The 115,343-nt window shown below is 61.4% G+C and carries 100 protein-coding genes, 2 tRNA genes and 1 pseudogene (1 of these 103 running past the window's edge); 55 read left to right on the top strand and 48 right to left on the bottom strand.

Features of this window, described 5'->3' with window-relative positions:
* The 5 genes from RMR13_RS07760 to RMR13_RS07740 all read right to left on the bottom strand — a co-directional run.
* Positions 1-710, bottom strand: partial view of a hypothetical protein gene (locus tag RMR13_RS07760; protein WP_310600069.1) — the 5' portion only. The gene continues 145 nt to the left of window position 1, outside the view; the window shows 710 of its 855 coding nt (coding positions 1-710); it begins with the start codon at positions 708-710; its stop codon lies beyond the left edge, outside the window.
* Positions 711-917: 207 nt separating this feature from the next.
* Positions 918-2,600, bottom strand: coding sequence for an HD domain-containing phosphohydrolase (locus RMR13_RS07755; RefSeq protein WP_310600068.1), 1,683 nt, complete (start codon positions 2,598-2,600; stop codon positions 918-920).
* A 12-nt stretch (positions 2,601-2,612) separates the two neighbouring features.
* Positions 2,613-4,325: an HD domain-containing phosphohydrolase gene (locus RMR13_RS07750; RefSeq protein ID WP_310600067.1), complete on the bottom strand. Its 1,713-nt coding sequence runs from the start codon at positions 4,323-4,325 to the stop codon at positions 2,613-2,615.
* A 7-nt stretch (positions 4,326-4,332) separates the two neighbouring features.
* The gene (locus tag RMR13_RS07745) at positions 4,333-5,781 is read right to left on the bottom strand and encodes a cyclic nucleotide-binding domain-containing protein (RefSeq protein ID WP_310600066.1); all 1,449 of its coding nucleotides are present in this window, start codon (positions 5,779-5,781) and stop codon (positions 4,333-4,335) included.
* A 638-nt stretch (positions 5,782-6,419) separates the two neighbouring features.
* A tRNA-Sec gene (locus tag RMR13_RS07740) sits at positions 6,420-6,517 on the bottom strand.
* Between the two features lie 120 nt (positions 6,518-6,637).
* Here RMR13_RS07740 and RMR13_RS07735 point away from each other — a divergent pair.
* The 5 genes from RMR13_RS07735 (at position 6,638) to RMR13_RS07715 (ending at position 10,952) form a co-directional block, all read left to right on the top strand.
* A complete protein-coding gene (locus tag RMR13_RS07735) occupies positions 6,638-6,991 on the top strand; it encodes a hypothetical protein (RefSeq protein WP_310600065.1) in 354 nt (117 codons plus the stop codon).
* An 87-nt stretch (positions 6,992-7,078) separates the two neighbouring features.
* Positions 7,079-7,963, top strand: coding sequence for a helical backbone metal receptor (locus tag RMR13_RS07730; protein ID WP_310600064.1), 885 nt, complete (start codon positions 7,079-7,081; stop codon positions 7,961-7,963).
* Between the two features lie 249 nt (positions 7,964-8,212).
* Positions 8,213-9,262 carry an energy-coupling factor ABC transporter permease gene (locus RMR13_RS07725; protein ID WP_409070273.1) on the top strand — a complete coding sequence of 350 codons (1,050 nt, stop codon included), beginning with the start codon at positions 8,213-8,215 and terminating at the stop codon, positions 9,260-9,262.
* A gap of 92 nt (positions 9,263-9,354) precedes the next feature.
* Positions 9,355-10,170: a cobalt ECF transporter T component CbiQ gene (gene cbiQ / locus RMR13_RS07720; protein WP_310600062.1), complete on the top strand. Its 816-nt coding sequence runs from the start codon at positions 9,355-9,357 to the stop codon at positions 10,168-10,170.
* Positions 10,167-10,952: an ABC transporter ATP-binding protein gene (locus RMR13_RS07715; protein WP_310600061.1), complete on the top strand. Its 786-nt coding sequence runs from the start codon at positions 10,167-10,169 to the stop codon at positions 10,950-10,952. Before cbiQ ends, RMR13_RS07715 begins: the two co-directional genes overlap by 4 nt.
* 13 nt (positions 10,953-10,965) lie before the next feature.
* Here RMR13_RS07715 and RMR13_RS07710 read toward each other — a convergent pair whose 3' ends face one another.
* Genes RMR13_RS07710 through RMR13_RS07700 form a run of 3 tightly spaced genes read right to left on the bottom strand, consistent with a single transcriptional unit; the run spans position 10,966 to position 16,077 of the window.
* Complete coding sequence (locus RMR13_RS07710; protein WP_310600060.1) at positions 10,966-14,625, bottom strand: AAA family ATPase; 3,660 nt, start codon at positions 14,623-14,625, stop codon at positions 10,966-10,968.
* A complete protein-coding gene (locus RMR13_RS07705) occupies positions 14,622-15,860 on the bottom strand; it encodes an exonuclease SbcCD subunit D C-terminal domain-containing protein (protein WP_310600059.1) in 1,239 nt (412 codons plus the stop codon). Before RMR13_RS07705 ends, RMR13_RS07710 begins: the two co-directional genes overlap by 4 nt.
* A 16-nt stretch (positions 15,861-15,876) precedes the next feature.
* Complete coding sequence (locus RMR13_RS07700; protein WP_310600058.1) at positions 15,877-16,077, bottom strand: DUF1737 domain-containing protein; 201 nt, start codon at positions 16,075-16,077, stop codon at positions 15,877-15,879.
* Between the two features lie 98 nt (positions 16,078-16,175).
* On the opposite strand from RMR13_RS07700, the gene RMR13_RS07695 reads away from it, so the two are divergent.
* The 3 genes from RMR13_RS07695 to RMR13_RS07685 all read left to right on the top strand — a co-directional run bounded on the left by RMR13_RS07695 (position 16,176) and on the right by RMR13_RS07685 (position 17,401).
* On the top strand, positions 16,176-16,709 hold the full coding sequence (locus RMR13_RS07695) for a DUF309 domain-containing protein (RefSeq protein WP_310600057.1): 534 nt from the start codon (positions 16,176-16,178) through the stop codon (positions 16,707-16,709).
* Positions 16,710-16,795: 86 nt separating this feature from the next.
* Positions 16,796-16,872 (top strand) — tRNA-Arg (locus RMR13_RS07690).
* 271 nt (positions 16,873-17,143) lie between these two features.
* On the top strand, positions 17,144-17,401 hold the full coding sequence (locus RMR13_RS07685; RefSeq protein ID WP_310600056.1) for a hypothetical protein: 258 nt from the start codon (positions 17,144-17,146) through the stop codon (positions 17,399-17,401).
* Between the two features lie 213 nt (positions 17,402-17,614).
* Here the strand turns inward: RMR13_RS07685 and RMR13_RS07680 are convergent, their stop codons facing one another.
* The 11 genes and pseudogenes from RMR13_RS07680 to RMR13_RS07635 all read right to left on the bottom strand — a co-directional run bounded on the left by RMR13_RS07680 (position 17,615) and on the right by RMR13_RS07635 (position 26,406).
* The gene (locus tag RMR13_RS07680) at positions 17,615-17,809 is read right to left on the bottom strand and encodes a hypothetical protein (RefSeq protein ID WP_310600055.1); all 195 of its coding nucleotides are present in this window, start codon (positions 17,807-17,809) and stop codon (positions 17,615-17,617) included.
* The gene (locus RMR13_RS07675; protein ID WP_310600054.1) at positions 17,806-18,036 is read right to left on the bottom strand and encodes a hypothetical protein; all 231 of its coding nucleotides are present in this window, start codon (positions 18,034-18,036) and stop codon (positions 17,806-17,808) included. The genes RMR13_RS07680 and RMR13_RS07675 overlap by 4 nt, the downstream gene beginning before the upstream one ends.
* Before the next feature lie 56 nt (positions 18,037-18,092).
* Positions 18,093-18,275, bottom strand: coding sequence for a hypothetical protein (locus RMR13_RS07670; RefSeq protein ID WP_310600053.1), 183 nt, complete (start codon positions 18,273-18,275; stop codon positions 18,093-18,095).
* Positions 18,276-18,880: 605 nt separating this feature from the next.
* Positions 18,881-20,032 (bottom strand): toprim domain-containing protein, encoded by a 1,152-nt coding sequence (locus RMR13_RS07665; RefSeq protein WP_310600052.1) that lies wholly within the window; start codon positions 20,030-20,032, stop codon positions 18,881-18,883.
* Positions 20,033-20,074: 42 nt separating this feature from the next.
* A pseudogene (locus RMR13_RS15375) lies at positions 20,075-20,239 on the bottom strand (primase-helicase zinc-binding domain-containing protein); the annotation flags it as partial.
* A 195-nt stretch (positions 20,240-20,434) separates the two neighbouring features.
* Entirely contained in the window at positions 20,435-21,694 is a 1,260-nt protein-coding gene (locus tag RMR13_RS07660) for an AAA family ATPase (protein ID WP_310600051.1), read from the bottom strand.
* The gene (locus RMR13_RS07655; protein WP_310600050.1) at positions 21,691-22,026 is read right to left on the bottom strand and encodes a helix-turn-helix domain-containing protein; all 336 of its coding nucleotides are present in this window, start codon (positions 22,024-22,026) and stop codon (positions 21,691-21,693) included. The genes RMR13_RS07660 and RMR13_RS07655 overlap by 4 nt, the downstream gene beginning before the upstream one ends.
* Positions 22,027-22,450: 424 nt before the next feature.
* Entirely contained in the window at positions 22,451-22,666 is a 216-nt protein-coding gene (locus RMR13_RS07650) for a helix-turn-helix domain-containing protein (RefSeq protein ID WP_310600049.1), read from the bottom strand.
* Between the two features lie 245 nt (positions 22,667-22,911).
* Positions 22,912-23,538, bottom strand: a complete 627-nt coding sequence (locus RMR13_RS07645) for a hypothetical protein (RefSeq protein WP_310600048.1) — start codon at positions 23,536-23,538, stop codon at positions 22,912-22,914.
* 281 nt (positions 23,539-23,819) lie between these two features.
* Entirely contained in the window at positions 23,820-24,911 is a 1,092-nt protein-coding gene (locus RMR13_RS07640) for a Fic family protein (protein ID WP_310600047.1), read from the bottom strand.
* 331 nt (positions 24,912-25,242) lie between these two features.
* Positions 25,243-26,406: a tyrosine-type recombinase/integrase gene (locus tag RMR13_RS07635; protein WP_310600046.1), complete on the bottom strand. Its 1,164-nt coding sequence runs from the start codon at positions 26,404-26,406 to the stop codon at positions 25,243-25,245.
* Between the two features lie 735 nt (positions 26,407-27,141).
* Between RMR13_RS07635 and RMR13_RS07630 the strand changes: the two genes are divergently transcribed.
* On the top strand, positions 27,142-28,344 hold the full coding sequence (locus RMR13_RS07630; protein ID WP_310600045.1) for an HD-GYP domain-containing protein: 1,203 nt from the start codon (positions 27,142-27,144) through the stop codon (positions 28,342-28,344).
* 41 nt (positions 28,345-28,385) lie between these two features.
* Here the strand turns inward: RMR13_RS07630 and RMR13_RS07625 are convergent, their stop codons facing one another.
* From RMR13_RS07625 to RMR13_RS07590, 8 genes are all read right to left on the bottom strand, one after another.
* Positions 28,386-28,991 (bottom strand): hypothetical protein, encoded by a 606-nt coding sequence (locus RMR13_RS07625; protein ID WP_310600044.1) that lies wholly within the window; start codon positions 28,989-28,991, stop codon positions 28,386-28,388.
* A 298-nt stretch (positions 28,992-29,289) separates the two neighbouring features.
* The gene (locus tag RMR13_RS07620) at positions 29,290-30,363 is read right to left on the bottom strand and encodes a YbhN family protein (protein ID WP_310600043.1); all 1,074 of its coding nucleotides are present in this window, start codon (positions 30,361-30,363) and stop codon (positions 29,290-29,292) included.
* Between the two features lie 333 nt (positions 30,364-30,696).
* Positions 30,697-31,506, bottom strand: a complete 810-nt coding sequence (locus tag RMR13_RS07615) for a PTS sugar transporter subunit IIA (RefSeq protein ID WP_310600042.1) — start codon at positions 31,504-31,506, stop codon at positions 30,697-30,699.
* Positions 31,507-31,508: 2 nt separating this feature from the next.
* Complete coding sequence (gene mgtA / locus RMR13_RS07610; RefSeq protein ID WP_310600041.1) at positions 31,509-34,160, bottom strand: magnesium-translocating P-type ATPase; 2,652 nt, start codon at positions 34,158-34,160, stop codon at positions 31,509-31,511.
* Positions 34,161-34,686: 526 nt separating this feature from the next.
* Positions 34,687-35,559 carry a methylenetetrahydrofolate reductase gene (locus RMR13_RS07605; RefSeq protein ID WP_310600040.1) on the bottom strand — a complete coding sequence of 291 codons (873 nt, stop codon included), beginning with the start codon at positions 35,557-35,559 and terminating at the stop codon, positions 34,687-34,689.
* Positions 35,560-35,655: 96 nt separating this feature from the next.
* Complete coding sequence (locus tag RMR13_RS07600; protein WP_310600039.1) at positions 35,656-35,994, bottom strand: J domain-containing protein; 339 nt, start codon at positions 35,992-35,994, stop codon at positions 35,656-35,658.
* Complete coding sequence (gene plsY / locus RMR13_RS07595) at positions 35,991-36,602, bottom strand: glycerol-3-phosphate 1-O-acyltransferase PlsY (RefSeq protein ID WP_310600038.1); 612 nt, start codon at positions 36,600-36,602, stop codon at positions 35,991-35,993. Before plsY ends, RMR13_RS07600 begins: the two co-directional genes overlap by 4 nt.
* Before the next feature lie 39 nt (positions 36,603-36,641).
* Complete coding sequence (locus RMR13_RS07590) at positions 36,642-37,505, bottom strand: YkgJ family cysteine cluster protein (RefSeq protein ID WP_310600037.1); 864 nt, start codon at positions 37,503-37,505, stop codon at positions 36,642-36,644.
* 177 nt (positions 37,506-37,682) lie between these two features.
* On the opposite strand from RMR13_RS07590, the gene def reads away from it, so the two are divergent.
* From def to RMR13_RS07555, 7 genes are all read left to right on the top strand, one after another.
* Complete coding sequence (def, locus tag RMR13_RS07585) at positions 37,683-38,192, top strand: peptide deformylase (RefSeq protein ID WP_310600036.1); 510 nt, start codon at positions 37,683-37,685, stop codon at positions 38,190-38,192.
* Positions 38,189-39,130, top strand: coding sequence for a methionyl-tRNA formyltransferase (fmt, locus tag RMR13_RS07580; RefSeq protein ID WP_310600035.1), 942 nt, complete (start codon positions 38,189-38,191; stop codon positions 39,128-39,130). Before def ends, fmt begins: the two co-directional genes overlap by 4 nt.
* Positions 39,130-40,350: a nickel pincer cofactor biosynthesis protein LarC gene (gene larC / locus RMR13_RS07575; RefSeq protein ID WP_310600034.1), complete on the top strand. Its 1,221-nt coding sequence runs from the start codon at positions 39,130-39,132 to the stop codon at positions 40,348-40,350. Before fmt ends, larC begins: the two co-directional genes overlap by 1 nt.
* Positions 40,351-40,465: 115 nt before the next feature.
* Positions 40,466-40,924, top strand: coding sequence for a phosphatidylglycerophosphatase A (locus tag RMR13_RS07570; protein ID WP_310600033.1), 459 nt, complete (start codon positions 40,466-40,468; stop codon positions 40,922-40,924).
* 824 nt (positions 40,925-41,748) lie between these two features.
* Positions 41,749-42,441 (top strand): penicillin-insensitive murein endopeptidase, encoded by a 693-nt coding sequence (locus tag RMR13_RS07565; RefSeq protein WP_310600032.1) that lies wholly within the window; start codon positions 41,749-41,751, stop codon positions 42,439-42,441.
* 699 nt (positions 42,442-43,140) lie between these two features.
* Positions 43,141-43,983, top strand: coding sequence for an HDOD domain-containing protein (locus tag RMR13_RS07560; protein WP_310600031.1), 843 nt, complete (start codon positions 43,141-43,143; stop codon positions 43,981-43,983).
* Between the two features lie 101 nt (positions 43,984-44,084).
* The gene (locus tag RMR13_RS07555) at positions 44,085-44,621 is read left to right on the top strand and encodes a DUF3011 domain-containing protein (RefSeq protein WP_310600030.1); all 537 of its coding nucleotides are present in this window, start codon (positions 44,085-44,087) and stop codon (positions 44,619-44,621) included.
* Between the two features lie 95 nt (positions 44,622-44,716).
* Here the strand turns inward: RMR13_RS07555 and RMR13_RS07550 are convergent, their stop codons facing one another.
* Positions 44,717-47,266 (bottom strand): sigma 54-interacting transcriptional regulator, encoded by a 2,550-nt coding sequence (locus tag RMR13_RS07550; protein WP_310600029.1) that lies wholly within the window; start codon positions 47,264-47,266, stop codon positions 44,717-44,719.
* A gap of 341 nt (positions 47,267-47,607) precedes the next feature.
* On the opposite strand from RMR13_RS07550, the gene RMR13_RS07545 reads away from it, so the two are divergent.
* The 13 genes from RMR13_RS07545 (at position 47,608) to RMR13_RS07485 (ending at position 63,041) form a co-directional block, all read left to right on the top strand.
* A complete protein-coding gene (locus tag RMR13_RS07545; RefSeq protein WP_309413233.1) occupies positions 47,608-47,904 on the top strand; it encodes a DVU0150 family protein in 297 nt (98 codons plus the stop codon).
* A gap of 21 nt (positions 47,905-47,925) precedes the next feature.
* Entirely contained in the window at positions 47,926-48,981 is a 1,056-nt protein-coding gene (locus tag RMR13_RS07540) for a sulfite exporter TauE/SafE family protein (protein WP_310600028.1), read from the top strand.
* 30 nt (positions 48,982-49,011) lie between these two features.
* Positions 49,012-49,629, top strand: coding sequence for a DUF4881 domain-containing protein (locus RMR13_RS07535; protein ID WP_310600027.1), 618 nt, complete (start codon positions 49,012-49,014; stop codon positions 49,627-49,629).
* Positions 49,630-49,702: 73 nt separating this feature from the next.
* Positions 49,703-49,924, top strand: coding sequence for a hypothetical protein (locus RMR13_RS07530; protein WP_310600026.1), 222 nt, complete (start codon positions 49,703-49,705; stop codon positions 49,922-49,924).
* Complete coding sequence (locus RMR13_RS07525) at positions 49,921-50,745, top strand: hypothetical protein (RefSeq protein ID WP_310600025.1); 825 nt, start codon at positions 49,921-49,923, stop codon at positions 50,743-50,745. Before RMR13_RS07530 ends, RMR13_RS07525 begins: the two co-directional genes overlap by 4 nt.
* Before the next feature lie 182 nt (positions 50,746-50,927).
* Positions 50,928-52,619 carry an ATP-binding protein gene (locus tag RMR13_RS07520; RefSeq protein WP_310600024.1) on the top strand — a complete coding sequence of 564 codons (1,692 nt, stop codon included), beginning with the start codon at positions 50,928-50,930 and terminating at the stop codon, positions 52,617-52,619.
* Between the two features lie 9 nt (positions 52,620-52,628).
* On the top strand, positions 52,629-53,012 hold the full coding sequence (locus RMR13_RS07515; RefSeq protein ID WP_309413239.1) for a response regulator: 384 nt from the start codon (positions 52,629-52,631) through the stop codon (positions 53,010-53,012).
* 109 nt (positions 53,013-53,121) lie between these two features.
* A complete protein-coding gene (locus tag RMR13_RS07510; RefSeq protein WP_310600023.1) occupies positions 53,122-54,912 on the top strand; it encodes an ATP-binding protein in 1,791 nt (596 codons plus the stop codon).
* A gap of 9 nt (positions 54,913-54,921) precedes the next feature.
* On the top strand, positions 54,922-55,338 hold the full coding sequence (locus RMR13_RS07505; RefSeq protein WP_310600022.1) for a response regulator: 417 nt from the start codon (positions 54,922-54,924) through the stop codon (positions 55,336-55,338).
* A 28-nt stretch (positions 55,339-55,366) separates the two neighbouring features.
* Positions 55,367-57,979, top strand: a complete 2,613-nt coding sequence (locus RMR13_RS07500) for a PEP/pyruvate-binding domain-containing protein (RefSeq protein WP_310600021.1) — start codon at positions 55,367-55,369, stop codon at positions 57,977-57,979.
* Positions 57,980-58,047: 68 nt separating this feature from the next.
* Positions 58,048-58,425 carry a hypothetical protein gene (locus tag RMR13_RS07495; protein WP_310600020.1) on the top strand — a complete coding sequence of 126 codons (378 nt, stop codon included), beginning with the start codon at positions 58,048-58,050 and terminating at the stop codon, positions 58,423-58,425.
* A 135-nt stretch (positions 58,426-58,560) separates the two neighbouring features.
* The gene (locus RMR13_RS07490; RefSeq protein WP_310600019.1) at positions 58,561-61,176 is read left to right on the top strand and encodes a PEP/pyruvate-binding domain-containing protein; all 2,616 of its coding nucleotides are present in this window, start codon (positions 58,561-58,563) and stop codon (positions 61,174-61,176) included.
* Between the two features lie 218 nt (positions 61,177-61,394).
* Positions 61,395-63,041 carry an ATP-binding protein gene (locus RMR13_RS07485; RefSeq protein WP_310600018.1) on the top strand — a complete coding sequence of 549 codons (1,647 nt, stop codon included), beginning with the start codon at positions 61,395-61,397 and terminating at the stop codon, positions 63,039-63,041.
* A gap of 66 nt (positions 63,042-63,107) precedes the next feature.
* On the opposite strand, the gene RMR13_RS07480 is transcribed toward RMR13_RS07485, so the two are convergent.
* From RMR13_RS07480 to RMR13_RS07450, 7 genes are all read right to left on the bottom strand, one after another.
* Positions 63,108-63,584, bottom strand: coding sequence for a response regulator (locus RMR13_RS07480; RefSeq protein ID WP_310600017.1), 477 nt, complete (start codon positions 63,582-63,584; stop codon positions 63,108-63,110).
* Positions 63,585-63,613: 29 nt separating this feature from the next.
* The gene (locus tag RMR13_RS07475) at positions 63,614-64,276 is read right to left on the bottom strand and encodes a histidine kinase dimerization/phospho-acceptor domain-containing protein (protein WP_310600016.1); all 663 of its coding nucleotides are present in this window, start codon (positions 64,274-64,276) and stop codon (positions 63,614-63,616) included.
* On the bottom strand, positions 64,273-64,647 hold the full coding sequence (locus RMR13_RS07470) for a response regulator (protein ID WP_310600015.1): 375 nt from the start codon (positions 64,645-64,647) through the stop codon (positions 64,273-64,275). Before RMR13_RS07470 ends, RMR13_RS07475 begins: the two co-directional genes overlap by 4 nt.
* On the bottom strand, positions 64,628-66,430 hold the full coding sequence (locus tag RMR13_RS07465; RefSeq protein WP_310600014.1) for an ATP-binding protein: 1,803 nt from the start codon (positions 66,428-66,430) through the stop codon (positions 64,628-64,630). The genes RMR13_RS07470 and RMR13_RS07465 overlap by 20 nt, the downstream gene beginning before the upstream one ends.
* Before the next feature lie 180 nt (positions 66,431-66,610).
* Positions 66,611-67,837: a response regulator gene (locus RMR13_RS07460; protein ID WP_310600013.1), complete on the bottom strand. Its 1,227-nt coding sequence runs from the start codon at positions 67,835-67,837 to the stop codon at positions 66,611-66,613.
* 12 nt (positions 67,838-67,849) lie between these two features.
* On the bottom strand, positions 67,850-69,988 hold the full coding sequence (locus RMR13_RS07455) for a SulP family inorganic anion transporter (RefSeq protein WP_310600012.1): 2,139 nt from the start codon (positions 69,986-69,988) through the stop codon (positions 67,850-67,852).
* A gap of 57 nt (positions 69,989-70,045) precedes the next feature.
* Positions 70,046-70,636, bottom strand: coding sequence for a TetR/AcrR family transcriptional regulator (locus RMR13_RS07450; protein ID WP_310600011.1), 591 nt, complete (start codon positions 70,634-70,636; stop codon positions 70,046-70,048).
* A gap of 384 nt (positions 70,637-71,020) precedes the next feature.
* Between RMR13_RS07450 and nhaD the strand changes: the two genes are divergently transcribed.
* The 8 genes from nhaD to bamE all read left to right on the top strand — a co-directional run bounded on the left by nhaD (position 71,021) and on the right by bamE (position 79,504).
* The gene (gene nhaD, locus RMR13_RS07445) at positions 71,021-72,301 is read left to right on the top strand and encodes a sodium:proton antiporter NhaD (RefSeq protein WP_310600010.1); all 1,281 of its coding nucleotides are present in this window, start codon (positions 71,021-71,023) and stop codon (positions 72,299-72,301) included.
* Between the two features lie 488 nt (positions 72,302-72,789).
* A complete protein-coding gene (locus RMR13_RS07440; protein WP_310600009.1) occupies positions 72,790-73,317 on the top strand; it encodes a hypothetical protein in 528 nt (175 codons plus the stop codon).
* A gap of 276 nt (positions 73,318-73,593) precedes the next feature.
* On the top strand, positions 73,594-74,022 hold the full coding sequence (locus tag RMR13_RS07435) for a response regulator (RefSeq protein WP_310600008.1): 429 nt from the start codon (positions 73,594-73,596) through the stop codon (positions 74,020-74,022).
* Positions 74,023-74,083: 61 nt separating this feature from the next.
* On the top strand, positions 74,084-75,364 hold the full coding sequence (locus RMR13_RS07430; protein ID WP_310600007.1) for a sulfite exporter TauE/SafE family protein: 1,281 nt from the start codon (positions 74,084-74,086) through the stop codon (positions 75,362-75,364).
* A gap of 2 nt (positions 75,365-75,366) precedes the next feature.
* A complete protein-coding gene (locus RMR13_RS07425; RefSeq protein WP_310600006.1) occupies positions 75,367-76,131 on the top strand; it encodes a hypothetical protein in 765 nt (254 codons plus the stop codon).
* A 73-nt stretch (positions 76,132-76,204) separates the two neighbouring features.
* Positions 76,205-78,715 (top strand): PEP/pyruvate-binding domain-containing protein, encoded by a 2,511-nt coding sequence (locus RMR13_RS07420; RefSeq protein WP_310600005.1) that lies wholly within the window; start codon positions 76,205-76,207, stop codon positions 78,713-78,715.
* The gene (locus RMR13_RS07415; RefSeq protein WP_310600004.1) at positions 78,708-79,178 is read left to right on the top strand and encodes a response regulator; all 471 of its coding nucleotides are present in this window, start codon (positions 78,708-78,710) and stop codon (positions 79,176-79,178) included. Before RMR13_RS07420 ends, RMR13_RS07415 begins: the two co-directional genes overlap by 8 nt.
* A complete protein-coding gene (gene bamE, locus RMR13_RS07410; RefSeq protein WP_310600003.1) occupies positions 79,175-79,504 on the top strand; it encodes an outer membrane protein assembly factor BamE in 330 nt (109 codons plus the stop codon). Before RMR13_RS07415 ends, bamE begins: the two co-directional genes overlap by 4 nt.
* A gap of 149 nt (positions 79,505-79,653) precedes the next feature.
* Here bamE and ilvC read toward each other — a convergent pair whose 3' ends face one another.
* The gene (gene ilvC, locus RMR13_RS07405) at positions 79,654-81,129 is read right to left on the bottom strand and encodes a ketol-acid reductoisomerase (RefSeq protein WP_310600002.1); all 1,476 of its coding nucleotides are present in this window, start codon (positions 81,127-81,129) and stop codon (positions 79,654-79,656) included.
* Positions 81,130-81,339: 210 nt separating this feature from the next.
* Between ilvC and ilvY the strand changes: the two genes are divergently transcribed.
* Positions 81,340-82,221 (top strand): HTH-type transcriptional activator IlvY, encoded by an 882-nt coding sequence (ilvY, locus tag RMR13_RS07400; RefSeq protein WP_310600001.1) that lies wholly within the window; start codon positions 81,340-81,342, stop codon positions 82,219-82,221.
* 70 nt (positions 82,222-82,291) lie between these two features.
* Here the strand turns inward: ilvY and RMR13_RS07395 are convergent, their stop codons facing one another.
* Both RMR13_RS07395 and RMR13_RS07390 read right to left on the bottom strand, forming a co-directional pair.
* Positions 82,292-82,789 carry a universal stress protein gene (locus tag RMR13_RS07395; RefSeq protein ID WP_310600000.1) on the bottom strand — a complete coding sequence of 166 codons (498 nt, stop codon included), beginning with the start codon at positions 82,787-82,789 and terminating at the stop codon, positions 82,292-82,294.
* Positions 82,790-83,061: 272 nt separating this feature from the next.
* Positions 83,062-85,038, bottom strand: coding sequence for an SWIM zinc finger family protein (locus RMR13_RS07390; RefSeq protein ID WP_310599999.1), 1,977 nt, complete (start codon positions 85,036-85,038; stop codon positions 83,062-83,064).
* A 384-nt stretch (positions 85,039-85,422) separates the two neighbouring features.
* Here RMR13_RS07390 and RMR13_RS07385 point away from each other — a divergent pair, with 384 nt between their 5' ends.
* Positions 85,423-87,939, top strand: coding sequence for an ATP-binding protein (locus RMR13_RS07385; RefSeq protein ID WP_310599998.1), 2,517 nt, complete (start codon positions 85,423-85,425; stop codon positions 87,937-87,939).
* A 112-nt stretch (positions 87,940-88,051) separates the two neighbouring features.
* Here the strand turns inward: RMR13_RS07385 and RMR13_RS07380 are convergent, their stop codons facing one another.
* Together RMR13_RS07380 and mprF are read right to left on the bottom strand one after the other, a co-directional pair.
* A complete protein-coding gene (locus RMR13_RS07380) occupies positions 88,052-88,735 on the bottom strand; it encodes an AcvB/VirJ family lysyl-phosphatidylglycerol hydrolase (protein WP_310599997.1) in 684 nt (227 codons plus the stop codon).
* Between the two features lie 170 nt (positions 88,736-88,905).
* Entirely contained in the window at positions 88,906-91,461 is a 2,556-nt protein-coding gene (gene mprF / locus RMR13_RS07375) for a bifunctional lysylphosphatidylglycerol flippase/synthetase MprF (RefSeq protein ID WP_310599996.1), read from the bottom strand.
* Between the two features lie 327 nt (positions 91,462-91,788).
* On the opposite strand from mprF, the gene RMR13_RS07370 reads away from it, so the two are divergent.
* The 3 genes from RMR13_RS07370 to RMR13_RS07360 all read left to right on the top strand — a co-directional run bounded on the left by RMR13_RS07370 (position 91,789) and on the right by RMR13_RS07360 (position 94,858).
* Positions 91,789-92,382, top strand: a complete 594-nt coding sequence (locus tag RMR13_RS07370) for an NUDIX hydrolase (protein WP_310599995.1) — start codon at positions 91,789-91,791, stop codon at positions 92,380-92,382.
* A 60-nt stretch (positions 92,383-92,442) separates the two neighbouring features.
* Complete coding sequence (gene pap, locus RMR13_RS07365; RefSeq protein WP_310599994.1) at positions 92,443-93,975, top strand: polyphosphate:AMP phosphotransferase; 1,533 nt, start codon at positions 92,443-92,445, stop codon at positions 93,973-93,975.
* 67 nt (positions 93,976-94,042) lie between these two features.
* Positions 94,043-94,858, top strand: coding sequence for a ZIP family metal transporter (locus RMR13_RS07360; RefSeq protein ID WP_310599993.1), 816 nt, complete (start codon positions 94,043-94,045; stop codon positions 94,856-94,858).
* A 31-nt stretch (positions 94,859-94,889) separates the two neighbouring features.
* On the opposite strand, the gene RMR13_RS07355 is transcribed toward RMR13_RS07360, so the two are convergent.
* On the bottom strand, positions 94,890-95,048 hold the full coding sequence (locus RMR13_RS07355) for a hypothetical protein (RefSeq protein WP_310599992.1): 159 nt from the start codon (positions 95,046-95,048) through the stop codon (positions 94,890-94,892).
* Between the two features lie 428 nt (positions 95,049-95,476).
* Between RMR13_RS07355 and msrB the strand changes: the two genes are divergently transcribed.
* From msrB to RMR13_RS07295, 12 genes are all read left to right on the top strand, one after another.
* Entirely contained in the window at positions 95,477-96,559 is a 1,083-nt protein-coding gene (msrB, locus tag RMR13_RS07350; RefSeq protein ID WP_310599991.1) for a peptide-methionine (R)-S-oxide reductase MsrB, read from the top strand.
* Between the two features lie 46 nt (positions 96,560-96,605).
* A complete protein-coding gene (locus RMR13_RS07345) occupies positions 96,606-98,126 on the top strand; it encodes a mercuric reductase (RefSeq protein WP_310599990.1) in 1,521 nt (506 codons plus the stop codon).
* A complete protein-coding gene (locus RMR13_RS07340; RefSeq protein ID WP_310599989.1) occupies positions 98,123-98,944 on the top strand; it encodes a sterol desaturase family protein in 822 nt (273 codons plus the stop codon). Before RMR13_RS07345 ends, RMR13_RS07340 begins: the two co-directional genes overlap by 4 nt.
* Positions 98,941-99,642, top strand: coding sequence for a TVP38/TMEM64 family protein (locus RMR13_RS07335; RefSeq protein WP_310599988.1), 702 nt, complete (start codon positions 98,941-98,943; stop codon positions 99,640-99,642). The genes RMR13_RS07340 and RMR13_RS07335 overlap by 4 nt, the downstream gene beginning before the upstream one ends.
* Before the next feature lie 93 nt (positions 99,643-99,735).
* Positions 99,736-100,737 carry a hypothetical protein gene (locus RMR13_RS07330; RefSeq protein WP_310599987.1) on the top strand — a complete coding sequence of 334 codons (1,002 nt, stop codon included), beginning with the start codon at positions 99,736-99,738 and terminating at the stop codon, positions 100,735-100,737.
* Between the two features lie 98 nt (positions 100,738-100,835).
* Complete coding sequence (locus tag RMR13_RS07325; RefSeq protein WP_310599986.1) at positions 100,836-101,786, top strand: NrtA/SsuA/CpmA family ABC transporter substrate-binding protein; 951 nt, start codon at positions 100,836-100,838, stop codon at positions 101,784-101,786.
* Between the two features lie 59 nt (positions 101,787-101,845).
* Entirely contained in the window at positions 101,846-102,628 is a 783-nt protein-coding gene (locus RMR13_RS07320; protein ID WP_310599985.1) for an ABC transporter permease, read from the top strand.
* Positions 102,629-102,639: 11 nt separating this feature from the next.
* The gene (locus tag RMR13_RS07315; protein ID WP_310599984.1) at positions 102,640-103,425 is read left to right on the top strand and encodes an ABC transporter ATP-binding protein; all 786 of its coding nucleotides are present in this window, start codon (positions 102,640-102,642) and stop codon (positions 103,423-103,425) included.
* A gap of 27 nt (positions 103,426-103,452) precedes the next feature.
* Positions 103,453-104,469, top strand: coding sequence for a phosphogluconate dehydrogenase (NAD(+)-dependent, decarboxylating) (gene gnd, locus RMR13_RS07310; RefSeq protein WP_310599983.1), 1,017 nt, complete (start codon positions 103,453-103,455; stop codon positions 104,467-104,469).
* 1 nt (position 104,470) lies between these two features.
* Positions 104,471-105,982, top strand: coding sequence for a glucose-6-phosphate dehydrogenase (zwf, locus tag RMR13_RS07305; RefSeq protein ID WP_310599982.1), 1,512 nt, complete (start codon positions 104,471-104,473; stop codon positions 105,980-105,982).
* Positions 105,979-106,722 (top strand): 6-phosphogluconolactonase, encoded by a 744-nt coding sequence (gene pgl / locus RMR13_RS07300; protein WP_310599981.1) that lies wholly within the window; start codon positions 105,979-105,981, stop codon positions 106,720-106,722. Before zwf ends, pgl begins: the two co-directional genes overlap by 4 nt.
* Entirely contained in the window at positions 106,709-107,839 is a 1,131-nt protein-coding gene (locus RMR13_RS07295; RefSeq protein ID WP_310599980.1) for a TIGR04283 family arsenosugar biosynthesis glycosyltransferase, read from the top strand. Before pgl ends, RMR13_RS07295 begins: the two co-directional genes overlap by 14 nt.
* Before the next feature lie 353 nt (positions 107,840-108,192).
* Here RMR13_RS07295 and RMR13_RS07290 read toward each other — a convergent pair whose 3' ends face one another.
* The 3 genes from RMR13_RS07290 to RMR13_RS07280 form a co-directional block, all read right to left on the bottom strand.
* On the bottom strand, positions 108,193-108,660 hold the full coding sequence (locus RMR13_RS07290; RefSeq protein ID WP_310599979.1) for a hypothetical protein: 468 nt from the start codon (positions 108,658-108,660) through the stop codon (positions 108,193-108,195).
* Between the two features lie 209 nt (positions 108,661-108,869).
* The gene (locus RMR13_RS07285; protein WP_310599978.1) at positions 108,870-111,185 is read right to left on the bottom strand and encodes a VIT and VWA domain-containing protein; all 2,316 of its coding nucleotides are present in this window, start codon (positions 111,183-111,185) and stop codon (positions 108,870-108,872) included.
* A 237-nt stretch (positions 111,186-111,422) separates the two neighbouring features.
* Complete coding sequence (locus RMR13_RS07280; RefSeq protein WP_310599977.1) at positions 111,423-111,845, bottom strand: MerR family transcriptional regulator; 423 nt, start codon at positions 111,843-111,845, stop codon at positions 111,423-111,425.
* 163 nt (positions 111,846-112,008) lie between these two features.
* Here RMR13_RS07280 and RMR13_RS07275 point away from each other — a divergent pair, with 163 nt between their 5' ends.
* Positions 112,009-112,692, top strand: a complete 684-nt coding sequence (locus tag RMR13_RS07275; RefSeq protein ID WP_310599976.1) for a TIGR04282 family arsenosugar biosynthesis glycosyltransferase — start codon at positions 112,009-112,011, stop codon at positions 112,690-112,692.
* Positions 112,693-112,882: 190 nt separating this feature from the next.
* Here RMR13_RS07275 and RMR13_RS07270 read toward each other — a convergent pair whose 3' ends face one another.
* The 4 genes from RMR13_RS07270 to RMR13_RS07255 form a co-directional block, all read right to left on the bottom strand.
* Positions 112,883-113,152, bottom strand: a complete 270-nt coding sequence (locus tag RMR13_RS07270) for a hypothetical protein (RefSeq protein ID WP_309411543.1) — start codon at positions 113,150-113,152, stop codon at positions 112,883-112,885.
* Between the two features lie 34 nt (positions 113,153-113,186).
* The gene (locus RMR13_RS07265; RefSeq protein WP_310599975.1) at positions 113,187-113,558 is read right to left on the bottom strand and encodes a Rap1a/Tai family immunity protein; all 372 of its coding nucleotides are present in this window, start codon (positions 113,556-113,558) and stop codon (positions 113,187-113,189) included.
* Positions 113,559-114,410: 852 nt separating this feature from the next.
* Complete coding sequence (locus RMR13_RS07260) at positions 114,411-114,734, bottom strand: hypothetical protein (protein WP_310599974.1); 324 nt, start codon at positions 114,732-114,734, stop codon at positions 114,411-114,413.
* A gap of 28 nt (positions 114,735-114,762) precedes the next feature.
* On the bottom strand, positions 114,763-115,167 hold the full coding sequence (locus tag RMR13_RS07255; protein WP_409070275.1) for a VOC family protein: 405 nt from the start codon (positions 115,165-115,167) through the stop codon (positions 114,763-114,765).
* Positions 115,168-115,343: the final 176 nt, after the last annotated feature.

Below are 115,343 nucleotides of genomic sequence, written 5' to 3'. Positions count from 1 at the left end.
TGCAGCCGGGCTGGAATGTCGCCCAGCATTTTTTCAGGGGTGATGCCCTGAAGCTGCTGCACGGTCTCGCCGATCTTGCCTTCCAAGGTGGCAACCTGCGTTTGAACGGTCTCGAGGGTTTTGCCGGAAGCGGCCAATTCGGAGGCTATGGCGTTCAGCTGACCGGCCGAGGCGAAATCGGCGCTCTTGTCTTCCATGGCCTGGATCTTACCCGTGAGCGCGGCAAATTGATCGCTCAATGCCTGCTGGTTCTCGGTTACCTTGCGCACTTCACCGGCAACAATGGACTGCAACTCCTCCTTCGAGCAGGCATCCGGGGTGGCAGCAACCGATGGCACGGCCGGTGCCGGCGAAGCGGCACAGGAGACCGTGTCCCGGTATTGACCGAGGGCGACAAACCGAGCACAGATCGGCCGGCAAAAGGCGAATACGTCTGCTTTGACAGTCTGGTACATGGAGACGGCCGTTTCCCTGTTGACCAAAGAAACGGCGAAAAGGAAGATGCCGATGAGAAAGGCGATGCAAAATGCCAGGCCGATGACCATGGCTATGGCCCATTGCACCAATCGAAAAGCGCCGATGATGATTTGGCCGACGGAGTTGAGCACGCCCCCATCAGGGGAGGCACTGGTCAGGTAGGCCAGTAGAACGAAAAACAGAAGAACAACTCCCGCCTTCAGGAGCGGTGCACGCATCACATTTTCTTTCATACAGTATTCCTCCGTTGGGAAACCGCCATCCACTCGCGGATAGGCAAAAGGCCCGCATCGGAAGAACGGCTTTCCCCCGGATGCGCTGATTCACTGTTTCTGTATGGTTTTAGTGTATATACCGGCGAACGGCAAGCGAAATATTAAGGAATTGGCGACTGCCGCAAGGGGCAAGGAAGCGGAAAAGTATCGCGGTTATGGCGTCGCTCAGGCCGGCTCGGCCATCTCATGCCTGATCCGGTCGAAGGTCTCGCCCAGGACCACAAAGGCATCCACAATGATCGGATCGAACTGGTGGCCCGAATTCCTGACAATCGCTCCAGAGGCTTGTTCGTGGGGCAGCCGATTATCGGGATCAAGCGCCGCCGTCCACTCCTCATAGGCATCGGCCAGGGCCATGATGCGGGCCTCAAGCGGAATTTCGGTCTGCTGCAGGCCATAGGGATATCCCTTGCCATCCCAGCGTTCATGGTGAAAATAGGCGATGTTCTTGGCCAGGGAAAGAAAGCCGCTGCCCATGGCCTCCTGTTCCATGGCCTTGATCACGTCCCCGCCGCTCAAGGTGTGATTGCGCAACTCTTCTTCTTCCCACCGGGTCAACCGCCCGGTCTTGGCGAGGATGTCGTCCGACACCGCCACCTTGCCGATGTCGTGGAGGATGGCCGCCTGATAGAGATTCTGGATATAGGCGGGAGTAAGGGTGGCGGCGAATTGATGGCGCCGGGCCAGTTCCGAGGCCAGGGTGACGCAATATTCCCGAATGCGTTCCAGATGGTGGCCGGGGGTAATATCGCGGTATTCCGAGAGCTTGGCCAGGGCCATGATGGTGGCGTTCTCGGTTTGCCTGACCTTGCGCAACGAGGCGATCAGCCGCCCTTCCAGGATATTACGAACCGTGATGTCGCGGATGACCAGCTGCGCGCCGAGAATCGATTCTCCCCGGCGGAGCAGGGCGCCGCTGATTTCGGTTTCAATGGCCTGCCCCTGAATCGAGACAAGGGTGAGGCGCAGGTGGGTCAAGGCCTTGCCCGTGGCGACCAGATCGGCCAGGGCGTCCCGCATTGCCGGGCGATCCTCCTGGCAGACGATATCGAGAAACAAGGCGCCCGGTCGGAGAGGCCCATTGGAAAAGTTGCGGATATACGAACTGTTGGCCTGTCTGACCTCGCCCTCGGGCGTCAGCAGGACCACGTCGTCGGCAATCGCCTGGTACAAGGCCTGGTATTGATTTTCGCTCACCTTTTGGGCCTCGAAACGCCGTTGGACTTCCTTTTCAAGCTTGTCGGCCTGGTGCGCCAGGACCTCGGCCGCCCGGTTTTCCGAGGCCCGCAGCTGATATTCACGGCTGCGGGCAACGGTATCGGTCCAGCTTTGGGTCGCGGCAATGAGGACGAAGCAGACGATGAAAAACAAGTTGTTGAAAAGAAGCATTCCCTGGGCGCCGGACAACGGCTCCTCGGCCAGCCAGATCGAAAAGGCGTAGAGAAAAGCGAGCGACAAGCCGCTCACCAAGGTTTGCCCGACGGTCAGAGGGGCGAGCGCCGTATAGAGCGCGATGGCGATGATCAGGCCGATGTAGTAGTGCGACGCCAGTCCCCCCAAGCGAAAGACGGACAAGAGGATGACGATGCCGACGGTCAGATATCCCGAAAAACCGATGACCAACGACAGGCGTAAAGCGCGGTCATAGCCGTTGACCACGAGCAGGATGGTGCAGATGGCCACGGCGACGATCCGGTCGTGGAGCAATTCCTGAAAATGGACGGGCCACAGAAAAGAATCCAGGAGCGAGAAAAGCAGGAAGACGATTATGCCGGCACAGAGGATGAATGAAACCCGTTGGCGATGCAATTGCCGGGACTCGTGGATGAACTGTTCGAAGGTGTGCATGGCGCCTTTCCCTTAAAGTGGCGGTGCGGTCTGCATCAGGAGATCGCGCCGGGCGGCCTTGAAGTCGCCTTCCCGGCGCAGAAAAGCGTTCACCACCGCCGGGTCGAACTGGTGGCCGCTTTCCTGGACAATGAGCGTCCGGGCCTGTTCGTGGTGGAAGGCGGGCTTGTAGCTGCGGCTTGATGTCAGGGCGTCGTACACGTCGGCAACTGCCACGATCCGGGCCGACAGGGGGATGTCGATCCCCGAAAGTCCCATGGGATAGCCGGTCCCGTCCCATCGTTCGTGATGGTAGAGCGCGATTTCCTCGCCCATGCGGAGAAAACCGAGCCCTTCCTCGTCATATTCCGCCGAAGCGAGGGCATTGCTGCCATACTGGCAGTGGCGTTTCATGGTTTCGAACTCCTCGGTGGAAAGGAGGCCGGGTTTCAACAGGATGGAATCGGGAATGCCGACCTTGCCGATGTCGTGGAGCACCGAAGACAAACACAGGTTCTCAATGTACTGGTCGGTGACGATGTGGCGAAGCTCCGGGTTCTCGGTCAGTTCCAAGGCAAGGATGCGGGTGTACTCCCGGATGCGGAGCAGGTGGGCGCCGGTGTTGTCGTCGCGGCACTCGGCCAGACGCGCCAGGCCAAAAATCGCGGCTTTACGGGAGGTGTCGAGCAGCTGGCCGGATTCGATCACCTGGCGTTCGATTTCCTTGGTTTGGGAAATATCGCGGATAATGAGCTGATAATGATCGGTCTGTTCGGCGAGTTCGACCCGGCTGCCGCTGGCTTCCACCTCGATGGTGCGTCCCGAAGGGGTTTGCAGCTGCAACTGCACGCCCTGCACCGGTTCCTTCCGGTTTAAGCGGGCGAATACCTTTTGGGCGAGGACAGGGCGGTACTGCGGCTGGACGCAGTCAAGCAGCGGGGTGCCTTCCAATGCTTCCGGGGTCTGCTCAAGCAGCAGGGCGCCGTGCTGATTGACCATGCAGATCGTTCCCTCCGGGTTGATCAGCACCACGAGATCCGGGATGGTGGCATAGAGATCGTGGAATTTGAGGTCGGATTCCTCCAGCATTTCCATGCGTTGTCGCACCAGGGCCTCCAAGTCGCCGGTATACTGCTTGAGCTCGGCATGGAGGGCCTGCAGGCTTTTTTTGGTTCGCAACGAACGGATGGTTGTCTGGATCTCATCGTAACATTGAATGGCTGTGACGGTGACCAGGGAAAGAAAGAAGATGCTGTTGCTGATCAATGCCCCGAGCTGTTGCCCATTGATCGGATGGATGCGAATGATCACCGTCAGGACATACACCAGATACATGGCGCCTCCCAGAACCAGCGCCTGGGTGACGTTCAAGGGCAGGACGGAAAAGCCGCCGGCGATCATCAGGAGAATGCCGACGTAGTATCCGGAAATAAAACCACCCTGTTCGACGATCATCAGGGAGATGGCCAAGGTGCCGCACAGCATGGCGACAAACATGACGCCACGGGCATGCCGCGTGCCCGTGGCGGTTCGGAGAAACAGCAGAAGCGCGCCCAGAAAGCAAATGTAGCAGAGGCGATAGGCCAGGAAAAGCTCGAAAAATTGGCGGCTCTGGAAGTAGTCGAGAATCGAGAATACGGAAAAAAACACGATGCCCAGCCACAGACACACATCGGTCCGCTGCAGGAAAAGGGCATGGAGTTCTTGGCTGCAATCTGCCGGTGCGCTGGTCGCTGGCAGCTCCATGGTTCGCTCAGTTCTTGGTGGCCACCGCAAACAGGTTGACCTGCGCCTGCTCAGCGATGATGGTGATGTTTTCGCCAAAGGGCGTCGGAGCGAAAATCTCTCTCAGCTCTTCTTCGTTGCGATAGATGAGTTCCCATTTCAGCAGTTTGTCGAGAAAGAGCGAGTCGGAATACAGGGTGAAATTGCCGAGCAACAAGGTGCCGCCGGGCTTGAGATGACGATGGCATTGGGTGATCAACGCCCGGAACAGGCGTGGGTCGAGGTAGTCGCAAAGTCCGGCCGAGTAGATGATGTCGAGCGGTTCGATATGATGGCTGACCCGGCCCAGGGCCCATTTGATGACATTTTCGCTCATCAGCCGGATCGAGGCGCGATGCGGGAAGATATTGACGTATTGATTGGTGTATTGCAGGGCTTCGGAATCGATGTCGACACAGAGGGCCTCAATGGTGTCGCTGTATTCGCAATCGCCCAGAAAATCGAAGAGTTCCCGATTGGGGCCGCAGGCGAGGTTCATGATCCGGGTGGTGGCGCCGCGGGCGGCATTGGCGCGGCTGAGTCGGGCGAGCGCGTCCCGCATCAGAATGCGCCGGCCGCGAATGGCCTGGGAACCGGGGCGCTGCAGGCAGAAGGAGTCGATGATTTCACCAAGCTTGCCTTCGCCCTTGGGAATATCCGCATAGATATGCTCCATCATGAGAAAATCGCCGGCATAGCCTTTGGGCTTGAAATAGGCGCGTTCGGCGAAGCGGCTGCGCATGAGGTAGGGGAAAATCTCTTTGAAGACGTAGCCCCACATGACCTCTTCATAGCCGCTGCCGGCCAGGGTGCGGGCAAACTCGGGCAGGGAGGCGTTGAGTTCGCCGAGGACACCGTGGCAGCGGAGTTCGCTTTCCGGATCCTCCTTTCCCTCTGCTTCGGTTTTTTGGAGCCGGTGGGAAAGATTGAACAGTTCGGATTTGAAGGCCTCCATCCGACTGCCGATTTCGTGCCAGATGGAGGAGCGTACCAAGGGGGCGGGCAGCGGCTTGGCCTCGGTGTAGCGGCTGGCGTGTCGGGACGACAACGAGCCGGCATATCCGGCGAGCGGTTCTCTCTCTCCGGCAATCCGCCGGAACTTTTCGCAGATTTTCCGGGTGAGCAGAAGGATGAAATCGGTAAAAAGTTCGGGTTGCTGCTCCCGCAGGTCTGCCATCACCTCGGCGCTGAAGATGGCAATCCGGGCTTCTCCCACGGCCCGGATGTCCCGCACTCGCGATTCGCCGTCGAAAAACCCAATCTCTCCGAAAAATTCACCCGCACCGATCAGGGCAACCGTAATCCGGGTGTCGGTTCGGTCCGTATAGCCAACCTCCACCGCGCCGTCGACCAGAAAAAAGAAGGCATCGGTTGCCGAACCGGGCGCCAAGATGGATTCGCCTTCTTGGAAGGAGCGGACCACGGCAAAGGTGAGCACGGTGTCCAGCAAATTTGACGGGGCGACAGACGGAACAACTGATGAATACGAAATCGTTGTCGAATCAAATTGTTGCATAGTAGCTCCTTCGGGATGGGGATCGATGACGGCGAGCGCCGCGCGCAAGCAGGCGTCGGCGCCAAGGTCACAACGCCTCACATCATCCCGTTCGTCATGAGAGGGAATCCAGGGGCAACGCGACAGTCTTGCACGGGCAGGAAAGTGATATCAATTGTATTGTGCCTTAATTTTAAGGGACAAATCAAGGGGATCTGTTATTTTTGCCGGATTCGGAACCGTCCGGGGCCGGTATGCGGCGCATCGCAACGCGGTTTTTGCGGCCAAGGGCAAGGGCGGGGAGCAAAACGCAACGGATCGCACCGACCCGGCGGAGACCGTCATCGACCCTGGAGACCCAGCCTGTGGAGCGGGCAATCGAGTCCGTCGTCCATCGACATGCCGGCGCACATCGGGGCTGTATCGGCAACCAGATGAAATATAAAACGTTTTTTTGTAAACACGCTTTCCCTCTTTTTTCGTTTGCCGGGATAGGGTAGAATACAACGTCCACCGGACGTGTACTGGCGGGCGAAAAATGCCGGAGGGTTCTGCGGATACTTTTCGGGAATAGGTAGAAATGGCGGAAGTGCATGGGAATCGAACCCACCTGCCGGGCTATTCACCCGGCACACCGGATTTGAAGTCCGGGAGAGCCACCAGTGCCCTTTCCACTTCCTCACACCTACAAACATTTACCGGTTGTCCTCCGGAAAAACAACTCTTTCTTGCTGCTCAAGCGGAGGGTGTGACGGCGGAAAATCAAAAAAACGACGAAAAAGCAACGTCCCGATAGTCAATGGAATGTGAACAACTGATACGCCTGATCAAGGACTGGTATCTCCGCGTCAAGCAGGAAACCATGGCGCCGGCCCGGATGATGCAGTTTGTGGATCAACACATCAAAGGCTGCCCGATCTGCAAGAACGATCTCCTCCTGTCCGACGAGGTGGAAAAAATTCGGGAATTCGTCCTGCCGGAATCGAAGATCCCGAAGGCCGCCCGGTCCCTGGACGACAGTTCGACTCCGGAAATTTCTCCGGAGGATGAGGATGAATTCGAAGAACGCGACGAATATGTCGACGACAGCGAGGACGAACTCGACGGTGAAATCGGCGAGGACGATGAGCTGAGCGACGACGATATCATCTGATTGCGGATGGTTCTTGCGTTCTTCCCGCCCCCACCTTTCTCTTGTTTGCCCCCCGTGAAGCAGCGTTGTTCGCAAGAGACCGGCGATTTGGCCGCAAGGCGAATCCGGACCGTTGCCGTCCGGCTGCTGTTGGCGCTGCTGTTTGCCGCGTTCGCCGGCCAGACGGTGCGAGCCGCCCCGCAACCGGAGCAGCCCTATGAACGCATTGTATCCCTAAGTCCCCTGCTCACCGAAAATATTTATCTGCTCGGAGCGGGCGACAGCCTGGTCGGCAATACCATCTACTGCCATCGGCCGGCTGCGGCCCGCGACAAGGTCAAGGTCGGCTCGGTGCAGGAACTGAGCATCGAGAAGATCGTTGCCCTGCGGCCCCAGCTGATCCTGGCCAGCAACCTGACCCCACCGCCACAGGTCGAAAAATTGCAGCGATTGGGCTTCCAGGTGGAAATTTTCCGCCAGCCGGCCACCTTTGTCGATATTTGCACGCATTTTCTGCGGCTTGGGCAGGTGTTGGGGAAAAAAGCGCAGGCCGAAGCGATCGTGGCCCAAGCCCGACACAAGGTGGAGGCGGTACGCCAGGCCGTTGCCGGCCGACCCCGGCCCAAGGTTTTCCTCCAGGTCGGGGCCCATCCCCTGTTTTCCTCGGTCAAAAGCTCTTTCACCAATGATTACATCGCGTTGTCCGGTGGGGTTAACGTCGCCGGCAACCTGCGTTCCGGGGCGGTGAAGATGGAACAGGTTTTGGCGCTTAATCCGGATCTGATCATCATCGCGGTCATGGGCACCGAACACGGCGTCGGCGCCGAGGAAAAGCGGCGCTGGCAAGAATATCCCGCCATCGAAGCGGTTCGTACCGAACGGGTGCATGTCCTGGACCCGGATGTGGTCTGCAGCCCCTCGCCGCTCACCTTTGCCGACACCCTGGTCAATATCGCCCGCTTGCTCCACCCCCAGGTGACCATCTCGCCCTGATCGCCCGCACCTCCGCTCGCGGCCGGCCATGGCCGCTTCTTTACGCGGGTCATCGCCTCCTCCCCCCCTTGCCATTCTTCCCTCCTTGCTCCTCCCCGGCAGCCGCTGTTTTTTTTTGTTTGACACACGGACGACGATTCTGTAACACACAAGGCGTAACACCGAGTCGCGGTTCGTGTTATTAATTGCCGCCGGGCCGGGCTGATTGCGATGGACCGTTTCCGGCAGCCTCATCAGGGGGATACGCATATGCATATGGCCGACGCACTTCTTTCTCCCGCTGTTGGCGGCACCTTCTGGGCCGCCACCGCCGGCGCCACCGCCTGGTGCGCCAAAAAAGTGCAGCGGGAGCTCGATGACCGGAAAGTGCCGCTGATGGGGGTACTCGGCGCCTTCGTCTTTGCCGCCCAGATGATCAATTTCACTCTTCCGGGCACCGGTTCTTCCGGCCATATCGGCGGCGGCATGCTGCTGGCCATTCTCCTTGGCCCCCACGCGGCCTTTCTGACCATCGCCTCGGTCCTGGTGGTGCAGGCGCTCTTTTTTGCCGACGGCGGTCTGCTCGCCCTGGGCTGCAACATCTTCAACCTGGGTTTCTTTCCCTGCTTCCTCGCCTATCCCCTGTTGTATAAACCTCTTGCCGGCAGCGGCCAAAACCACAAGCGGATCGTGGCCGGCGCCCTCCTCGCTGCCATCGTTGGCCTGCAGCTCGGGGCCGTGGCGGTGGTGGCGGAAACCGTGCTTTCCGGTATCTCCGCATTGCCTCTGCAGCCCTTTCTCTGGGCAATGTTGCCGATCCATCTGGCCATCGGGCTGGTGGAAGGCGTGATCACCGCCACCGTGGTGCTTTTCGTTCGCCAGGCCCGGCCGGAGATCCTCGACTGCGCCGCCGGAGGCTGGGCGCCGGGAGCGCGACCCATCGCCAAGGTCCTGACCGCTTTGGCCGTGGCGGCGATGCTCACCGGCGGGGTATTCTCCTGGTTCGCCTCGGCCTTGCCCGACGGCCTGGAATGGTCGATCGAGCAGGCAAGCGGCAAGGGGGAGCCGGTCGCACCGACGGAGGGTATCCACGGGTTGTTCGCCGGTGTTCAGGAAAAGATCGCCTTGCTGCCCGGCTATGCCTTCAGGACCGGCGACCAGCAAGCCGTTGGGGAAACCGTTGCCCATCAGGCCGGTCCGACGGCCTGGCCGGCCGTTGATCCCGGCACCTCGGTTGCGGGCTTGGTCGGCGGCGGCCTCACTCTCCTGCTGACCATCGGGCTGGCCCTGCTCTTCCGCAAACGCCGGGCGATTGCCTAGCCGATGGTCCCGCCGAGTCGGGCATCCGGCCGCCAGGGCGGCGTCTTCTGTTCCGTGTCCGGACCGCAACGATTTCCTGGGCGATTGTCGCCGTGAGCGCCATCGAATCCGCATCCTTCGACCTGCATCGCCTCGATCGCCTCGCGGCCTGCGATTCGGCGGTGCACCGGCTCGATCCCCGGGTGAAGGTGCTGATTACCCTGGCCTTTCTCGTCTGTGTCGTTTCCTTTGACAAGTATGCGATCGCCGGCTTGCTGCCCTTTGCCCTCTTCCTGACCCTGATCATCGGCCTGGCCGGCATCCCGTCCGGTTTCATCCTCAACAGATTGCTTCTGGCAGCCCCCCTGGCCCTGTTGATCGGGCTCTTCAATCCCGTATACGACCACCAGCCCCTGATGCGGCTCGGCACCCTGGCCATTGCCGGTGGCTGGCTCTCGCTGCTCTCCCTGATGCTTCGCTTCTGCCTGACCGTCGGCGTCGTGCTGGCGTTGATCGCCACTACCGGCTTCAACGCGGTCTGCAGGGCCTTGGAACAGCTGGGCATGCCCAGCGTGCTGGCGGTGCAGCTCCTGCTGCTGTATCGCTACCTGTTTGTCCTGGTCGAGGAAGGGCTGCGCTTGAACCGGGCCAGGGCGCTTCGCTCCTTTCAGGGGCGGGGCCTGGGGATCCGTGCCTGCGGCTTTTTGCTCGGCAGCCTGCTGCTCCGCACCCTGGACCGCTCCCAGCGTATTCATCTGGCCATGCGGTGCCGGGGGTTCGACGGCACCATCCGCACCCGTAATCCCCTGCGCCTGAACGGCCGCGATGTCCTGATCCTGGCGATCGCCCTGGCGGCGTTGCTCGCCATGCGGGTTTTCGATGGTCCTCTGCTCCTGGGCCGGTTCGTCACCGGCTTGCTGGCATCATGAGCCCTCCCCTGATCGAGGTCCGGGATCTGGCCCACGCCTACCCGGACGGCACGGAGGCGTTGCGCGGAATCTCCCTGCATATCCGAGCCGGCGAAGCGGTGGCGGTGGTCGGCGCCAACGGGGCCGGCAAATCGACCTTGCTGTTGCACCTCAACGGTTCTCTCATCCCGCAGCACGGCACGGTGCGGATCGCCGATTTCCAGGTGGCCAAGGCTGCCCTGCCCGATATCCGCCGGACCGTGGGCATGGTTTTCCAGGACCCGGATGATCAACTGTTCATGCCGACCGTGGCCGAGGATGTCGCCTTCGGGCCGCTCAATCTCAAACTGCCGCTTGCGGAGGTGGAGCGGCGGGTGGCCTCGGCCCTGGAGCAGGTCGGCGCGGCCCATCTCCGGGACCGGCCGCCCTACAAGCTGTCCGGAGGCGAAAAACGCCTGGCCGCCATTGCCACGGTGCTGGCCATGGAGCCTGCCATCCTGGTTATGGACGAACCGTCGTCGAGCCTCGATCCCCGGGCCCGCAGGACCTTGACCGCGCTGCTGGCCGGATTCGGCCACACTACAATCATCGCCACCCACGATCTCGACCTGGTGCTGGATCTCTGCCCGCGGACCATTGTCCTGCGACAGGGCCAGGTTGCGGCCGATGGTCCCACCGGCGAGATCTTTGCCGACAACCGCCTGCTGGCGGCATGCCATCTGGAACCGCCGCTGCGCCTGCAGGCTTGTCCGGTGTGCGGTGGAGGAAGCGGGTGGTTGCCGCAGCGAGGGAAGCGCATCTGAGCGAATCGCCGTCTCAGGCCAGCCGGACGCATCCCGGCCCGAGCAGGCGGCTGGTGCCGGCCGGTCCCGGCTGCACCCGGATGCGAACATCGATGCGTTCGCGCAACAGCGGTACATGGGAGATGATGCCGATCAACTTGCCGTCCTGGCGTAGTTCGGCCAGGGTCTGAAGGGCGGTGTCCAGGCTTTCCTCGTCGAGCGTGCCGAAACCTTCGTCGAGGAACAGCGAATCGACCCGGACATGATGGCTGGCCATGGCGGACAGCCCCAGGGCCAGGGCCAGGCTGACCAGGAAACTCTCGCCGCCGGAAAGGTTGCGGGTCGAGCGGATCTCTCCGGCCTGGTAGTTGTCGACCACCTGCAGGGCCAGCGGTTCCCTGGGGTCGCGGAGGAGCAGGTAGCGGTCGCTCATCCGGCGCAGCTGGTGGTTGGCATGGCCGATCATCACCTCGAAGGTCAGGCCCTGGGCAAAGACTCGGAATTTCTTGCCGTCGGCCGAGCCGATCAGCAGATGCAGCAACTCCCAGCGTTCCAGCTCCCGCTGCTGTGCCGCCAATTCCTGCTGGCGGGTAGCGAATTCGCAGCGGTTGAGGTCATTGGCCTGCAGCCGCTCCCGACTGGCGCCGATCCGTTGCTGCACCGCTGCCAACTCCTGGTTGAGTTCCACCTGTTCGGCCGAAAGGTCCTCCCGGCCGCGTTTATCCTGGCGCAGCTGCTCTTCCCGGAGCAGGGCCGCCGCCTGTTCGGCCCGCCGGGCGGCAAGCGCTGCCTGTTCCCGGTCCAATTCCTGCTTGAGCGTATCCAGGGCGGCCAAGGTCGTCGGCGGCAGCAGGGCGGCCTGATACTCGGAAAGGCCGGTGAAACCGGCGCCCGGCAGCAGATTGAGCACCTGGGTTGCCTGCACTCGGCCTACAGGTACCAGCGTTGCCAACTCCTCGGCATTGAGCCGGACCTGTTCCTCAAGGCCATGCTGTTGCCGGTCGGCCTCGGTCAAGCGGGCGCGGCTGGTTTGCTCCCGGGCTTCGGCCCGTTCCCCCTCGGCGCGGAGGCGCTGCTCCTCGACATCCGGATCGCGGTCGCCATAGTGTTCGCGGCGCTCTGCGCGTAAGCCGCCGGCCTCGGCCTCCAGCTCGGCCAGACGGGCCGCTTGCTGCGCCAGGGATTTGTCGACGGTTGCCAGCAACAGATCGAGCGTGCCGCATTCGGCCCGCAGCCGGTTGCGCTGTTCGGCGAGTGCCGCATCCTGTTCCTGACGTTCCTTCCAGATCCGCAGGCGGTGCTCCAGGTGGTTTGCAAGCGTGCCGGCCTGTCCCGGCGGACAGGTGTCGATCTCCAGGGGCCGTAATTGGCGAATGAGATCGGCTCGTTGGGCCGCGATTCGATTTTGCCCGTCTTTGAGTTGCAGTTCCAGCCGCCTCAGGTCGGCAGCAAGGGTATCGACCTCGTGCCGGGCTTTTTGCGCCAGTTGCTGCAGTCCGTGGTGACGGGCCGTGGCCTGTTCGCCCCGTGCATGCGCGGCGTGCAGTTCCTCCTCCAGGCGATCGACCTCCTGGACGCGGCGGCGCGGTTCCTCCATCCTGTCGCCGCCCAGGGCGTGGAGCCGGTCCACCTCGGCGGTATCGCCGAACAGGGCCAGCAACGAGGACAGCCGCGCTGTCCACTCCTGCCGCTGTTGCTGTCCCCTGGTCCTGGCCAGTTCGTTATGGTCGATGTCCCTGGCCAGTCCTGCCAGTGTTTCCCGGACCTTGGCCGCAGCCGCCTCGACCTCTTCCAGCTCGGCCCGCGCCTGAGCGACCGCCTCATTTGCCCTATCCGCTTCCACCGGCTCGGGCCGCTGTTCGGCCCAAGGATGGCTGGTGGCACCGCACAGCGGACAATGCGCGCCGGCGCGCAGCCGTTTGCGCTCCTCCTCAAAGCTCCTGATCCGCGCGCTCAACTGCTGATTCAGCTCGCACTGCCGCAGCAACTGTTCCCGCAATCGACGCTGTTCCTCGAACGTCCGGAGCCGGTCCGTGCCCTGTTGTTGGTGGTTGAACAGCTCAAGGCGCACGCCTTCCAGGTTTGACAGTTCCGCTTCGGTGGCGCGCAGGCCGGCCAGAAGTTCGGCGGCCTGTATCAACTGGCGCCATCGTTCGGTTTCCGCTTCCATTCGGTGTCGCCAGGCGGACAGTTCCTGTCCGTCCAGGAGCGCGTCGCGCCGTACTAGCAATGCCTGCTGCCGCTGCCGTTCCTGGGCCAGGTCCTTGTCCGCCTGCTCCAGTTCACGCCCCAGGACGATCACCTGCTGCTGGGCCTTGCCGTGGGCAGCGGACCGGGCTTCGCGCTCCTGCCGCATCGCCGGCAACGCCTGTTCCCCGGCGCTTACTTGCTGCAATTGCTGGCGGATCCCGGCCAACTGCTCCACCAGCAGGCCATCGCCGGCACGCTCGCGGAAGAAGGCGGCCAGCTGTGTCTGTTGATCCGCCATCTCCGCCAGCCGTCGCTCCAGCTCGTGTCGTTGCTGCAGGGCCTGGTCGCGCTCCCGCTCGCTTTGCTGCCAGAGGGCCTGGTTTTGCGCCATGACCTGCCGTTTTTCGTGGAGTCGAAGATCCAGAGCGCGGACAAGGGCAATGGTTTCGTCCTCGCGCTGCCGCCGCGCCGTGGTTTCCGCCAACATTCGGACCGCCCGGTCGTGGTCGATGGCTATCCGTTGCCGCTCTTGACGCTGGCGCTCCAACTCGGCGGCCAGGGCGGTTTCTTTGCTGCGCAGCGCGCCGAGCCGCTCCTCGGTCTGGCGCCATTGGGTGTACTCGGCCAGTAGGGTTTGGGCGCGCCGGCCCCGGTCGAGCCGGGCCAGGTCGTTTTGGGCTGCTGCTCGGCGGTGGGCCAGATGTTCGAGCAGCCGGTCGGTTTCGGTAATCTGGGTGTGCAGCCTGGCGATGGCATCCAGTCGATGCAGGGCCTGGCCCAGGTGTTCCAACCGTTCTCCGAGCACCGCTGCCGTGGCCTGGTGCTCGCGGATGCCGGCGGCCAGTTCTTGCTCTTCGGCCGCGTCGAGCAACACCACCTTGGCCATGGTTTCCCGCAGCGCAGCGGTTTTCTGCCGTTCCTCGACGGTTCGTTCGTGCACGGCCACGGAAATGCGGGAATAAATGCCGGTGCCGGTGATCTGCTCGAGCAGTGGCGCCCGCTGGTCGGCATCGGCTTCGAGAAAGGCGGCGAAATCGCCCTGGGCCAGCAGGATCGAGCGGGTGAACCGGTCGTAATCCATGCCGGTCACCTGTTCCACCAGCCGGCCGACCTCCTTGCTCCGGCTCTCCAGCACCCGGCCGGTGTGGATGTCGACCATCTCGTGCCTGGGCGGTTGCAGTTCACCGCCCGGACTGCGCCGGGCCCGGTGCTGGGCCCAATGGCAGCGGAAGCTGCCCTGGCCGGTTTCGAAATCGACCTCGGCAAAGCAGTCGCCGGTGCGCCGGGCCATGATCTCGTTGCTGCCCTTGCTGATATGGCCCAGGCGCGGGGTGCGGGCGAACAGGGCCAGGCAGAGCGCGTCCAGGATGGTCGATTTGCCCGCGCCGGTGGGGCCGGTGATGGCGAAGATGCCGGCGGCGGCCAACTCGGGCGCGGTGAAATCGATGGCCCAGGAGCCGGCCAGGGAATTGAGGTTGCGCAGGCGGACGGCCAGGATTTTCACGGCTGCCCCCCGGTTTGCTCCCGTTCCCGGTCAAGGAAATCGACGATCTCGGCAAAGGCGGCGCGGAGCATCCGCCGCTGCTGCTCCTCGATCGTGTTGATCGCCAGGCAACGCTCGAACACCTCCGCGACCCCGAGATCGTCCAGGGATTCGATCCGCTCGGTCTGGCGCAGCACGTAATCGAAGACTCGATTGTTGCGGATGCGCAGCACGCTCAGCTCCGACCCCGCGGTCGCGGCCAGCAATTGGTCGCGTAAATCGGGGATTGCCGGGTCGCCTTCGTATACCAGTTCGACCCAGGTCGGTGCGTTCGGGATCCGCAGCCGGTCCAGCTCCCGCAACAAGGTGGGCAGATCCCCGCGCACCGAGGCCAGGGGCTGAAAGCGCGGCACCTCGATTGGTTCCACGGCAATCTCCCGGTTTTGTGCGGTGAGCAGCAACACCTGCTTGCTGGTTTTCGCCTCGGCAAAGCTCATCGGCAGCGGTGCCCCGCAGTACCGCCGGCACGGATTGGCCGCCACCAACTGGCCGAGATGGAGATGGCCCAGAGCCAGGTAATCGATGTCCGCGGGGAAACAGGTTGCCTCGATCCGGTCGAGCCCGCCGACGGCCAGGTCGCGCACGCCATCGCCTTCGACGGTCCGCCCGCCGGCAACGAAGAGATGTCCCATGACCACCAGCGGCAGGCCGGGATCGAGCTGCCGCCTCCGTTCTTCGGCCATCCGGCAGATGTCCCGATAATGGGCGCGGATCGCCTCGCGCTGGTGGCGGCCCTTGTCTTCAAGGGTTTCGCCGGGCATGGCGTGGCGGATGTCGCGGTCGCGCAGATAGGGCACGGCGGCAACCAGCAACTCGGGCTTTCCTTGCGGATTGTCGAGTTGCAGGATTTCCTTGCCATAATCGCCGTCGGCCATGCCGATCACATGGATGTCCAGCCGGCGCAGCAGTTCGCGCGGCGCTTCCAGCAGGGCGGGGGAGTCGTGGTTGCCGCCGATAAGCACCACGTGCCGGCAGGATGAGGCGGCCAGGCGATGCAACAGGCGGTAATAGAGTGCCTGGGCCCGGCTTCCGGGGGCGGTGGTGTCGAAAACGTCGCCGGCCACCAGCAGGCAGTCAATGGCCCGCTCCTCGACCAGCTCGACCAGCCAGTCGAGAAAGCGGCCCTGCTCCTCGTGCCGTTGTCGGCCGTGAAATCGATGCCCCAGGTGCCAGTCCGAGGTGTGGAGAAGACGCATGGCCTTGCGTTGGCGCTTAGTAGGCGCCGATCTTGGTGTCCATGGTGAAGATCTCGCCTTCGACCTCTTTTACCAGGGCCTGGCCGGCGATCACCGTCTTGCCGTCGAAGGTCAGGGTGGGGCCGCCGTGCAGTTGCCAGCCGCGATTGAGCTTGTCGGACACGCGTTTGCAGAAGGTTTCGTCGTCGGGGCCGGTAATACAACTGTACAGTTTCATGTTCGCACCTTTGGTGTTGGCGGTATAATAGGCGCAAACCGCCGAGGCGGCGGCTTGCCGGCTGCCACTATACCATTGATCAGCAGGGAGCACGACCCATGAAACCCACGCCGTTTGACCCGTTCCGAGACCGGTTGAGCCGAGACATTCGCAACGATTTGTCCGCGGCCATGATGCGCTGCCTCGCGGCGCAGAGCCTGGAGCCCGCCCGCCGGGTTGCCGACCGGTTCCTGAGCGATTCCCCGGGTCCGGAGCGGACCGCCTATATCCGCGGCCGGCTGGAGCGATACGGACGTTTTCTTGGCCGTGCGGCCCGGCGGCCGGACGACACTTTGTGGCAGGGGCTGGTGCTTTGGGATCTCGGGCTTTTTTTCGAGGTGCACGAAATCCTCGAGCATGCCTGGATGCGGGCCGAAGGAACGGAAAAGGTTTTTCTCCAGGCCATGATCCGGGCGGCCGGGGTGTATATCAAACAGGAATTCGGTTTTGACGAGGCAGCGGCCAAGATGGCGGCCAAGGCTCTGCCGGTGCTGGCGGCAAATCGGGACCGCCTTGCGCCCTATTGCGATCCCGAGCGGCTGCTGGCCGCGCTTCGGGTACCGTCGGGACAAACGCCGCTGCTGTTGGATTGATCCTTTTTCAGGATTCGAGTCCGAAGGTGGGGTTGACGCCGGCGCTGATTTCCGGGTAAGATAGCGGCGCTTTGCCACGAGCGGCTGCGCCCGTAGCTCAGCTGGATAGAGCATCGGACTTCGAATCCGAGTGCCGGGGGTTCGAATCCCTCCGGGCGCGCCAAAAAAACAAGGGTTTAGAGGTTTTCCTCTGAGCCCTTTTTCTTTTGGTGCTACCTCGGTGCTACCTTTGAAAAAAGGTGTAGCCGCCAAGGTGGTGGCCGGACGATCCGCCTTGACATCTCCCCAAAATTGGGGGAGGCTTCTGGGGTGGATGAAAACGATACCGCGGTATCGTTTTGCCGGAAATGGGAACGGCAGTTCCCCTTTGCCCGTAAACGAGAGATAAAAAAAGTCCGTTGCGAAATAATTTCGCAACGGCAGCCAAATTCGCCATGCGCTGGAATATTGGATGGGTTGTCATCTTGTTGCTTGCCGGGCCGAGTGCCTGGCTGCTCTGCGAGCTGGTTCAGCCGAGTGCGGTCGCTTTTGGCCTCATTTTCTTTGTCCTCCCCTTCCTCGGGCTTTGCGGGTATGCCCTGATTGGAATACTGCGCATCCTTTTCACCCCGTGGGGCAAAGTAGTGGAAGACGCACTCAACGCAATCATCGAGGAAGAGGAGGAGAATGAAGCGCGGTCAGGAAGAAGCTGAAGCCGTAGTCCCAGACGATGGGTCCGTGGCCGCTGGTATTCCTCCTGATATTCGGACTCCCTCTTGGTTGGATTCGCATCAGGGGGTGCTGGCTATTGCCTTTTCCGGGCTTGTCTTGTGTTTGCCCGCTGACCGCTGCCGAAAAAAGTTTCGCTATCGGCTGTGACGCCTCGTGACATCCCGTGACACGATCCCATTTGCCCACAGGGCTTTTCACCGCTTCAGGTTCTCGTCTCTCATGCGCTCGGCCCAGGCTCGCAGGTCTTCCGGCAGGGCAAGCCAGTTGCCCCTTTCCTCGATGCGGAAAGCCGGAAGGGCATGTCGCTTGACGTAATGAGGCAAGAGCCGCCAATTGATGCCGACCGCCTCGCCGATCGCCTTGGCCCCGCAAATAACAAGCGGCTTCATGGGCGGCTTTTTTTCCAGCGTGTCGCCAGGTAATCCTCACGCGCCTTGTGCTCCGCCTCCGCCACGCCCTCCAGGACGTCCTGAATGTCTTCGTGGTGCTCCGTGATCTTCTCTGTCAGTTTGTCGATGGCGAAGCCGATAGCCGTAATCCCTCTCACTCCAAGATCCTTGTGGTAATGCGGATCAATGGAAGTGTCGCCCATCATCTCGGCAATGGTGATCAGCATGTTTGCCAGGTCCTGGATCGTGTAGGTGGTGGCCTCGATATGGTCGCGGCTGTCCTCTATCCATTGATTTCCAGGTCGTTTAGGGTGCGGGTGTGGTGGGTGGTTTCCATGGGGGGGGGCTCCGTCTTGGTGGTATTTGAGCCGCCCGATGCGTTTTCCAGGACGCAAAAAAGGGCGGCGATATGCGGGCTGGAAAACCGGTAGACGGACAGACCGGTGGGCGCAAGGCCCCCACGCATACCACCGCCCAAGGGAACATCGCCTGAATTTTCAGGTGATGGAAAGAAGAGCAGTGCCGTGCTGTGGACACAAAAAAACCGCCAGGCAGAGATTGGTGGCGGTGTGTCCGCCGTCTATTCGGGTTTCCAGGCCCGGCCACGCCTCTTTTTGACGCGGCAAGGGTATCATTGCCTGGATCGGGCGGATTGTCAACGGGGAACGCTTACCGCAACGGTGGCGAGCCATTGTTGCGAAATAATTTCGCAACGAAGAGAGAGGTTTCTTGCCGCGAGGGCGTTTTCACAAAGTGGGATTTTCCCCTTTGCGCCGGCTGCCTTCCTGGCGAACTGTTAAGAATTCCTTACGAGTTGCCCTAGAGGGCCGCAAAGCGAGCCAGGATCGATTTTACGGGCTGCAATTCATGCCAGGGAGAGTTAGGTGCGTTTGCCGTAAAATCGAACACGGGGCATTTGGCGGCGTTCTGAGCGGTCACGGATATGGAGTATTTTTTGTCTGTAAACAGAGACAGGTCGGGGCGCGATATACCCGCAGCCCGGAGGCCCACCGGAAGGACCCAAAAGCTGTCTACTTATAGAGACAATATGTGCCGGGCGCGGTACCCACATCACCTCCTTCCCTCCTCCAAGGGGCACTCGGCCATGGAGCCGAGCCGTGACCGTCGCCAATGGGTTTCGTCTTCCTCCTGGCAGCACCACCACGACATGCCAGCCGCCGGGATCGCCAATTGGTGGAAGTGTTCGCAGCGGGTGGAACACCATCCGGGCAGAGGTTGGGCAATGCTCTTCTCCAGCCCGTGACAATCCGCCCGGCACCATGAAGGGAGTGGCTGTTCCGCTTCGTGTGCGCCCACTGGCTGCATCGCCGCCACCGCTTCGCTCTCCGCATCATGTCGAGCAGCACGGGGCGCATGTGGGGCATCCTGGCGCGTTTCTCCCACAAGTCCTACCTCTACCCACATTCGCACGGGAATACCGGTCTGGTGCATCTCGCCAGGGGCTTTCCCCGCTGCCGGCGGCCATCGTCGCGACTGCGGGAAGTGTTCTCGCCACCAAGCCCAGGCCCGTGCTCCTGCCCGTTGCCCCCGTGCGTCGGGTTGATCAAAGTCCAGGGCAACCAGAATGACGGGAGCGGCTTTCAGGAAATCCACCGTGGCGGTGTGCGGGCGGTTCGATGCGGAGCCCAAGGCCATGACGGAACAAAGCCCCGGCGCTTCCTGTGCAATGAGCAGGGCATCGAGTTCCGACTCCACCAGGGCCACAGGCAGTCCCGGTTTGCCCAGGATGAGCGCACCATTGCCGCCGCCCTTGACAGCCTGATACTTCGGCCATGCATCGCCCGGTTGCCAGTCGCGACGGCGAATCTTCACGGCCACTGGTCCGGCCTTGCGGAAGGTGGGCACCACCAGCCCGGCAGGAAGAAACAGCTTGCCGGGGTTGCCCTTGCTGTTCAGCCAAGGTTCCAGCCCCCATGCTTCCGGGGCGTCGTAGCGGTCGGTGGGGTTCCAACCCAGGCCATGCCGCAAGGCGAACTCTATGGCCAGGGCCCGGCCATAGAGAGCAGCCCGCCCGGCTTCGGAGGAAAGGTGCTCCCGGCACTCGGCAAGGAAAGTCTCGGCCCGCTGCCGCCATTGTTCTGAAGGCTGGCGCTCCGGCTCCGGTTCCCAGGGCCGCTCCTTAGTCGGCTGCCTTGCGAAATGCTCGGCGCTGTTCTGTCGGGGTTCTACCTGGAGCGCCGCACAGGCGTCAGGATAGCTCATGCCGTGAAAGTCCCGGAGGAATTGGGTGCAATCGCCGCCTTCCGGCTTGCACCCCCGGCAAAGATACTTGCCACCGGTCGCACCGCTTGGGTGTTCAGGCCAGGCAATGAAACGATCCGTTCCGCCGCAGCCTGGGCATGGTCCCGCCCACTCACCGTGCCCCTTATGCTTGAACTGCCCGGCAGGGAGAAAACTCAGAATATCCATTTGGCCAACCTCTCTGGTATCGGCTTCGCGCGCCCCAAAAGACCAAGTGGTACAGACAGGGGGAACACTTCAAATGTTCCAGCCTGTACCACCCTTTTAAGGGGAACAATCGGAACATCGGAACATTGCTGAAATCATTGAACTTTTTCTGCTGTTCCATCGTCAAAAAACAAGCACCCCGGAACAATTGTGTAATTATTGAATTTCATTCAACAATTCTTTTGTTCCGGGATCGTCGGAACAATCGGAACAATCGGAACAAAGGTGTTCGCGCTTCCCTGATTTCACCTTGAAAAAGAGTTCCAGCGCGAGCCCTCGCTCGACAGTTTTTCGAGTTCGGGAAATTCCCCAGGAGAAAGCGTCTTGTCCGCAACGGGAAACGCTCATGCGCTTCTCTCCATCCGCTTCTCGCCGCCTTACTTCCTCGGCCAAATTGTGGGCGTCGGCAATAATATCCCCTTCGGCCTTCTCTTGCCCGGCAGCCTCGACACGGTACAGGAGACCCTGTTCCCCTCTGGCAAGGTAGTAGCGGGGCTCTGGCGCGCCGGCGTTCTTCTTCCCCACCCGGACGGCGACAAAGCTGCCATCGGCCCGGCCCCTGGCCTCGTCACCAATGAGTTTTACCGCCAGGCTTGCGCCCAAGGGAGCCATGAGCAGCCCCCAGCGGATGCATCCGGACAGAGCGCTGGCACCGCGCATGGCTGTTTGCGTCAGGGCCTTGGCGAGTTCATCCGGGCTTTCGACACAATCCCCGGCGGTTTTGTTGGAGTGGTGCAACAGGATGATATTGCAGTCGAGGTCCGCAATGATGTCCTCGAGGTGGCCGCAAAACCCTGTCATTGCCGGGTTGTCGTTTTCCTCGATACCCGCGAAACGAGCCAAGGTGTCGAGGATCAACAACGAGGGGCGGACCTTTTCAAGTAAGGTGCGTAGGTCCGCAAGATGCGGCGTGGGGGTTACGGCGGTTCCACGGCCGCCAGTGCAAAGATGCACCTGGCCGTGCACCGCCACGCCGTAAAAGCTGGCAGCAGCGGTGCTCCGGATGTTCTCCGGCAATTGCATCAAAGCGTGATGCGCGCGCCGATGAATCACCAGTGCGTCGTCTTCCGCGCTCAAATACAGGACGGGGCCGGGAGATGGCACCGGCCAAGTATCGAGGAAAGGAAGCCCGCCCGCCACGGCCACGGCAAACTGAATAGCGAGCGTTCCTTTGCCGGCGCCTGGAGGCCCGGCGATGACACCCAGGCAGCCCCGGCGCAAACTTTTGCCCAGGAGCCATTCGTAACTCGGCGGGAAATAGTTGAGGTAAGCGGTGCTGGAAAAAAATTCCGGGTCGACCTGGAGCGGTCTGCGTTCCGGCACAGCGGAGGCGACCAGCGCGGTGTCGGCTTCCTCTTCGGCAACGCGGCCGGCTACCAGAGCTTGCACGGTGTCTCTATTGAAGCCGTCAATCATGGCTCCACCTCGTTGCCAGGAGCCAGCCGATAGCTGGCGACTCGATGTTTCACGCCGCCGGCGCAGTATTCAACCGCCCACTCCGTGCGGATAGGGTGGCCCTGTTTGCGCAACTCCATGCAACGGGCCGCCGGGTGCATGATGTCTTCCGCCCGTGCCCCCAGGGTGGTCAATGAGCCGTGCCGGAGAAGGTCGAGGATGCGCCGCCGCTGAGCAGCCACAGAGGTTGATTGACAGGACACCTCTGGCAAGGTATCTTGTTGATCGACAGTTTTTCCTTTGTGCCCTGATCCGTCGCCAGCCGGACCGGGGCATTCTTTTCTTGCCTTCATCTCGGCACTCCCGCTTTCCGCAACTTCCGGACTGCTCTCTTAGCCGCCGACTTCCGGCCAGCCCGTTTCCGTCTGCAAGCTGCGCACGTGGAGAAAACCACCGATCTCCCTTGCGAATGAATGACGTGATACATGTCGCCAGGGCCGTCGCACCAGCAGCACGATTCATCTGCCGTCCCGGCGCGGATGGCCGTCAAGACAATCTCATCGACTGCCTTTTCCAAAGAGGACTCCACCCGGGTGAGCCGTTCCGCATTCGGCAGCGCCTTGCAGGAAGCGCAAAGGTAATACTCCATGCTCCGGGATTGCCCGGGAATGCCGCCAAACCTGTGGACGTGTTCGGGGCGAGGAATGAAGACATGGGTGCCGATGGGTGGCCTTGTGCTCCCGCAAAGGCAGCACATCCGGCTGGTCGCAACCATGATCACACCTCTACCGGGGAAATGGTCCGGGAGTCGATGAACGCTTCGATGTCCGATGGCCGGTAGCGAACCGACCTGCCAATTTTCACCCACGGCAACGGGTAGCGATGGGTGCTTCGCCATACCGATAACACCCCAGGGGTTGTTCCCAGCATGGCAGCTGCCTCTTCGGGCGAGAGGAGTCTGGTTGCAGGTTGGGGCTTCTGGATCGATTTCATTCTTTTACCTCACGATAAGTTGCGGCGGATTACCCACCATTCATGAGGGGAAAGATACGCAATTTCAAAAAATCGTGTTTACCGATGGACCCGGAAAATGGACCCCTAAAATGGGGAAGGTGACCCATAAAATGAAGAGGGCGGCGGAAAAAAGCCTACCGCAACTTGCAAACAAAAACGGAGAGTTGCGCGGAGTGTGTCCATTTCTCGGATCGGGGAACGGACACATAAAATGGAGGGGATATTTATTTTCTTAAATTAGAGCGGAGTTTTCGATTGATAGCTGCCCTTCTCTCGTCAAACCAAGATTTGATTTCGTGGCTGAATACGTATGTGCCGCCGACTTTATCAAACGGCATGCCCTCTTTGATGTAGTTCGTAATAGTGTCCTCGGAAAGCACGCCCAGATATTTTGCCGCCGCTTTCTTTCCCACCAATGGGTAACCCCCCGGGGGGATGCCTTCATCCGCGCTTCCTTCGGCTGGCTGCTGCTGTTCCGCCTCCATGGTAAAAAGTTCCCGGCAAGCGATGACGTCCCCTGCCAGGACCTCAACATCGTTCAGGGTGATGGTCACCCTTGTTTGTATTGGTACTTGTCGGGTGGCCGGTGCGATCTGTATACCCCATGAATGTCGCTTCAGGTTGGAAACCGTTTTGTAGCCATATCGGCGAGACGAGTAGCGGCTCTTACTGATTAAGCATGCCAACAATCTTGCGCCGTCGTCCTCGACGCCGTCTTTCGTGAGGTGAATTTCCGCGCCGGTTGAGCGCAGCGCCAGCAGCAACTCCCTGGGGTCCACCTGGAGGCATTCCGCCGCCAAGGGGAGGGCAAGGCGGGTATCGGGCGGCAAGCGTTCAAAGTCAAGTTTCATCTGTTTCGCGCTCCTGTAGCGCCCTGGTGTGGAGATCACGGGGAAACCGCCCCAGGATAGGCGGCTTGTCGAGTGCCCTCTATCCCCGCAAAGTGAAATCTTCGTTATCTCTTCCCGCCGCAAACCGCTTTGCTATGTCTTCAGTTCTCCATGCCTTCCAACTCATATTTGCCACGCCAGGTGAACTGCAGATTGGGGGCGCGCGCGTCAGGTAGATTCACCCGTCCGGCTTAGTGGAAGAAGAATTTTTCTTTTTGAGAGGCATTTGGTTTCCTTTCAGTCTACTCGTTGTACGCCGGCCATTCGTCATTGTCGGCCAAAATCCGGCATAGCGGCATGTTGATATAATAATTATTCCGCCCCAACTTCCGTTTTTGCAGAAAGCCACCTGCGGTAAGCTGGTTTAGATAATTGGTTGCGGTAAGCCTGGAAACGCCCATATCTTGCATGATAAACTCAATCCGGGTGTAGGGGTGCCGGAACAAGTTGTTAATCAAATCCTGACTGTAAAAACGGTATTTCTTCCGTATCGCGTGTTTAACCCGAAAAAGCAGATTTTTTATGGCCTGAATACTGGCGACGGTCTCAAGAGCGGTTTGCTCGACCGCATCCATCATATACATCACCCAATTTTCCCAGGAATCGGCATCGCGCACGTCTTGCAACAGGCGATAATATTCTCCCTTATGCTGAACGATAAATCGACTCAAATAGAGCACGGGAATATTCAACAAATCTTGCTGCACAAGATACAATACATTGATAATGCGGCCGCAGCGGCCATTGCCGTCATAAAAGGGATGAATGCTCTCGAACTGATGATGAATCAGCGCCATCTTTACCAGAGGATCGGCGACGAACAGTTGGTCATCGTTGATGAAGCGCTCAAGATCGGTCATCAATTGCGGTACGACTTCGGGCGTGGGAGGGATGTAAATGGTCGCGCCCGCGTTATTGCGAAGTTCCGTTCCCGGCAATTTACGAAATCCGGCATGGTTCTTTTCCAGTTCCGCCTGAATCGTCAGAATGTGCTTGCTGGTCAACAGCTTGCTGTCGCTAACACGCTGAAAACCTGCCCATAGCGCTTCGCGGTAACAAGCGACTTCCTTGGCGGCTGGATTGCCGGAGAATTGAGGAAAGACCGCCTGTTGAAAAAGATCGTTATGGGTGGTGATAATATTTTCGATTTCCGAACTGTCCTTGGCTTCCTGAAGCCCAAGGGTGTCAATCAGAATGGCCTGATTAGGGATGGAGGCGACGATGCCTTTCAATTCTGCTAGTTGACGGCTGGCGGTATTCAATTTTTTTAGAATGGCCGGGGTTTCAAAACGTTCAGGCGATAACCGCCGCTCTAAAGGTATGAGCGTTTTCATTCGCGGCTCCTCATAAAAAGAAGGTAGTGGGAAATAGGGCGACTTTATATTGATCGGCCATGATGTGTACAGAAAAAAGGCACTCTCTATACATATCTTGATGGACGGATATAGATTCCACTTGTTTTCCATGCATATGACATTTTCGCGGCGGATAGCGGAAAAGTACCGTGAGCGGATATTCAACCATTGAGAGCCTCATCGTGGGTGAAGGCCTCCGGTGTCTTGCCGGGAGAAAAATCTTTTTTCCAAGCCACCGGATTCGCCAGTGGTTACTGACTCGTTAGCGCAACAAAAAAGCAGCAACGCCGCAGCCATCATTGGTTATCACTTATTTCTTCCCGCCGCCGGCCGCTTCCAGCATGGCCGTGGCGGCCTTCTCCATGGCGGATCGTACCGGATCGAGATCAAGCCGGGCATAAATGCTGGTGGTGGATGGGCTCAGGTGGTTCAGACTCTTGCCGATGATAGGCAGGCTGGCGCCGGTTTTGGCTTGCCACGACCCCATGGTGCGCCGCAGGTCATGGATGCGCGCTCCCTTGATCCCCGCGGCTTGGCAGATTCGCGCCCATGCTTTGAATGGGTTCAACAGGTGGCCGGTCTTGCCGCGCCCTGGAAAGACGAAAAAGGAGGACGTGTTTTTCCACCGGTCCCGCAGGATGTCGAGGACAGGTCCAACCAGGGGGACGTTTTGCGGGGTGCCATTCTTGGTTTCAGGAATGCGCCAGGTTTCGGTCTTCAGATCGATGTCGCTCCACCGCATCGAAAGGACGTTTGCCCGGCGGGCACCGGTCAGCAGGGCGACAAGGAAGAAATCTCTGGCCGTGCCGTTCGGCTCTTGCTCCAGGGCTTGGAAGAACCGGGCCAGCTCATCGGCGGACAGGAAGCGGTCCCTGGACTGCTCGGAGAACATCTTGACCCCAAGGCAGGGATTCAAGCCTTCCCACAGGCCAAACTCGATGGCACGGCCAAAAACGGAGGAGATCAGGGCAAGGACGCGGTTGGCGTGAACTTGGCGGACTTTGCCGATCCGGGAATGAATAGCGGCAATATCCTGCCGGGTAACGGTAGAAAGCCTTTTTCTTCCAAGTGCAACGAGGTGCCGGTCAAAGTAGCGCTGATCCTCCCTCCATGTCCGCTTTTTGATTTTGGCATGCCGCTCCATGTAGATTTCGAACAGCCCGGCAAAGGTCATTTCTTGCCGCTGCTGTCTCAGCTTGTCGTTCGGGTTCTCGCCATTGATCAGGTCAACCTTGATTTCCCGCGCTTTCTTCCGGGCCTGCTCCACGGTCAGTTCCGGGAAGGTGCCGATGGTCACGCGAATCGGCTTGCCCATGTGCTTCTTGTAAAGCTGAAAGGTTTTGCGGCCCGCTGGCGTGATCTGAAGAACAAGCCCGCTTTCGCGCTCATCGTGCAGGTAAAACCTTGTTGTTCCGGCCGGAGTCTGTACTAGTTCAAGGGCGGTCTTGGTGAAGTTGACTGTATTTTTTGCCATTTGGTGCTACCTTTGAATGACCGTTTTGATTGTAATCCGTTGCTCTTCCCTGTTTTTTGGTGCTACCTCGGTGCTACCTTTGAGAGTAAAAAAGGGCGTTTTTGGTTAAGTTTCGTTAAGGTCCACATTATGGTCATGTTGTTGATTAGTCAACTTAATTATGGTTCGTTATGCTTGGTAAATAACCCGAAATAAAGACTTCGAATCCGAGTGCCGGGGGTTCGAATCCCTCCGGGCGCGCCAGAAATTGAAGGAGTTGGGTTGTTGACCCAACTCCTTTTTTGTTGCCGACCGGTTTTGCAGGCACTTGTGGCCAAAATCGATCAACGTGTGCTCTTGCCGTTCATGGCTGTCAGGGGGGGCGCATATTTTTCACTTGGCGGCTTGTTCAATTTTGCTGCGCCACTTCAACTTGGTTTGCCGGAGAGCCCTCCTTTCCACCTCCATCCATGATGCATAGATTTGTGTGAGGAGCGCCTCCTCGCGGAAAGGCCTTGCAATTCAAGCTGCCCGTGGCACACTGGTTGTGAGATTATCTGTGCAATTTACTGTTTTTTTGTAATTACATCGCGTCACCGTCTGTTCCATCTTGATTTGCTTCCCTTGAGCGATTCTTCCAGCGGGAGACGGACATGTGATTGACTATTGAATTAGGAAACAGCACCCTGTGTTTACGGAAAAAAGAGATTGCCGTCACTGTTGATCATAGTTTTCTGCGCCAGGTTTCAATGAGTTATGATAAAAAAGGTAAATGTTGAATGTTTGCGAGTCGGAGTTTATGTCCATGATTTTAACTGTGACTGGAATGGGAGCAATCTATATATTGAGCCAAGTTATATAAAGAGTGAAAATACTATTGAAATATTGAAAAATTGGAATATCGAAGAGGTTTTTATCGATACGGACCGAGGGCTGGACGCAGAGCCGTCGAGATCTGTTGTTGAAGATGTAAGTTTTATTACTCCTTTTGGAGTAAAGCGCCACCGTGAGCGGCCTGCTGTGCCCTTGAAAAATGAATTGCAATCATCCAGGAAAATCACAGAGGATGCCGTCAGGATTGTCGAACAGACCTATCGGCAGGCCATGGAAGGGAGCATGCCCGAAGTCGGGCCCTTCTATGAGCTCGCAAAGCAGATGCAGGTTTCGATTCAAAGAAATCGCGACGCTCTTTCGCTCCTGAGCCGCATCCGCAAAAAAGACGAATACACGCTGTATCATTCGGTCAGTGTCAGTTCCCATGTCCTGAACATGTGCCATTACTACGAAATCCCGGAGCAGCAGAGCCTCGACATAGCGGTTGGCGCTTTGTTCCATGACATCGGCAAGGCGCTGGTGCCGCAGACTATTCTCAACAAGCCCGGCAAGCTTACCGAGGCGGAATTCAATGAAATGAAACGGCATGCCGAGTTGTCCATGGACATGCTTTCCAGGGCAAAAAATATTCCTTTGGAGGGGTATGACATAGCCTTGCATCATCATGAGCGATACGACGGCAAAGGGTATCCCCACGGTCTGGAAAAAGACCGGATCAGTTTTGCGGCGCAGCTCACCAGCGTCTGCGACGTGTTCGACGCCGTTACCTCGGAGCGGTGCTACAAGGCCGGCATGGAGTCGGTATTGGGGTTGCGCATAATTTACGAAGGCGGCGGCGGGCACTTCAACAAGGAATTGGCCAATGATTTCATCCGGTGCATCGGCATGTATCCGGTCGGCACTTGTGTGGTGTTGGCCGACGGCAGGAGTGGGGTGGTGATCGGCTCCACTGAAGACATGACGCGGCCAATCGTCCAGATCCTCTACGATGAAAAGAAACAGAAACAGCTCGCCCCGTTCACCGTCGATCTGTCGCAAACCAACGACACGATCGCAAGTTACAGCGACACGAGAAGGTTCGGGCTGACCTATAATCAGCTCTTGAGGAAATTTCTGTTGTCGTGAAGCCCCCGTATGACCAGAAACGGATCGCCCGCCGTTCTTGACTATGGAGTGGATCCGAGGATATCGAGCAGGGGACGAAAGAGCTGTTCGTAATCGCGAAGTCCTTTGATCAGGATCAATTCGAGGGAGGGAAGATCGCGGGTGTTGATGACCAGATTGGCGCTGAGAGCTAATGCTTCCAGATCGTAAAAGGTGTGCAGATCAGCACCTACCAGCACGAAATAAATGTGTCTCCGCTGGTCGGTCGTTAGCCGGTTGACGAACCGGAGTACCTCCTCGAAGGCCGCATCCGCGCCGCAGAAAACCAGGCGGTATTTGTTCGCACTCAGTCGTTCGAGGGCCTGCGCGGTCGAGCTCGCCGTTGTTACGACGTATCCCATCCGAGCCAGTTTTTGCGCTATCAACTCCTGTTGGGGCTTCCCACCGAGGGCGAGCAGCGCGGGAGGGGCGCTGTCGGCACGCTTCTGCTGCTCGCCAAAGTCCGCGTGCGCCAACCAGTTCATATCCGGTGGCGGCGGAACGATGACCGTGGAAGACTCCGCCTTCGCTGATTCGTTTTGAAAAAGATCAGGAAAGAGGCTCTGGGCGCTTTGTCCGGCAAGGCTGCTCAGAGTTTTTTTTATTTTGCCTTTTATGTGAGGCCCCATCGAAAGAATATACGACTGCTAAGTGGCTAATCGCCCTGGGAAAAGCATTTTCAGTAAGTCGGTGCGGAGAACCCTTCGCCCCTTGCCATCAATCGAACGCAACATTTGAGCCTGCCATCGGTCTCCCCGCTGCAGCCCGCCAGTTCAAAGCGTTCGTTCCACCGCACTCCCGTTATCCGTAACCGCCCGGTAATCAAACATTTCTCCACCGATACCCTTCTTGTACCGCGTGGGCAAGGCCGGTGCACGGTTTTCTCCCGGCCGTGCCGAATTGCGGGGAAAAAACAGGCCCCTCTCCCTAGTTTTCATCCTCCCGGAGCAGGCAGTATTTGGAGGCCTGCGAACGTTCGAAGATCAAAATGACCGGGATGGACAGGGCAAGCGGCAACATGAGATAAAGCAGGCGCCAGATGAGCAGGGCCGCGATCACCCCGGTGGGCGGGACCGTGTCGATGATGGCCAGGAAGACAGCTTCCATCACCCCGAGACCACCCGGCGCCTGGGAAACGAGACCGGCGGAAAAGGACAGAATGAACGCCCCCAACACCACGAAGTAGCCCGGATTGCTGGCTTCGGGCAAAACAAAGTAGATGATGCCGGCCGCCGACATGATTTCCAGCGGGGCCGCGAGCAATTGCCTGCCCACGATGCCGAGCCGGGGGTAGACGATATCCAGCGTGCCCACGCGGAAGGGTTTGTAAGTCCGCCACGATCCCACGACATACAGGGTGCACAAAATCAGCAGGAAAATGCCCGCTGCCTGGACCAGCCAGACCGGCAGAGTCATCCGGGGAATGAGGTCGGAGAGCGAAAGCACGATTTCCGGTTCGAACACCAGCACCACCCCTAGGAGCAGCAGGCTGCCGAACAGGAAGGTAAACGAACACATGGCGACCAGCGCCGCGACTTCGGTGGCCTTGAGTCCCTTGGCGCAATAGGCCCGCAGACGGACGATGCCGCCGGAGAGGATCGAGGCCCCCAGGTTGTGGCCGAGCGCATAGGTCACGAACGAACAGATGGCGACATAAGGCCAGGAGATGCCCTTGAGCCGGTTGAGGTGCATCAGGGCGATCCGGTCGTACCACGCCAAGGCCAGGTAAGCGGCCAAGGCGGACAGGCCGGCGAAAAGATGGGATTTGATCGGCACATCGATCACATAGGAGGCGATGGCGGCGGCGATTACCTTGATGTCGCTCCAGATGCCGCCGTTGTCCAGCAGGGCCTTGGTGGCCGGATCGCTTGCAACCTCGACCTGCAGCTTGTTGAACAGGAGCCAGATGGAGCCGCATACGAACAGCCCGACCACGAACTTCCACACCAGGCGGACGATGCGTTTTATTTTTGAAGGTGCTTGTGTCTGCTCAAGAGGCATATATGGCAATCGGGGCCAACCTCGCTCACGTACCGGGAAAAAGTGCCAAAGGCGAACAGACCGTCCGGTCGGCGCCGCGTGGCCCCGTTCGTTCCATTTTAACCCGGTCATTCGCCCCACGCGTCCCGGAGCCCGGACCGGCTTTCGGGACGCGGAGATCACTGCTGTCTTTTTCCATTTTCGTTCTTTTTCCGCAGTCGTCAACGGACAAAAAAAGAGAATGCACACCGGTTTCCCGGAAAGTACCGCGCCCTCCATGCGGACAACCCGGACGCAAGGGGCCGGCATGGGGACAAGGGCTGTGCGTGCGAGCCATACATAGCCATTTATTGATCAAATGTCACGATTTCGCTGTGTTTTTTCCGACAGAATACGAATGGCCAAACATTTGTGGACGATTCGTCCTCCCTCGTAGGCCACGGTGTTGCGGCGCAGGACCCGCCAACCCTTGACCTGGCAGAACCCGTCGGCCTCGAGCTTGTCGATCAGTCCGTCGGCCTGGTCAAGCATGAGGGTCAGCTCGGCATTCTGGCTCAGCGCGAACTGCCGCAGGCCCGCACCGCTGACCAGGGCAACCGGCTCCACCACCAGGTTGGAAAGATCCGTCAGGACCGGCTGTCCGACAGCCGGTTTGGCCTGCAGCCGGATCATCCTCGCCCTGGTGTCCGGAACAGCGGTTTCCTTGGCCGCCGCGATCAGGTCGAGCAGATAGTTGCGGACATCGTTCAGGTCCCGGGCCGATTCCAGCCTGCCGTTGTCGGGAAAGCTCTCCACCGCCTTGGCCATGATGGAGACTTCGCGCAGGTAATGGCTGCGCTGATTGGTCGGCACCAAGTACATCGCCACCAGCCGGACCGGTTGCCGGTCCTTGGTGCCGTAGGCGATCCCGGCCGGGCTCCAGCCGACCACGCAGACCAGGTCGCCGTCAAAGGGTACGCCCGCATGCGGACTGGCCCAGCCCCGGCCGATGCCGGTATTGGTGGCCTGTTCCCGGGCCATGACCAGCTCGACGATTTCCGTGCCGGCCGGAATTTCGGGAAACGCCTCGATGACATGCGCCAAAAACTGCAAGGCATGGGTTTTGTCGTTTTCGGGCAGTTCGAACAGTCGCCCTTCCTGAAGGGCATCGAGCAGGAGTTCCATGATCAATTGCCTCCGTACCGATGGATGAACCAGGTTTTGAGCCCGTGGGTCAGGACGCCGTAGCCGACCAGGAACGCGGCGATCCAGGCCCAATACGCCGGGGGCAGGGCCACCAGGCCGAGAGCGTCGGCACAGGGGGAATAGGGGAGCCACGCCCCGACCGCCATCACCGCCAGGGTGGTCATGGTCATGGGCAGGGAGGCGCTGCTCTGGAAAAAGGGGATGCGGCGGGTGCGAATGATGTGGACGATCAGGGTCTGGGTCAGCAGTGACTCGACGAACCATCCTGTCTGGAACAGCCGCGCCCATTGCTCCTGCTGCGCCGGCGAGGTGCCGGGCGCAAGGTATTTGGAGCAATCGAACACGAACCACATCAGGGCAAAGGTGGCGTAATCGAATAGCGAGCTGATCGGGCCGATCCACACCATGAACCGCTTGATATGGTCGATATTCCACTTCAACGGTTGGGCGATCTGCTCCTCGTCGACCGAATCGGCCGGGATGCCGGTTTGGGAGAAGTCGTAGAGCAGGTTGTTGGCCAGGATCTGCACCGGCAGCATCGGCAGGAAAGGGAGCAGGTAGCTGGCGCCGACCACGCTGAACATATTGCCGAAGTTGGAGCTGGATCCCATGCGGATATATTTGATGATATTGGCAAAAACCCGTCGACCTTCCATGATGCCCTCTTCCAGGACCAGCAGGCTCTTCTCCAGCAGGACGATGTCGGCGGCCTCCTTGGCAACGTCGACGCCGGAGTCCACCGAAATGCCGACATCGGCCGCTTTCAGGGCCGGGGCATCGTTGATGCCGTCGCCCATGAACCCGACCACATGGCCGCAGCGGCGGAGCTCGCGGACAATCTGCTCCTTCTGAGTGGGGGTGAGCTTGACGAACACGTTGCATTCCCGTACGGCTTGGGAAAATCGCGGCTGATCGAGCGCGGCCAACTCGGCGCCGGAGATCATCCGCCGCACGGGCAGGCCGACGTTGCGGCAAACCGTCCGGGTGATCAGGCCGTTGTCCCCGGTGAGCACCTTCACGGTCACCCCGGCCTTGGGCAGGATTTCAAGGGCCTCGGTGGCCGAGACCTTGGGTGGATCGAAAAAGGCGATGTAGCCCAGAAGGACCAGCCGGCTTTCGTCCCCGACCGCAAACACGGATTTTTCCGCGGAAAAGTCGCGGTAGGCAATGCCGAGCACCCGAAAGCCCTCGGCGTTGAGCTTGTCGACCTCCTCGAACAGATCGGCCCGGAGCAGGTCGATCAAGGGATAAATCTCCTCGTTGATCTGGTAATGGCTGCAGCAGGAATAGATTTCCTCGACCGCGCCCTTGCAGATCAGTACGTGGTCGCCCTCGTATTCCACCACCACCGACATGCGGCGGCGCTGGAAATCGAAGGGCAGTTCGTCCACCAGGCGGTAGTTGGCGTCGACCTCGAGATCGGCGAATTCGATCACGGCTCGGTCGATCAGATTGCGCAGCCCGGTCTGGAAATAGCTGTTGAGGAAGGCGTAGTTGAGCACCTCCTCGCTGGTGTGGCCCACGATGTCCACATGGCGCTCCAACACGACCTTGTCCTGGGTGAGTGTCCCGGTCTTGTCGGTGCAGAGGATGTCGATGGCGCCGAAATTCTGGATGGAGGGCAGGCGCTTGACGATCACCTTCTTCTTGGCCATGGTCAGGGCGCCCTTGGCCAGGTTGACGGTCACGATCATCGGCAGCATTTCCGGGGTCAGGCCCACGGCGACCGACAGGCCGAACAGCAGGGCCTCGAGCCAGTTGCCCTTGGTCATCCCCACAATGAAGAATACCGCGCAGACCAACAGCAGCATGAAGCGGATCATCAGCCAGGTGAAAGACCGGACGCCGATGTCGAAATTGGTCTCCTTGCCAGTGTCGGCCAGACGTTCGGCAATGGCGCCGAACACGGTGCGAGCACCGGTGTTGACCACCACACCGCGGGCCGTGCCGCTGATCACCGAGGAGCCGAGAAAGCAGGCGTTGGGCAACTCCAGGACCGTGGCCGGCGCCACGGCCGGCGCCAGGCTGGTCTTTTCCACCGGCATGGATTCGCCAGTGAGCGCGGATTCGCTGACAAAAAAATCCTTGGCCGCGATCAGGCGCAGGTCCGCCGGCACGATGGAACCAGCCTGGAGCAGCACGATGTCGCCGGGTACGACTTCCGACATCTTGATTTCGGCCTCTTCCCCGTCCCGCAGGACAAAGGTTCTCGACTGGACCCGCTTGCCCAGGGTCTCGACTGCGTTGCCGGACCGGCGGTCGAGGGCGAAGGAGAGGCCGACGCTGAGCGCGACCATCGCTCCGACAATGATCGACGACTTGGCCTCGCCGATCAGGGCCGATACCAGGGCGATCACCAGCAGCTGGATCACCAGCGGACTTTTCAGCCGGTGGCCGAGATCAACGACCGCGTTCAGCCGCTGGCTGCGGATCAATTCGTTCGGGCCGAAGCGGTCCAGACGCTGCTCGGCCTCTTTGCCGGTCAATCCCTGGTAACGGACGCCCAGGTCGGCCGCCATGGCTGCCAAGGGGGCGATGCAGTTGGCCAGCAGGTGCTGTTCGTTCTCCTGTTGACGGGCAAACTTGTTTTTTGCCGGCGATGCGGCGGAGGAAAAAGAACGGAAGAGGTTCATGCTTGCACCTCCCGTCAAAACGCGCGCAGCCGATCACATGACAGGGGCGAAGAATGGGCGGAAAGGGGGCAAGGCCGGCGCCTTGGTCCACACAAGAAGGGATGGCGGATGGATGCGATGAAAAGAAAGATGGGAATGCGCATGGTTCACCTCCGTTGGGGCCGCGGCGATCGAGGGGCGGCCGGAAGTGAACCGACGGCTAAAGGGGTACGGAGCGCCGACTGTCCAATCTACCCGCCGCGCCGCTTGCGCACCGCGATCCAGGGTGTTCGGGTTGTTGCAACTGTTCGTGTTCCTGATCCGTTGACCAGCAACTGTGGCTGCCGTCTGAGTCGCTCATCGTGCCTCTGTAGGAATGAAGTATCGGCCCGGTGCGTTTCGACGCGCCCGGGCATTTGGTGCGGGCAATATATTGCGCCGGCCGAGAATCACAAGGAATTTATTGGTCCGGAAAAAGGTTGAAACCGCCGGTTGAACAGGGGGGAAGGATCGAGTCGCCTCCAGGGCTTGTGCAGGAAATGAAGGGTTACAGGAGGCCGTCCAGAACCGCCAGGCACATGTCGGCCTTGTTGAGGGTGTAGAGATGGACGCCGGGGGCACCGCCGTCGAGCAGGCCCTTGACCTGCTCCCGCGCATAGGCCATGCCGATCTCGTACACCGCGCCGGCACCGCCCTGCTCGTGGGCCTTGGTCAGGGCATTGATCAGGCGGCCGGGAATGCGGGCGTTGCACATCTCCAGGACAAAACGCAGGGAGGCCAGGTTGCGGATGGGCAAGATGCCCGGCACCACCGGCACCGTCACGCCCCGGGCGTGCAGGCGTTCGACATAGTCGAAGTAGACCCGGTTGTCGAAATACAACTGGGTGATGACGAAATTGGCGCCGCACTCCACCTTGCGCCGCATCACCTCCAGGTCGGCGGCAAAGGAAGGCGCTTCGGCGTGGGCTTCGGGAAATCCGGCCACCCCGATGGCCAGGTCCGGATGGCGGGCGCGGATATGGGCCACCAGGTCCGCGGCATGGGGAAAGGCCGCGAACAGTTCGGCATCGGTGCCGGTGTAGCCGCCGGGGCGGTCGCCGCGCAAGGCCAGGACATTATCGATCCCCAGGGCGCGGATCGCCTCGAGAAAACCGTCGATCTTCTCCTGGTTGGCCGTCACTCCGGTGAGATGCGGCATGACCTCGAAGCTGCAGGTGTCGATCAGCTTCTCGCAGATCTCCAGGGTATTGGACTGGGTGGAGCCGCCGGCACCGTAGGTCACCGACACGAACAGCGGCCGCAGCCGGGCGAGTTCCTTGGCCGTTGCCAGGAAATCCGGCCATTCCTCCTGTTTTTTTGGCGGGAAGAATTCCAGGGAGACAAAGGGACCGCTTTTTTCGATTAATTGAGGAATTCGCATTCCATTCTCCTTGTGGCTGGCCGTGCCGGGACACCCGGTCCGAGCGGCATGGCTAAAAAACGATTCGCATGACGGACGATTCGGCGACGCAGGGACTCATCGTCCTTTGGGTTTGCGGTTGCCCCACAACGGATCCGGCCCGAACCGGGCCTGCCACCAGTCCTCGGGGTCGTACGGGTCGAGCCCGGCATCTTCGGCTTCCTCCCGTTTCAGGGGAAAGCGGTATTCGTTGCAATACCGCATCAGCAACTCGTAGGCCGCGGTGATCCGGTACATCTGTCCGCCACTGTCCGCCGAGCCGCTTTCGGCGGCATCCGGATGGTGCTGCTTGCTCAGCCGGCGGTAGTTGCGCTTGATCTCGGCCAAACTCGCCCGTTCCGGGAGCCGCAGCACCTCCCTGGCCTGCTCGATGGCCTGCCACTCCCTGGCATTCATGCGCGGTCCTTTTTCTGCCAGCTTTTCTCGGTGCCGTCGAGCAAACGGCCGATGTTCTGGGAATGCTTGATCCAGATCAGCAGGACAATGAAGGCCGCCAGCCAGAATTTCCATGCCGGGACCTGGAGCACCAGCAGCACCACCAGGATCGAGGCCGAGCCGAGGAGCGAGCCGAGCGAGACATAGCCCGACAAAATCACGCAGGCCAGGAAGACCAGCAAACAGCTCAGTGCCGCCGGCGGCGCCAGGTAAAGAAAGGCGCCCAACGCGGTGGCCACGCCCTTGCCGCCCTTGAAGCGCAGGTAGACCGGGAACATGTGGCCGAGCACCGTGGCCGCGCCGCAGAGGGCGATCAACAAGTCGCGGTTGGGATCGGCGCGCAACAGCAGGGAGACGATAAACATCGGCAGGAAGCCCTTGAGCATGTCGCACACCAGGGTCAGGGTGCCCATTTTCTTGCCGAGCAGGCGGGCCACGTTGGTGGCGCCGATGTTCCTGCTGCCCTGGGTGCGGATGTCGATGCCGCTGCTCCGGGACAACAGCAGGCCGAAGGGGATGGCTCCGATCAGGTACGAGCCGAGGATGCACGCGGGTGCGGTGAAAAGCATGGTGTTCCTTTGTTGAACGACAGGGGTTGGTCGGAAAAATCAGGCTTTGTTGTGCCGGAAGATCATGTCCAGTTCGCAGGCAGCGGCAAAGGCCGCGATGTCCTCCCGGAGCCGGCGCACATAGGGGCAGTCCACTACGGCCAGCAGGGTTTGGCGCAGGCGGAGTACCGGCCGGTCCCCGAGGGTTGTCGGCTCCAGCACATAGGGGAAAATCTGCGGCCGGCGGCAGACCTGGGGCCGGTCGCCATAGATCCGGCAGTGGCCGGAGGGCGCCTCCAGGTTGGGGCAGCGGCTTTCCCGGGGCAGGATCAGGCTCCAGCCGGGCTGCCAGCGGATCAGCACCGGCGCGGTCCGGTCGAAGAAGTCCCGCCCATCCAGCCGAAGCGGCGGCTCGTCGTCCGGCCGGCGCGTTCTCGTTGTTTCGGATTCGACCCGCGTCACCGGAAACAGGCCGGTTTCCTCGGATCGCAGCGGAATTTCGAAATAGCCGTGGGCCATGGCCGCCTCCGGGCCGACGCAGCAGAGCGTGCAGCCGCAGGGCGCGCAGAGCAGGCTGTTGATCCGCTCCAGCTCGCGGGTGAGGACCTGTTGGGCCACCAGGGCCGCGGTTGCGGTCATGGGATCCACCGGTCGATCGTCGGCGTCGACTACCTCGGCCGACACCGGCATTCCGGCCTTGAATGTTTCCAGCGGTGCAAGCAGATCGGTGTACGGGTCCAGGTCGGCGGCCGGATGCGGGTACCGGGCAAAGGGGGTTTCGATCTCTTCGGTCAGCTGGCCGATCACCTCGGCCACCGAGTCGAAGTCGCCGGTCAAATACAGGAACTGGACAATGGTCACCAGAGGCAGAACCGGCTGTCGCAGCAGGGTGCGCCCAGGTGCCAGGGCATCTTGTTCAATCATCTCGCATCCATTCACAATGGCCCGCACCCTACACAAAAAAAAGCCGAAAAACAAGCGGCCACCGCGCAAAATCCGCCCAACAAGCCGTAGATACCTTTACTTTGGCCCGCAAACTGATTACATACCTCGATGCCTCAGCATCATGACGGCGCCCCGGCGCCAGGAACACCGACAATTATGGCCCTACGAACGATCGTCACCTATCCGCATCCGGTCCTGCGCCAGGAAGCGGAACCCATCACCGTTTTCGACCAGGAGCTCAAAACCCTGGTCGAGGACATGGCGGAAACCATGTACCAGGCCCCCGGCGTCGGCCTGGCGGCCAACCAGATCGGCGTTGCCCGGCAGGTGGTGGTGGTCGACCGCTCCACCGTCGAAAACGAACGTACCTATATTACCTTGGTCAATCCGGAGATCAGCGACGGCGAGGGCAGCGTCACCGACGAGGAAGGCTGCCTGAGCGTGATCGAGTGCTATGCCAAGGTCGAGCGGTTCCGCAAGATCCACGTCACTGCCCGGGACGTGGAAGGCAATCCCTTGGAATTCGACGCCGAAGACCGCTATGCCCGCATCATCCAGCACGAGGTCGACCACCTGCGCGGCACCCTGTTCATCGACCGGCTGAGTTCGCTCAAACGCGCACTGTACAAGAAGAAACTCAAGCGAATCCTCCAGGAACAGGAATGAGCGCTTCCTTGCGGATCGTCTTCATGGGCACGCCGGATTTCGCCGTGCCTGCGCTTCAGGCCCTGCTCGACGGTCCGGAAGAGGTGGTGGCCGTGGTCTGCCAGCCCGACCGGGAACGGGGCCGGGGCAAGAAGGTGAGTCCGCCGCCGGTCAAGGTCCTGGCCGAACGGCACCGTATTCCGGTGCTGCAGCCCGAGTCGGTGCGTACAGCCTCCTTTTTGGAGGAAATGCAGGCCCTGGCGCCGGATCTGCTGGTGGTGGCCGCCTACGGCAAAATCCTGCCCCAGTCTCTGCTCGACCTGCCGCGTCTGGGCGCGATCAACGTTCACGGCTCGCTGCTGCCCAAATACCGGGGCGCGGCCCCGATTCAGTGGGCGGTGATCAACGGCGAGGCCGAGACCGGTATCACCATCATGCAGATGGACGCGGGCATGGACACCGGCGACATCCTGCTGACCGTCGCTGTCCCCATTGGCCGGCAGGAAACGGCAGGCGAGTTGTTCGGCCGCCTGGCCCTGCTGGGCGGGGAAGTGCTGGGCAACGCCGTTGCCCGCCTCAAACAAGGCACCCTGGCCGCGCGGCCGCAGGCGCACGATTTGGCCAGCCACGCGCCGATGCTCAAGAAGGAAATGGGGCACCTCGACTGGACCCTGCCGGCCCGCCGCCTCCACGACCTGATCCGGGGGCTCGACCCCTGGCCCTCGGCCTACGGCTTCATCGACGGCAAGCGGTTTCGTTTTTTCTCTCCCGAAGTCGTGCCAATCCGCGCTGGCAGCCCGCCCGGCGCCATCTGTCGGGCCGACGGCCAGGGCCTGCTGGTGGCCACCGGCGACGACTGCCTGCTTATCCGGGAAATCCAGCCGGAGGGCAAGAAGCGGATGGATGCCGCCTCCTGCCTGCGTGGCCTCCGCATTCTCCCCAATACTCCGATCACCTGATGCAAACGGCCTATCTCGACTGTTTTTCCGGCGTCAGCGGCGACATGCTGCTCGGGGCGCTGATCGACACCGGCGTGCCGGCGGATTATCTTCGCCAGGTCGTGGCCGGGTTGCGGCTTTCCGGGGTCGAGCTCGCGGTGGAGCGCAAGGTGGTGCAGGGCTTTGCCGCCACCAAGGTCACGGTGGCCTGCGGCGGACATCACCATGGACACCAGCACCGCGAGCACCAACACGAACAGCGCCACGAGCATCGTCATCTGGCCGACATCGCCGATCTGCTCGCGGCCGCCACCGTGCCGCCGTCGGTGCGGGACACGGCCCTGGCGGTGTTCACCCGCCTGGCCGAGGCCGAAGCGGCGGTCCATGGCACCGCGGTCGATACCGTCCACTTCCACGAGGTCGGGGCAGTGGATGCCATCGTCGACATTGTCGGCACCGTGGCCGGGTTGGCCTTCCTCGGCGTCGAGCGGCTGGTCTGCTCGCCCTTGCCCTTGGCACGGGGTTGGGTGGCCTGCGATCATGGCGAAATTCCTCTGCCCGGACCGGCGGTCTGTCGGCTTTTGGCCGGAGTGCCGGTGTGCGGCGAGCATCTCGATCAGGAACTGGTCACCCCTACCGGGGCAGCCTTGGTGCGCGAGTTGGCGCGCGATTTCGGGCCGATGCCGCCGATGCGGCTTGCCCGGACCGGCTATGGAGCGGGTTCCCTGGTGCGGCACGACGGCCGCCCCAACCTGCTCCGCCTGATGCTCGGCGAGTCGGTCGAGGCGACCGAAGCCCGGACGGTCGAGGTGATCGAGACCCATCTCGACGACTGGAATCCCGAATTCTGGCCCCTTGCCAGCGAACGGCTGCTGGCTGCCGGTGCCCTCGACGTCTGCCTGATTCCGATTCAGATGAAAAAGGGACGGCCCGGCTTCCTGCTGCGGGTGATCGCGGAGCCGGCCACCCGGTTGGCCGTCGCCACGACGCTGTTCAGCGAGACCAGCACCATCGGCCTGCGACTACGCCGGGAGGAGCGGATCACCCTGCCCCGGAAAACGATTACCGTTTCCACCCCTTGGGGCGAGCTGGCGGCAAAGCAAATCGCCACCCCGGCTGGCGAGGTTGTCGCCCCGGAATACGAGGTGTGCCGGGAGGTGGCAGAGCGCCACGGTGTGCCCCTGCAGACGGTGTATGCCGCAGTCGGCCGCCACCCGCTGCACCGCAAGGACGAACCATGAAGCGTCTCGTTGTTTTGGTGGATGGCGGTCGGGAACAGGCCGAACCGCCGCCGGCTTGTTCCCGCCAATTGAGGCGGCTAACCTCCATGTCTTCAGCCGTCGAGGCGACTGCCTGATGGATCGGGTGCTGATGTTCATCGCCACCGGGGCCGGTAGCGGGTATCTGCCCGTGGCGCCGGGCACCTGGGGCTCGGCGGTCGGTGTCCTGCTTTGGCTCGGGCTCTCCCGCCTGGAGGCGATCTCTTATCTCGTCGCGGTGGCGGTACTGTTCGTTCTCGGCGTCTTCGGGGCCGGGGCGGCGGAGAAAATCGTCGACCGGCCCGACCCTTCCATCGTGGTTATCGACGAGATCGTCGGCCAACTGATCACCCTTTGTTTCGCCCCCCCGCACCCCGCCGCTCCAGTGGCCGGCTTTCTCCTTTTCCGTTTGTTCGATATTCTCAAACCCTTCCCCGCGGGCTGGATCGATCGCCATCTGCACGGCGGCTTGGGCGTCATGCTCGACGATGTGGTCGCCGGGTTCTATGCCCTGCTGGCCCTGCACCTCGGGTACTGGTTACTCAAGATGCTGTGATCGCGGACCGTAAGGGTGCGGTGCTTTCGACAGGGCCGGTGCCCAGATGACGGTCGGTATCCCGACGCCGCTCAATGCTCCTGTTGCTGAAGAAAAGGAAAATCTCCGCTAATCGTGGTGACCACGAGAGTATTGCCTGTCCGGAGACGGTGGCCGACTTTTCGTGAGATGCCGCTGTTTACCGGTGGTGACCAAGGGTACAACTACCGGATTGCTTTCCTCGGATCGATGCGGTAGACACGCGATTGGTCACGCATCAAGGGTAATCGTAGGCATTGTTGCTATCTGGCCTCGCTTGTTTTCCTGCTGCTTGCACCCGACCGACCAAGCTTGTTTTCGTAACCAGACGACGTTCCCGCCGTGCTCCACGAAAACCTGCAAAAAGATACTCGACCGGACGGGTTCGGCAGCCCGGAGTGGGCGCGGGTCGCGGCCAGCATTGCGATCCAGGCACCGGGAGCGATGCCAGGGCAATGCGCGCGTGCAAGGGGAGGTTGTGCGCACGCACAGGAAGCGGGCGGGTGTTCCTTCAGCGAGAGGCCGCTTCGTGGCACGGCTTAAATCAATCTGATTACCATCGAACCCAAGCCAAGCACGCTTGCCGGCAATCGGCGGCGTTCTTCACGCGCCGGAAAGCCGGTTGGTCAAACGAGATCTCTCACTGTGTTCGAGATGACCATGTGGCCAGCGTTATCCTTGTCCCGGGCATCCTTTGTTTGTCGTTTCGACGAACGCAGTGAGGAGCAATCTCAAGAAATAATACCCTCCGGGATCAATCGGCTGAATTTGAATGGTCATCGGTTAAATCAGACGTTTGCAAAAAAATGAAGAGAGAATTCACCGCCATACTCTTGGCTCTTTCGTGCTGTCAATGGGCATATGCAGAAGAAACTCCCAGTACCTGTTACGGCACCACCAAGGATGGTCGCCTGGAAAATGCCTGGCAGTTGCCGTCGTCAGGAAAAAATTTCGAAGCCTATAGCTCCTTGGGCGTATTTCTCGGCCGCAATTACGTTCACAGCAAGGTTTATGCAATTGTAGTGAATGCTTATAAAACGCTTGAATCCTCAGCTCCGGGAAAGATTTTCGTTTATGGCGAGACCGGATTGGAAGATGGCGGCCGTTTCAGGCCTCACAAGACACATGCCAATGGCTTGTCGGTGGATTTCTTCGTGCCTGTTGTCAATCCAGCTGGTGTTTCGGTCAAATTGCCAGTGGGCCCTTGGAATAAATTTGGTTACAATATCGAGTTTGACAGGAATGCTCGATACGAAGACATGACCATTGATTTTGAGGCAATGGCGAGGCATCTGCTTGCTTTGAAACAAGCAGCCGATACGCAAGAAGTCGGTATTAGCGTCATCATATTTGACAATTCTTTTCAAGAAATGCTTTTTGCAAGTCCTACAGGTAAAAAGCTACCGACATTGATGCGCTTTTCCGTAAAAAAGCCATGGGTGCGGCACGATGAACATTATCATGTCGATTTTGATGTGCAATGTGCCGATGGTGGTTGATTGCTCCATGAGCCGAAGTTCCTCAATTCCTGAGCGACAATCAGGTTTCTCACCTTCGCGCACCAGACCTGGTTGCTCCTGTCGATGATCAAGCTGCGCAACAGGTAGGAATAGTGTTGTATGCCGGGTCCGGTACGCGGATTTTCGGCTTCTGGTATACCCGCCAGGAGTTCCGCCAGCCTCACCAGGTGACCGAAACGTTTCTTGCCGACTTTGGCCCAGAAAGACCAGGTGGCGGCCCATCTGGCGCACACCCAGAAGCGCCATTCGGTGGACGCCCCTTCGATTCTCCTGCATCAAGGTGAACTCAAACTCCGGTCGGCGTTGTGGTCATGCACCCGGGCGAACAGTTCGACCGCTTCATGGACAAAGGTTTTCCCTTTTGCACTTTGCAAATACCGCTGGCATCCAGCAGGGTGCCGATTTCGAACTCCTCCAGAAAGGAAGAAATTCGGTTCTGCGGTCGCTTTGCCTCTTGTTGCTCCTGATAGTTTTGGGTATGCTTTATTCAAGTCTTTTCTTTTGATATCATTAAGTATTTTTGTAAATCCAGCGTATCGGAAAGCAAAAGGCTTATCCTGTTAAAAGGGCATCATTGCAAAAGGTTGGCTGCCGATCTTTCCTTACCGTGCCAACCCGGCAATTTGGGACCGCAACAATCGATCGAGACAAACAACGAGCCTGTCAGTCGAAGAATTCATGGACAAAAAAGATACAATTTTCGACACATTGAAAAATGCAATCGAGTCCGAGAAGCTAAGATTGCCCATTTTCGACAGCGTTTCCCTGAGGATTCAAATTGAGCTGACCAAGAAAGAGCCCAACTTGAAAACCATCAGAAATCTCATTCAATCTGACCAGGCACTTTCGTGCAATCTCCTTAAAATCGTCAATTCAGCGGGCTATTGCGGATTGGTCGAAATAACATCCGTTCAACATGCGATCTCACGAATCGGTTTGACAGAGATTTCAAAATTGATCGCAACCGAAATCAGCAGACGATCCTTCACCTCGAAAGACAGACAGATCAACGTCATCATGAAGAAGCTCTGGCAGCATTCCATCGGCTGCGCATTGCTTGCCGCCTGGCTATCGAATAAATTCGATTTCGGCGTGATGCAAAAAGAAGCGTTTTTCGGGGGATTGTTTCATGACATCGGAAAGCTGCTGATCTTGAAAATAATTTCCGACAAGAAACTCAAGAACAAGTCCATCAAGGTGCCCGACGAATCGATCTATAATTTGATGGACCTGTTGCACGAAAAGCAAGGCTACCAGCTTATTACCCATTTGGGGCTGCCCGCTCTTTATTCGGTGATAGCAAGAGATCACCATCTGAAAAAAATCGACGAGGAAAATTATTTGCTCGTGCTCGTCAGGATGGCTAATTACATTTGCCATGAAATGGGGATCGGCATGATTGTCGTCAACCTTTTTGACGATATTCTTGCGACCCCGGAGGCCAGGCAGCTCGGGCTTACCCAATCCGACCTGGATGAAGCCCAAAAATTCATCGGCGAATCTTCGGCGTTGACGGAGTAATCGATTTGCCTTGCATAATTTTTCTCAATTGATTCATCCTTACCGAATGGATACCCAGACCCACAACCCGATAGGATTTCCGTTCGATAGGGAGAATGATCATGCCGTTACCCCTGCCCCGCATCGCCGTTCTGTCCGTTTTGGCCGGCACCCTGTTGCTCTTTGAAGCTGCCCCAAGCCAAGCACGAATCATTACCTGTGAATCCTTCGACGACCAGCCGCGCTACTGCCGGGCCGATGTCCGTGGCGGAGTGCGCTTGGTCCAGCAACTCAGCAAAACGCGCTGCCGAGAGGAAGACAACTGGGGATACGATCGCTGGGGCGTATGGGTCAGCAAAGGTTGCCGGGCCAGATTTGAAATAAACTCCTACGCGGCCGAACCGTATTGGGGCGGCCCCCCTCCCGACAACCGCTATGACCGGCGGGACCATTATCGCGGCAACGCGCCCCATGGCACCATCAAGTGCGAATCCTGGGGTGATCGCCAGACATTTTGCCGCATTCCGCTGGGCAACGCGCAAGTAGAGATAGAACGCCAGCTTTCCAAATCCCCTTGCCAACTGGGAAGGAATTGGGGGTGGAACCGAGGAGGCATCTGGGTCACCGGAGGTTGCCGGGCCATCTTTGTCATCTACTGAGCAAAAAAGAAGAGGTCCGTCGATCCCGATACCTCACCCGGGCGATGCGTGCGTCACCTTGGCCCGCTGGAGCAGGGCGCCCCGGCCGACATGGCCTAAGTCCGGCTGACCAGATAGCGCGAAGATGGGCCCCGGCCGAATTTTCTCAACAGCCCCTTGGCGACCAGATCATGCAAATCATACTGGGCGGTGCGCACGGATATGGACTCGCCCACGACCGCCTGGTATTCGTTGCGCGTGATCATGCCACCGCGGACAATCACCGGCCAGGCCTTGCGCTGGCGATGGTTGAGCAGATGTGCAATCTCTTCGACCAAGGCATCGGCGGCCATTGATCCTTCCGGGAAAGCCGCAGGCTGGCTTACCGGCAGGGCAGGCTGAGGCAAGGCGGGCAGTACGGGACCCAATGCCAATAGCGGTTCGTCTTCGGCGATGCCCTCGGCGGTGCGCTCGTCGAAAAGAACATGCTCGGCAAGAAGCAAATCACCCTCGGCAAAAGCCAGCGAACGGGTAATACAGTTGCGCAATTCTCGAATATTGCCAGGCCAATCGTATCGCATCAGCTTTTCCAGCGCCCCTCGGCTGACTTGCACCGGTTTCGATCCGGTAGCACTCGCATTTTCTTCCAGAAAGGCCTTGACCAGGACCGGGATGTCCTCTTTGCGGTCGCGCAACGGCGGGGTGTTGATGGTGATGACCGCCAGGCGATAATAGAGGTCCTCGCGAAAGGAACCCGCCACCGCCAAATTCAGCAGATCGACATTGGTTGCCGCCACGATTCGGACATCAAAAGCGATATCCTTGTCAGACCCGAGTGGCCGGATGCGCCTGACCGACAAGGCCCGCAACAACACCTGTTGAACCCGGGCTGAGGCGTTACCGATTTCATCAAGGAGCAGGGTGCCTCCCGAAGCCGCCACAAATGCGCCTTTCCGGTCGGAATGGGCCTCGGTAAACGCTCCCTTGACATGACCGAACAGCGCATCCATCAGCAGATTTTCGTCCAATGCCCCACAGTTGATGGAAATGAAAGGGCCCTGCACCCGATGGCTGACCAGGTGGATGGCCTCTGCCGTCAGTTCCTTACCGGTACCGGTTTCACCGACAATCAAGACATCGGCGAGCACCTGCGAAGCCTTGTGAATTTGCTGGCGCAAATTGTGCGTGGCCCTGCCGCCGCCGATAATGCCGTGCAGGGGCGAGGCCAGCAGGCGGGCGTCGAGCAGCGGATTCATGCGGATTTCCTTGTCAAGATCGACAGGTTGCCGGGCGCGGTCATCCTCCAGAAATCCTTCGTGCAACAAAGAATCGTTTCGCGCAATGCGCAACTGGGTCAGTAAAATATTGATAGCTCGCTGAAATAAATTGATTTCGTCAAAAAGGGGCTCCAGTGTCAAGGGAGGGGCATCATCGCTGCCCACCCGGGCCTCAACCGCATCGCGCAACTGCAGCAACTGGCGTCTGAAGCAGCTGCCGATGAAGTACATGGCCAGAAACACCAGAATCAGGGCAACGAGCAGGCAAATCGCCAGGGTCCCGGCGATTCGGTAGGTCGAGGCCATGAAGACAAAACTAGCATCCACGCAGCCGATACCGCCGACGATCCGTTGGGTATCGGGACTTTCGAAAAAAGTGATGGGGACGTAGCTGAGATACAGGGTGCGGTCGCCGGAGGCGGGTACCAGAAACGGCCGGGACACGAGAAATTGCCCCGTCTTCCCGCCTTGCACGTCAGCCACCATGGCCCAATACCGGTCATGGCCCGATCCGGGACGAAAGGCGGTGGTGAAACCTGGGCGGCCGACATCGCCGGGGACCCCCATGCGCAACTGATCGACCGACAACTCTTCTTTGGGATGATCGGGCGATTCGGATTGAAAGAGCAGCCAGCCAGCCGAATCGAAAAAAAATGTCTTCTTTTGTTCACTTTCCTGCGGATACAGGAAAAGTGGAGAGTGGTTGGATGTGTGCAGGGAGATGATATCGCGCAAGCTCAACAGGTCGACTGAAAGGGTCAACTGGCCCTTGTACTGGTTATTCTCGCCATACACGCCCGTGGTCAGGCGGATGACATAAATATTGAACGCATTGGTCGCTCCGTGTACGGGCACGGAAGTATACACTACTTCAAGGGGATCGCTGATCTGAATCTGGCCGGGTTGTCTTCCGACCATGTTGTTCTGGCTCAAAAAAATTCCGAATTTTCCTCCCATGGCTTGATCGATCGGCACGTTGACGACTTCGGTGCCAGTGTTCAGCAACACAAAATGCTCGTCCGCCGCCAATCCTTGAAAAGCGATTTCACGGTAACGGTTGCGTACCTGCGGCGCCGTGTCTTCCCAATGATGCATCATCGCTTCTTGGGTGAGCGGCAGCCGCGACAGAAAATCCAACTCATAGCGGGCCGCGACCAGCAGTTGGTTGATCTCGTGGGCCTGGGCCATGGCCCGGAGTTGTGCATTGCGGGAATAGGCCTGGTCCAGATACTCGGCGACGGTTTTATAGACGAGCATGACCATGGTGGTCAGGATGGCTCCCATCAGCAGCATGCCGATAAACACCAGAAACTTGCCGATGCTCCAGGAAAAAATGGACTTTTCCACCCGAATGACGGGGTGCAGAAGCGGTGGATGCGAATACCGCATGTTTTTTCTCCTTGCGACACCTTGCGCTTGACAATTCCCTTTTGCCTAAACATTTAGCAATAAAAGCGCAAAGGCGCAATTCGTTTATCTAACTAGCTGAACATAAGCATCAATTTTTTTTCGTCTCGGGTGGCATGGCTTTTGGTTTAGGCCAGGCAGCTCGTTCACTCTCCGGGAACCGCTCTCCCCCGTTGTGTGCAGCCGGCTGATCTGAGCGCCCAGAATCTCCCTCTGCCGCGCTCAGATCTTACTTGCGTTCTCATCGCGGATTGCTCGATTCGGACCGAACCGGAATTTGGTATCCGTAGACCACGACAAAGAACACCCTGAGGAGGAAGAAGATGAAACAACGTTTACAGAGGTTATGGTGGACAGTCCTGGGCCTGATTTTGTTCGCTCCCAGCCTGTCTCTGGCAGCGGGAGGCGGTGGCGCCCCCATCGTCATTGTGGCGGACACCCGCAAACTTGACGGCGTCATGGCTTGGTGGGCCAATCTCTACAACGAGAGCCATGTGCAGTTCGCCGTCCTGACCATCATCATCATCCCGGTCACCGGCGTCATTTTCGGCGTCCTGGCGGACGTGGTCATGAACTGGATCGGCATCGACCTGAAATCCCGCGAGCTGGCTGAACATTAATCCTCGACAAAGGAGCGACACATGGAATGGCTGTATATCCTCATGCCCATTGCGGGCGTTAAAATTTTCTGGCCCGGCCTGATCATTCTCGGCGTCGGCGTCGGTATCATTGGTGGTTTTTTCGGCATGGGCGGCGCCTGGATGGTGACCCCCGGCCTCAACATCCTCGGTTTCCCCATGGCGTTTGCCATCGGTACCGACATCGCCCACATGGCGGGTAAATCGCTGATTTCAACAATGCGCCACGGCAAATTCGGCAACGTCGACTACAAATTGGGCCTTATCATGCTGGCGGGCACGGTCATCGGCTTCGAGGTCGGCGCCCAGATGGTCATGTGGCTTGAGCGAATCGGCTCGGTTGAAAAGGTCGTACGCTGGCTCTATATCGCCCTCCTGGCCCTGATCGCCTGGATGGTCTTCCACGATGTCGCCAAGCGGAGAGCCAAGGAAAAGGCCGCCGCAGCCATGGGCGAGAAACTGGAAGCCGGCGCCACCGGCGTCGAGTGGCACAAGACGCTGCACAAAATCAAAATCCCCCCGATGATCCACTTCAATGAAGCCGGCATCTACTGCTCCGCCTGGCTGCCCATTTTCGTCAGCTTCCTGACCGGTTGGCTGGCTGGTATCCTCGGTATCGGCGGCGGTTTGATCCGCATGCCCGCATTGATTTATATGGTTGGCTGCCCGACCCACGTCGCTGTCGGCACCGACCTGTTTGAAGTCGCCATCTCCGGTCTGTACGGCGCCCTGACCTACACCTACAAGGGACGTACCGAACTGGTCGCCGCCATGATCATGCTGGTCGGCGCGGCAGTTGGCGCCCAGGTTGGCGCGGTTGCAACCAAATACATCAAAGGTTACGGCATTCGTATCGCTTTCGGTCTCGCGGTCGTCGGCTGCGCGCTCTCCATCCTCATGAAGCTGGTCCAGCCGTGGGTGCCGCAGTACAAGGCCGCTCTCGACGTCTCGTCGACCGTGCTGGTTCTCGGTCTGGTCAGCCTGATGTCGCTGTACATCTTCGTACGGATGGTTGCCGGAGTGAAAGAAGAATTGCGCCGCAAGCAACAAAGCGCCTAACCGCGTGATTGGACAAAGGAGAACCTACTTATGAAATGGACAAACATATTGCTTTCGCTGGCCGCCGCCTCGTTGGTCGTCTCGATTTCGGGGTGCAACAAGGAAGATTACCCCAAGGTCGAACAGGGGCGGACCATCGCTTTCAACAAGGACACCAGGGAAGTGACCCTGATCCACGACAGCGCCATGGATCCCCAGAAACCGGTCTATGACGTCCTGCCGCCTTCGGTGTTCAAACTGCCGACCGATCCCGCGGAGACCGGTCCCGAACCGAAACCCGGCCAGCGGATGAAACTGGACACCGAGAAAAAAGTCATCGTCATATTCGACACCAAGACGCAAAAGATGTTAAACATACCGATCACGATCGTTGACCTGCAGCAGTCGATCGGCAAGGAACACCCGTTGGTTTATGACAAGGACGCCAAAAAGGCCAAGAAATTCCCGGTTGTCGACAAGGACAAGAAGAGCGTGACCATCTATTCCGGCCGCCAAAGAATGCTGTGCACCTTCTCGGTACCGGATGAGTACATCGGCTACCCGGAAAGCACCTGGGACGCTGGCGACGAAGTGCGGCTGACCTACAGGACCCCCGGCCAGTCCCTGCGCTTCATGAACATTTCCAAGACCGATATTTTCAAGAGATAACGCTTCAACATCGAGCATTACCAGTACCCGCGGGCGAAGCGTGCTTCGCCCGCGGCTTTCGTGGAGGCAGACCATGTCGGAATACAAGTTCTTTTTACTGCACAAACTGCTGGTCCTAAGCGTCAACATCTTGGTGCTCACCGCCCTGTTTATCGCCATGTACCGGGCCTCGCTCTTCCCGGACGATTTCACCCCCACTTTCTTCAAGACCCTTTTCCTCCTGCTCGCCCCCACCTTTTTCCTCGGCTTCATCGGCAAACGTCTGCTTGGCAAGCGCCGGCCGGCCCTGATATGATCGCAGGCGCCCGGTACGTTCTCTGGCAAAAACGCACCGGCGTATTGGCCATGGTGCTCCTGGTCGGGGCCATGCTGGCCTTGACCGATGCCCTGGTCGGCGGTTTCGGCGGCTCCCGCGGGATCGTCGAGCTCATTCCGGACACCCGCTACCAGATCAGCGGCCCCATGCCCCCGCGCACCGATGCGATCAAGGATTTCGTCATCGAAGGCCAACCGCAAGACGGTTCGATCCGGCTTTCGCCCGAAACCGTGTTTACCGGCTACTGGCTCGGCGGCAGCATGTGGCGCGGCCATATCGTGATTGCCCCCGAGGCCCGGGAAGGCGATTATGTCATCATCGTCAAGGATCGATTCGGGGAGAAACAAAACCCGAGCTTGGTCTTTCACGTGCGGATCTGGCCCGATCAGGAAACGCTGGCCGCCCACTCCGCCTCCTTTCTCACCCGGAAGACCGGGCTGAGCCCCTACCTGTTCGCCGTGGCCTTGGCGATCGGCGGTCTTTTGTCCACCGGCGCCAACTTTCTTTTCGGCAGACTGTGGGCACGCCACCTCAAGCTCCATAACTGCGGCGAGATCTATAAGTTGCGGCGGACCGGGCAGAAAACGGAAATCACCAGCGAACTCCCCTGCGGCGATCTCCTGCGCCCCGGCATGGAAGGAGCCGTCTACCGCGCCACCGGCGAGCGCCTCTGCTCGGCCCAGATCGTCCGCTGCGAGAACGGCGAGGTGCTGATGGTGGTCGACGACTCTCCCGAACTCGTCCGCTTGGGTGACGTGGCCTGCGCCTTCCCCGAGGCCATCGCGGCCGCGACAGAGTAAGGCCCTTGCCCTTCAGGAAAAGTCATTGACAACCTCCGGCATGCTTTGTAGTGATTACAGGAGGATAACAAATAATGGCTCTGGAGCATACATGAACGGACCCCATGGGTCCCGTTCCCTCTTTCCTCCTACCGACCAGACCGCCTGCGCAATCTGACCGGAATCGGCACAACAAGACCGCCATGGAACGAAATTATCGCAAACTTTGGTGGCAGCACTGCCTGGCCATCATCGGCTTTTCCGTTATCCCGCTGCTCATCGTCAACTATTCCCTCTATAAACTGTTCGACAGGATCTATACCGAAAAGGTCATGGACAGCCTGCGCAGCGAAGTCGAGAACCGCCGGGACTCCATCGATCTCTTCTTCAGGGAGCGCATCGCCCAGCTCTATACCATCGCCAATACCAATACCTTCCAGCAGATGACCGACGAGGGGTACCTCAACCGGATCTTCGAAATCATGCATGCCAAGTCCGATTCCTACATGGATATCGGCGTCATCGACAGCGAAGGCCGGCACCTCGCCTACGTGGGCCCGTATTACGAGATGCTCAAGCAGGTCAACTACAAGAACGAATTCTGGTTCAACGCGGTCAAGGCCAACGGTCTGTACATCAGCGACATCTTCATGGGTTTTCGCAAGGTGCCGCATTTCATCATCGCGGTCATGGTCCGCGAAAAGAACACCACCTGGATCCTCCGGGTGACCATCAACCTGAAAAATATCGACGATATCGTGCAAAAGGCCTGGTCCGGCACCTTGAGCGACGCGTTTATCGTCAATAAGAAAAACGTGCTCCAAACCCGCCCCCGGTTTGGCGGCAACTTCCTCGAAGTTCCGGCATTTCCGGAATACATGTCGGATTCGTTGAAATCCCATCCCTACCCCGACTACAGCGCGGCGGTGGCCACCAAGCTGGAACGGGTGACCTACAGCGGCATGGATGCCTTCTTTGCCGCCGTGCCCATCGACAGCACCAAATGGATTCTGGTCATCAAGGAAAATCCCGATGAAATCCTCTCGCCGCTGGTCAAGGGGCAGCACTGGATGCTGCTGCTCACCGCGGCCGGCTTGGCGATCATCGCCACCGGAGCCGCCCTGTTCACAAATGCCCTGATCAACCGGATCAAGGAAACGGATCGGGAAAACGACACCAATTCCGACATGCTCCTCCAGGCGAACAAGATGATCGCGCTCTCCAAGATGGCGGCCGGCATCGCCCACGAGGTCAACAACCCGCTGGCATCCATTGCCGAGAAGGCCGGCTGGCTGAAGGATCTCCTGGCCGAGGAAGACATTGCCGGCAGCCCGAATTTCGCCGAGTTCAACGAATCGGTCGACAAGATCGAGCAACATGTCGCCCGGGCGCGGAAAATCATCCACAACCTGCTTGGGTTTGCCCGCCGGATGGAACCGGCCAAGGAAAAGATCGACGTCAACAAACTGCTCGACGAGACCGCCGGCTTCCTGGAAAACGAGGCCCGCTACGTCAACATCCGGATCGACAAGCAATACGAGGACAACGTGCCGGTGATCACCAGCGATTTGTCCCAGATCCAGCAGGTGGTGCTCAATCTGCTCAACAATGCCATCGATGCCATCGGCCATGATGGCACCGTGACGGTGTCCAGCCGCTACCACGAAAAAACCAGCGAGGTGGAGATCAACGTCGCCGACACCGGCAAGGGCATTGCCGAGAACGATCTGAACAAGATTTTTGATCCGTTCTTCACGACCAAGGAGGTCGGCAAGGGGACGGGTCTCGGCCTGTCGATTTCCTACAGCATCATCGAGAAATTGGGCGGCAAGATGAAAGTACAGAGCAAGGTAGGCAAGGGAACGGTCTTCACCATTCTTTTGCCCAAACATTGAAGGGAGACGATGGATACATTGCGGGTGTTGATTGTTGACGACGAGGACGATTTCCGGGAGACCATAGTCAAGCGGCTGAATGCGCGGAAGATTCAGTCGGAAGGCGCCGCCAGCGGCGTCAAGGCTCTGGAGGTGCTCAAGGACAAGGATTTCGACGTCATTGTCCTGGATGTCAAGATGCCGGACATGGACGGCATCGAAACCCTGCGGCATATCAAGAAGCTCAAACCCGAGACCGAGGTCATCATGCTGACCGGCCACGCCTCGGTGGAGTTCGGCCTCAAGGGGATGCAACTCGGTGCCTTCGATTACGTCATGAAGCCGGCACCGCTCAACGAACTGCTCGACACCATCGGCCAGGCCTACAACAAAAAACGCGGGCTGATCCACTGATCCCCGTGCATGCGCGGCAACGGAGGTCCGGCGGACGGGAGACCGCCTGGATGGCCGCAACCCGCGCCAGGTGCCATTGGCCCGTGACCGAAGAGGCAGAGAACACGCTATGAGAGTCTGGGATACCAGTCATCTGCTCGACGACATACCGGCTCATAAGCAGGCCTCGGCCGAACATGTTTACGACCCTGCCGACAGCCAGGCCAACCTGTACCGCATCAGGTTCCATTTCAAGCAGCTTCAGGCCCGCCTGATCCTCGGCCTGGTCCTGGGATTTCTTTTGCCCAACGCCCTGCTTTCCGCCTATTTTCATTTCCAATTCACCCACACCCTGAAGGAAAGCGCCAAGCTCAGCCTGGCGGCGGTCGCGGAAAGCCAGAAAAACACCATCGACCTGTATCTCCAGGAACGGGTGGTCAATCTCTACAACCTGTTCCACAGCAAGGATTTCTCGCTCAATCCCACCCAGGAGCAGATGGACACCTTGCTGGCCAGCCTGAAGAACTTCAACGACGGTTTTGTCGACGTCGGCTTTTTCGATCCCAAGGGCGTCCAGATCGCCTACGCCGGTCCCTTCCATGCGCTGCTCGGCATGGACTACAGTCATGAGGCCTGGTACCGCACCTTGCTGGAGGACAACAGAAATTACCTGATCAGCGATATCTATCTGGGATTCCGCAAAATACCCCACTTCACCATCGCCATCAAGCAGGTGTTCGACAACCAAACCTACATGATGCGCGCCTCGCTTGACCCGGATAAATTCTATATTTTCCTGCGGTCCATCAGCCAGGGCAAGGAGGTGGAATCGACCCTGATCAACCATCAGGGGATCTATCAGGTGGTCGATCCCGGCCGCAGCCAATTCCCCAACCGCAGCGACTATATTCCGCCGGCGGCGTCGCCGGCCGGAGTGGAGGAATTCGAGCGCGACGACCAGAAAATGCTGGTGGCCTTTGCCCCGATCAAGGAAACCCCCTGGATTCTGCTGGCCATGCAGCCGGTCTCCGTGGCCCAGGCCGGCATGATCAAGGCCAGGTTGGTCCTGACCATCAGTTTGGTCGTCATCAGCCTGTTGATCTCGACCATGATTTTTTTCACCATCAAGCGGCTGGTCGACCGGGCCCGGCGCATGGCCGAAAAAGGGCAGCAGCTTCAGGAGATGCTGGCCCACGCCTCCAAGCTGGCCTCCATCGGCGAGCTGGCGGCGGGCGTGGCCCACGAGATCAACAATCCCCTGGCGATCATCATGGCCACCAGCGGCGTCATCCGCGACATGCTCAACCCGGAATTCGAGCTCGACCACAGTCCGGAGGCCATTTACAAGGAGTTGTCGGTGATCGACACCGCCGCCAACCGGGCCAAGGGGATCACCCGCAAATTGCAGGACATGGGCAAAAGCCGGGTGCCCAGCGTGGTGGAATGCGATGTCAACGGCCTGCTCGGTGAAGTGGTGGCCAGCCTGAAAAAGGTGGAACTCAAGCCCAAGCATATCGAGATCGCCAACAATCTGGCCTCGGACCTGCCGCGCATCTTCGCCGAGCCCGAGCCGCTCCGCCAGGTATTTGCCAATATCCTGATCAACGCCAGCGACGCCATCGACGACAAGGGCACGATCAGCATCACCACCGAGGCCAAGGAAGACACGATCCTGGTGACCATCACCGACAGCGGCCGGGGCATTCCGCCCGAGAATCTGCACCGGATCTTCAACCCGTTCTTCACCACCAAGGGCGGTGGCCGGGGCACCGGTCTGGGCTTGAGCATCGCGGCGAGCATCGTCAAGTACTTGGGCGGCGTCATCAGGGTGAACAGCATTCCGGGGACAGGCAGTTCGTTCACCATCCTGCTCCCCATCAACGCGCAGGCGCAAAAAACGATAAAACAACACGACAAATAAACGCTGGTTATGGACAAGAAACAACGAGAATTCAAAGTATTGCTGGTTGACGACGAGGATATCTTCCGCGAGGCCACGGCCCGTCAGCTGTCGGTGCGGGGCTTTATCGTGCTCACCGCCGAAAGTGGCGAGGCCGCGGTCGAATCCGTCAAGAACGATCCGCCGGAAGTGGTGGTGCTCGATCAACAGATGCCGGGAATGCACGGCTCCGACACCTTCATCGCCATCAAGAAGATCGACCCGCTGATCGAGGTGATCATGCTCACCGGCAACACCAGCGTGGACAACGCCATCGAGTTGATGCAGATGGGTACCTTCGATTATCTGATGAAGCCGATCAACATCGACGAACTCCTCTACAAGATCGAGGACGCCTACACCCGGAAAAAACTCAACGAAAAGCAGCAACGGGAAGCGGGGCAATGAGCCCCGCCCCTGCTGACAAGGGCGATTCATGCTGAAAAAACTGGCCGCATTCTCAAGAAAATTTTTCTTTCTGAGCCAGGAAGAACACGATCCGGTTCTGGAAGCCGAAGAGATGGAAGCTCTGCGGCTGACGTTCAAGTCCCGGTATCACAGCTTCAAGCTGCTGCTTGCCGCCAACAACCGGATTTTGGAAGGCATGGGCGACATCGAGCGGGCACTGCAGGGCAACGAATCCTTCAGTATGTCGTTCGTGCAGACGCACTCCACTGCGATCTCGGTCAATGTGTTCCGGATGATCAACGATATGGAGAACATCGCCCCCGGAAAATACACCGCCCTGAAGGACTGCTTCGTTGCCATCCAGAAGCAGATCGACGCCCTGCTCGGCGCCCGGAAGACCATCGTCGATCATCGGTTGGTCATTCCCCTGGCCGCGATCAACAGCGACATGACCGACCTGGTCGGCGGCAAGATGGCCAACCTGGGGGACGTCAAGAACAGGTTGCAGATGAACGTGCCCGCTGGATTCGGAATCACCGCCGCTGCCCACGAGATGTTCATGCAGGCCGACGGCCTCCAGCGGGAGATCGACCGCCTGTTCCAGGTGGCCGGATCCGACGAGGACCGCAACCTCGACCTGGTCAGCTCCCAGATCCGCCAGTTGATCATGGCCGCCGAGGTACCCGAGCCCATCTACCTGGCGGTGGTCGAGGCCTATTCCGCCATGAAGGCGGACAATGACGGCCAGGAAATCAAGATGGCGGTCCGGAGCAGCGCCTTTGGCGAGGATGCGGAAAACAGCTCCTTCGCGGGCCAGTACCGCAGCGAGTTGAATGTCGGCTTCTCCCAGTTCTTCTACTATTACAAGCAGGTCATCGCCTCCAAGTACAGCGTGCAGGCCATTGCCTACAAACTCAGCCGAGGCTTCCGCGACGAGGATATCGCCATGTGCGTGGGTTGCCTGGCCATGGTCGACGCCATTGCCGGCGGGGTGATCTACACCCGCAACCCGCTCGATTCGAAGGACGACGCCATCTACATCAACTCGACCTGGGGCCTGCCCAAGGCGGTGGTGGACGGCAACGATTTGTGCGATCTGTTCGTGGTCCGCCGCGACGACGAACTGACCATCCTCAAGCGGGAGGTCCAGCCCAAGGAGTACCATGTCATCTGCCTGGAAGGCGAGGGGTGCATCCGGGCCGTCACCGACGACGAGATGGCCAACCAGCCGTCGCTTTCCGACGAGCAGATCCGCGAGCTGGCCGATCATGCGGTCCGCATCGAACAGTACTATGAAACGCCCCAGGATATCGAATGGGCCATCGACGACGACGGCAAGATCTTCATCCTTCAGTCGCGTCCCCTGCAGCAGATGGAGGCCGTGCTGCCCGGACCGGAGCTGGACCTCAAGCGCTTCGAGCCCTCGCTGATCGTCGATGGCGGCATCAACGCCAGTCCCGGCGTGGCCTGCGGCAGGGTGTTCAAGGTGGCCAAGAAGGTGGACATCCTCCAGTTTCCCGAAGGGGCCGTGCTGGTGGTGGAACAGGCCCTGCCCACCTGGGCGCCGCTGGTGGCCAGGGCGGCGGCGGTGGTGTCCGAACAGGGTGGCTTTGCCGGCCACCTGGCCAACGTGGCCCGGGAATTCGGCATCCCCGCCATCTTCGGCGTCAAGGGGGCCATGGCCAAGATGCGCAACGGCGACTCGGTCACCGTGGCGGCCGATCTCGGCCAGGTCTACCTGGGCAACATCGGCCCCCTGCTCGAGTGGACCCGGCCGGAACCCAAGCTGATGCTGGGCAGCCCGGTGTACGAAGCGCTGAAGGAGGTCAGCCGGCACATCATCCCGCTGCACCTGCTCGACCCGGAATCGCGGGAATTCGCACCGCAGAACTGCCAGACCTTTCACGATATCACCCGCTTTATCCACGAGAAGTCCGTGGTCGAGATGTTCAATTTCGGCAAGGACCACAGTTTTTCCGAGCGGTCCAGCAAGCAGCTCCATTACCGGGTGCCGATGAACTGGTGGATTCTCAATCTCGACGACGGCTTCAGCCATGAAATCCATGGCAAGTACGTCAAACTGGAGGAGATCGCCTCGATCCCCATGCTGGCCTTTTGGGAGGGATTTGCCGCCATTCCCTGGGACGGGCCTCCGGCCATGGACGGTAAGGGCATGACCTCGATCATGTTCCGCTCGACCATGAACACCGCCCTGGTCGCCGGGGTGAAATCCAAGTACGCCGACCGCAATTATTTCATGGTTTCCAAGAATTACTGCACCTTGAGTTCGCGGCTCGGCTACCATTTCTCCACCATGGAGGCCATGGTCAGCGAACGGTCCGGCGAAAACTACCTCGGGTTCAAGTTCAAGGGTGGCGCGGCCGATTTCGAGCGCTGCCTGGGCCGGGTCCATTTCATCCGCGAGATCCTGGAGCGCTACGGCTTCCGGGCCGTGGTCAACGGCGACAACTTAAGCGCCCGCATCGAAGGCTACGACATGGAGTACATGATCGGTCGGCTCAAGATCCTGGGCTATCTGACCCTGCACACCCGCCAGCTCGACATGATCATGGGCAACAGCGGGCTGGTCACCTATTACATGAACAAGCTCACCAAAGATATCGATACCCTGCTGCCGTGAGTGGAGGCGTTGGTTTTACAACAGGGCCGATCGCCGGGAAATCGGGCGAGTTTGACCAAGGGGACACCATGACACAGACAATCCGTTCGCTGGCCGTCGCGCTCTGGTGCCTGTTGCCGGCCATCCCCGGCCTGGCTGCGGATAAGGCGACGATCCAGAAAAACGTCGACGAGGTGGTGGCCGCCATCAACAACGGCAAGGAGGCCACGGCTTACGCCGCCAACGCCTATACCCCCTATGTCTTCATCATGACACCGAACGGCAAGCTGATCGTCCATCCCTACCTGGCCAAGGAGTATCTCCAGGAAAAGGCCGCGCCCATTTACAAGGCGCTGCTGAAGGCAACTCCGGAGGGCGCCTGGGTGAGCTATTTTTGGAAAGGAGCGGAAAAGGAAACCTATGTCCGCAAGACCAACACCGACCTGACCGTGGGCAGCGGCCAGTGAGCGCCGCTTAACCAACCGGAGTACCGTTGCCGCCAGGGCGCGGAACATACGCCACCACCAACACTTTCCGGCCGATTCCGGCCGACGATCCTTGCCGGTCGCCGGCCGGACCGGCCTCAGCCGCAGGAAGACGCCATGGCCACCATTCTTGGTAATCTCAAACAGCTCTTCAAGGAACTCCGCGGCCGGAAAACTGCCGATCAATCCGGAAATTCGTCGGAGATGAACGCCCTTTTCCGATTCCGCTACGCCCTGTTCAAGGAGCTGCTGGTCGCCAATTCCGAACTGCTCACCGTTTTGTCCGACATGGACGAAAAACTCAAGGGCGAGACCGTGTTCGGCCTGTCGTACATCACCAACCAGGTCAACAAATCCCTCCGCAACGCCTTCCAGATGGTGAAAAGCCTCAACGTCATGTCCGGCGGCAAGCACCGCGACCTGTACATGGCGCTGGAACAGATCAACGGCAGCATCAAGGCTATTATCGAGGAACGCAAGGCCGAGAGCGCCCCCCAGGCGGTCATGCCCTATGCCCATGTCCTGCTCAAAGACGCCGACTGGGCCGGCGGCAAGAACGCCAACCTCGGCGAGATCAAAAACCGTCTCAACATCCCGGTGCCCGAGGGATTTGCCATCACCACCAAGGGGTTCCACGATTTCTTCGAGTACAACGACCTCAAGGAAGCCATCATCGAGCAGAAGAACCTGATCTATGTCAACGAGTTCGATCTGCTCAACAACCTGAGCGCCGAAACCCTGGAGCTGGTCCGGTCCAAGCCGTTGCCGCCCGAACTGGAGCGGGATATCCTCGCCGCCTGCACCGAACTGTGGGGGGACGATCCCTCGGTACTGGTGGCCATGCGCAGCAGCGCGGTGGGAGAAGACGGCGACATCTCCTATGCCGGCCAGTACCTGACCCTGCTGGGGGTGACCCGGCCCGAAATCTGCGAGGCCTACAAATCGATCATCGGCAGCCTGTTTTCCGCCCGATCCATTGCCTACCGCGGCTCCAAGGGCGTGTACGACGAGGATCTGGCCATGGCCGTGGCCTGCCTCAAAATGGTCGACTCCCGCGCCAGCGGCGTACTTTACACGCGCCACCCCTACGACATCACCAACGAGCACATCCTGATCAACGCGGTCTGGGGTTTGGGGCCGTATGCGGTGGACGGCGTGATCACCCCCGACGCCTATACCGTCACCAAGGACGCCGGTCTGATCCTCCAGGAAAAGACCGTGGCCACCAAACCGGTGCAGTTGCGGCTGAATATCGAGGGCGGGGTCGAGGAACGGCCGGTGCCCGAGGACATGCAGAAGGCGCCCTGCCTGAGCGACGACCAAATCCGCGTTCTCGCCGGATACGGCGCCGCCCTGGAGCGGCACTACAAGTGTCCCCAGGATGTCGAGTGGGCCCTGGACCCGGACGGCCAGTTGCTGATCCTCCAATCGCGGCCGCTGAAGATCCAGAGCCCGACCAATTTCTGCCTGCTCAAGGCCGCGCCGCTCAAAGGCTACGAATTGATCGTCGACGGCGGCGAAATCGCCTCCCAGGGGGTGGGCAAGGGCACCGTGGTCCACGTCCGCTCGATGGACGACCTGGCCGATTTCCCGGAAGGCGGGGTGTTGATCGCCCGCCACTCCTCGCCCGAATACGTGATCGTCATGCGCCAGGCCAGCGCCATCATCGTCGGGGCGGGCAGCGTCAGCGGCCACATGGCCGCCCTGGCCCGCGAATTCGACGTGCCAACACTCATTTGCGCCGATCTGGAGATGGACCGGCTGCCGCCGGGCATGGAAGTGACGGTGGACGCCTACACCGGCCGGATCTACGCCGGCACGGTCACCGAGCTGCTGGCAGCGATCAAGAAGGAAGAGGCCCACATGAAGGGCACGCCGATCTACGACCAGCTGGAGCGGATCGCCAAGCACGTCATCCCGCTCAACCTGGTCAATCCCGAAGCGCCGGAGTTCGCGCCCTCAGGCTGCACCACCCTGCACGATCTCGCCCGCTACTGTCACGAATATTCCTACAAGGAAATGTTCCAAATCAGCGACCTGGCCTCCAAATTCCACGGCTGGTCGCTCAAGCTGGATGCCGCCCTGCCCATGGACATCCACCTGATCGATCTGGGCAACGGCCTGAAGGAAGGCGCCACGACCAAATGGAACTCGGTCAAGGTCGAGGAGATCGACTCCGTCCCCTTCCTGGCCCTGTTGCAGGGCATGCTCAACAAGGAGGTCCACGGACTGGAGCCGCGGCCGGTCAATTTTTCCGGCCTGCTGTCGGTTATGAGGGAGCAGGCCTTGGCCCCCGGCCACGTGGGCGACCGGTTCGGCGACCGCAGCTATGCGATCATTGCCGACAAATACCTCAACTTCAGTTCGCGGGTCGGCTACCACTACAGCGTCATCGACGCCTATTGCGGCGACACGATCAACAAGAATTACATCACCTTCACCTTCAAGGGCGGCGCGGCCGACGACACCCGCAAGAACCGCCGTGTCCGGGCCATTGCCAACATCCTCGACCGGGAAGGATTCAGGGTGCGGGTCAAGGCCGACAAGGTGGACGCCCGCCTGCAGAAATATCCCAAGTCCTACATCGAAAGCAGGATGGATATCCTGGGCCGGCTGCTGATCTTCACCCGCCAGCTCGACATGCTGATGACCAGCGAGCACAGCGTGGAATGGGTGGCGGACAACTTCGTCGCCGGCAACTATAAACTCACGGCTCCGCCGGTCGAGGCGTAAGGGGCGGTTGCGCGCCCTTTGGCCCCGTCGGCGCCCACAATACGCGACCGCAAAGGAAAGCCATGCAAAACCTCATTCTCCTGATTATTATCGTCGGATCCATTGTCATCGGCCTGGTCCTCGGCGCCCGGATGCGCAACAAAAAAAATAATTCCGATTCCCGTCAGTAGGGAGCGGGACCGACATGTGGACGCCCATCCCGGAACCGCACCGCCACCATGAACATGCGCGAAAAATATAAAGACTACATCCGGCTGCAACGGCTGCTCTCCGCGGGCTTTTTCGTCAGCGGCATCGTCCCCATCATCATTATCGCCCTGGGAGCGATCTATAACTTCAAGCAGCTCTCGATCAACGACATCGAAGTGACCGCCCGGCAGGTGGCGGAGCATCGCAACGACGCGATCAACACCTTTCTCCAGTGCCAGGTGAACTATCTCGCCACCCTGATGAACCTCTACGAGCTCGATCATCTGCGGCAGCAGGAGAACCTCAACAAGCTCTTCCTGGCGGTCAACCGGGGCGACAAGGCCGGCGACATCGTCGATCTGCAGCTCATCGGCACCAACGGCCGGCAGCTGGCCTATGTCGGCCCGTATCAGGACAAGATCGAGGGCAAGGATTATCAGGATTCGCCCTGGTTCAAGGAAGTGCTGGCCCGCGGCACCTATGTCAGCGACGTGTTCAGCGGCTTCCGCAATTACCCCCATTTCGTCATCGCCCTGACCGACCCCCGCAAAACCTTTGTCCTGCGGGCCACCATCAATTCCGGCATCTTCAATTCGCTGTTGCACAGCGCCCAGATCGGGCCCGGCGGCGATGCCTTCATCCTCAACTCCAACGGCGAGTTCCAAACCCCGAGCCTGCAAAAGGCCTCCAGGCTGAACGCGGCGGAAATCGCGCTGCTGCACCATCACACCGGCACCGAACTCACCTCGGACAGCGACTACCTTTATGTCGGCAAATGGCTCAACGGCAACATGTGGCTGCTGGTGATCAAGGCGAAAATCACCGATTCCCTGAGCGGCTATTTCAAGTATCGGGACCGTATCATCTTCACCGTGGTGGCGATCGCCGCCCTGTTCCTGGTGATCAGCTACGGCATCAGCCGATTCATCGTCGCCAGGATCCGGCAGGCCGACCGGGAACAGACCGCCCTGGACCAGCAAATGGCCCACATCGAAAAGATGGCGAACATCGGCAGGCTGGCCGCCGGCATTGCCCATGAAATCAACAACCCCCTGCAGCTGATTCAGATGCAGGCCGGCTGGATCGACGAGTTGCTCCAGGAAGAAAACCCGCAGCAGGTGGTCAATCTGGAGGAGTACCGGAAATCGGTGAGCAAGATCAAGCAGCACGTCAACCGCGCCGGCACCATCACCCACCGCCTGCTCGGCTTCTCCCGTAAAATCAGCGCCGAATACGATGTCCAGATCAACGAGCTGCTCCAGGAAACCATCTCCTTCCTCGAAAGCGAGGCCCGGGCAAACAACATCGCCTTCAACCTGCAACTCGACGAATCGTTGCCGACGTTGCGGACCGACGGTGCCCAGGTGCAGCAAGCCCTGTTGAACTTGATCGAAAACGCGCTCGACGCGGTGGGGCCGGAGGGCACGATCGATGTCGTCACGGCCAGAAGCGGCAAGGAGCTCAGCGTGCAGATAGCCGACAACGGCCCGGGCATCGATCAGGAGGTGCTGGAAAAAATCTGGGAGCCCTTCTTCACCACCAAGGAAGCGGGCAAGGGAACCGGTTTGGGACTTTCGATCTGCAGCGACATCGCCCACCGGCTGGGCGGAACCATCACGGTGGAAAATCGGCCCCAGGGAGGCGCATCCTTCACCTTGCGGCTGCCGCTGCGGTGATGTAACGCCAAGCCGGCAGTGGCCTGGCGATGGCGGGATGAGAGCGGGAAGGACGGGGCGGGCGGCTTATTCCCCGCCGGCAAACAGGCCGCGCAGGGTCCGCAGCAGTCCCGGCCTCGGGGTTTCTTCCTGCGGCGGGTAGGGGGAGCGGCCGGCCCGGTTCCCGGCCGGAACAGTCGGGGCGCCGGCGGCAGCGGTGTTGATTTTTTCCACCAATTCCCTGATATCCACGGGTTTTTCGAGCAGATCGGCCGCGCCCAACTTCATGGCCCGCACCCCCCTGGTCACCGTGGCATGGCCGGTCAGCACAATGATCTGCTGGGCGGGATTCAGGGCGACCAGCCGCTCCAGCACCTCCAGGCCATCCATGTCCGGCATTTGCAGATCGAGCACGACCACCTTGAACCAGGCGGTGCCGAACAGATCGAGCGCCGCCCGGCCCGAAGCCGCCGTCGTCACCTCCAGCCCCCGAATGGTCAGCCGTTCCGCCAGGATGGCGAGAAATTCCTCGTCGTCGTCGATCAAAAGCACCGATACCGCCATCCTCTTCCCCTCCACGCGGCCCGCGGCCGTCACTCGATGAACCTGATGGGCATCCGCAGGTGCAGCGAGCTGCCGTCCGGATCGGCCTGAACCTGCACGCGCAGAAAAAAGATCAACGGCTGCCCTTCGGCCGCCACCGACGACTCAAGCTGCTTGACCGGTATCTCCGGGGTGCAGCGCAGGGTTATGACGATGTCGCTGGCCTCGCGGCGCGCGTCGAGCATCACCTGCTGCCCGGTACCGGCCAGGAGAAAGATGTTTTTCAGACAGATCCACAGCAGGTTCTCGATCACGAACGGCAGGGTCTGCACCTCGATCTCGTCGCCGTCGGCAAGCGTCAGGCTCACCCCCTTCATGGTGGCCAACCGCTCGGACAAGACGATGGTGCAGGCGAGAATGTCGCGGATGCCCGATGAAACCACGGGCTGATTGGCGCTGTGGGCAAAACGGTTGAGCCGGCGCACGATGTCGTCGGCGCTCTGCACCCGCCGCCGGATACTGTCCGCAATGGTCTTCATCCGCTCCGGGTCCAGGGGGCGCCCCTTTTCCGACAGGGCGACGAGATCCCCGAGCAACCCGGCGTTTTCATTGATGATCGCCAATGAATTCTTGATCTCGTGGGAGATGGAAGCGGTCATGCTGCCGAAAAAACTCAAGCCCAGGCTGTCGACTTTGCCGTGATAACTGCTCATCCTCGCTCTCCTTGCCCCTGACAAATTTCGTTGAGTTTGGCGACGAGCACCTCGATCTGGACCGGCTTGATCAGGTAGTATTCCTTGCCGCTCTCGGCCGAACAGGCCTCGAAGTCCTCCTCCGAACCGTGCCCGGTCAGGAAGATGAATTTCATCTCCGGCCGTCGGGCCTCGATCAGCCGCTTCAGTTCCAGTCCGTTCATCTCCGGCAGCCGGACGTCCAGCAGGGCGATATCGAACTCCCGTGCCTCGACCAGGGCCAGCGCCGACCGGTAATCGGAGGCCCAGGCCGCCTCGATGCCGCGCATGTCCATCCGTTCGGCCAATGTCGCCACCAATTCCTCTTCGTCGTCAACCAACAGTACCCTCATGGGCGTCTCCTTTGTCCGCTTGGTCCGCGTGGTATTTGAGCGGCAGGGTGATGATGAAGGTCGTCCCCGCGCCGACAGTGCTTTCGATATCGATCAAGCCGCCAAGCTCCGTGACCAGGCCGTAGGTGATCGACAATCCCAGACCGGTGCCGCCGCTGCCGCTCTTGGTGGTGAAGAAGGGCTCGAAAATTTTCGCGATATGCTCCGGCGGGATGCCGCAGCCGCTGTCGCGCACCGTGGTGACAACCCCGGCGCCGTCATCGGTCAGCCGGCTCTTGATCTCCAGGGTGCCGCCCTCTTTCATCGCGGCAAAGGCGTTGTTGACCAGGTTGATGAATACCTGCTGCAATTTACCACGGTCACTGAAAAATTCAGGTATTTCCGCCGGAATGTCGACGGTGATGGCGATATGGCGGTGGCTGGCTTCCTTGATCTGGAATTCCAGCACGTCGTCCACCACCCGCCGCAGGCTGAGTTTCTGGACATTGACCTGGAGGTTGCGGGCGAAGTTGAGCAACTGGCGGGTGATGGTCGCGCAGCGGTCGACCGAACTGATAATCGCGCCGACCAGGCCGAGCAGCCGCTGGTCGCCCTCGTATTCCTTGCGGAAGGTGAACAGGTCTTTGATCAGGCCGGCCTTTTCGTTGATGATGGCCAGGGGATTGTTGATCTCGTGGGCCACGCCGGCGGACAGGCGGCCGATCGAGGCCATTTTGTTGGCGTATTCCGCCTGGTGCAGCGAGGCCAGCCGTTTCTGGTCGGCCTGGTAGATGCTGTTCACCAGGTAGGTGCAGATTCCGAAAACCACCGCCACGATAGCCACCACCGAACCGACCAGGAACACCAGCAGGCTGCCGCCGGCTGCCTCCCAGGCGCTCATCAGGGTGTTCTTCTGCTTGATTACCACCAGGATGAAGGGCGTGCCGGTAATATAGGCGTAGCCGGTGACGATCTCCCGTCCCACATGGTCCACACCGTCGGTGACCTGGGTCCGTTCCGAGAACGGCGGCACCGGCAGGGGAAATTTTTCCATGGCGGCGCCGTAATACCGGGTCGGGGTCTGGATGATGCCTTCATGGTTGATCAGGAAGGCGTCGCCGTTGTTGCTGAGTTCGAAATGGGAGAGAATGGCGTTCAACTGCTCGATGTCAAGCCCGGCCCGCAGGATGTAGTGCCGCCCCTGGGCGTCGTTGTGGAGCACCGAGATGACCAGGTGGGGCGTCTTGCGGAAGCCGAGGAACACGTCGCTGACATCCGACCGCATGGCGATGGAGTCGTGATAGGTGTCCTGGTCCTTGTAGTGCAGCTTCTTGTACCAGTCCTGGCCGCTGTAATCCATGCCCTGGATATTGTAGGGCCCGGTGTAGTTGACCTGCTTGCCGGTATGGTCGATCAGGCCGAGGTCGTACCATTCCCCCAGGCCGCTTTTCAGGTTCTCGAGGATCTGCTTCAGCCGGTTGCCATCGGCCAGTTGCGCATAACTGTTGTCGAGAATGAGAAAATTCAGGGCAAAGATGCGCTCGTCCAGATAGGAGGTCAGGCTGCGGCGCAAATTGGAAACCAGGCGGGTGGTGCGCAGCAGCAGCTCGGATTCGAGGGCCTTCCAACTGACGGTGTAGTCGACCACCGCCAGGGTGAACAATGGCAGCAGGACCACCGCCAGGGTGATGACGATCGACTGCTTCCACAGCCGCCTGAAGTTGAAAAGCGATTTGTTGGTGCCCGACGTCTGTTCGGAATGCTCAAGAAATCTGGGCTTAAAGCGTTTCCATCCATCCTGCATGGCAAGTGCTCACACGCGCTGAGATTGATGTGGCCGGTAAGGGGCGCAAGCGGCCGCCCCCGGGCGAAAACAAGGCAAATGCCTCTGGCGCCGGGAACACGCCTGCCAAAGGAGGCCGGTGACAGAAGCGGGGCGGCGCGCCGGTCGGCAAGCCGCCGCCCAAACCGTCCGGTGCGGCAATCAGGCGCCTTGCTGCTGGCGCCGCCGCGTGATTTTCTCGTTGGCCTGCTTCATGGTCTCGCTCAGGACGTCGATATCCACCGGTTTTTGGAGATAGGCAAAGGCGCCGAGCTGCATGCAGGTTTCCCGGTCGGTCTCGTTGCCGTGGCCGGTGAGGATGATGACCTCGATCTCCGGCTGGGTGGCCTTGACCCGCCGCAGCACCTCCATGCCGTCGATGCCGGGCATCTTCAGGTCGAGGATCATCACGTCGGGTTCGTCCTCGCGCAGCATCTCCAGGGCCGATTCGCCGTCGTAGGCGACCGCCGAGCCCATGTCGCGGAGCAGCAGCCGCTCGGACAGGGTCTGGACGAACTCGCGCTCGTCGTCCACCAGCAAGACCCGGGCCGGGGCCTGGAAATCGAGCTTGCGGTAGATGTCCGCCTGGTGGAAATTCTTGCCGACCTCGGTGGACACCGACCGGACGCCTTCGATTTTCTCCACGATTTCCTTGAGTTCCTGCTCAAGCCGGCTCAGCATCAGCACGTTTTTCTCGATGGTCAGGGTGACCGCGCCCTGCTGGACAGCCACCGTCACCTCATGGCCCTCCAGGGTCAGGGCGATCTGGATCTTGGCCTGCAGCCGGAAATCGGCCAGGGCGGCCTGCGAGGCCTCGGTCGGGGCCAGCACGTCGGTATTGAGGTTGCGGACGATGAGATGGATGGACTCCTGCGCCCCGATCTTGTCGGTGGGGATGACGATGTCGTACAGGGCCGGATCCCAGGGGTCCTGCCGGCCGGTTATCTGCTGCACCCACGAGGCCTTGTCGTCGTCGTTCTTGTGGATCGCCTTGAGCGGATCCTTGTCCTGCCCGGGCAGGGACTGCGCCAGCTTGACCCGGAAGGCCATGTCCGCGATCAGGCAGATGCGCAACACGTGGGAGATCGAGGCGGGGATGAAATGGCAGCAGAAGCCGGCCACCACCAGATTGTCCTCGGCCAGGATCTCGGCCACCGCCTGGCGGAGATAGGCGACCGAGCGTTCTTTTTCGTGGGTAAAGGGATTGAACAGCGAGGTCTTGGCGGCAAAGGCCCGGCCGATCCGCTCCGGTGGGATTCCCGACATTTTGCTGGCCAGGGCGCCGATTTCGCCATCGCCGACCAGCCGATAGCCGGTTTTGTCGATCAACTGCGGGATGATCGACTCTTCGTTGCAGTGCAATGCGTTGAAAACGGTAATCACAGACATGGGACGCCTCTTTTAGGGATGAATGATCTCGGGTTGGGGATGGGTGCCCAAGGGGCAGACCAGCATTTCTTCCTTGGTGTGCGCGGCCGGATGAATGGTCTGCAAGGCCGCCTCCATGGTCGGATAGATATGGTCGGCGCCGATTTTATTGTACAGATGGGTTCGGACCAGCACCTTCATCACCGTCTCGTTGACGCCGCTGAAGGAGATATCGATCTTGGCGCTGCGCAACCGGCTGACCAGCAAGGATAATGTTTCCTCGCCGGAGGCGTCAATATCGTTGATGCCGTTGGCCACGATCAGGATATGGCGCAAGGTGGTCTTGCACAGCATCAGGTCGGAGATCTTGTCCTCGAGATAGCTGGCGTTGGCGAAAAAGAGCGGCCCTTCGAAACGGATGATCGACAGGTACCTGCACTCCTCGAGCCCCTTGGTGACCGCGCACACCAGCACCCGGCTGCGGTCGCGGGTCAGCGAGGTCACCACCGGCCGCATATTCTTGTAGAGGAACACCATCAGGCACAGCACCACGCCCAGCATGATGCCCTTGTCGAGATGGGGTGCGAACCAGAGGGTGCAGACGAACGAGAGAATGGAGATGAGGCCGTCGTACCACTGGGCCTTCCAGGCATGGAGGAAACCCGAGACGTTGATCAGGCCCATGACCGCCATCATGATAATCGCCGCCAGCACCGACTGCGGCAGGTGATAGAGCAGCGGGGTGAAGAACATCAGGGCGATCACCACGGTCAAGCTGGTGAAGACGCTCGATAGGCCGGTCACGGCCCCGGCCTGGAGGTTGACCGCCGAACGGGAAAAGGAACCGGAAGCCGGATAGCTCTTGGCGATGGCGCCGACGATGTTGGCCAGGCCCTGGCCGATCAACTCCTGGTTGGGATCGATGCGCTGGCCGGTCTTGCTGGCGATGGCCTTGGCAATGGAGATCGCCTCCATGAAGCCGAGCAGCGAGATGATGGCGGCATAGGGGAAGAGGTGGAGCATGACGCTCAAGTCGATCTTGGGCATGCTCAGGGCCGGCAGACCCTTGGGCACCACCCCGATCACCTCGCCGCCGCCGGACAGCGGCACCTTGTCGGGCTTGATCGCCTTGCTGCCCACCCGGACCCGCCAGATCCTGCCGTCGGTTTTGGCGCCGGCCGGCAATTCGTCGGCCAAATAGTAGAGCACGCCGTTGTCGGGCTGGATGGCCGCCTTAAACAGCTGCAGCCGGATTTCCTCCCGGTAGAGATGGGCCTTGGTCTTGAGTTCCTCGATCTTGGACTGAATCACCCGGTCGTCGTGCTCGGCATCGAGCCGGGCAATGGCGTTGTGGCCCTGCTTGGCCTCCTCGAGCCGCTTGCTGGTCTTGGTCCGTTCTTCGGCCAGGGGAGGGATGCCATTGACGGCCTCGTTGAATTTGGCGATCATTTCCAAAGCCTTGGGCGATTGGATGGCCTTGCCGTCGACGTCGGCATTGTGCTCAAAGCCAATCAGCCAGGACAGCAAGGTGGTGACCACCACCGCCACCAGCACGTTGGGCACCCTGGGGGCGATGCGCTTGAGGGTGATCATGATCGCCAGGCCCAAGGCGCCGATGAAGAAGGTCGGCCAGTGGGTGTAATGGATCGCGGACTGCACCACCCGGATGATGGTCTCGTAGTGATGGTCCGCCCCGTCGACGTTGACGCCGAACATCTTGGACAACTGCGAGGTGGCGATGATGATGGCGGCCGCGTTGGTGAAACCGTTGACCACCGGATGGGACAGGAAGTTGACCACCAGCCCCAGGCGCAGTAGGCCGAGCGCCAGCTGGAACAGGCCGACCAGCAGCGAGAGCAGAATTGCGAAGGCGATATATCCTTCGCTGCCGGCGGTGGCCAGCGGCTCGAGCGAGGCGGCGGTCATCAGGGAAACCACGGCCACCGGCCCGGTGGCCAACTGCCGGCTCGAACCGAACAGGGCGGCGACGATCGGCGGCAGGAAGGCGGCGTACAAGCCGTAATAGGCGGGCATGCCCGCCAGCTGCGCATAGGCCATGGATTGGGGAATCAACACCAGGGCCACGGTCAAACCGGCGATGCCGTCCGCCTTGAACAAGGCGAGATTGTAGCCGGAAAACCAATCGAGGAAGGGAAAAATACGTTTGATCATGCCGTTCGTTTCACCTCAAATCGTCCGAAAGTAAAGGTTGATTGCCTGGTTATCGCATCATCGCTTCCTGTTTTCCAGCATCCGCCGGCAGGACTCGATCAGATCTTTGTAGAGGGCTCCGACATTGTACAGATTGTTCATCCGGAAACGGACCATGCTGTCGACCATGGAAAAAACGATCAGGGCCGATTTGCGGGGCGCGAGATCCGCGGCGATGGAACCGTCGCGCTGGCCGGTGACGATGGCGTTCTCGAAGATATCGACAAAGCAGTTGTAAACCGCCTCGAGGTGGTCCCGGCATTCGGGATTGTTTTCCGCCAGTTCGTAGGGATAACGCTGATGAAGGATGGCGAACAGGTCCTCCCTGCTCGCGGCCATGTGCAGATAGAAGGCGATCGACTCCTCCACCGTGTCCAGTCCGGTCTTTTCCGATTCCGCGTTCCGGTATTGCTCGAACTCCGGCAGGATGCTCTCCTTCAAGTTGCTCAGGATCGCCAGGAAAAGCCCCTGTTTGCTCTTGAAATGATAGAAGATGGTCCCTTCGGCGGTCCCGGTCATCTTGGTCAGCTCGCCCATGGCCGTATCCTTGTAGCCCTTGCGGGAGAACAGGTGGGTGGCGGCCTGGAGGATCACGTCTTTCTTTTTCATGCCGGGTATGGGAAGGTTGATGGAAAAAACTAGACTGAGCACTCAGTCAGTTTTTATAGAAAAATTCTTGATGGCCGTCAAGAATAAAATTGAACGGACGGGAACGTTTCCCGCAAGGCGCAAGGGTAGAGGATTTCGTCCCAGAGGGGAGGGTGGGGCATGGAGCGGAGGCAAGGCGCCGTCGGCCAACACCCGGGCCGAACGGCCAAAAAACTGTCCGGACCACACGCAGAAGTTGCGGACGCCATGTCGCTCTGTTAGGACAGATCGCAGAATGTCGGGGGACGCAAGGCAAGGCACAATCGCCGTTGCCGGTCGGCCCCGTTTGCTTGTCATCTTGTTCCCGAGGCCGCACCGGCGCGCCCGGAAAGGGTTTTGCCGTCCATGATGTATCTTGTCGCCGCTGTTTTCGTCCTGGCTTATTCCTGTATCGCCCTGGAGCATGTGCTCAAGATCAACAAATCCGCCATCGCCCTGATCGCGGCGGGGCTGATGTGGACCCTCTATGCCGCCGCCAGCCCCCTGGGCATCGAGGCCGTGTCGGCCCAGCTCACCGAAAAGCTGGCGGAAACCGCGGCCATCGTCTTTTTTCTCATCGGCGCCATGACCATCGTCGAGGTGACCGACAGCCACGGCGGCTTTGAAGTCATTACCAGCCGGATCAAGGCCGGCCGGCTCTCCAGCCTGCTCTGGGTCGTGGCCGGCATCACCTTCCTGCTCTCGGCCATTCTCGACAACATGACCACCACCATCGTCATGGTGGCCCTGATGAAACGGCTGCTGAACGACCGCGGCCAACGGCTCTTCTTTGCCGGCATCATCGTCATCGCCGCCAACGCCGGCGGCGCCTGGACGCCCATCGGCGACGTCACCACCACCATGCTGTGGATCGGCGGCCAGATCACCACCGCCAACATCATGAAAACCCTGCTCCTGCCCTCGCTCGTCAATCTGCTTCTCCCCCTGGCCGTCGCCTCTTTCGGTCTCAAGGGCCACGTGGTGCCTCCGGACCGGTTGGACGGCGACACCCCTCTCACCAGTCCGTTCGAAAAAAACCTGATGTTCGTTCTCGGCATGGGCAGCCTGATGTTCGTTCCCGTGTTCAAAGCGACCACCCATCTGCCGCCCTACCTGGGCATCCTGCTGTCGCTCGGCATGCTCTGGCTGATCGGCAACATCCTCCACCGCAACAAACCGGAGAAAACCCGGGAACCCCTGCGGCTGGCCAGGGCGCTCAAGCGGATCGACATGGCCTCGGTGGTCTTTTTCATCGGCATCCTCCTTGCGGTCTCCGCCCTTTCCGCCAACGGCATGCTTCCGGCCCTGGCCGCGTGGCTGCAGGCCGCCATCGGCAACCAGGGGCTCATCGTGGTCATCATCGGCCTGATTTCCGCGGTGGTCGACAATATCCCCCTGGTTGCGGCCTCAATGGGCATGTATCCCCTGGCCCAGTTTCCAGCCGACTCTTTTATCTGGGAATTCTTGGCCTATTGCGCCGGAACCGGCGGCTCCCTTTTGATCATCGGCTCCGCCGCCGGCGTGGCCGCCATGGGCCAGGAGCGGATCGAATTCTTCTGGTATGCCCGCCGCATCGGCCCCCTGGCCCTGCTGGGCTATTTCGGCGGCATCGCCTGCTACCTGGCCCAATACAGCCTGGCGCACTGAGCAGCCTGTGGCCGAAGGTCCGCAAGTGTGCGGCCGGTTCGCCTGGGGCCGCGCCCGGCGGTTGGACGACCGGTCCGCCAGCATCTCACGATGACGGAGATTGCTCCCCTTGGCCGCAACGAACAGATCCTTGTGCCGAATCGGGCCATTGAGCTTGGATGAGGTTCCCTTGGGAATCGGAATCGACTGTCACCTCCCGCACACAAACCCGTTCGTCCCGCTTTCCTGTCACCAAAACTATACATCTTGAATTTTATTTAATTTCAAGATGTTATGCAGAATGGGCCGCCGAGCGTCACCGTCGCCACACATTCCATGCCGTAGCTCGGCGAAATTATACCGCTATCCGTATCGCGCCCCTATTTATCTAACAATTTGATATATAAAACAAAAAAAATTTATCTGCGTCTGGGGCCACAACTGGCCCCGGTTCTGCACGGGAAAGGTATCAGCGGAGGGCATCATGCCGGACGCGGCAGGAAATAATCATGACGAACGGACAACAACACGCACCCACGGACCACGAATACCTCGATCTCAAGCAGGCCGCGGTCATCTGTTCCGTTTCCGAGGAACGGTTCGGCAAATGGATCGACAAAGGCGTCGTCCCGGTCATTGAGGTCAAAGGCAGGAAGCTGATTCATTCCCACGATCTGGTCCAGCACCTTGTCCGGCACAATATTCCCATCCCCGACCGGCTGCTGCAGGGCAACAGCAAGAAAATTCTCTTCGTCCTCACCGACGAAGCCATTCCGCACAAGGTGACCATCGAGGTCATCTGGGCTCTGTACGCCCTGCGGAAAGAAACGGCGTACATTTTCGATTTTGTCCGGCTCGACAGCAACATCGAGCTCAAAATCATCACCTTTCATCCAGATAAAATCGTGTTGTTGCAAGAAAATCCCGGCGACGAGGAACCGGCGCGGCAGCTCCGGAAATTGAGCAACGGGGCCACTCCCGTCTACACCTTCGCCGCCGATGGCATCGTGGAACTCAAACAATTTTTAAACGAGTAAGCGGGAACCCATGCGCGCGACGGCAACCGACAAGCATGCGGCCGGGGTGGTACCTACCCGGCATGGCCGGCGATACCGGGCACCGGGATCGTGCACTCGCTTCTTGCCCCATCGTCAGCGCCTGGCGTTGGCGGCTGGGTCGAATCCGGTCATGGCCGCCGGGGAATCCCCCTCCCCGGCGCCATCCGGTTCGACCGGTTCGGACTCCCCCCGAATCCACCGCACCCAACGCCAATCGTTTTCATCAAGCAATTGACCCGTATCAGGAGAAAAAGCATGGCCTTGTATAGCGTACTGATCGTCGACGACGAAGAAGAATTCAGGAACATGACCGCCAAGCGGCTGAGCAAGCGCGACCTGGAGTGCGCCTGCGCCCCGGACGGCGATACCGCCCTGGGCATGATCAATGAGAGGAGCTACGACGTGGTCCTGTTGGACGTCAAGATGCCCGGCCGCGACGGCATCGAAACGCTGAGGGAAATCAAACGGATCGCCCCCATGACCGAGGTCGTCATGCTCACCGGCCACGCCTCGGTGGAGTCCGGCATCAACGGCATCAAATACGGTGCCTTCGACTACCTGATGAAGCCCATGGACCTGGACCCGCTGTTTGAAAAGCTGAACGCGGCCTACGACCGCAAGCGGACCCAGCAGGAGAAGATAGAAAGAGCCCAGAACACCAAGGATGCGGCGCGTCCGTCCTGATCGGCGGCGACCTTCGTATAAACCCGAAAAACCGTTTTATCGACAACAAAAGGAGAGCAAAATGAAGTTTTTTCGAGATCTGAACCAATTCATGATGGCCGGGGCCCATGCCCATGCCCGATGGGAATTGGAGATGTCCAACAACATCTTGCGGAGCCGCAAACGGCTTCTGGTCCTGGGGCTGCTGTTGATTCCCGTCTTCCTTGGCGGCTATGCCTTCGCCGATGCGATCAGCCAAGCCGTTCCGGATTTTATCGGCGGTAAACAGGCCTACGGCCCCTCGCATTACACCAACCTCATCTTCGGCGCCTCGGTGCTGGTCGGCGTGTGCGCCGGTCTGATCACCGGCTGCATCGGCGCCGGCGGCGGCTTCATCATCGCTCCGGCCCTGATGAGCGCCGGCGTCAAAGGTATCCTCGCGGTCGGTACCGACCTGTTCCACATCTTCGCCAAGGCGATCATGGGTTCGGTTCTGCACCGCAAGATGGGCAACATCTCGGTGTCGCTGGCCGTCACCTTCCTGATCGGCGCCATCGTCGGTTCCACCACCGGCGGCTACCTCAACCGCAAAATCTATGACGCCAACCCGGTATTGAGCGACATGTTCATCACCGCGATCTACGTCATCATCCTCGGCTTCCTCGCCTTCTACGCCATGAGCGACTACCTCAAATCCCGCTCCAAGAAGGTGGTGGTCGAGGAAGGTGCCAGCAAGATCGCCGAGGAAATCCCGGCCATGGGCAAGCGGCTACAAGCCGTCAACATCCCGCCGATGCTGACCTTCGACGAATCGGTCACCCCGGGCGGCCGTCGCATCTCCGCCATCTTCCTGGTGATCAGCGGTTTCATCGTCGGCCTGGCCGCAGCGATCATGGGCGTGGGTGGCGGCTTCCTCACCTTCCCGATGTTCGTGTACGGTCTGGGCGTGTCCTCCATGACCACCGTCGGCACCGATATCTTCCAGATCGTGTTCACCGCCGGTTATGCCGCCATCACCCAGTACGCCATTTATGGCTTCATCTTTTACACCCTGGCCATGGGCATGCTGCTGGGCTCGCTGATCGGCATCCAAATCGGCTCGATCGTCACCAAGGTCGTTCCCGGCACCACCATCCGCGGCTTCTACGCGGTGACGGTCACCGCCGGTTTCCTCAACCGGGTTTGCGCCCTGCCGGAAAAGCTGATGAAGATGGGCTATGTCACCCTGTCCAAGGATTTCATCAAGGTCGTCGACCTGATCGGCAATGTGGGTTTCTTCGTCATTATCACCGCCTTTGCGGCGTGGGTCTTCTATTGCTTCTTCACTAATCTCAGCGTCCTGAAATCGGGGGAGGTTCATTAATCATGGCAAGCCCAGCACAACTCAAAACCACGGGACTGCTCCTGCTGGTTTCGTTCTTCGCGGTTCTCTTCGCGATCTTCATGCCGCTCTTTCCCGGTACCGCCGGAGGAAAGGTGAACGGTCTTGACTACCTCGACAACTTTTTCAACCAGTTGTCCAAAAGCTCAGCCTTCTACATCAAGGATCAGCAAAAAAAGGCGGAGGCCTTCAAAGGCGAGGCCTTCGACATGACCTTGAAGCTCAAAAATGAGAAGTTCAAAGTCAAGGATCCCAATACTCAAGAGTTGAAAGAGGTTGAACTCCCCGCCACCGTCCAGGCGGAAGCCGCAGCCAAGGTCTTTGCCGCCCACGGTGTCAAGACCTCGGTGGAAACGGATACGGTGAAAATCAGCGGCAACGATTTCGGCGGGATGCTCGCCACCATTCTGGATGACGCGGTGCTGCTGTACAATAATCAAGGCGATGCGTTGCAGGCAAAATACGGCATCGACGCGAGGCTGGCTTTTTACTCCTTTTATCAAACCCTGGCGGTTATGGAAAAGGACCAGACCAAGAAAGAAAAATTCGACAGAGCGAAATTCATCAAGGGAGTCAGCACCAAGGCGATCGAACCGGCCTACAACTACTATCAGGTCGAGGCCACTCCGGTGAAGGAAGAGATGGTGCTGCTGATCGCGGCCCTGGCTTTCTATGTTATCTACACCATGTGGTATGGTTTCGGTCTGCTGTATCTGTTCGAAGGATTGGGCATCAAGCTTGACCACTGATCCTTAAATCCGTCCACGCATCCGGGGCCGCGAGGGAATTCGTTCCATCGCGGCCCTTTTTTTCCCGTTCGCCATGCCTTTGCCCGACCGGATTTCCACCTTGCTGCGGCGGTTACTGCGGCCTGGAACCGCCGCAACCAAACCGGACCCCGACCAGGCGGCACGCAAGTTCGCCGCCCGCGCCCGCAGCTTCCACGATCTGCTGGCCGCCCGCGCCGGTGCCCTGAAGGCCATGGCCGAACTGGATGCCGCCCGGCGCGACGGCCGCCCCCTGTCCATATCCTTCATCCGGGCCCGCTGCACCTTGGCCACGGTCAATGTTTTCAAGATCATCCGCCACTGCAACCAGATCGTCGACGGCCACCACGAGGAGCCGGAGCGCACCTTTTCCCGATTGCGGCAGCGCATCGAGACCATCCTGGAGGCCAGGCGGGAACCGGTCGCGGGCGAGACGCTCCTCGATTTGGTCCGGATCGACCGGACCCGGGCCGGCCTCGCCGGAGAAAAGATGGCCCATCTGGCCGAAGCCGGGGCCATCGGCGGCATCCGTATCCCGCCGGGGTTCGTGTTCACTGCCGCTGCCACCGGCCTCTTTTTTCAGCACAATCAGCTGTATCGCCACATCAACCACATCCTCCAGCAGATAGAGATCGCCGATCTGGAAGATCTGTACCGCAAGAGCGCCGCGATCCGGGAATTGATCCGGAACGCCCCGATGCCGCCGGAACTGGAAACCCAGCTCCTCGACCGGTTCGACCGCCTGGCCGACGCCGGGACCGCATGCCGGGTGGCGGTCCGCTCCAGCGCCGTTGCCGAAGGGATCGGCCCGACCGCCTTTGCCGAACTCTACCGCAGCGAACTCGATGTCGGCCGCGACGACCTGATCGATGCCTGCAAAACGGTGCTGGCCTCGAAATACACGCCCCAGGCCATCTCCCACCGGCTGGCCAAGGGCCTGCTCCACGAGCAATGCGAAATGGCCATCGGGGTGCTGGCCATGGTCGAGGCAAGGGTGAGCGGCGTTTGCCATACCCGATCCATCGGCGGGCCGGAGGACACCCTGGATCTTTTCTATGCCCCCGGAATGGCCAAGGGCATTGTCGACGGCACCCGATCCATCGGGTACCTGCGGCTGGAGCGCCAGGCGCCGCACCGAATCGTCGCGCGGCAGGAGGCCGGGGATGCGATCGAACCCTGGCTGGCCGACGCCGAAGCGGTCGCCCTGGCCGAAATCGGCATGCGGCTGGAGCGCCATTTCGGCGCCCCCCGGGAGATCGAATGGTCGATCGATCCGGCCGGCGCTCTGTTCGTGCTCCAGAGCAGGCCGGCCGGCACGGTGCAGGCCCCCGCGGGACCGACGCCAACACCGGCGGCCGGCCGACCGCTGCCGCTGCTCCACGGCGGGGTGACCGGCTGCGACGGTGCCGGCTGCGGCGAGGTCTTCGTGGTCCGCACCGTGCCGGAGGCGCTGCGCTGCCCCCGACGGGCCGTGCTGGTGGTCCGGCATCCCCTGCCGGAATGGGCGCCGTTGCTGCACCGGGCGGTGGCTCTGGTGGCCGAGACCGGCAGCGAAGCCTGTTATCTGGCCATCCTGGCCCGTGAATTCGGCCTGCCGGCCCTGGTTGCCCTAGACCGGGCCACCGAGTTGCTGGCCGACGGCGCCCTGGTCACCGTCGACGCGACCGCCCGGGCCGTCTACCAAGGCCGGATCGATTCCCGGCCGGGCCAGACGGTCGACCGCCCCGATCCTCAGGAGGGCAGCCCGGTCCGGCGCATTTTGACCGAGGTGCTGTCCCTGGTCGGTCCCCTCGATCCGCCCGTTTCCGATTCGCCCGGCTTCCAGGCCGACCGGTGCCAAACCCTCGATGACCTCATACGGTTGTACCACCAGCAAGCGGTGGCCGGGATATTCGCATTCAGCCGGCGCGTCGGCAATGGCCAAGGGGCGGCCAAGCGGCTGGGCGGCGCCCTGCCGGGCCAATGGTGGGTGGTCGATCTGGGCGGAGCCTTGATTCCCGACTACGATCGCAGCCGGCCGGACCTCGAGATCACCGATATTGCCAACCCCCTGCTGCACGCCTTCTGGACGGGCATGCGGCATTCGCCAAGACAAAAACCGTCCGCCTCCGGACTGCGGGCCGCGGCCGCCGCGCTCTTCCTGGCCAGCGGGGGAAACGGTCCGGCGTCAATCCGCGCATCCTTTCTCCGGCAGAAGAATTATTTCCTTCTTTCGCAAAAATATTGTAATCTCAACATCTGTTTCGGCCGCCTCTTCGCCACGGTCGAGGCCATGCTCGACGACCGGGACAACGACAGTTCGATCGCCTTTCGCTGCACGGTCGGCACCTCTCGCCAAACCCGGCGGATCGAGATCCTGGCCGAGGTGCTGGAGCATTTCGGCTTCCGGACCGAACGAGACGGCGAAGTGCTCGCCGCCCGGGTGGATCGGGAGTCCGGTCCGGTCGTTTTTGACCGGCTCAAGGTCCTGGGCTCTCTCGTCGTTTGCGCCCGACAGCTGGCCGCGGAGCCGGCCGGCCGCGACACATGTATTCAAGCAATTGAGGAAATGCTGCACCATGAGTGAACAGACCGTCCAACTCGAAGCGGCGCTCAAGATTCACCTGCTGCTGGTGGACGACGACCTTGAGTTCAAGGAAATCATGCAGAGGCATCTGGGCCGGATCGGCATCCGCCTCAGCGTGTCCGCGTGCTGTCTCGACGCGCTGGATCTGCTGGAAGCCCAAAGCGCCGATGTGGTGATCATGGACATGAACATGCCCGGCATGGACGGCATCCAGTGTCTCCGCAAGGTCAAGGAACGCTGGCCCCTGGTCGAGGTGATCATCCTGACCGGGCATGCCTCGGTCAAGTCGGGGATCGAAGGCATGGAAAGCGGCGCCTTCGATTACTGCCTCAAGCCCATCGATGTCCGCGAGCTGATCGAAAAGATCGAGCTCGCGGCCCAGAAAGCCCTGATCAATCGGGAAGACGCCCTCCTGGTACCCGCAGTGCCAGGCGCTGTCCCGCAACCCAAGCCCACCCCATGAAGACACCCGCATCTTTGTTTCGTTTTCTGCTGCTCGGCTGCCTTGCCCTGCTGCTGGCCGGTTGCGCCAGCGCCGGCAAGGAGTTCAATGTCCTCGGCGTGCGCCAGATCCAGCCGCATCAGACCAACCGCGCCCAGATCGAAGCACTCTTCGGCCCGCCCTGGCGGACCGGGATCGAGGACGGCAAGCAGACCTGGAGTTACGGCTATTACAAGTACGGCCTCGGCGACACCCTCAGCCGGGATCTCACCATCCGCTTCGACGCCACGGGCACCGTGACCTCCTACACCTTCACCTCCAGCTACCCGGAAGACAAGGGCTTGTAAGCGGCCGACGGCCGGAGGCGACCCCGGCCGATTCCGACAACGGCGCCCGCCGTTGTCCAAGCCCCCAAAAAAAATCCCCCCGATCCTGAGGGATCGAGGGGATTTTTTTGTCCATCCGGCCGTAACCGGAACTGGTGGCAGGTGCGTTTTTAGATGATCGGCTTCATCGCGCCCATGTGGGAACGCAGCTCCTCGCCCACCTGCTCGACCAGGGTGTAGCGGATGGCGGCGTTGACCCCGATCAGCTCGATATTGTCCACCGCGTTGTCCCGCACGTCCAGCCCCTTGCCGATGACGTCGGTGTCGACGGCCTTCATGAAATCGGCCAGCAGCGGCACCGCCTGATGGGCGAACAGGTAGCAGCCGTACTCGGCGGTGTCGGAAATGACCACGTTCATCTCGTAGAGCTTCTTGCGGGCGATCAGATTGGCGATCAGCGGCACCTCGTGCAGGCTCTCGTAGTAGGCCGATTCCTCCTTGATGCCGGAGGCCACCATGGTGTCGAAGGCCAGCTCGACGCCCGCCTTGATCATGGCCACCATCAGGATGCCCTTGTCGAAAAACTCCTGCTCGCTGATTTCGACATCGGCGGCCGGGGTCTTCTCGAAGTCGGTTTCCGCGGTCTTGGCGCGCCAGCCGAGCAGTTTCTTGTCGCTGTTGGCCCAGTCCTTCATCATAGTCTTGGAGAAAAAGCCGGACATGATGTCGTCCATGTGCTTTTCGAACAGCGGGGTCAGGATTTCCTTGATCTCCTCGGACAGATAGTAGGCGCGGATCTTGGCCGGGTTGGAGAGCCGGTCCATCATGTTGGTGATGCCGCCGTGCTTGAGCGCCTCGGTGACGGTTTCCCAGCCGTACTGGATCAGCTTGGTGGCGTAGCCGGGATCGATCCCCTTCTTGACCATCTTGTTGAAGCAGAGCAGGCTGCCGGCCTGGAGCATGCCGCAGAGGATGGTCTGCTCGCCCATCAGGTCGCTCTTGACCTCGGCGACAAAGGACGACTCCAGCACCCCGGCCCGGTGGCCGCCGGTCCCGGCGGCATAGGCCTTGGCGATATCCCAGCCTTCGCCCTTGGGATCGTTTTCGCGGTGGACCGCAATCAGGGTGGGCACGCCGAAACCGCGCTTGTATTCCTCGCGTACCTCGGTTCCGGGCGATTTCGGCGCCACCATGATGACGGTCAGATCCTCGCGGATCTGCATCCCTTCCTCGACAATGTTGAAGCCGTGGGAATAGGAAAGGCAGGCGCCCTCCTTCATCAGCGGCATGACCGCAGTGACGACCTTGGTGTGCTGTTTGTCCGGGGTGAGATTGATCACCAGGTCGGCGGTGGGGATCATCTGTTGGTAGTTGCCGACGGCAAAGCCGTTGTCGGTGGCGTTTTTCCAGCTCTGGCGCTTCTCGGCGATGGCGGAGTCGCGCAGGGCGTAGGAGACGTCCAGGCCGGAGTCGCGCAGGTTGAGTCCCTGGTGCAGCCCCTGGGCGCCGCAACCGACGATGACGATCTTCTTGCCCTTGAGCTTGCCGACGCCATCGGCGAATTCAGAAGCGTCCATGAAGCGGCATTTGCCCAGTTCCTCCAGTTGCAGGCGCAACGGCAGGGTATTGAAGTAGTTTTGTCCCATGATCATTCCTCTCTTGTTGGGGTGGTTGGACGAAAGATAGCCAGCCACGGCGATCTCACTGCCAGCTCGCAATTTCCCTCACCATAGCCGAAATTTTCATTGCGGAAAGTGAATTCTCCGCAATTCATTGTTGCAAAAAATGCAATACGCATCCACAATGGGCGCTGGCTTGCCTCATACCACGGAACGCATCTTCTTTCCGCAATTTTTATGGACATCCGCGCCCTCATAATTTTCAGCCACCTGGCCGCGACCCTTCATTTCGGCCGGACCAGCCGCGCCTGCCACCTCACTCCCTCGGCCCTGACCCGCGCCATCCAGCGGATCGAGGAGCAGGTGGGTGCGCCCCTGTTCCGGCGTGACAACCGCACCGTGGCCCTCACCCCGGCCGGGGCCGCGTTCAAGCGGTATGCCGACGAGGCGGTGGAGCGCTGGCAGGCCCTGCAACGGGAACTGGCCGGCACCGAGGTCCTGGGCGGCGAAATCTCGCTGTTCTGCTCGGTCACCGCCGCCATGTCCATTTTGCCGCCCATCCTCAAGGCCTTTCGTCTCCTGCATCCCGGAGTCCAGATCAAGCTCCAGACCGGTGACGCCGCCGAGGCCCTCGACCGGCTCGACAACCGCCAGGCGGAGGTGACCATCGCCGCCCTGCCGGAGCGCCTGCCCGCCACGGTCGTGTTCGTCGAACTGGCGCTCACCCCCCTGGTGTTCATCGCCCCGGCCGACGGCGCTGAATTCCTGGAGCACGAAGGCGAACGGATCGACTGGGCGCGCATTCCGGTCATCCTGGCCGAACGCGGCTTGAGCCGGGAGCGGATCGACCGTTGGTTCAGGGCCAACGGCATCCGGCCCAATATCTATGCCGAGGTGGCGGGTAACGAAGCCCTGCTGGCCATGGTCAGTCTGGGCTGCGGGGTCGGGGTGGTGCCGGAATTGGTGCTGGAAAAAAGCCCGCTGCGGGATCAGGTGCGCCTGGTCGAGGTCGAATCGGGGCTCGCGCCCTTCACCATCGGCGCCTGTACCTTGGAAAAGCACCTGCGCAACCCGGTGATCCGGGCCTTCTGGACCGCCATCGCCCCGATCGACCGGTAGTGGCCGCAAAAAAAAGCCCCGGCTCCGACGGGCGCGGAACCGGGGCGAAGAGGTACGGCTCGAAGCAGGGTTATTTTTCGGCCATGGGGACCAGCAGCACCGGCACCGAGGTGTACCGGGAAACCCGACGGGCGGTGGTGCCCATGATGGCGTTGCCGAGGAAGGAGCGGGTCGAGGTGCCCATGACGATCATGCCGGCATCGTACTTTTTCGCCGTATCCAAAATTTCCTCGGCAGGGTTGCCGGAGGCCACCATGATCTCGGTCACCGGCGTCCAGTCGAGGCCAAAGGCGGCCATTTCCTCCAGGCAGAAGGTTTCGACCCGTTGCTTCATGATCGTCAGGATGTCCTCGGCCATGTCCTTGTTGATCCGGTCGGCGGCCGCGCCGGAAAGATAGTTGGCGATGATCGCGGTGCCGGTGCTGCCCAGGGGCTCGACCACATGCAGGACCAGCAGGCGGGCATTGTAGCGGCGGGCCTGGCTCACGGCCAGGCGGAAGACCGACCGGGTGTTCTCGCCCAGATCGGTGGCAAAAAGAATGGTCTGCATATTGGGCGCGGGAATCATCTGCTCCTCCTTGGTGGGGGCCGGAACATTCCGGCGGGTTCTTCACGACGGACGAAAATGCCCGCCGACGGTTACATAACTCACACTAATTACATAATATTTACTTACATAAGCCATTCTGGCCTGTCAAATCTTTTTCTGATTACCATCGAACCTCGGCCAGGCTCGTTCGCCGGCAGTCGGCGGTGTGCTTGACGCTTCGGCAAGCCGGTCGAGCAAACGAAAACTCTCGCTACGTTCGAGATGACCATGTGGCCGCTTTCCCGGCCAAGTCAGCCCTCGCCTTCCTTGATCCCGTCGATGATTTTCCTGCCGCCGGCACCCAGGGAATCCAGCACCTCCAGCAGCCGCCGCTTGGCCTTGTGGGTCCGTCGCAGTTCGGCGAGCAAGGCCTCCCACTCGGGCAGACGCTGGCGCTCCTTGAACACCTTGTACATCAGCCGCAAAAAACCGCCGGCCTCGGCATAGGCCCTGGGCTTGACCTGGGCGATCAGGCCGTCGACCAGCCGTCGCCAGATGGCCAAGGCCACCTCGGGATGGGTTTTGGCCACGGCCCTGGCCACGGTTTCGTCGACCCCCATGGTTCCGGACGATCCCTTGACCATGGCCTGATACAGGGCCACCACCTCGTCGAACCGTTTCTCGAAAATGGCGATGTCGATCAGCACCGGTCGATCCGGAAAACGATCGCGCGAGCCACCCCTTAGTTTTTCCTGGGGATAGCGTACCTCGGGCGCGGGCAGGGGCCAGGCGAGGGATTCGCCCTTTTTGGCCGGGCCGTCGGGCCGACGGCCGCTCTCCAGATAGCCGAGCGCGCCGGTCCGGACCGGCGGCCAGCAGCCGAGTTTTTCCGCGGCCCGGCGCAGTTCCTTGTAGCTCTCCAGCCAGGGCCGGTGGAAAAATTCCTCGGCCCGATGGGCGGCAACCAGCTCATGCTGCTGCCGCGTCTCGGCGATACGCCGCAACCGCTCCTGCAGCCCTGCGGCACTGCCGGTCCTGTCCTGGGCGCTGCGGCCGAATCCGTGGATGCACCACTGCCGGGCCCGATCCAGATCGCCGGTCTCGACGAGCAGGTCGGCCAACTGGGCGTAATTGCCCAACCGGTCGACGTTTTTTTCCATCAGCGGCACGATCTTTCCGGCCTGGCCGCTGCGCCGGTAGGCAACCACCAGGCGTTCCTGCAATTCGGTCTGGCCGAACAGGGCGGAAAAGGTCGCGGCCTGGGAGCCCTTTTTCACCGTTTCCGTCCGTCCTTCCAGGGCCTCCGCCACCTGCCGCCATTCGTCGGGACCGTAGCGTTCGTCGTCCAGCACCTTTTCTCCCGATTGCAGCAGGCCGAACTGGTCTTCCAGCAGGCGGTCGATCACCCACAACAGCTGCGCCGCCTTGGGCAGGGACGAGGCCGGCAGGGCGCGGAGCACGATATCCAGGCAGCCGGCAATGGCATCGCCGGTCTCGCCTTCGTCGTCGGACTGCTCGACCTGTTCGCTGCCGCGCCGCCAGAGTTCGTCGCCCAGCTCCAGCAGGGCATCGGCATGGCCGGCGGCCTGCAGGAGGGCGAACTGCTGGCGGACATGGAAATAATCGGGAATGTCGCGTTCGTCGCTCCAGGGGCTCGACCAGGCCGGCTCCTCGGTCAGATTGCCGATCTCCCGGCGCAGGGCCCGCACCAGCGGCTCGATCCGGCCGCTCCGCAACTGCTCGGCCTCCAGCAGGGTGCGCTCCACCAGCGGAAAATTGGCGGCCAGGCGGACCACCATCTCCACCAGTTCCTCCCGGCTCTTGTCCACCAGCAGCTTGCGCACCTTGGAGTGCTCCCGCTTGCCGCCCTTTTCCCAAATCTCGGGCCGCGCACCTTCCGGCTCGTCATCCTCCATCCGAACCGAATCGTCCTCCTGGTCGTTGAACAACACCAGATGCAGGTCGTCGTCCTCGCTCAGCAGAGGAATCTCTCGCTTGCCCTTGATCTGGCGGGCCGCCGCCAGGATCACCGCCACCGCGTGCTTGCACGGGCCACCGTCATAGGGACAGGTGCAGAACCAGTCGTGGTCCCCATCCTCGTTGAGGTGCACCAGGGTGGCGTAGTCTTCGGTCCCCGAAACCCAGGCGGCCAATTCGCCCTCGGCGGTGCGGTGCAGCCCGTCCACCCGGCCGATGTAGGCCTTGCCCCTGGCGCGGATTTTTTCGCCGGCCCAGCGATCCAGGTCGTCGTAGGTCAACTCGCTCAACAGGGCGCCAAGTGTCTTCATTGTTCCCCCTTGGATCATTTTCCTTGTCTCTGCCGTAAGTTACGAAATCAATCCTTCAAATTAAACGGACTTGCGCCGGAAAGACAACGGGAATCTGCCCGGTCCGCGCCAAAGCGAACGGGAATGGAGCCATCGAGGGGATCGGACCGGCCTGCGTTCCTCGGACAGCCAAGGCAGCAGCCATCGTCATGCCGAACCTGTACTCGCCCTGGCCCTGGGGCGCCGGCGTGCCGTCCGGCCGAACACCCGATCGGGCATTCTCCCGGGTGGGTACGCTTTTCCTTGACCATGTCCGTTGGGGTATGTTTTTTTTGGAACTAAACAATGAAACCGGAAAGCCTCCACCCCTGCACGGCTCTCCGAAAACCGAGAGCGCTTTCCCCCATGACCGTACAACCGTCTGCCGGCCGCCTGTATGCCTCTGTCCGCAGGCACGCCTACAGTATTTGCTTTCTGCTGCTGGCCTTTTTGACCGCCGTTCTGCTTGGCTTCTTCCTCTTCGTGAGCCACCGCCAGACAGGACGGACCATTGCCATCAATTCGGCCAACGAAGCGAATGTCCTCGCCAGCCAACTGGAGGCGGCCCTGCGCCGCATCGACGCCACTTCCGACCTGATCGGCCAGCACCTGATCCCCGAGTTGCGGGCAGGACACTTCTCGCCGCAGGCCATCCGACACGCCACCAGCCATCTCCAGACTCTGTGCCGGGCGTTCCCCGAAATCCGGGGGCACGCCTTCTACGATGCCGAAGGCCGGCTGGTGTTCAGCAGCAACCCCGACGAAGCCCCTGCCAGCATCGCCGACCAACCCTATTTCCTGCAGAGCAAACAATTCCCCACGGAAGGCCTGCACTTTTCCCAGACGTTGCTCGCCAAGCCCTTGATCATGATCGCCTCGCAGGCGGTTCTGGCGGCCGACGGCAGTTTCCAGGGGCTGATCGTCACCCCAATTGACCTGGGATTTTTCGAGAGCCTGTTCGCCCAGATGGACGTCGGCCGGGACGGCGCGGTCGGCATCCGGCGCAACGATACCAGCGCGCTGGTGCTGCGGTGGCCGCCGATGCCATCCAAACTCAACAGTCCCGCCGAGGATATCCCTCCCCAGCGGCTGATCGAGCGCGGCATCTTCAAGGGCGTGATCCGCTACCCCGGCATCACCGACGGCGTCGACCGCATCTTCGCCTTTCACTGCCTCACGCCCTCCCCCTTCTATGTGCTGGTGGGGCGGGGCGCCAGCGAACAGTTCGCGGATTGGCGACGGATGGCCGGCATCACCACGACGCTGACCGCGATGGGCCTGCTGGTGATGGGCCTGTTCATCAAACGGATGCGCAACAGCAAGCAACGGCTGCACCTGAGCGAACAGCATTATCAGGCGATCATCGAAAATCAGCCCGATGCGGTCTGCCGTTGGCTGCCCGATACCACCTTGACCTTTACCAATAGCAAGTATGCGGAATTGTGCGGCTTTGCCGAAGAGGAATCCCTGCTTGGCCGCCGTTGGATCGAGATGGTTCCGACCGCGGAGCGGCCCGCCATCCTGGCCGCCCACGCCCAGCTGATGGCATCCGGCGTCCCGCTTTCCCGCGAAAGCCTCAGCGTCCTCGACAACGGCACATCCCGCCATATCCATTGGATGGAAGCGCCGCTGCTCGACAGCTCGGGCCGCTGCGTCGAAGTGCAGTCGGTCGGCCGCGACATCACCGAATTGCGGCGCTCCGAGGCGGAGCGGCAGCGGCTGCACACCCAGCTCATCCAGGCGCAAAAGATGGAGGCCATCGGCACCCTGGCAGGCGGTATCGCCCACGATTTCAACAACATCCTCGGCGCGATCATCGGCTATACCGAAATCGCCCTGGATGCCTGCCCGCCCGATTCGGCGGTGGCCCGCGACCTGACCAACGTGCTCAACGCCGGCTACCGGGCCGTGGACCTGGTCAAGCAGATTCTGGCCTTCAGCCGCCAGACCGTCACCGAGCGGACCACGCTCCTGCCGGCGCCGATCGTCAAGGAGGCGGTCAAGCTCCTCCGCCCCACCTTGCCCTCGACCATTGCCATCGAAACCCGGATCGACGACGCCGGCCGCAGTATCCTCGCCGATCCGGTCCAGATCCAGCAGATCGTGATGAACCTCTGCACCAACGCCTTCCATGCCATGGAGACCACCGGCGGCACCCTGACCATTACCCTGGCCGACCGGGACATCGCCGTGGACGAGATTCCCGACCAGGCCAAGGTGCTGCCCGGCCCCTTTGTCGAGCTGACAGTCGCCGACACCGGCACCGGCATTGCCCCGGAAATCCGGGACAAGATCTTCGAGCCCTTTTTCACCACCAAGAGCGTGAGCAAGGGGACCGGCATGGGGCTGTCCATCATCCACGGCATCGTCACCTCCTACCAGGGCCTGCTGAGCTGCGACAGCACGCCTGGCCAGGGAACCTGCTTCCGCGTCCTCTTGCCGGCCAGCACCCCGGCGGACGAGGCCGAACGGGAAACCGCCGAACGGGCGCTCCCCGGCCGGGAGCGCATCCTGTTCGTCGACGATGAACCGATACTGGCCGAACTGGGCCAAACCATGCTGGAACGGCTCGGATACCAGGCCACGGCCTGCACCGACAGCACCGTGGCCCTGGCCGCTTTCCGCAATCATCCCGACCTGTTCGACGCCGTGGTCACCGACCATACCATGCCGGGCCTGACCGGCATGGAAATGGCCCGGCAAATGCTGGCGATCCGCCCGGATTTGCCGATCGTTCTCTGCACTGGCTACAGCAGCCTCGTGACCAAGGATGCGGTCCTGGCCGCGGGCATCAAGGGGTTCGCCTTCAAGCCCCTGCCCCGGAAAGAACTGGCGGCCCTGCTCCGCCAGGTGCTCGACGCCAGCGACCGGCCCGCCGCCTGAAGCCCTCTCCCAAGGCCGAGACGGCCGATGCCCTGGCCGCCGGCCGCGACCTGGGCGACTCCCTGACCCGGCGCCAGAGCCGGCATCGACTGTACATGCGAAGAAGACCCGGTCAGCGGTCAGCCGGCTTTGGTCGTTGGGCGGCCTCCAGCCCCTTGAAAATGGCCTGGATGACCGGATCGTAGCGGTAGTTGTAGTGATGGCCGCCCGGCATGGGCAGGATGCTGAAGTTGCCGCCCTTCAGGGCCGGGCAGATGGCATCGGTCTCTTCGGTGCCGTACACGCACAGCACCGGCCCCTTGATGCGCGCCGCCTCGGGGAGCACCTCCAGGGCTCCGGGCCGCCGCTCGTCCTTCATCCAGTCCAGGACATGGATCTCGACATTGACGAAGGTGCTCGGCCCGAGCAGGACGCAGTAATCCACCCGGGCAAGGAGGTCTTCGGGCAGGCGGTTGACGAGAAAGGGCAGCCAGCAGGCCCCGAACGAAAAGCCGACCAGAAGTACCCGTTTTTTCTCCCAGGCCTGGAGGTAGTGCCTCAGCACCGCGGCCAGGGCCTGCGAAACCTCCGCGGGATCGCGCTCTTTCCAGAAATACTTGAGGCAGTCGAAGCCCACGGTGGCGATGCCCCGTTTCTGGAAGGCCTCGCCGAACGATTTGTCCAGGTCGGCCCAGCCGCCGTCGCCGGAAAGAATCACAGCCAAGACATCGTTCCGGTCGGCGGTCGGCAGTTCGATCAGGGGCAGATCACCCACCGCCACCGGTTCCTGTCCGGTCCGCGGCTCGGCATGTCCCATCGTTGCCACCGTCAGCAGACTCCAAAGCACCATTGCCGCCAGACCCCAAGTCCCAGGCCGTCGCCGGGGACGGTCCCCGCCGCAGCGGCCCTGCCGCGCCCCTCCGCATGTGTTCGCGCTTTGCATGGATGCTCCCCTCCATCCGTTCCGGGGGCAGGCGCCGGTCCGGCTCACTTGCCCACCATGCCCCTGGCCCCGCCGGAAATCAGGGTGGCCAGGTTGGTCATGATCCGGGGCAGGGCCAGGCCGCCCGGCGAGGCCAGGTAGCGCGGTTCCCACACCGGATCGAATTTCTCCTTGTAGGTCCGCAGCCCCTTGAAGTTGTAGAAGTGCTCCCCGTGCTGGTACAGCAGGGAGCCGGCCCGGTGCCACAGGGGGGCGTGCGGCCGGTTGGCCAGGCCGGCCAGGGGAGCCATACCGAGATTAAACCAGCCGTAGCCCTGCTGTTTGGCCCAGAGAATCAAGCTGATGAACAGATAATCCATGGTTCCGTTCGGGGCCTCGGGCAGAAAGCGCATCAGGTCGATCGACATTTCTTCCTGTTCCGCGCCCAGCCACACATTGGCGAAGGCGACGACGCGGCCGCCGTGTCGCACCAAGGCCACGGGATTGGCCTGCAGATATTCCGGGTGGAAAAAGCCCAGGGAAAAGCCTTTTTCCTTGGTTTTCTTGCCGACCAGCCAGCTGTCGGAAATGTGCCGCAGTTCGGGCAGCAAGGCGGGGACGGCGGCGGCCTCGACCAGCTCGAAGGAGCTGCCCTCCTTTTCCGCCTTCCGGTGGGAGTAGCGCAGGCCGCTGCGCGCCTTGCCCTCGAGGGAGAACCCGGCCAGCGGCACCCTGGCTTCCTCGCCGAGCTTGAGCAGGGTCAGCCCGAGGTCGAGGTACAGGTAGAGGGTATCGTGGCCGACCTCGTAGAACACCGGCCAGCCTTCGGCCTGTTCGCAGAGTTCGCGGAAGCGCCAGATCAGTTCCTGGTGTTCGGCCTGGGGACCAATGGGATCGCCCAGGCCGACCCAGCTTCTCCCCTCGATGGCGTACATGATGAAGGCGGTGTCGCTCGGGTTGAACAGGAGGGATTTATCGCCGAGCAGGGCCAGGTTGGCTCTGGTCTGCGTGCTGGCCGCGATCACCGCCCTGGCCTGATTCGACCCCGCCAGGTGGGGCGACGGCTCGACGAACCGGACGGGTTTGAGCAGGTGGGCGGTGGCGTAGAAGAGCAGCAGGCTCACGGCCCCGACCGTGGCCCTGAGAAAGCGGGGAGCGTCGCCGCTGATGGCGAAATGCCACCAGAGATCGCGGGAATAGGCCACATGCTTATGGGTAAAGAAGCCCAGCCAGATCGCGCAGCCCATCACCAGTAAAATCAGCATGGTCCATTTTCTGCTCAAGGGCTCGCTGAGCAGGGAAGAGCGGCGATAGAAGGCGTGGCGGCAGGGCAGCAGGGCCAGGAACATCAGGCCCAGGACAATGGCCGCTTCGTAATCCACCCCCCAGAGCAGGGACAGGAGCGAGCCGCTGGCCAGCAGGATGACGGCCAACAGGTAGGCCGCGTCGAGGCGGCGCAACAGGCCCCAGGCGACCAGCAGCAGACCGGCGCCGGTCAGGCTGCCGAGGAAGTGCGACAATTCCATCACCGGCATGGGCAGCATGCCGTGCAGCCAATGCAGGCGTCCCGGATGGCCGGGCGTTGCCCCGGAAAAGAGCAACACCGCCCCGCCGGCCAGGGTGGAGGCCGCCATGAGCTGCGGCACCAGGCTGCCGCCCAGGCGGGCGAGCCCCTTGACGATCCGTCCGGCCAGGGCCCGCTGCCGGAAGAATTCCAGCCCGCCCAGGAGCAGGCTGGCGCCGGTGAGCGGCAGCAGGTAGTACACAGCCCGGTACATCATCAAGCTGCCGGCCAGGGCATCCAGGGGGAGCTGCGGCAGGCTGAGCAGGATCATGGATTCAAACACGCCGATCCCGCCGGGGACGTGGCTGACCAGGGCCACCACCTGGGCCAGCAGGAAAATTCCCAGAAAATGCACGAACGACAGATGGGCGCCGGCGGGCAGGAGCGCGTACAGCACGCTGCCGGCCAGCACCCAGTCGGTGGCGCCGATCAGAACCTGCCGCCAGGCCAGGGTGGGCCGGGGCAGGGAAAACTGCCAGCCGCCCACCGCAAAGGGCCGGGTGCGGACATGCGTTGCCGCCAGATAGGACGCCACCAGTACCAGGAACACCAGCCCGAGCAGGCGGACGGACAGGAAGGGCAGGTGCAGCTGGCCCGGTAGCGCGAGCGGCTGGGTCGCAAAGACCGCGCCGCCCGCCGCGCCGACCCCCAGCCAGAAGGTGACGACCGTGAAGGAGAGCACCCGGGCGATCTCTTCGGTCGACAGGCCCCAGGCGGTGTAGAGCCGGTAGCGGATCGAGCCGGCGGTCAGCAGCGACAGGCCGATGGTGTTGCTGAAGGCGTAGCTGATGAAGGAGGTCAGGATCACCTTGCGGGGCGCCAGCGGGTGGCGCAGATAGCGGATCGCCAGCCAGTCGTAGCCGGTCATGACCAGGTAGCTCAAGCTCGTCAACCCCAGGGCCGCGGCGATCTGCCGGGGCGGCAGCGCATGCAGGTGGTGGAGGATGTCGCGGTAATGGATTTCGTTCAGGGCCCGATGCAGGATCCACAGCGCTCCCCCGAACAGGAGCAGGGAGAGCAGGGGAGAAAGTATTCGCAAGGGGATCGTTCGCCTCATTCCATGATTCTCCCGGGAAAAAGCGCGGTTGCGGATGGGATGGCCCTCATCCGCCCGGATAGGACGAGAAGCGCCGGCGGCGCCCTCTGATGGATTGCGCGGGCCGCCCTGGCGCGGCCCGGTCCTTTGCCGGCGACGGGCGTCGACGGCAAGGCAGAGGGCCAAGTCTATCCCATGGGATGCGGTCAGGACAAGCCTTATCGCCCCGCCATCGGCAAACTATGGGGCTCCCGGCGTGGATCTGCAAATAATGATTGCAAAAATCGGCGCAACCAACAAAGGTTACCGAAAGGGACGCAACCCGGAAAAGCCTCGAGAGGGAGAGGGGTGAATCTGTATCAGGTGTTCAGTCATTCCGGGCCGCTGGCCGGCAACAACCGGCGGCTCCGGCATTGTCCGCAGTGCGGCCTTCGCTTCGCCGACCGGGCGTTGGCCAGGTTCGAGCGGCAGCGATGCGGCCAATGCGGGTATGTCCATCATCTCAACCCCGCCCCTGGTATCGTCATGCTCGTCAAGTCGCCGGCCGGGGAAATCCTCGTCGGCCGGCGCAGGGCCACGGCCCGCTACGGCGGCAAATGGTGCCTGCCCGGCGGCTACATCGAGTACGAGGAGTCGTTCATCGACACCGCCCATCGCGAGGTTCGGGAAGAAACCGGGCTGGCGGTACGGATCGAGGGCATCGTCAACGTGGTGTCCAACCATCTCGACGACTGTCACCATACCCTGGTGATCGTGCTGCTCGGCGAGGCGCTGGCAGGCCGGCCCGAACCCGGGGACGACCTGGAGGAGTTGAAGTGGATCGATCGGCGGGCGCACGGGGGCGTCGACTATGCCTTCGAGGCGGACCAACGGATCGTCGACGGCTATTTTGCCGGCAACCTGCGGCAGGTGCCGATCGATGCCAGAATCGAACCAAGGTGAACCACGCGGCCCCGGACCGGAGAGCACCGGCGGCCGCGGTTTTAGGGAGGGTAGACAACGATGTTCGAATCAGCGGAATTAGGCCACAAGATCAAGAAATCGGCGTACGAGAAAGAGGTGCCCGCCCTGCGGGAGGAGTTGCTCGAGGTCCAGCTGGAATTGGCGAAATCGACGGCCTTCCCGGTGATCATCCTGGTGGGCGGCCTGGACGGCTCCGGCCGTGGCGCCACCGTCAACCTGCTCAACGAGTGGATGGACCCGCGCCACATCCAGACCCACGGCATGGGCGAACCTTCGGACGAGGAACTCGACCGGCCGATGATGTGGCGCTTCTGGCGGGCCCTGCCGCCCAAGGGCAAGATCGGCGTTTTCCTCGGTTCCTGGTACACTTGGCCGATCCTGAACCGGGTCAACGGCCGCACCAAGGACGCCGATCTCGAACAAAGCCTGGAGCGGGCCGTGCAACTGGAGAAGATGCTGGTGGACGAGGGCGCGTTGGTGCTCAAGTTCTGGCTGCACCTGTCCAAGGCCAAGCAGGAGAAACGGTTCAAGGAACTGGAGAAAAATCCCCTGACCCGCTGGAAGGTGACCAAGCGCGACTGGAAGCGCTTCAAGCAGTACGACACCTTCCAGGCCGTGCATGAGAAGGTCATCCGCTTCACCAGCACCGCCGAGGCCCCCTGGCTGGTCGTCGAGGGCGAGGACGCGTGCTACCGCAGCCTGACCGTGGGCAAGGTGATCCTCAAGGCCATCCGGGACCGGCTGGAACTGGAAACGGTGCCGCCGCCCCGGACCGTGGCCCCGCCCCTGATGCCGCCCATCGACAACTTGCACCTGCTGAAAACCCTGGACATGACCCAGAAGATCGACAAGCGGGACTACAAAGTCAAGCTGGACAAACTGCAGGGCCGGCTCAACGAGCTGACCCGCGACCCCAAATTCAAGTACATGTCGGTGATCGCGGTGTTCGAGGGCAACGACGCCGCCGGCAAGGGGGGCAGCATCCGCCGGATCACCGGTGCGCTCGATGCCCGCTACTACCAGGTCATTCCCATCGCCGCCCCCACCGAGGAGGAGCGCGCCCAACCCTATCTGTGGCGGTTCTGGCGGCACCTGCCGCGCAAGGGCCGGGTGACAGTTTTCGACCGTTCCTGGTACGGCCGGGTGCTGGTGGAACGGGTCGAGGGCTTTTGTTCGGAGTTCGACTGGATGCGGGCCTACAGCGAAATCAACGAATTCGAGGCGCAGATGGTGCGCCACCGCCTGTTGGTGGTCAAGTTCTGGCTGGCCATCACCAAGGAGGAGCAGTTGCGGCGGTTCGAGGACCGGCAGAAGACCGGCTTCAAGAATTTCAAGATCACCGACGAGGACTGGCGCAACCGGGAAAAGTGGGAACAGTATGAGCAGGCGGTCTGCGACATGGTGGACCGCACCAGCACCCTGGTGGCGCCGTGGACCCTGGTGGAGGCCAACAGCAAGAATTTCGCCCGGATCAAGGTGCTGAAAACCGTGTGCGACCGGGTCGAGGCCAAGCTGAAGGAACTCCACGACCAGGGCATCGACTATTTGGACAAGCCGAAGAAGAAGCGCTGACCGGACAAACGCTCGCGGCCGGTGCGCCCGGCGGCGCCGGCCGCGTCGAAATGGAGCCGAGGTGGGTATGATTGAGTCGATCCAACAGTTCAATCCGATCGTGCAGGCCCTGCTGGCGACCCTGTTCACCTGGGGGGTGACCGCCGCCGGCGCGGCGTTGGTGTTCCTGCAACGGGAGATCAGCCCGAAGCTGCTCGACGGCATGCTCGGCTTCGCCGCCGGGGTGATGATCGCCGCCAGCTTCTGGTCGCTGCTGGCGCCGGGAATCGAGATGGCCGAGCAACTGGGCCATGTCCCCTGGCTGACCGCCACCATCGGCTTCATGGGCGGCGGCATCTTCATGCGCCTCACCGACAAGTTCCTGCCCCACCTTCATCCCGGCCTGGGCATGGAGGAGAGCGAAGGCATCAAGACCTCGTGGCAGCGCTCCACCCTGCTGGTGCTGGCCATCACCCTCCACAACATTCCCGAGGGGCTGGCGGTGGGCGTGGCCTTCGGCGCGGTGGCGGCGGATCTGCCCTCGGCCTCCCTGGGCGGGGCCATCGCCCTGGCCATCGGCATCGGCCTGCAGAACTTTCCCGAGGGCGCGGCGGTGTCCCTGCCCCTGCGGCGCGAGGGCTTAAGCCGCGGGCGGTCGTTTTTCCTGGGGCAGGCCTCCGGAGTGGTCGAGCCGATCGCCGGGGTGTTCGGTGCCTGCTTTGTCCTCAAGATGCAGCACGTGCTGCCCTATGCGCTGTGCTTTGCCGCCGGGGCCATGATTTTCGTGGTGGTCGAGGAATTGATTCCCGAATCCCAGCGCAAGCAGGCCAACATCGACTTCGTGACCATGGCCACCCTGGCCGGATTCGCCACCATGATGATCCTCGACGTCGCCCTGGGCTAGGGGCGGATCGCGGCCGGCAAGCCCGGTCGCTTCAGGAGGGACGGATGGAAAGAGACCGCAGGATCGCCACCGGCGCCTCCATGATCGGCCGGGCCGGCCAATATATCTCCAACACCGCCTCCTTTTCCCCCATCATCATCGCGGATACCGGAAATTGGGTGGCCTCATCCGGGCCACCGAGTTGTTCCACGTGGAAATGCGGCACAGCGACAACGCGGGGCACCTGGCCGTCTCGAACGCGGTGAGAGCTCTCATTGTTGTTAATCGGCACCCGCGCCCATAGCCGTAAAGAACAACGCCGATTTTCCGCAAGGGACCTGGCTGAAGTTCGAGGGAAATCAGGGCAAGCAATGCAAGCAGTAGCCTGCCGCCGCCTGTCCGGTTGCGCGACCACGCGGCGTTTTCGCGATTTTTTTACATTGTATCGTTTCAATCTTTATCGTGTTTTCAGTTGGTTGCGTGGTCAGGGGCGCCAGCGGACGAAACGGCCGCAGGCCACCACCTTGCGCCAAGGTCCGACGCGATAAACCGTCTACCACAAAGGCGGTGAACCGGCTCGCCCGCCCGGCGTTTCCGGTCTGTCCGAGGGGGGGATAAGACAACCATCTGGAGGAAACGATGAAAGTCCTGACCATTTTTTCCCTGGTCGGCATGCTGGCGAGCCTGGCCGTGGCAATCCCGGCGTGGCGGAACAACAGCGGCGCCGCCGAAGAATCCGGCGCCACGCTTCCGGCCCCGGCGCCGCGGAACACCGAACGGGCCTTGTTTGCCGGGGGCTGCTTCTGGTGCATGGAAAAACCGTTTGAACAGCTCAAGGGCGTTGTGTCGGTGGAATCCGGCTACGCCGGCGGCACCACCGCCAATCCCACCTACGAAAACTACGCGGCCGGCGGCCACATCGAAGTGGTGCAGGTGGTCTACGATCCCCAGGTGGTGAGCTACGGGCAGCTCCTGGCGACCTATTGGCGCCAGATCGATCCCACCGACAACGGCGGCCAGTTCGTCGACCGGGGCCATGCCTACACCACCGCCATCTTCACCTACAACCCGCAGCAGCACGAGGCGGCGGAGGCCTCGAAAAAGGAGTTGGCGGCCAGCGGCATTTTCAAAAAGCCCATCGTGACCCCGATCCTCCCGGGCCCGGTTTTCTACCGCGCCGAGGAATATCACCAGGATTATTACAAGAACAATCCGATCCGCTACACCTACTACCGCTCCCGCTCCGGGCGTGACGATTTTCTTGAGGCGACCTGGAAAAATGCCAAGACCGACGTGGCCGCAGCCGCCGACCTGAAAAACCGGCTGACCCCGATGCAGTACAAGGTCACCCAGGAAAACGGCACCGAGCCGCCTTTCAACAACGCCTACTGGGACAACAAGCGGCCGGGCGTCTATGTAGACATCGTCTCCGGCGAGCCGCTGTTCAGCTCCATCGACAAGTACGATTCGCACACCGGCTGGCCGAGCTTCATCCGGCCGCTGGTGCCGGACAACATCGTGGAGCACGAGGACCGCAGCCTGTTCGCAGTGCGGACCGAGGTGCGGAGCAAGCGGGGCAATTCCCACCTCGGCCATGTGTTCGACGATGGGCCGCCGCCCACCGGCCTCCGCTACTGCCTCAATTCGGCCGCGCTCCGGTTTGTACCCGCCGAAAACCTGGAAAAAGAAGGCTTGGGCGAATTCAGCCGGCTGTTTAAATAACGCTCGGAACGAGCGTCCACCTTCATCGACCAAAATGAGCGCGGTCATGAACTTTCACCCGAACCTGCTGGCAGACGATCCCCACGATCAAGCCCTGGCGGCCGATGTCCGGCCTCCGGCTTGGGTGAACCCGGTGCCGTCGGGCCGCTATAACCTGGTGGTGATCGGTGCCGGTCCCGCTGGCCTGGTGTGCGCCGCCGGTGCGGCTGGATTGGGCGCCAGGGTGGCGCTGGTCGAACGGGCCTTCATGGGCGGCGATTGTCTCAATGCCGGCTGCGTGCCTTCCAAGGGGATGGTCCGGGCGGCACGGGCCCTGGCCGATGTCCGGAACGGCGGCCGCTTCGGGGTGCGGGCCGATCGGGCCGACTGCGATTTCGCGGCAGTCATGGAGCGCATCCGCCGCCTGCGGGCCGGCATCGGCCGCCACGATACGGCCCGTCGTTTCCGCGACGAGCTGGGGGTGGAGGTCTTTTTCGGCCAGGCGCGGTTTGCCGGCCGCGATTGCGTCGAGGTGGAGGGCCGGCAACTGCTCTTCCACCGGGCGGCGATCTGCACCGGGACCAGGGCGGCCATCCCACCCATTCCCGGCCTGGCCGAGGCCCGGCCGTTCACCAACGAAACCGTGTTCACCCTCAGCCGACTGCCGCCGCGCCTGGCGGTGATCGGCGGCGGGCCGGTCGGCTGCGAACTGGCCCAGGCCTTTGCCCGGTTCGGCAGCCGGGTGACCCTTATCCACCGCGGCGCCCGGATCCTGGAACGCGAGGACACCGATGCCGCCGTCCTCCTGCAGACCGTCCTGGTCCGTGAAGGGATCGACCTGCGGCTGAACAGCGCGGTGGCGCGGGTGAGCAGCCGTGACGGCACCCATCTGCTGTATCTGGCCGGAGCGGACGAGGCGCCTTTGATCGAGGCGGATGCGGTGTTGGTGGCCACCGGCCGGGTGCCCAACCTGGAAGGGCTCGGCCTGGAGGCGGTGGGCATCGCCAGCACCGAGGCCGGGGTGCGGGTGGACGACCGGCTGCGGACCGCCAATCCGCGCGTCTACGCCGCCGGCGACATCTGCTCGCCCTGCAAGTTTACCCACGCCGCCGACGCCCAGGCCCGCATCCTCCTGGCCAACGCCCTGTTCAAGGGGCGGCGGAAGGTTTCCCGTCTGGTGGTGCCCCGGTGCACCTACACCGACCCCGAAATCGCCCAGGTCGGCATCAACGGGCAAGAGGCCCAGGCGCGCAACATCGCCGCCACCACCCTGACCGTGGAGCTTGCGGACGTGGACCGGGCCGTGCTCGACGGCGAAACCGAGGGATTCGTCCGGGTGCACCTGCGCAAAAATTCGGGCACGATCCTCGGCGCCACCCTGGTCGGCCGCCACGCCGGCGAGACGATCGGCGAGCTGAGTCTGGCCATCACCGCAGGCCTGGGCATCGACGCCATCGGCCGCACCATCCATCCCTATCCGACCCAGGCCGAGGCGATCAGGAAGTTGGCCGACGCCTACAACCGCACCCGCCTGACCCGGCCGGTGCAAACGCTCCTGGCCGGCTGGCTGCGCTGGCAGCGACGATGAACACCCCTGTGCCCATCCATCCCGACCTCCTGCGCCTGGCGGTCTTTGCCGCGCTTTTTGCAATCCTGGCCCTGGCCGAACACCGTTGGCCCCGCCGCAGGCGGGAAATCGGCCGCAGCCGGCGCTGGCGCATCAATTTGACCATCGTCGGCCTTGATGCCCTGGCGGCGCGCCTGCTGTTGCCGGTTGCCCCGTTCGCCCTGGCGCTCCAGCTCCAGGATTGCGGCTGGGGCCTGTTGCCCCTGCTCGGATTGACAGCGACATTCGAGGCGGCGGCCAGCCTGCTCGCGCTCGACCTACTGATCTACACCCAGCACCGCCTGTTTCATCGCCTGCCGCTCTTTTGGCGGCTGCACCGGATGCACCACACCGACCTGGAACTCGACGTCAGCAGCGGCACCCGGTTCCACCCGGTCGAGATCCTGCTTTCCCTGCTGCTCAAAATGGCGGTCGTGGCCCTGTTGGGGATCGCGCCGTTGTCGGTGCTGGCCTTCGAGATCCTGCTCAACGCCTGCTCGATGTGGAACCACGCCAACCTGCACTTGCCGCCCGGCCTTGACCGGTGGCTGCGCCTGGTGCTGGTCACCCCGGACATGCACCGGGTGCACCATTCGATCCTGGCGCAAGAAACCCACAGCAATTTCGGTTTCAACCTGGCCTGGTGGGACCGGCTGTTCGGCAGCTACACCGCCCAACCCCGCGACGGCCACGAGGCCATGCGGCTCGGGCTGGCGGCGTGGCGCAACCAAGAAGATCTGGGCCTGTGGGCCCTGCTGCGGCTGCCCCTGGTCCCACCGGCGAAGCGGAGGACACCATGAACCGGGGCCGGCTGGCGGTGGCGGCGGCCGGGCTGCTGGTGCTGGCGGTTTTTTTCACCTTCGACCTCGGCCGGTTCCTGACCCTGGACGCGCTCAAGGCCAACCGCCAGACGCTGGCGGCCTTCCAGGCCGCCCATCCGGTGGCCACCGTGGCCGGCTTCATGGCGATCTATGTGGCGCAGACCGCGCTGTCCCTGCCCGGTGCCGCCATCCTGTCCCTGGCCGCCGGCGCCCTGTTCGGCACGGTTGCGGGCACGGCCTATGCGGTCGTGGCCGCAACCGTCGGCGCCAGCCTGGCCTTCCTGGTCGCCCGCCACCTCCTGCGCGATGCGGTGCTGTCCCGCTACGGCGGCAGGCTGGAGGGCCTGAACCGCGAATTGGAACGCCGGGGCCTGGGCTACCTGCTTTTCCTGCGGTTGGTGCCGGCCTTTCCCTTTTTTCTGATCAACCTGGCCGCCGGCCTCACCCGGCTGCCGCTGTCCACCTTTGTCTGCGGCACCCTGGTCGGCATCGTCCCCGGCGGCTTGGTCTACGTCAACGCCGGCGCCAGCCTGGCCGCCATCGATTCGGTGGCCGCCATCGCCTCGCCCCGGGTGCTGGCCGCCTTCGGTCTGCTCGGCCTGTTCGCCCTGATCCCGGCGCTGTACGGCTGGTGGCGCGATCGGCGCGCATCGGGTACCCTGGGGCCGTCGGCATGAATCCTGCGGCGGGACCGGGCAGGGTGTGTCGCACGAGGTTTTGCCGGGAGGCGGGCGAAACGGTGTTTTCCTACTTCAGCGTAAGGAGCGAGCATGAGTTGGCGGATCGGGCCGAAGATTGAGGAAATCCTCCGTAAGGGCGGGGACGGCGGCGGCATTTCCCGCGAGGAGGCCCTGGCGCTGATGCATCTGGAGCTGGAGAGCCCGGAGACCTACGCCACGATGGCCTGCGCCAACCACCTTTCGCGCCAACGTTTCGGCCGCAAGGGCGAGCGGCACATGCACATCGGCCTCAATGTCGAGCCCTGTCCCATGGACTGCGCCTTCTGCTCCCTGACCAAGCGGGCCGGGCTATTCCGCGAGCGCATGGATTTTCCCCTGGACGATATCCTGGCCTGGGCCCGGCAGGGCGAGGCCGAGGGCGTGGACGCCCTCAACCTGATGAGCACCGGCACCTTTCCCTTCGAGCGCCTGCTGGCCATCGGCCGGCGGCTTGCGCGGGAGGTGCGGGTGCCGCTGGTCGCCAATGCCCGCGACATCACCCATGCCGAGGGCGAACAACTGCTTGCGGCCGGCTTCGTCGGCTTCTACCATGCCATCCGCCTGGGCGAGGGCCGTGACACCCCGTTCGATCCGGCTCGTCGCCTGCAGACCGTCCGAGTGCTGCGCGATGTCGGCCTGCAGTGGATGAACTGCGTCGAACCGGTGGGGCCGGAGCACAGCGCCGAGGAGATGGTCGAGCTGATGCTGCTGGCCCGGCGGGAAGGGGCCACCTACAGCGGCGTCATGCGGCGGATCAATTTTCCCGGCTCGCCTAAGACCTCCTGCGGGATGATCAGCGAGCGGCGCCTGGCCCAGATCGTGGCGGTCAGCCGGTTGGTAATGGGCGATACGGTCCGGGCCCATTGCATCCACGAGCCGCACAGCCTGTCGCTGGTGGCCGGGGCCAACCTGGTCTTCCCCGAGGTCGGCTCCAGTCCGCGCGACGGCCAGGCCGACACCGGCAAGGGCCGGGGCCACTCAAATGGGCAATGCGCCGTCCTGCTCCGCGAGATGGAGTGGAATCCGGACCTGCCGTCGAATTGTTTTTCGTGACCGCCGGCCGCAAAAAAACGCGCCACTCCCTGCCTCGGCAAGAACGGCCGCGCCGGGACGCGCCGGCACCGCTTGATGAGCAAACCAGGAGAACCTCCATGCGCACCGTTACCGCCATCCTCGCTTCGGTCCTGCTGGTCACCCTCTGCCTGTCCGTACCTGTCCGGGCGGACCGGTACCGGGTGGGCACCTGGAAGACCGCCCAGACCATTCAGCCCTTTTTCTACCGGGAATTCCTGGCAAAAGAAGATACGGTTTCGGTGTCGCCCTTTACCAATCCGGCGGACCAGAAGACCGCGCTGCTGGCCGGCAGCCTGGACATGACCGGGACCACCCTGGCCCATGCCATCCAATCGGCGGCCATGGATCAGCCGGTGGTGGTGGTCGCGGCCCTGTGCAACAAGTGCTCGGCCCTGGTGGTCCGCGCCGACGGGCCGATACGACAGGTGGCCGATCTGGCGGGCAAGCGGGTCGGCTATGTGCCGGGCACCATGCACGAGATCCTGTTGCGCGAAACCCTGGGCCAAAGCGGCCTCGCCCCGGGCCGGGACCTGACCCTGGTGCGGATCGACTTCTTCGACATGGGCACCGCCCTGGCCCAAGGCGCGATCGACGCCTTCCTTTCGGGCGAACCCTTTCCCTCGCTGTCCGTGGCCCAGGGCTACGGCCGTATCCTTGGCCATCCCTATTTCGACGAGTCGGTGGGTACGATCAACGGCGCCATGCTGGTCACCCGCGAGATGATCGACCGCCACCCCGAAAGGGTGCGGCAGTTGGTCGGCGCCCATGCCCGCGCCACCGAACTGCTCAAACGCGACCGAAACCGTTGGCTGCAGGCGGCCGAAGCCTTTGGCACCCCGCGTCCGGTGCTGGAGCGGGCGGCGGACAATATCGAGCTGGCCTGGAAGATGGATGCCGATTTCGTCCGCAAGGCCAGGAACCTGGGCGCAAGGATGCAGGCCCTGGGCTTCATCGACCGTCAGCCGGACTATGACCGGCTGTTCGATCTTCGTTTCGTCGCCGAGGCCGAGCGCGAGGTGCGGCCGTGAACCGGCGGGTGGGCCGTAGCCGGCCGGTCGCGGGGCCGTAGGTACGAGGGCGGAACGGGATGGCGATCAAGGACCTTGCCCTGGCTGTACTGCCGCTGCTGGCCGTAGTGGCGGCATGGTGCGCGGCCAGCGTCTTCGACTTGGTGCCGGGCTATCTGCTGCCCTCGCCGGCGGCGGTGTTCGATGCCGGCTGGCGATATGTGTGGGGCCCGGCCGGGCAGGGGCCTTATGCCGGGCGTTTTGCCGGCGATCTCGCCGCCTCCCTGTCCAGGGTGCTGCTGGGCTTTTCCCTGGCCGTGGTTGTGGGCATTCCCCTGGGCATCTGCTCCGGCCGCCTGGCCACGGTCGACCGGCTGGCCGCGGGCATGGTCGGCGGCCTGCGCGCCGTGCCCGGCATTTGCTGGCTGCCGCTGGCCCTGATCTGGTTCGGCATCGGCCTTAAGACCACGGTGTTCCTGGTGGCCCTGGCCGCCTTTTTTCCCATCTACCAGAACGCCCTCACCGGTGCCCGAATGGCGCCGCCGATCTATTTCCAGGCCGGGGCCATGCTCGGCGTTTCCGGGGCACGGAGCGTGTTCGCCATCCTCCTGCCCCTGGCCATGCCCAATATCGTCACCGGCTTGCGGCTGGGCATGGGCATCTCCTGGGCCTACCTGGTGCTGGGCGAACTGACCGGGGTGCCCGACGGCCTGGGCGCGGCGATCATGGACGCCCGCATGGCCGGCCAGACCGATCTCATCCTCGCCGGCATCGTCCTCATCGCCCTGATCGGCAGGGGCTGCGACTGCCTGCTGGTCCTGCTGGTGCGCTGCCTGTGCAAGAGCGCCCGGCGGCAGGGGTGACGGAGGACGCCATGGCTGGGGAGCCGATTCTTGAACTTGTTGACCTCTCGCATTATTTTATTCACAATGGCCAGGCGGATTCGGTGCTGCGTCACCTGGGCCTGACCGTGGGCCGGGGCGAGTTGGTCTGCCTGATCGGCCGCAGCGGCAGCGGCAAGTCGACCCTGCTCAATATCGTCGCCGGTTTTCTCAAGCCGTCCCAAGGACAATGCCTGCTGGACGGGCGGGCCGTCGGCCGGCCGGGTCCGGACCGGGCGATGGTTTTCCAGGAGGATGCCCTGTTTCCCTGGCTGACCGTGCGCGAGAACGTGGCCTTCGGCCTTGGCGGCGATGGCTGGCCGCGCGAGCGGCGGCAGCGGGAAGTCGAACGACTGCTGGCCCTGGTCGGGCTTGCGGGCTACGGCGACCATCTGCCCCACGCCTTGTCCGGCGGCATGAAGCAGCGGGTGGCCCTGGCCAGGGTGCTGATTCGCAGCCCGCGACTGCTGCTGATGGACGAGCCCTTTGCCGCCCTCGACGCCCAGACCCGGGAAGAGATGCAGGAATTGCTGCTCGGCCTGTCGTACCGGCGGCAGAGCATCTTGTTCGTCACCCACGACGTGGGCGAGGCCGTGGCTCTCGCCGACCGGGTGCTGTTGCTGGATCGGGCGTCCGGCGCCATCGGCGCGGAATGGGCCATCGATCTGGCGCGGTCCCGCGACCGGAACGGAGAAGGGTTCCAGCGCCTGTGCGCCCGAATCCATCGCCGGCTGCGGCGCGAGCCGGCCGATGCCGGCCCGTCCGACGTCCGCCCATAACCACGAAAAAGAGAAACGGAGGCAACCATGCAGCTGGGAATGATCGGAATTGGCAGGATGGGGGGAGACATGGTGCGGAGACTGCTGCGCCGGGGACATGCCTGCGTGGTGTACGCCCGTCGGGCCGAAGCGGCGGACGGGCTGGTGGCCGAAGGGGCCGTGGCGGTGGCCGCTTACCGCGACCTGGTCGCCCGCCTGGCCGCGCCGCGGGTGGTCTGGCTGATGGTGCCGGCGGCCGCGGTCGACGGGGTGGTCGCCGAGGTGGCGCCGTTGCTGGAGGCTGGCGATATCCTGGTCGACGGCGGCAACTCCCACTACCAGGACGATCTCCGCCGCAGCGAGGCCCTGCGCGCCCGCTCCATCCGCTATCTCGACGTCGGCACCAGCGGCGGCGTCTGGGGGCTGGAACGCGGCTACTGCCTGATGATCGGCGGCGAGACCGAGGCCGTGCGGCTGCTCGATCCCGTCTTCCAGGCCTTGGCGCCGGGCGTCGGCCTGGTGGCGCCCACGCCCGGCCGGCCGGCGGATTCGACCGCCGAGCAGGGCTATCTCCACTGCGGTTCGAGCGGGGCGGGCCATTTCGTCAAGATGATCCACAACGGCATCGAATACGGCCTGATGGCCGCCTACGCCGAGGGGTTCAACATCCTCCGCCACGCCAACATCGGCAGCGCCGGCCGGGCGAGCGACGCCGAAACCGCGCCGCTGACGCATCCCGAGCATTTCCGCTACGATTTCAACCTGGCCGATATCGCCGAACTCTGGCGGCGGGGCTCGGTGATCCCTTCTTGGCTGCTCGACCTGAGCGCCAGGGCCCTGGCCGAACAGCCGACCCTGGCCGGTTTCGCCGGCCGGGTCTCCGACTCGGGCGAAGGCCGCTGGACCGTCAACGCCGCCGTCGAGGCCGGCGTGCCCGCGCCGGTGCTGAGCGCCGCCCTGTTCCAGCGCTTCGGCTCGCGCGGCCAGGGCGATTTCGCCGATCAGCTGCTCTCGGCGCTGCGGGCGCAGTTCGGCGGCCACCACGAACGGCCGGCGGAGGGTTGATATGGCACAGACCGCATCCCTGCCGCCCACCATCCTGGTCATCATCGGTGCGGCCGGCGACCTCACCCGGCGCAAGCTGATTCCCGCCCTCTACAACCTCTATCTGGACCGCCAGTTGCCCGAGCGGTTCGCCATTGTCGGCGTGGCCCGGCGGCCGATGGACGACGACGCCTTCCGCGACCGCCTCCGGGAGGGCGTGGCCAGCTTTTCCCGGCGCGGGATCGTCGACGAGGCCAGCTGGCGGGCCTTTGCCGGAGGAGTGTCCTATCTGTCCGAGGACGTGCTCCACCCCGCCTCGGGCCTGGCGCTCAACGGCCGCCTGGCCGCCATCGAGCAGGAGTGGGACCTGCGCGCCAACCGCATCCACTACCTGGCGGTGCCGCCGCAGATGATGGAGCCCTCGGCGGCCATGCTCCAGCGGCTGGGGGTCTGCCGCGACTGCGCCCACGACCGCCTGGTGGTGGAAAAGCCCTTTGGCCGCGATCTGGCCTCGGCCCGGGAGCTGAACCGCTTTCTCGGCGAATTGTTCGTCGAATCGCAGATCTACCGGATCGACCACTACCTCGGCAAGGAAACGGTGCAGAACATCCTGGCCTTCCGGTTTGCCAACTCCTTGTTCGAACCCATCTGGAACCGGCGCTACATCGACCAGGTGCAGATCACCGTGGCCGAAACCGTGGGCGTGGAGGAACGCGGCGACTATTACGACCGGGCCGGCGCCCTGCGCGACATGGTCCAGAACCATCTCCTCCAGCTGCTTTGCCTGGTGGCCATGGAACCGCCGATTTCCTTTGCCGCCGACGATGTCCGCAACAAGAAGGTGGACGTGCTCCGAGCCATCCGGCCCTTTCATCCGGATGCGATCCACCGGGTGGCGGTCCGGGGGCAATACCGGCGGGGCATCGTGCTCGGCCGGGATGTGCGGGGCTACCGCGAGGAACCCAAGGTCGCGCCGGATTCGACCACCGAGACCTTTGCCGCCTTCACCTTCCACCTCGACAACTGGCGCTGGCAAGGCGTGCCCTTTTATCTGCGCACCGGCAAGCGGATGCCGGCCAAGGTGTCGGAGATCAACGTGCTTTTCCACGAGCCGCCGCATCAGTTTTTTCCCTCGGCCGCGGTGGAGAGCTGGCAGCCCAACCGGATTGTCATCCGCATCCAGCCCGAAGAGGGGATCGGCACCCGCATCCAGGTCAAGCAGCCGGGCACGCGGATGCTGCTCGGCACGGCCGAGATGCGGTTCCGCTACCACGAGGCCTTCCGCACCCCGGCGCCGGAGGCCTACGAAACCCTGCTGCTCGACGTGATTCGCGGCGACGCCACCCTGTTTATGCGGGCCGATCAGATCGAATCGGCCTGGCAGGCGGTGAGCCCGATCCTGGAGGCGTGGGAATCGGTCCCGACCGCCGGATTCTCCGAATACGCCGCCGGATCCTGGGGCCCGGAAGCGGCCGACCTGATGGTGGCCCGGCAGCGGCACAGTTGGCTGCAACCCTCGGCGGTGCAGGAATGAGCGGGCGGGGCGAGGTGCGGGTGTACGCCGATGCGGCGGCGCTCGGTCGGGCGACGGCGGAACTGTTCGCCGAGACGGTGCGCGCCGCGGTGGCCGAGAGCGGCCGGTGCGGCGTGTTGCTGGCCGGCGGCGAAACGCCGCGCCGCGCCTATGAACTGCTGGCCGAGGAACCGTTGGCCGGCAGCGTTCCCTGGCCCCGGGTGCACTTCTTCTGGGGCGACGAGCGCTGCCTGCCGGCGGGCGATCCGCGCCGCAACGAGACCATGGCCCGCCGGGCGCTGCTCGACCGGGTGCCGGTCATGCCCGACCAGGTGCATGCCATCGACTGCGCTGCCGCGCCCGAACAGGCCGCCGCGGACTATGCCGAGCGGATGCGGCGATTTTTCGGCGAGAGCCTGCCTCGCTTCGATCTGGCGCTCCTCGGGCTGGGGGACGACGGCCACACCGCCTCGCTCCTGCCCGATTCCACCGCCCTGGGCGAGAGGCAGTGCTGGACCGCGGTGGCCGGCCGAACCGAGGAGCCGTTTGTCCGGGTCACCCTGACCGCGCCCCTGCTCAACCGGGCCAGGACGACCGTGTTTCTGGTGAGCGGCCAAGGCAAGGCCGAGATGCTGCGCGCCGCCCTGGCCGGGGAGCGGCCGTCATTGCCGGTGCACCTGATCCGGCCGGAAGGCAGGCTGCTGTGGCTGGTCGATCGCGAGGCCGCGAGCCTGTCGGGGGCCGTCGGTGCAGCCGGCTGAACCAGGGATTGCGGCGGCCGAATTGCCCCTGCTTTCGGTGATCGTCCCCACCCTCGACGAGGAAGCGGCCCTGCCTGTGCTGCTGGCCGATCTTGCCCGGCAGCGAGGGCTCGCGCTGGAGGTGCTGGTCGGCGACGGCGGCTCCACCGATAACACCGCCGCAATCGCCAGGGCGCACGGGGCCGCCTTCATCCCGGCCGCGCGGGGCCGGGGGGCGCAGATGAACGCCGCCGCCGTCCGGGCTCTGGGCCGCTATCTGCTCTTTCTCCATGCCGACTCGCGGCTGGACGACACCGATCTGTTGGCCCGCGCCCTGGCCTGCCTGCGCCGGGCGGAACAGGATCACCCTCCGGTGGCCGGCCATTTCCGCCTGCGCTTTCTTCGCTCGCGTCCGGGCCACGACCTGGCCTATCGCTTCCTGGAGGCCAAGACCGGCCTCAACCGGGCCCACACCACCAACGGCGACCAGGGGATGCTGCTGTCCCGCGCCTTCTTCGAGCGGCTCGGCGGTTTCGACTCCAGTCTGCCCTTTCTCGAAGACCAGCGCCTGGCCGCGGCGATCCGCGCCCAGGGTCGATGGCTTACCCTGCCCGGCACGATCGCCACGTCGGCCCGGCGATTCGAGAGCGAAGGGTTTTTTCGCCGTTATTTGCTGATGGGGATCATGATGGGCATGTACGCGGTCGGGGAAGAGCGGTTTTTTGCCCGCGCCCCCGGCGTGTACCGGGTGCAGGCGGCAACCGGCCGGCTGCTGCTCGGCCCGGTCTTCGGGCTGCTGTGGACCATGGTCCGCAAGGATTGGGGACCGGCCCAAACCGCGCGCATCTTCCTGCGCCTGGGCCGGCTGTTGCGCGAGAACGCTTGGCAGGCCTTTTTGTTGCTCGATGTCTGGCTGCGGCCGAACCGGAGAGAGGACGAAGCGCCGCTCTTGCGCCTGCACGACCGCCCGGTCGCGCCCTGCCTCGATTTTTGGCCGATGGACGTTCTGGCCGGAGCACTGTGCTTTTTCTGGTTTATGGTGGTGCTGGCCGCCTGGTTCGGGCTTGAAAGTGGGAGAGCGAAATTGGTCACGCCGTCCGATGGAAAATCCGCTCCAGCAGACGCCCCTGACGCTTGACCAGCTCTCGCGCCGAGAAAGAGTTTGCTTTCTCAACCGGCCGTTGTGGCGAGAGAACTCGAAGATCAGCCCCCCTCCTTCAGGAACCGCGCCTCTCTCATCTGCAGAGGCTTGATTCCCATGTTTGTGGCAAGAATGGTGACGTGCAGCTTTCCGTCGCTCCGCTCGTTCCGGCAAAGCACCCCAAAAAGGATGCTGCCGTCCTTGTGAATTCTTGCGTGAGTAATTTTAATGAGTTCGGCCGACAGCCGCTTCTGAACCGTCGTTGCCGCCGCCCTGACGCGCATAAAGCTGGTTGTTGTATTGATTCATGTTGGCAGGAGGAAAACCTCCCCCTTTTATCCCGGTGACAGTCATGGTAACTGATCATATTGACCATTAGTCTCTGCGACAATTCCACGCTCTTTAAATCTGTATCTTTTACCAGCTTCCATATTGATCGTAACGTTCCCGTCAAATGATGTCGTTGTTGAAGGCGTTGTTCTTTGTACTACGGCACCGCTTCCATAATGCTCATACGTTGTTAGGTCTGGCGTATGTCGATAGTAATTGTATGTAATATTGTGCTTTCCGGATGGTAGCCTTATTGCTGCATCCGTTCCAAATAAAGAAAACCCGTCTGGAGAGGCAGTCCAGTTGACGCGTTCTCCATCAAAATTCGTTACTGTATATGCAGATGGTATGATTAAAATCAATGATTGATTTTCAGAAATTGGCTTGTCATACACCAAGGTTTGCACCTTGGCGCCGCATCCGGATAGGAACAGAGCCATGGCGACGGTGATAATCCTGGCATACTTCACTTTTCTTTGCGTTTTCATGTTGTTCTCCAGCAGTTGTCGTGGGTTGTTCTGATCGATCGACATCGGTACTGGAAAAACCGCTCCATAGCTATCCCTTGGCCAGCCGCATCCATTTCACTCCGTTGGGTCACTCTCGAAAATGCAAGAAATGAATGCAGTGGTTCTTTTCATATTTTCATCCTTGCCGTTATCATGGATACAGAGGATGAACCTGGTAAGAGCTCTCGCTATTCAGCGGCATGGAGAAATTCTTCCACCAAGGCCTCGGCCGCAACATTTTTCACCTCGTCCGGCATAGTGTTGAGCAGAGACCGCAGCAGCCGTTGAGCATGCCGCGACAGGGTGAAGGAATCGTGGAAGCGGATTTGCAGCCAATCCAGCAAAAGCGCCAGGACGAGTTCAGCAGGCAGCTTCAGCCCTACATGGATCTCCGCAAGCTTGAAGATCAGACCGGGGTGCTGGTTTATGCCTTTTGTGATCAGCCGCATCACATGTAGGCCGTCCGTTTCCTGAAGCGAGTTTTTGTCGAGTTCTTGCAGCAGTTCCAGCGGCGTGGGGCTGAATTCGGCAAAGGCCTTGAAAAAAGAGTCCAGGCATTTTTTGTTGCCGGTGAACGTCTCTTGATAGGTCAGGCCGCTTCGGCCGGGATATCGCTTCCAATTCGGCAGACGGCCGGCGCCCCGGCCGGGCTTATCCGAATGGAAAGTCCCGCTCTTCCTGAGAAACGCTGGCATTTCCAGCAGATCCTCGTCGACCCTACGGCGGCTACCCGACTCCGGCGAACGGACCACACTGGTGGGGTAAACCTGGCGAGACTGCCTCACCGACCCGAATCCCTGATGCCCGGCGGCCATCATCTGGGGAACGTGATGCAGAAGGGGAAGCCCGGCGCTTTTTACACCGTCCCGCTTATGAACCAGCAGCAGCGAGCTGTATTGACTGACCAGTTGATACGTAAGGGCCAGCTCCCGTGTTTCCTCGGGCGTTGCGGCTGCGGTCATGCGCCGCGCGCCGCCCAGGCGGGCCACGGTGTCATCGTGCGTCCGGCTGACCGACGCGGCGGCAAGCCGGCAGCTTTGCTCATCCACAGTCCAGTGCAGCACGGGAGGGCGCGCGGGCGCGGCAGCGAACAGCGCAAAAGCATGCACCGTCTCTCCGGCGTATAGGCGCGAAGGCAAGGCGGATTGCCACACCGGCTCGTCCCTCCAGTCGATAGCGATTGAGGATGCCGGGGCTCCGCGCATTCTGCGCACCATGCGTTCGATAGCCACGCCGATATCCTCATTGGGAGTGACGAGTTCGCAGGCGCCGCCCGTCTTTTGCGCCAACTGCCGGAGCAGGCTTTCCGCCGGTGCGCTGCCCACGCCCACGGCGAATACACGCTGACCCGAAACCTGGGCGGCCCGGATAACCTCTTCCATATTCCAGATTTCTCCGTCCGTGATGAGCAGCAGGGCGGGCGAAGACAAGTCGCCGTCCGGCATGGAGATGTCGTTGAAGGTCGAAAGGAGTGCCTGCTCCATTTTTGTTCCGCCCATGTCCGCCTGCGTATCGTCCATAACGGCGGCAAGGCGCTCCAAGGCTTCCTCTTCGCAAGGGACCAGGCAACCGCACGCGTGAACGACGGTGTTGCCGAAGCGGCTGTATGAAACATGGTCCGTGGGCTTCAGTTCCCGAAGAACGCGCCGCAGCGCCTGCCGCGCCTGCGTGATGCTGTCTCCGGTCATGGAGCCTGAGCAGTCCACCAGAATTTTCATTCGGAGCGGTTCCGGCGCCACGGGAAGGTTCGGGCAAAAGCCCGCCAGCATCATGTATCTGCCGGAATCCGGCGACAACAGCGCAAAGGAACGCTCCTCCATCTCTTCGAACGTAAGAATGAAGTCGCGGTCCAGCATGGCTTCCGCGTTCACGAGGACGGCCAGGCCGTTTTCCCTTTCCCTGACGCTGAACATATGGCTGGGGCACTGGATCGTGGCCTTGGCGGCCTGACCCCGCAGGGAGATCGAGATGGTCAGCGGGTATTCCGCCGCAATATCGGGGGTGGTTGTCTCGTGTTGGGCCAGGCCGCCTTTTCCGCGCGGATCCCCGTAACGGGGAGCCAAGACACAGGGGACGCTCAGGCGAATCCGCCCCTGTTCCAGCCGCAGCAACTGCGCGTAACGCAGCTCCACCGTCACGTCCTCGCCGTCCTCGATATTTCCCAGGTTGGTCGTGTACAAACCGGGCGCGGAAGCCTCCACCAGCACCGGCACGTCGCCGTCGTCAATGGCTTTTTCGTATTGTGCCACCGCCTTTTTCTTTTCCACGACCCAGGTTTGAAGCCGCCTGTTCCCCAGGGTGACTTCCATGCCCAGAAGCGTGGCTCCCCAGGCGAGGGGGAAAGTATAGACGATCTCCAGCTTCTTTCCGCTGTCGTTGCGGTAGCGCTGTGTGATGGCCATGGTCGCCAACAGCCCGTCAACCTGTCCTTCGATGTGGACGGATTTGAGAGCGATTTTGGTTCCGTTTGTGCCAGTGATGCTGGCGTCTTGTGCCGTGATCATCTTCCTCGCCCGGGATGTGTGCACGTCTTGGGTGTGGTGGTGCACGGAGAAAAACTCTTGGAGTTCACGGGAAAAGTCTCTCTGGCACCGGTGGCAATGGTCTGTTTTGTGTGATATACATTATGACAGTTAAACTGTCAAAATAAAGCGGGGGGTATTGCCGGAAAAAAAGTGCGAGGGATGGTAATCACCCCAGTTATAGCCCTGATTACCATCGAACTTCAGCCTACAATCTTTTCAACCCCGCGAATCTTTGTCGCGCTCGCCCAAAATACTCTTCGCGAGGGCCATGACTTCCCCGACGAACTTTCGCAGTTGCTCCGGGCTGATGCCCGCCTCTTCCGGAGTGATCTGAACTTCTATGCCCGGCGCGACATAAATATGGCTGCGCACCTCCACCGTTCCGGGATGCCGTTCTCTGGGGGGAACCGGAGAATCTTCGCCCGCCAGCACCTCGCGAATGCGCTCCAACGATACCCCGGACTCCGACAGCTTTTTGATCCGCAGAAGCTGACTCAGATGCTCGCCGGTGTACCTGGCCGCCCTGGCTTCGCCCACTGGACGGGAAACGAGGCCGAGTTGAATGTAGTAGCGGACCGTGCGTTTGCTGCAATCGGTGAGCAAACACAGCTCGTCCAGGGAAAATGTCTTGGCGTTCATGGACAAAGTCCTTTTAATGCTGATGAAAGTGAACCGCTGATTTTTACTATATATTGTGACAGTATAACTGTAAATATATAATGACAGATATGACCTGGCGAGCAGGCGTCGCCTTCCGGTCATCGCAATTGAGAGAGGCGCGGGCGGAGGCAAGGGGAGGGTAATGGCTGATAGCGGCGCGATCGTGGTGGTCCTGTTCGTGCGGGTGCCGGTGCCCGGTCGGGTGAAGACCCGTCTGGCCGCCGAGTTGGGAGGGGGCTTTGCCTGTCGTCTTTATCGGGCCATGGTGGCGGATATCCTTGCTCAGGTCAGGGCCAGCGGTCTGGCGCTGCATCTGTACCACGACGGCGCCAGCGCAGATGAACTGCCGCCGGAGTGGACGGCCGGGGCGGCCGAGGTGCGGGAACAGTGCGAAGGAGATATCGGCCGGCGGATGGCCGCCGCCTTTGCGGCCTGCTTTGCCGCCGGCATCGAACGGGTACTGTTGGCGGGCAGCGACCTGCCCGGCCTCGACGCCGCCAGCCTGGCCATTGCGGCTGCCGCGCTCGGCACGCACGACGTGGTGTTGGTTCCGGCCGCCGACGGCGGCTACGGCCTCATCGGCTGTACGAGCGCGCGGTTTCGACCGGAGATTTTCGCCGGCATCCCCTGGAGCACGGAGGCGGTGCTGGCGGCAACCAGTCGGCAATGCGCGGCCTGCGGCCTCACGGTGCGCCTGTTGCCGACCCTGCGCGATATCGATACCGCAGCTGACCTCCTGGCCTACGGGCAACGGCCGCATCCCGCCGCCCCGGCCACCAACCGGGCCATCGCCGAGCTTGCCGGCCGTCCACCGAAGGGCGGATAGCTCAACGGATCGAATTGATCGGACGGGGAAAGCGTCGAAACAAAGACGATTACCCGATTAAATCGAAACCAGCCCGCTCGCAACCTGTTCCAAGCCAAGTAAGGGATGCAGGCTTACACACGGGATGCGGCACCCGATACGGGTGCCGGCCGCCGAGTCCCGTTCGGCCGTCCGCCACAACCAAGGCGCATCAATTCGTCTTTTTCGACTGACCGTCCTTGTAGCCTTGATGGTAGGCTTTCTGCTCATTTTTCTTGCTCTTGTCGTACAGGTAGCCGCCAGCGGCGCCGGCAGCGGCACCGGCAGCGGCCCAGCCCCATTCACCCGTAAGGATTCCCGCCGCCGCGCCGCCGATGGCCGTTCCCGTGGTGACGCGTTTTTGTGTATCGGTCATACCCGCGCAACCGGTTATGGCCATCATACCCACTAAGCAACAAATGATGATCGGTTTAGGATTCATGATCGGTCTCCTGACATGAAATTCGCATTCGGCGCTACTTGCCACTGCCACAAGGATACTTTTCCCCCAGATACCTGAAAAGCGTATCCGCCGCTTGATCCTTCATATATTCCGGATGTCTTTTCGCCCAGGCAACAAAGCTGTTCGTCACCTCGGAAAGCGAGATGTTTTGATTGGATGAGCAAATGAATCGGTCTTTTTCTTCCACGGTGGCATTGTAATATTGATAGGCGCCGACAAGATATCCATGGCAAAAAGCCTTGGCTTTTTCATATTGCGGGTCCTCCTTGGAAACTCCGCATATCTCCACAAGGCCTTCCGCATTTTTTACATGAAACTCTCTGTTTTCCGCAGCATGAGCCATGCTTGCCATTAACAACGAGAGCGCGACAATGAAAAATTTCATGATACGTTTCTCCTTAAGGTTGAATTGCACTATCCAACTGCTGTCCGGAAAACACCTGCGACTTTATTGAATGAAAAGTCAGCCCGCATTGCGTGTGCCTTTTGCGAAAGCAATGGACAATCGCTTTCAAGGTAAAACCGTTGCAACGGATGACCTTCTCTGTCTCTCCCACCAGGAGAGAAGTCGTGCAATCACAGGTAAAATGAGCTGGAGCGGGAATATGCCTTCATTTTATTCATCATCTCCGCACCGGTCAAGAATGGTCAATCTCCCCCTGCTTGGTTCGTTGGCCGTATTGCAGTGTTTGCAATCCGTGGCACGAAAAGGCCTTTCAATGGAGAGTTCGAAAAGACAGGACTGTTCCCTGCAGGGGCGCCCCATGGCTTTCGTATCGAGAGAAACAACGATTGCGCGCATTGGTGCCTTGTCCGCAAGCCCGCATGAATCGTTTCGGCTTCAGGTGTATTCTTCGCGACGAGGTTGAGCGCTTGAGGGCCGACCTTCCCAACTCGGCCATGGCGGTTGCGTGACCGTCGCGACCAATTCGTTTGATTTGCGCGATGCATGCCGCGCGATCGGTGTTGAACACCAAGCCGAAGAGCTTGGATATGATGGTGTTGAACTTCGCGCAGGCCCGCGGGTCGGTGAGTTCGGCGCAATCCGCGCAGGTTGCTATCCGTTTGTCGGCGCAACAAGAACGCACTTGGCATCAGGTGGCTTTCGAGTTTTCGTGGCAGCCTTTGCACCTGCCTTTCAAGTAGGATGCGCAGGCGCCGCAATAGAGTCCGCAACGGGCGATCAAACCCACATGTGCTTGGATGGCGGGCATATCACCTCCATCCGGGGCCGGGATCATTGCGCATTCCGGAGTACTCCGAACTTTGCCAGAAGCAGGAGTACGGTGGGCCAGAAGACGGTATTGAGGATATCGTGCACACTTGCCGCCCAGCGCCAGTGGCCGAAGCTGGCGATGTCGTCTCGCATGTCGAGCGCTTCTCCCGCGAGGGCCACGGCCACGGCCGCAAGCCAGGGAACTGCGGATCGAAGTGGTTTGCGCAATACCACCGCGGTGGCGAGAAAAGCGGCGAGGCCGACGTAGACGTGGAGCGCGTCTTTCGACAAGCCGACGGCCGAAACAACGGCCAGTTTGAGGGCTTGGAATGCCGACGTTGCCATGATGCCGGGTTAAGATTCGAGCTGGCGATCACTTCCGGGCTTCGATAATCAGCATGTCGTTCCGGTCGAATTGCCAAGACGCGGCATACGCCACTTCCCAGTAATACCCATCCGGATCTTGAAAATAGCCGCTGTAGCCGCCCCAAAAGACATCTTGCGGCGGTTTGACGACCACTCCGCCATGCTGTTTTACCCTCTCCATGGCCGCATCGACCTCCTCTTTGGACTTCATGTTGCACGCCAAGGTCATGCCGCCGAATCCGCCTGACGAGAGCGGCGGTGGGGTTTCGGCGTTTATATCCTTGGCCAGTTCATCGAGAGGGTACAATTCCAGCTTGGTGCCCTGATTGTCGAAAAAAACGATGGGCGGTTTTTCCGCATTTTCATAGGTGCTGAACCCAATGTTTCGATAAAAGTTCAGAGATCTTTTCATGTCTCTGACCCCAAGACAAATCAGATTGATCCTGTTCTCAAGTTTCGGTTTTGCCGTAGCCCAGGAAGAATTGACGCTCAACCTTTTGAAATAATGTCGTTTTAACGTGAAAAGCCTTTTGCTTTCCGATACATTGGATTTGCGAAAATACCTAATGATATCAAAAAGAAAAGGCT

The organism is Desulfobulbus sp. (assembly GCF_031547805.1).
GTDB lineage: Bacteria > Desulfobacterota > Desulfobulbia > Desulfobulbales > Desulfobulbaceae > Desulfobulbus.
This window is presented reverse-complemented; position numbering and strand designations above follow the sequence as displayed.

Coding starts and splice junctions, on each gene's coding strand:
- RMR13_RS07290 (WP_310599979.1), bottom strand. CDS start 108,660: ATGAAAACGCAAAGAAAAGTGAAGTATGCCAGGATTATCACCGTCGCC.
- RMR13_RS07750 (WP_310600067.1), bottom strand. CDS start 4,325: ATGGAGCTGCCAGCGACCAGCGCACCGGCAGATTGCAGCCAAGAACTC.
- RMR13_RS07460 (WP_310600013.1), bottom strand. CDS start 67,837: ATGTCTGTGATTACCGTTTTCAACGCATTGCACTGCAACGAAGAGTCG.
- RMR13_RS07755 (WP_310600068.1), bottom strand. CDS start 2,600: ATGCACACCTTCGAACAGTTCATCCACGAGTCCCGGCAATTGCATCGC.
- RMR13_RS07525 (WP_310600025.1), top strand. CDS start 49,921: ATGATCGCAGGCGCCCGGTACGTTCTCTGGCAAAAACGCACCGGCGTA.
- RMR13_RS07435 (WP_310600008.1), top strand. CDS start 73,594: ATGGCCTTGTATAGCGTACTGATCGTCGACGACGAAGAAGAATTCAGG.
- fmt (WP_310600035.1), top strand. CDS start 38,189: ATGAGCGCTTCCTTGCGGATCGTCTTCATGGGCACGCCGGATTTCGCC.
- RMR13_RS07440 (WP_310600009.1), top strand. CDS start 72,790: ATGACGAACGGACAACAACACGCACCCACGGACCACGAATACCTCGAT.
- def (WP_310600036.1), top strand. CDS start 37,683: ATGGCCCTACGAACGATCGTCACCTATCCGCATCCGGTCCTGCGCCAG.
- RMR13_RS07605 (WP_310600040.1), bottom strand. CDS start 35,559: ATGCGAATTCCTCAATTAATCGAAAAAAGCGGTCCCTTTGTCTCCCTG.
- RMR13_RS07515 (WP_309413239.1), top strand. CDS start 52,629: ATGGATACATTGCGGGTGTTGATTGTTGACGACGAGGACGATTTCCGG.
- pap (WP_310599994.1), top strand. CDS start 92,443: ATGTTCGAATCAGCGGAATTAGGCCACAAGATCAAGAAATCGGCGTAC.
- RMR13_RS07685 (WP_310600056.1), top strand. CDS start 17,144: ATGCGCTGGAATATTGGATGGGTTGTCATCTTGTTGCTTGCCGGGCCG.
- mgtA (WP_310600041.1), bottom strand. CDS start 34,160: ATGAACCTCTTCCGTTCTTTTTCCTCCGCCGCATCGCCGGCAAAAAAC.
- RMR13_RS07630 (WP_310600045.1), top strand. CDS start 27,142: ATGATAAAAAAGGTAAATGTTGAATGTTTGCGAGTCGGAGTTTATGTC.
- RMR13_RS07695 (WP_310600057.1), top strand. CDS start 16,176: ATGAAACCCACGCCGTTTGACCCGTTCCGAGACCGGTTGAGCCGAGAC.
- RMR13_RS07415 (WP_310600004.1), top strand. CDS start 78,708: ATGAGTGAACAGACCGTCCAACTCGAAGCGGCGCTCAAGATTCACCTG.
- RMR13_RS07560 (WP_310600031.1), top strand. CDS start 43,141: ATGGACAAAAAAGATACAATTTTCGACACATTGAAAAATGCAATCGAG.
- RMR13_RS07640 (WP_310600047.1), bottom strand. CDS start 24,911: ATGAAAACGCTCATACCTTTAGAGCGGCGGTTATCGCCTGAACGTTTT.
- RMR13_RS07735 (WP_310600065.1), top strand. CDS start 6,638: ATGGAATGTGAACAACTGATACGCCTGATCAAGGACTGGTATCTCCGC.
- pgl (WP_310599981.1), top strand. CDS start 105,979: ATGAGCGGGCGGGGCGAGGTGCGGGTGTACGCCGATGCGGCGGCGCTC.
- RMR13_RS07520 (WP_310600024.1), top strand. CDS start 50,928: ATGGAACGAAATTATCGCAAACTTTGGTGGCAGCACTGCCTGGCCATC.
- msrB (WP_310599991.1), top strand. CDS start 95,477: ATGAAAGTCCTGACCATTTTTTCCCTGGTCGGCATGCTGGCGAGCCTG.
- RMR13_RS07645 (WP_310600048.1), bottom strand. CDS start 23,538: ATGAAACTTGACTTTGAACGCTTGCCGCCCGATACCCGCCTTGCCCTC.
- RMR13_RS07510 (WP_310600023.1), top strand. CDS start 53,122: ATGAGAGTCTGGGATACCAGTCATCTGCTCGACGACATACCGGCTCAT.
- bamE (WP_310600003.1), top strand. CDS start 79,175: ATGAAGACACCCGCATCTTTGTTTCGTTTTCTGCTGCTCGGCTGCCTT.
- zwf (WP_310599982.1), top strand. CDS start 104,471: ATGGCACAGACCGCATCCCTGCCGCCCACCATCCTGGTCATCATCGGT.
- RMR13_RS07590 (WP_310600037.1), bottom strand. CDS start 37,505: ATGATTGAACAAGATGCCCTGGCACCTGGGCGCACCCTGCTGCGACAG.
- gnd (WP_310599983.1), top strand. CDS start 103,453: ATGCAGCTGGGAATGATCGGAATTGGCAGGATGGGGGGAGACATGGTG.
- RMR13_RS07660 (WP_310600051.1), bottom strand. CDS start 21,694: ATGATTGACGGCTTCAATAGAGACACCGTGCAAGCTCTGGTAGCCGGC.
- nhaD (WP_310600010.1), top strand. CDS start 71,021: ATGATGTATCTTGTCGCCGCTGTTTTCGTCCTGGCTTATTCCTGTATC.
- RMR13_RS07265 (WP_310599975.1), bottom strand. CDS start 113,558: ATGAAATTTTTCATTGTCGCGCTCTCGTTGTTAATGGCAAGCATGGCT.
- RMR13_RS07280 (WP_310599977.1), bottom strand. CDS start 111,845: ATGAACGCCAAGACATTTTCCCTGGACGAGCTGTGTTTGCTCACCGAT.
- RMR13_RS07725 (WP_409070273.1), top strand. CDS start 8,213: ATGCATATGGCCGACGCACTTCTTTCTCCCGCTGTTGGCGGCACCTTC.
- RMR13_RS07530 (WP_310600026.1), top strand. CDS start 49,703: ATGTCGGAATACAAGTTCTTTTTACTGCACAAACTGCTGGTCCTAAGC.
- RMR13_RS07480 (WP_310600017.1), bottom strand. CDS start 63,584: ATGGCGGTATCGGTGCTTTTGATCGACGACGACGAGGAATTTCTCGCC.
- RMR13_RS07655 (WP_310600050.1), bottom strand. CDS start 22,026: ATGAAGGCAAGAAAAGAATGCCCCGGTCCGGCTGGCGACGGATCAGGG.
- RMR13_RS07260 (WP_310599974.1), bottom strand. CDS start 114,734: ATGGCAACGTCGGCATTCCAAGCCCTCAAACTGGCCGTTGTTTCGGCC.
- RMR13_RS07625 (WP_310600044.1), bottom strand. CDS start 28,991: ATGGGGCCTCACATAAAAGGCAAAATAAAAAAAACTCTGAGCAGCCTT.
- RMR13_RS07635 (WP_310600046.1), bottom strand. CDS start 26,406: ATGGCAAAAAATACAGTCAACTTCACCAAGACCGCCCTTGAACTAGTA.
- RMR13_RS07395 (WP_310600000.1), bottom strand. CDS start 82,789: ATGATTCCCGCGCCCAATATGCAGACCATTCTTTTTGCCACCGATCTG.
- RMR13_RS07385 (WP_310599998.1), top strand. CDS start 85,423: ATGACCGTACAACCGTCTGCCGGCCGCCTGTATGCCTCTGTCCGCAGG.
- RMR13_RS07545 (WP_309413233.1), top strand. CDS start 47,608: ATGAAACAACGTTTACAGAGGTTATGGTGGACAGTCCTGGGCCTGATT.
- RMR13_RS07715 (WP_310600061.1), top strand. CDS start 10,167: ATGAGCCCTCCCCTGATCGAGGTCCGGGATCTGGCCCACGCCTACCCG.
- RMR13_RS07680 (WP_310600055.1), bottom strand. CDS start 17,809: ATGAAGCCGCTTGTTATTTGCGGGGCCAAGGCGATCGGCGAGGCGGTC.
- ilvC (WP_310600002.1), bottom strand. CDS start 81,129: ATGGGACAAAACTACTTCAATACCCTGCCGTTGCGCCTGCAACTGGAG.
- ilvY (WP_310600001.1), top strand. CDS start 81,340: ATGGACATCCGCGCCCTCATAATTTTCAGCCACCTGGCCGCGACCCTT.
- RMR13_RS07270 (WP_309411543.1), bottom strand. CDS start 113,152: ATGAATCCTAAACCGATCATCATTTGTTGCTTAGTGGGTATGATGGCC.
- RMR13_RS07320 (WP_310599985.1), top strand. CDS start 101,846: ATGGCGATCAAGGACCTTGCCCTGGCTGTACTGCCGCTGCTGGCCGTA.
- RMR13_RS07465 (WP_310600014.1), bottom strand. CDS start 66,430: ATGCAGGATGGATGGAAACGCTTTAAGCCCAGATTTCTTGAGCATTCC.
- RMR13_RS07380 (WP_310599997.1), bottom strand. CDS start 88,735: ATGGGACATGCCGAGCCGCGGACCGGACAGGAACCGGTGGCGGTGGGT.
- RMR13_RS07600 (WP_310600039.1), bottom strand. CDS start 35,994: ATGAATGCCAGGGAGTGGCAGGCCATCGAGCAGGCCAGGGAGGTGCTG.
- RMR13_RS07670 (WP_310600053.1), bottom strand. CDS start 18,275: ATGCGTGGGGGCCTTGCGCCCACCGGTCTGTCCGTCTACCGGTTTTCC.
- RMR13_RS07475 (WP_310600016.1), bottom strand. CDS start 64,276: ATGAGCAGTTATCACGGCAAAGTCGACAGCCTGGGCTTGAGTTTTTTC.
- RMR13_RS07470 (WP_310600015.1), bottom strand. CDS start 64,647: ATGAGGGTACTGTTGGTTGACGACGAAGAGGAATTGGTGGCGACATTG.
- RMR13_RS07325 (WP_310599986.1), top strand. CDS start 100,836: ATGCGCACCGTTACCGCCATCCTCGCTTCGGTCCTGCTGGTCACCCTC.
- RMR13_RS07675 (WP_310600054.1), bottom strand. CDS start 18,036: ATGCTGATCACCATTGCCGAGATGATGGGCGACACTTCCATTGATCCG.
- RMR13_RS07500 (WP_310600021.1), top strand. CDS start 55,367: ATGCTGAAAAAACTGGCCGCATTCTCAAGAAAATTTTTCTTTCTGAGC.
- larC (WP_310600034.1), top strand. CDS start 39,130: ATGCAAACGGCCTATCTCGACTGTTTTTCCGGCGTCAGCGGCGACATG.
- RMR13_RS07650 (WP_310600049.1), bottom strand. CDS start 22,666: ATGAAATCGATCCAGAAGCCCCAACCTGCAACCAGACTCCTCTCGCCC.
- RMR13_RS07665 (WP_310600052.1), bottom strand. CDS start 20,032: ATGAGCTATCCTGACGCCTGTGCGGCGCTCCAGGTAGAACCCCGACAG.
- RMR13_RS07390 (WP_310599999.1), bottom strand. CDS start 85,038: ATGAAGACACTTGGCGCCCTGTTGAGCGAGTTGACCTACGACGACCTG.
- plsY (WP_310600038.1), bottom strand. CDS start 36,602: ATGCTTTTCACCGCACCCGCGTGCATCCTCGGCTCGTACCTGATCGGA.
- RMR13_RS07345 (WP_310599990.1), top strand. CDS start 96,606: ATGAACTTTCACCCGAACCTGCTGGCAGACGATCCCCACGATCAAGCC.
- RMR13_RS07455 (WP_310600012.1), bottom strand. CDS start 69,988: ATGATCAAACGTATTTTTCCCTTCCTCGATTGGTTTTCCGGCTACAAT.
- RMR13_RS07450 (WP_310600011.1), bottom strand. CDS start 70,636: ATGAAAAAGAAAGACGTGATCCTCCAGGCCGCCACCCACCTGTTCTCC.
- RMR13_RS07705 (WP_310600059.1), bottom strand. CDS start 15,860: ATGCGTCTTCTCCACACCTCGGACTGGCACCTGGGGCATCGATTTCAC.
- RMR13_RS07425 (WP_310600006.1), top strand. CDS start 75,367: ATGGCAAGCCCAGCACAACTCAAAACCACGGGACTGCTCCTGCTGGTT.
- RMR13_RS07495 (WP_310600020.1), top strand. CDS start 58,048: ATGACACAGACAATCCGTTCGCTGGCCGTCGCGCTCTGGTGCCTGTTG.
- RMR13_RS07540 (WP_310600028.1), top strand. CDS start 47,926: ATGGAATGGCTGTATATCCTCATGCCCATTGCGGGCGTTAAAATTTTC.
- RMR13_RS07550 (WP_310600029.1), bottom strand. CDS start 47,266: ATGCGGTATTCGCATCCACCGCTTCTGCACCCCGTCATTCGGGTGGAA.
- RMR13_RS07340 (WP_310599989.1), top strand. CDS start 98,123: ATGAACACCCCTGTGCCCATCCATCCCGACCTCCTGCGCCTGGCGGTC.
- RMR13_RS07620 (WP_310600043.1), bottom strand. CDS start 30,363: ATGCCTCTTGAGCAGACACAAGCACCTTCAAAAATAAAACGCATCGTC.
- RMR13_RS07275 (WP_310599976.1), top strand. CDS start 112,009: ATGGCTGATAGCGGCGCGATCGTGGTGGTCCTGTTCGTGCGGGTGCCG.
- RMR13_RS07570 (WP_310600033.1), top strand. CDS start 40,466: ATGGATCGGGTGCTGATGTTCATCGCCACCGGGGCCGGTAGCGGGTAT.
- RMR13_RS07535 (WP_310600027.1), top strand. CDS start 49,012: ATGAAATGGACAAACATATTGCTTTCGCTGGCCGCCGCCTCGTTGGTC.
- RMR13_RS07285 (WP_310599978.1), bottom strand. CDS start 111,185: ATGATCACGGCACAAGACGCCAGCATCACTGGCACAAACGGAACCAAA.
- RMR13_RS07485 (WP_310600018.1), top strand. CDS start 61,395: ATGAACATGCGCGAAAAATATAAAGACTACATCCGGCTGCAACGGCTG.
- RMR13_RS07315 (WP_310599984.1), top strand. CDS start 102,640: ATGGCTGGGGAGCCGATTCTTGAACTTGTTGACCTCTCGCATTATTTT.
- RMR13_RS07490 (WP_310600019.1), top strand. CDS start 58,561: ATGGCCACCATTCTTGGTAATCTCAAACAGCTCTTCAAGGAACTCCGC.
- RMR13_RS07335 (WP_310599988.1), top strand. CDS start 98,941: ATGAACCGGGGCCGGCTGGCGGTGGCGGCGGCCGGGCTGCTGGTGCTG.
- RMR13_RS07330 (WP_310599987.1), top strand. CDS start 99,736: ATGAGTTGGCGGATCGGGCCGAAGATTGAGGAAATCCTCCGTAAGGGC.
- RMR13_RS07555 (WP_310600030.1), top strand. CDS start 44,085: ATGCCGTTACCCCTGCCCCGCATCGCCGTTCTGTCCGTTTTGGCCGGC.
- RMR13_RS07505 (WP_310600022.1), top strand. CDS start 54,922: ATGGACAAGAAACAACGAGAATTCAAAGTATTGCTGGTTGACGACGAG.
- RMR13_RS07360 (WP_310599993.1), top strand. CDS start 94,043: ATGATTGAGTCGATCCAACAGTTCAATCCGATCGTGCAGGCCCTGCTG.
- RMR13_RS07700 (WP_310600058.1), bottom strand. CDS start 16,077: ATGAAACTGTACAGTTGTATTACCGGCCCCGACGACGAAACCTTCTGC.
- RMR13_RS07565 (WP_310600032.1), top strand. CDS start 41,749: ATGAAGAGAGAATTCACCGCCATACTCTTGGCTCTTTCGTGCTGTCAA.
- RMR13_RS07615 (WP_310600042.1), bottom strand. CDS start 31,506: ATGGAACTCCTGCTCGATGCCCTTCAGGAAGGGCGACTGTTCGAACTG.
- RMR13_RS07430 (WP_310600007.1), top strand. CDS start 74,084: ATGAAGTTTTTTCGAGATCTGAACCAATTCATGATGGCCGGGGCCCAT.
- RMR13_RS07420 (WP_310600005.1), top strand. CDS start 76,205: ATGCCTTTGCCCGACCGGATTTCCACCTTGCTGCGGCGGTTACTGCGG.
- mprF (WP_310599996.1), bottom strand. CDS start 91,461: ATGAGGCGAACGATCCCCTTGCGAATACTTTCTCCCCTGCTCTCCCTG.
- RMR13_RS07255 (WP_409070275.1), bottom strand. CDS start 115,167: ATGAAAAGATCTCTGAACTTTTATCGAAACATTGGGTTCAGCACCTAT.